The sequence below is a fragment of the Selenomonas sp. genome, from assembly GCF_057272215.1.
On sequence record NZ_DBHIUY010000007.1, the window covers coordinates 57672 to 143591 of the forward strand.

At 53.8% G+C, this 85920-nt stretch carries 84 protein-coding genes, 1 pseudogene and 1 riboswitch (1 of these 86 cut by a window edge); of the genes and pseudogenes, 14 read left to right on the forward strand and 71 right to left on the reverse strand.

Features of this window, described 5'->3' with window-relative positions:
* Positions 1-1413, reverse strand: partial view of an SGNH/GDSL hydrolase family protein gene (locus tag ACO5Z0_RS07670; protein WP_485649804.1) — the 5' portion only. It extends 216 nt beyond the left edge of the window; 1413 of the gene's 1629 nt are visible here — the first part of the coding sequence; it begins with the start codon at positions 1411-1413; the stop codon falls past the left edge of the window.
* A gap of 127 nt (positions 1414-1540) precedes the next feature.
* Here ACO5Z0_RS07670 and cobO point away from each other — a divergent pair, with 127 nt between their 5' ends.
* The 8 genes from cobO (at position 1541) to ACO5Z0_RS07710 (ending at position 8798) form a co-directional block, all read left to right on the forward strand.
* The gene (cobO, locus tag ACO5Z0_RS07675; protein WP_485649875.1) at positions 1541-2080 is read left to right on the forward strand and encodes a cob(I)yrinic acid a,c-diamide adenosyltransferase; all 540 of its coding nucleotides are present in this window, start codon (positions 1541-1543) and stop codon (positions 2078-2080) included.
* A 102-nt stretch (positions 2081-2182) separates the two neighbouring features.
* Positions 2183-3835 carry a dihydroxy-acid dehydratase gene (ilvD, locus tag ACO5Z0_RS07680; protein ID WP_485649805.1) on the forward strand — a complete coding sequence of 551 codons (1653 nt, stop codon included), beginning with the start codon at positions 2183-2185 and terminating at the stop codon, positions 3833-3835.
* Positions 3836-3854: 19 nt separating this feature from the next.
* Positions 3855-4337, forward strand: a complete 483-nt coding sequence (locus ACO5Z0_RS07685; protein WP_485649806.1) for a tRNA (cytidine(34)-2'-O)-methyltransferase — start codon at positions 3855-3857, stop codon at positions 4335-4337.
* 68 nt (positions 4338-4405) lie between these two features.
* Positions 4406-5332 (forward strand): UDP-N-acetylmuramate dehydrogenase, encoded by a 927-nt coding sequence (murB, locus tag ACO5Z0_RS07690; protein ID WP_485649807.1) that lies wholly within the window; start codon positions 4406-4408, stop codon positions 5330-5332.
* A gap of 133 nt (positions 5333-5465) precedes the next feature.
* A complete protein-coding gene (pyrF, locus tag ACO5Z0_RS07695; protein ID WP_485649808.1) occupies positions 5466-6185 on the forward strand; it encodes an orotidine-5'-phosphate decarboxylase in 720 nt (239 codons plus the stop codon).
* The gene (pyrE, locus tag ACO5Z0_RS07700; protein WP_442673582.1) at positions 6182-6757 is read left to right on the forward strand and encodes an orotate phosphoribosyltransferase; all 576 of its coding nucleotides are present in this window, start codon (positions 6182-6184) and stop codon (positions 6755-6757) included. The genes pyrF and pyrE overlap by 4 nt, the downstream gene beginning before the upstream one ends.
* A 77-nt stretch (positions 6758-6834) precedes the next feature.
* Complete coding sequence (locus ACO5Z0_RS07705; RefSeq protein WP_485649809.1) at positions 6835-7524, forward strand: hypothetical protein; 690 nt, start codon at positions 6835-6837, stop codon at positions 7522-7524.
* A gap of 14 nt (positions 7525-7538) precedes the next feature.
* Complete coding sequence (locus ACO5Z0_RS07710; RefSeq protein WP_485649810.1) at positions 7539-8798, forward strand: methionine gamma-lyase family protein; 1260 nt, start codon at positions 7539-7541, stop codon at positions 8796-8798.
* Positions 8799-8855: 57 nt separating this feature from the next.
* Here the strand turns inward: ACO5Z0_RS07710 and lexA are convergent, their stop codons facing one another.
* From lexA to pth, 24 genes are all read right to left on the reverse strand, one after another.
* On the reverse strand, positions 8856-9470 hold the full coding sequence (lexA, locus tag ACO5Z0_RS07715) for a transcriptional repressor LexA (RefSeq protein ID WP_485649876.1): 615 nt from the start codon (positions 9468-9470) through the stop codon (positions 8856-8858).
* Between the two features lie 232 nt (positions 9471-9702).
* The gene (gene recG / locus ACO5Z0_RS07720; protein ID WP_485649811.1) at positions 9703-11760 is read right to left on the reverse strand and encodes an ATP-dependent DNA helicase RecG; all 2058 of its coding nucleotides are present in this window, start codon (positions 11758-11760) and stop codon (positions 9703-9705) included.
* 152 nt (positions 11761-11912) lie between these two features.
* A complete protein-coding gene (gene pckA / locus ACO5Z0_RS07725; protein WP_485649812.1) occupies positions 11913-13517 on the reverse strand; it encodes a phosphoenolpyruvate carboxykinase (ATP) in 1605 nt (534 codons plus the stop codon).
* Positions 13518-13778: 261 nt separating this feature from the next.
* On the reverse strand, positions 13779-17516 hold the full coding sequence (gene addA, locus ACO5Z0_RS07730; RefSeq protein ID WP_485649813.1) for a helicase-exonuclease AddAB subunit AddA: 3738 nt from the start codon (positions 17514-17516) through the stop codon (positions 13779-13781).
* A complete protein-coding gene (gene addB, locus ACO5Z0_RS07735; RefSeq protein ID WP_485649814.1) occupies positions 17480-20947 on the reverse strand; it encodes a helicase-exonuclease AddAB subunit AddB in 3468 nt (1155 codons plus the stop codon). The genes addA and addB overlap by 37 nt, the downstream gene beginning before the upstream one ends.
* Before the next feature lie 98 nt (positions 20948-21045).
* Positions 21046-22014 (reverse strand): phenylacetate--CoA ligase family protein, encoded by a 969-nt coding sequence (locus tag ACO5Z0_RS07740; protein WP_485649815.1) that lies wholly within the window; start codon positions 22012-22014, stop codon positions 21046-21048.
* A gap of 32 nt (positions 22015-22046) precedes the next feature.
* A complete protein-coding gene (locus tag ACO5Z0_RS07745) occupies positions 22047-22835 on the reverse strand; it encodes a CheR family methyltransferase (RefSeq protein ID WP_442676324.1) in 789 nt (262 codons plus the stop codon).
* Positions 22836-23054: 219 nt separating this feature from the next.
* Positions 23055-23501 carry an Hsp20 family protein gene (locus tag ACO5Z0_RS07750; protein ID WP_442676323.1) on the reverse strand — a complete coding sequence of 149 codons (447 nt, stop codon included), beginning with the start codon at positions 23499-23501 and terminating at the stop codon, positions 23055-23057.
* 90 nt (positions 23502-23591) lie between these two features.
* A complete protein-coding gene (locus tag ACO5Z0_RS07755) occupies positions 23592-24629 on the reverse strand; it encodes a FecCD family ABC transporter permease (protein ID WP_442676322.1) in 1038 nt (345 codons plus the stop codon).
* Positions 24626-25459, reverse strand: coding sequence for an ABC transporter ATP-binding protein (locus ACO5Z0_RS07760; RefSeq protein WP_485649877.1), 834 nt, complete (start codon positions 25457-25459; stop codon positions 24626-24628). The genes ACO5Z0_RS07755 and ACO5Z0_RS07760 overlap by 4 nt, the downstream gene beginning before the upstream one ends.
* A 276-nt stretch (positions 25460-25735) precedes the next feature.
* Positions 25736-27013 (reverse strand): nitrogenase component 1, encoded by a 1278-nt coding sequence (locus ACO5Z0_RS07765; RefSeq protein WP_485649816.1) that lies wholly within the window; start codon positions 27011-27013, stop codon positions 25736-25738.
* A complete protein-coding gene (locus tag ACO5Z0_RS07770; RefSeq protein WP_485649817.1) occupies positions 27006-28307 on the reverse strand; it encodes a nitrogenase component 1 in 1302 nt (433 codons plus the stop codon). Before ACO5Z0_RS07770 ends, ACO5Z0_RS07765 begins: the two co-directional genes overlap by 8 nt.
* Positions 28297-29109: a nucleotide-binding protein gene (locus ACO5Z0_RS07775; RefSeq protein ID WP_485649818.1), complete on the reverse strand. Its 813-nt coding sequence runs from the start codon at positions 29107-29109 to the stop codon at positions 28297-28299. Before ACO5Z0_RS07775 ends, ACO5Z0_RS07770 begins: the two co-directional genes overlap by 11 nt.
* A 77-nt stretch (positions 29110-29186) precedes the next feature.
* On the reverse strand, positions 29187-30137 hold the full coding sequence (locus ACO5Z0_RS07780; protein WP_485649878.1) for an ABC transporter substrate-binding protein: 951 nt from the start codon (positions 30135-30137) through the stop codon (positions 29187-29189).
* A 43-nt stretch (positions 30138-30180) separates the two neighbouring features.
* Positions 30181-33873, reverse strand: a complete 3693-nt coding sequence (gene cobN, locus ACO5Z0_RS07785; RefSeq protein ID WP_485649819.1) for a cobaltochelatase subunit CobN — start codon at positions 33871-33873, stop codon at positions 30181-30183.
* 28 nt (positions 33874-33901) lie between these two features.
* Positions 33902-35029 carry an adenosylcobinamide amidohydrolase gene (locus ACO5Z0_RS07790; protein ID WP_485649820.1) on the reverse strand — a complete coding sequence of 376 codons (1128 nt, stop codon included), beginning with the start codon at positions 35027-35029 and terminating at the stop codon, positions 33902-33904.
* Between the two features lie 26 nt (positions 35030-35055).
* Positions 35056-36987 (reverse strand): VWA domain-containing protein, encoded by a 1932-nt coding sequence (locus ACO5Z0_RS07795; RefSeq protein WP_485649879.1) that lies wholly within the window; start codon positions 36985-36987, stop codon positions 35056-35058.
* A 10-nt stretch (positions 36988-36997) separates the two neighbouring features.
* Positions 36998-38017: a magnesium chelatase ATPase subunit I gene (locus ACO5Z0_RS07800; protein WP_485649821.1), complete on the reverse strand. Its 1020-nt coding sequence runs from the start codon at positions 38015-38017 to the stop codon at positions 36998-37000.
* Between the two features lie 47 nt (positions 38018-38064).
* Complete coding sequence (locus tag ACO5Z0_RS07805) at positions 38065-39075, reverse strand: ABC transporter substrate-binding protein (protein ID WP_485649822.1); 1011 nt, start codon at positions 39073-39075, stop codon at positions 38065-38067.
* Complete coding sequence (locus ACO5Z0_RS07810; RefSeq protein ID WP_485649823.1) at positions 39065-40111, reverse strand: radical SAM protein; 1047 nt, start codon at positions 40109-40111, stop codon at positions 39065-39067. Before ACO5Z0_RS07810 ends, ACO5Z0_RS07805 begins: the two co-directional genes overlap by 11 nt.
* A 36-nt stretch (positions 40112-40147) precedes the next feature.
* The gene (locus ACO5Z0_RS07815; protein ID WP_485649824.1) at positions 40148-41146 is read right to left on the reverse strand and encodes an ABC transporter substrate-binding protein; all 999 of its coding nucleotides are present in this window, start codon (positions 41144-41146) and stop codon (positions 40148-40150) included.
* A complete protein-coding gene (locus ACO5Z0_RS07820) occupies positions 41130-43124 on the reverse strand; it encodes a TonB-dependent receptor plug domain-containing protein (RefSeq protein WP_485649825.1) in 1995 nt (664 codons plus the stop codon). Before ACO5Z0_RS07820 ends, ACO5Z0_RS07815 begins: the two co-directional genes overlap by 17 nt.
* Before the next feature lie 167 nt (positions 43125-43291).
* A riboswitch (cobalamin riboswitch) is annotated at positions 43292-43537 on the reverse strand.
* 65 nt (positions 43538-43602) lie between these two features.
* Positions 43603-44844, reverse strand: coding sequence for a radical SAM family protein (locus ACO5Z0_RS07825; protein ID WP_485649826.1), 1242 nt, complete (start codon positions 44842-44844; stop codon positions 43603-43605).
* Positions 44841-45497, reverse strand: coding sequence for an aminoacyl-tRNA hydrolase (pth, locus tag ACO5Z0_RS07830; RefSeq protein WP_485649827.1), 657 nt, complete (start codon positions 45495-45497; stop codon positions 44841-44843). The genes ACO5Z0_RS07825 and pth overlap by 4 nt, the downstream gene beginning before the upstream one ends.
* Before the next feature lie 166 nt (positions 45498-45663).
* Here pth and ACO5Z0_RS07835 point away from each other — a divergent pair, with 166 nt between their 5' ends.
* From ACO5Z0_RS07835 to ACO5Z0_RS07860, 6 genes and pseudogenes are all read left to right on the forward strand, one after another.
* On the forward strand, positions 45664-46059 hold the full coding sequence (locus ACO5Z0_RS07835) for a C-GCAxxG-C-C family protein (protein ID WP_485649828.1): 396 nt from the start codon (positions 45664-45666) through the stop codon (positions 46057-46059).
* Between the two features lie 753 nt (positions 46060-46812).
* Positions 46813-48483, forward strand: coding sequence for a hypothetical protein (locus tag ACO5Z0_RS07840; protein ID WP_485649829.1), 1671 nt, complete (start codon positions 46813-46815; stop codon positions 48481-48483).
* A gap of 57 nt (positions 48484-48540) precedes the next feature.
* On the forward strand, positions 48541-48984 hold the full coding sequence (locus tag ACO5Z0_RS07845; RefSeq protein WP_485649830.1) for a hypothetical protein: 444 nt from the start codon (positions 48541-48543) through the stop codon (positions 48982-48984).
* A gap of 54 nt (positions 48985-49038) precedes the next feature.
* Positions 49039-51366: a hemagglutinin repeat-containing protein gene (locus ACO5Z0_RS07850; protein ID WP_485649880.1), complete on the forward strand. Its 2328-nt coding sequence runs from the start codon at positions 49039-49041 to the stop codon at positions 51364-51366.
* A gap of 719 nt (positions 51367-52085) precedes the next feature.
* Positions 52086-52669, forward strand: a pseudogene (locus tag ACO5Z0_RS07855) (POTRA domain-containing protein); the annotation flags it as partial.
* Positions 52638-53114, forward strand: a complete 477-nt coding sequence (locus ACO5Z0_RS07860) for a DUF2691 family protein (protein WP_485649831.1) — start codon at positions 52638-52640, stop codon at positions 53112-53114. The pseudogene ACO5Z0_RS07855 and the gene ACO5Z0_RS07860, both read left to right, overlap by 32 nt.
* Before the next feature lie 723 nt (positions 53115-53837).
* Here the strand turns inward: ACO5Z0_RS07860 and ACO5Z0_RS07865 are convergent.
* The 46 genes from ACO5Z0_RS07865 to ACO5Z0_RS08090 all read right to left on the reverse strand — a co-directional run bounded on the left by ACO5Z0_RS07865 (position 53838) and on the right by ACO5Z0_RS08090 (position 85784).
* Positions 53838-54446: a glycoprotease gene (locus ACO5Z0_RS07865; protein WP_485649881.1), complete on the reverse strand. Its 609-nt coding sequence runs from the start codon at positions 54444-54446 to the stop codon at positions 53838-53840.
* A gap of 74 nt (positions 54447-54520) precedes the next feature.
* Positions 54521-54973, reverse strand: a complete 453-nt coding sequence (locus ACO5Z0_RS07870) for a hypothetical protein (protein WP_485649832.1) — start codon at positions 54971-54973, stop codon at positions 54521-54523.
* Entirely contained in the window at positions 54966-55346 is a 381-nt protein-coding gene (locus ACO5Z0_RS07875) for a hypothetical protein (protein ID WP_485649833.1), read from the reverse strand. Before ACO5Z0_RS07875 ends, ACO5Z0_RS07870 begins: the two co-directional genes overlap by 8 nt.
* A gap of 65 nt (positions 55347-55411) precedes the next feature.
* The gene (locus ACO5Z0_RS07880) at positions 55412-55963 is read right to left on the reverse strand and encodes an N-acetylmuramoyl-L-alanine amidase family protein (RefSeq protein ID WP_485649834.1); all 552 of its coding nucleotides are present in this window, start codon (positions 55961-55963) and stop codon (positions 55412-55414) included.
* Positions 55960-56505: a phage holin family protein gene (locus ACO5Z0_RS07885; RefSeq protein WP_485649835.1), complete on the reverse strand. Its 546-nt coding sequence runs from the start codon at positions 56503-56505 to the stop codon at positions 55960-55962. Before ACO5Z0_RS07885 ends, ACO5Z0_RS07880 begins: the two co-directional genes overlap by 4 nt.
* 67 nt (positions 56506-56572) lie before the next feature.
* Positions 56573-56734 carry a CD1375 family protein gene (locus tag ACO5Z0_RS07890; RefSeq protein ID WP_485649836.1) on the reverse strand — a complete coding sequence of 54 codons (162 nt, stop codon included), beginning with the start codon at positions 56732-56734 and terminating at the stop codon, positions 56573-56575.
* Complete coding sequence (locus tag ACO5Z0_RS07895; protein WP_485649837.1) at positions 56731-57123, reverse strand: hypothetical protein; 393 nt, start codon at positions 57121-57123, stop codon at positions 56731-56733. The genes ACO5Z0_RS07890 and ACO5Z0_RS07895 overlap by 4 nt, the downstream gene beginning before the upstream one ends.
* Positions 57124-57134: 11 nt before the next feature.
* Entirely contained in the window at positions 57135-58913 is a 1779-nt protein-coding gene (locus tag ACO5Z0_RS07900; protein WP_485649838.1) for a gp53-like domain-containing protein, read from the reverse strand.
* Position 58914: 1 nt separating this feature from the next.
* On the reverse strand, positions 58915-59550 hold the full coding sequence (locus tag ACO5Z0_RS07905) for a putative phage tail protein (protein WP_485649839.1): 636 nt from the start codon (positions 59548-59550) through the stop codon (positions 58915-58917).
* A complete protein-coding gene (locus ACO5Z0_RS07910; RefSeq protein WP_485649840.1) occupies positions 59528-60562 on the reverse strand; it encodes a baseplate J/gp47 family protein in 1035 nt (344 codons plus the stop codon). Before ACO5Z0_RS07910 ends, ACO5Z0_RS07905 begins: the two co-directional genes overlap by 23 nt.
* Positions 60555-60983 (reverse strand): DUF2634 domain-containing protein, encoded by a 429-nt coding sequence (locus tag ACO5Z0_RS07915; protein WP_485649841.1) that lies wholly within the window; start codon positions 60981-60983, stop codon positions 60555-60557. Before ACO5Z0_RS07915 ends, ACO5Z0_RS07910 begins: the two co-directional genes overlap by 8 nt.
* Positions 60980-61372 (reverse strand): DUF2577 family protein, encoded by a 393-nt coding sequence (locus tag ACO5Z0_RS07920; protein WP_442673782.1) that lies wholly within the window; start codon positions 61370-61372, stop codon positions 60980-60982. The genes ACO5Z0_RS07915 and ACO5Z0_RS07920 overlap by 4 nt, the downstream gene beginning before the upstream one ends.
* Complete coding sequence (locus ACO5Z0_RS07925; protein ID WP_485649842.1) at positions 61311-62351, reverse strand: XkdQ/YqbQ family protein; 1041 nt, start codon at positions 62349-62351, stop codon at positions 61311-61313. Before ACO5Z0_RS07925 ends, ACO5Z0_RS07920 begins: the two co-directional genes overlap by 62 nt.
* A 10-nt stretch (positions 62352-62361) precedes the next feature.
* On the reverse strand, positions 62362-63075 hold the full coding sequence (locus tag ACO5Z0_RS07930) for a hypothetical protein (RefSeq protein ID WP_485649843.1): 714 nt from the start codon (positions 63073-63075) through the stop codon (positions 62362-62364).
* Positions 63072-66188, reverse strand: a complete 3117-nt coding sequence (locus ACO5Z0_RS07935) for a phage tail tape measure protein (protein WP_485649844.1) — start codon at positions 66186-66188, stop codon at positions 63072-63074. The genes ACO5Z0_RS07930 and ACO5Z0_RS07935 overlap by 4 nt, the downstream gene beginning before the upstream one ends.
* Before the next feature lie 181 nt (positions 66189-66369).
* Positions 66370-66729 carry a phage tail assembly chaperone gene (locus ACO5Z0_RS07940; protein WP_485649845.1) on the reverse strand — a complete coding sequence of 120 codons (360 nt, stop codon included), beginning with the start codon at positions 66727-66729 and terminating at the stop codon, positions 66370-66372.
* 80 nt (positions 66730-66809) lie between these two features.
* Positions 66810-67226: a type II toxin-antitoxin system HicB family antitoxin gene (locus ACO5Z0_RS07945; protein WP_485649846.1), complete on the reverse strand. Its 417-nt coding sequence runs from the start codon at positions 67224-67226 to the stop codon at positions 66810-66812.
* A gap of 30 nt (positions 67227-67256) precedes the next feature.
* On the reverse strand, positions 67257-67451 hold the full coding sequence (locus tag ACO5Z0_RS07950) for a type II toxin-antitoxin system HicA family toxin (protein ID WP_485649847.1): 195 nt from the start codon (positions 67449-67451) through the stop codon (positions 67257-67259).
* Positions 67452-67535: 84 nt separating this feature from the next.
* On the reverse strand, positions 67536-67994 hold the full coding sequence (locus tag ACO5Z0_RS07955; protein ID WP_442673756.1) for a phage tail tube protein: 459 nt from the start codon (positions 67992-67994) through the stop codon (positions 67536-67538).
* A gap of 20 nt (positions 67995-68014) precedes the next feature.
* Positions 68015-69202 carry a phage tail sheath C-terminal domain-containing protein gene (locus ACO5Z0_RS07960; protein WP_485649848.1) on the reverse strand — a complete coding sequence of 396 codons (1188 nt, stop codon included), beginning with the start codon at positions 69200-69202 and terminating at the stop codon, positions 68015-68017.
* Positions 69203-69217: 15 nt separating this feature from the next.
* Positions 69218-69652 carry a phage tail terminator family protein gene (locus ACO5Z0_RS07965; protein WP_485649849.1) on the reverse strand — a complete coding sequence of 145 codons (435 nt, stop codon included), beginning with the start codon at positions 69650-69652 and terminating at the stop codon, positions 69218-69220.
* Positions 69649-70038 carry an HK97 gp10 family phage protein gene (locus tag ACO5Z0_RS07970; protein ID WP_485649850.1) on the reverse strand — a complete coding sequence of 130 codons (390 nt, stop codon included), beginning with the start codon at positions 70036-70038 and terminating at the stop codon, positions 69649-69651. Before ACO5Z0_RS07970 ends, ACO5Z0_RS07965 begins: the two co-directional genes overlap by 4 nt.
* The gene (locus ACO5Z0_RS07975; RefSeq protein ID WP_485649851.1) at positions 70022-70399 is read right to left on the reverse strand and encodes a hypothetical protein; all 378 of its coding nucleotides are present in this window, start codon (positions 70397-70399) and stop codon (positions 70022-70024) included. The genes ACO5Z0_RS07970 and ACO5Z0_RS07975 overlap by 17 nt, the downstream gene beginning before the upstream one ends.
* On the reverse strand, positions 70396-70782 hold the full coding sequence (locus ACO5Z0_RS07980) for a head-tail connector protein (protein ID WP_485649852.1): 387 nt from the start codon (positions 70780-70782) through the stop codon (positions 70396-70398). The genes ACO5Z0_RS07975 and ACO5Z0_RS07980 overlap by 4 nt, the downstream gene beginning before the upstream one ends.
* On the reverse strand, positions 70712-70912 hold the full coding sequence (locus tag ACO5Z0_RS07985) for a hypothetical protein (RefSeq protein ID WP_485649853.1): 201 nt from the start codon (positions 70910-70912) through the stop codon (positions 70712-70714). Before ACO5Z0_RS07985 ends, ACO5Z0_RS07980 begins: the two co-directional genes overlap by 71 nt.
* Before the next feature lie 9 nt (positions 70913-70921).
* Complete coding sequence (locus ACO5Z0_RS07990; RefSeq protein WP_485649854.1) at positions 70922-71809, reverse strand: phage major capsid protein; 888 nt, start codon at positions 71807-71809, stop codon at positions 70922-70924.
* A gap of 14 nt (positions 71810-71823) precedes the next feature.
* A complete protein-coding gene (locus tag ACO5Z0_RS07995) occupies positions 71824-72459 on the reverse strand; it encodes a DUF4355 domain-containing protein (protein ID WP_485649855.1) in 636 nt (211 codons plus the stop codon).
* An 81-nt stretch (positions 72460-72540) separates the two neighbouring features.
* Positions 72541-72852: a hypothetical protein gene (locus ACO5Z0_RS08000; protein ID WP_485649856.1), complete on the reverse strand. Its 312-nt coding sequence runs from the start codon at positions 72850-72852 to the stop codon at positions 72541-72543.
* Between the two features lie 70 nt (positions 72853-72922).
* A complete protein-coding gene (locus ACO5Z0_RS08005; RefSeq protein WP_485649857.1) occupies positions 72923-73243 on the reverse strand; it encodes a YjcQ family protein in 321 nt (106 codons plus the stop codon).
* A 176-nt stretch (positions 73244-73419) separates the two neighbouring features.
* Positions 73420-74928: a minor capsid protein gene (locus ACO5Z0_RS08010; protein WP_485649858.1), complete on the reverse strand. Its 1509-nt coding sequence runs from the start codon at positions 74926-74928 to the stop codon at positions 73420-73422.
* Positions 74834-76252: a phage portal protein gene (locus ACO5Z0_RS08015; protein ID WP_485649859.1), complete on the reverse strand. Its 1419-nt coding sequence runs from the start codon at positions 76250-76252 to the stop codon at positions 74834-74836. Before ACO5Z0_RS08015 ends, ACO5Z0_RS08010 begins: the two co-directional genes overlap by 95 nt.
* Positions 76249-77532, reverse strand: a complete 1284-nt coding sequence (locus ACO5Z0_RS08020; RefSeq protein ID WP_485649860.1) for a PBSX family phage terminase large subunit — start codon at positions 77530-77532, stop codon at positions 76249-76251. The genes ACO5Z0_RS08015 and ACO5Z0_RS08020 overlap by 4 nt, the downstream gene beginning before the upstream one ends.
* Positions 77498-77959: a hypothetical protein gene (locus ACO5Z0_RS08025; RefSeq protein ID WP_485649861.1), complete on the reverse strand. Its 462-nt coding sequence runs from the start codon at positions 77957-77959 to the stop codon at positions 77498-77500. Before ACO5Z0_RS08025 ends, ACO5Z0_RS08020 begins: the two co-directional genes overlap by 35 nt.
* A 303-nt stretch (positions 77960-78262) precedes the next feature.
* Positions 78263-78766, reverse strand: a complete 504-nt coding sequence (locus ACO5Z0_RS08030; protein ID WP_485649862.1) for a hypothetical protein — start codon at positions 78764-78766, stop codon at positions 78263-78265.
* Between the two features lie 120 nt (positions 78767-78886).
* A complete protein-coding gene (locus ACO5Z0_RS08035; protein ID WP_485649863.1) occupies positions 78887-79780 on the reverse strand; it encodes a DNA-methyltransferase in 894 nt (297 codons plus the stop codon).
* A gap of 10 nt (positions 79781-79790) precedes the next feature.
* Positions 79791-80000 carry a hypothetical protein gene (locus tag ACO5Z0_RS08040; protein WP_485649864.1) on the reverse strand — a complete coding sequence of 70 codons (210 nt, stop codon included), beginning with the start codon at positions 79998-80000 and terminating at the stop codon, positions 79791-79793.
* A gap of 27 nt (positions 80001-80027) precedes the next feature.
* Positions 80028-81170 carry a DEAD/DEAH box helicase gene (locus ACO5Z0_RS08045; RefSeq protein ID WP_485649865.1) on the reverse strand — a complete coding sequence of 381 codons (1143 nt, stop codon included), beginning with the start codon at positions 81168-81170 and terminating at the stop codon, positions 80028-80030.
* An 18-nt stretch (positions 81171-81188) separates the two neighbouring features.
* Positions 81189-81644, reverse strand: coding sequence for a phosphoadenosine phosphosulfate reductase family protein (locus tag ACO5Z0_RS08050; protein ID WP_485649866.1), 456 nt, complete (start codon positions 81642-81644; stop codon positions 81189-81191).
* Positions 81629-81967, reverse strand: coding sequence for a hypothetical protein (locus ACO5Z0_RS08055; RefSeq protein ID WP_485649867.1), 339 nt, complete (start codon positions 81965-81967; stop codon positions 81629-81631). The genes ACO5Z0_RS08050 and ACO5Z0_RS08055 overlap by 16 nt, the downstream gene beginning before the upstream one ends.
* Positions 81964-82740: a DNA cytosine methyltransferase gene (locus tag ACO5Z0_RS08060; protein ID WP_485649868.1), complete on the reverse strand. Its 777-nt coding sequence runs from the start codon at positions 82738-82740 to the stop codon at positions 81964-81966. The genes ACO5Z0_RS08055 and ACO5Z0_RS08060 overlap by 4 nt, the downstream gene beginning before the upstream one ends.
* 8 nt (positions 82741-82748) lie before the next feature.
* Positions 82749-83144 (reverse strand): hypothetical protein, encoded by a 396-nt coding sequence (locus ACO5Z0_RS08065; protein ID WP_485649869.1) that lies wholly within the window; start codon positions 83142-83144, stop codon positions 82749-82751.
* Between the two features lie 12 nt (positions 83145-83156).
* Complete coding sequence (locus ACO5Z0_RS08070; RefSeq protein ID WP_485649870.1) at positions 83157-83750, reverse strand: hypothetical protein; 594 nt, start codon at positions 83748-83750, stop codon at positions 83157-83159.
* Positions 83743-84087: a hypothetical protein gene (locus ACO5Z0_RS08075; RefSeq protein ID WP_485649871.1), complete on the reverse strand. Its 345-nt coding sequence runs from the start codon at positions 84085-84087 to the stop codon at positions 83743-83745. The genes ACO5Z0_RS08070 and ACO5Z0_RS08075 overlap by 8 nt, the downstream gene beginning before the upstream one ends.
* 50 nt (positions 84088-84137) lie before the next feature.
* Positions 84138-84755, reverse strand: a complete 618-nt coding sequence (locus tag ACO5Z0_RS08080) for a pentapeptide repeat-containing protein (RefSeq protein ID WP_485649872.1) — start codon at positions 84753-84755, stop codon at positions 84138-84140.
* Entirely contained in the window at positions 84748-85446 is a 699-nt protein-coding gene (locus tag ACO5Z0_RS08085) for a dATP/dGTP diphosphohydrolase domain-containing protein (RefSeq protein WP_485649873.1), read from the reverse strand. Before ACO5Z0_RS08085 ends, ACO5Z0_RS08080 begins: the two co-directional genes overlap by 8 nt.
* Positions 85447-85559: 113 nt before the next feature.
* A complete protein-coding gene (locus tag ACO5Z0_RS08090) occupies positions 85560-85784 on the reverse strand; it encodes a hypothetical protein (RefSeq protein ID WP_485649874.1) in 225 nt (74 codons plus the stop codon).
* Positions 85785-85920 lie beyond the last annotated feature (136 nt).

Genomic DNA, 85920 nt, shown 5'->3' on the forward strand with positions numbered 1-85920 from the left:
GTGGAATGCGTTCCGAATGTTCGCGGGATTGATGGGCATAAGCGTCAAAAAGATTGGGCGGATGTCGTTTGCTTCGCACTTCTTTTTTATAGCATCAAGATCAGAGATAATCTGATCGGCGCTTATTTCTTCGGCGCGCAGGCTGTTTGACCCCGTGAGTATCAACAAGTTGTAAGGATGAAAGTAGAGGACGTCCTTTTCAAAGCGAAGCATCGAGGTATGCGCCGTATCGCCGCTGCGCCCAATATTGACCGTGGGGAAATCAAGATATGTCGTGAAACTGTATTCAAGATCAATGGGCGAAAATGACAAAGCGCCGCCGCCGTGTGTTATGCTGTCGCCGAAAGCTGCAGCAAAGATGCGGTTGTTTTTCTCCTTCACAGAGAATTTCTCAACATCGGAATAAGTGCCGATCGTGCTGCCGTTCGCGTCGATTGCACGCACGCGCCAATAGTAATCTCCGGCATAAGGACGTGCATATTCGTCATAGCAGCTGAAAGAACCCGTGACTTTTTGCGACCATTGACGATTTTTTGCAGGCAGCGCATTGTTTTTTTCTTCGGGAAGGGGCGGCGTCACCATGAGTTCGACTTCATAGGTTTCGATGCCGTTCAAGGGTATCCACTGGTAAACGGGATAGACGGGCTGCGTCGCATTTGGCATCTGGTCGAAGTTGTTGATCAAGGGCTTCGTGGGAAGCGGCTCCTTTACATCGATATAGATCGGCTCCGCTTCGGAAAATTCCCCGATCTTTTCATGATGAAAACCGAGGGCGCGCACGCGCCAATACAAAGTTTTCGTTTCGGTATTTACAAAAGGGCTGAGATCCGCTTGATAGCCGTTCGTAAAGATTTGATTCGTGCTGTAGAGATGATTTTTGCCGGAAAGAGTTGTTCCCCCCTCTGCATCCGGCTCATCCGAAAGAATTTCCAGTTCGTAGCAAACGGCGCCGGGAATTGTATGCCATACGAGAAACGGTTTGCGGCTTGCCGGATGACTTTTGGTGTATGAGAAGATGGGGCGAGGGCGCAGCGGCTCCTTGAAATTCGGATTTTCGACGACATTTGACGGCTCGGTGAGCTGGCCGAATATGCCAAATGCCGTGATGCGATAGTACATGGGAATCGGCGTCGCCGGCATTTCATAGGATGACTTGAGGGTGAAATCAGAAGTAAAAGCATGATATTCCGGCTCTCCTTCGATAAGTCCCGTCGTTTTTGAAAGCGCTTCAATGCGGTAGCGACACGGATAGGGCAGACGTTTCCATGAGATGACGATGCGGTCGCCTCTGTTTTCAAAGATCGGATGAAAAGGGATATTGCGCAGACCGAGTACATCGGTCTTTTCCGTCAAAAAAGCACAGAGAACTGTAAAAGATAGTATAATGAACGTAAAGAGAAGAAATTTTTTCATAAAAGCACCACAAAAAGAAAATAGAGGTTATAATGATAACTAACTTAATTAGTATACCATGAACGTCCAAGAGGTCAAGTACAAACGGTACAGATCGATGGACAACGGTCATGGAAGGAGGCACATGATGGAAAAAAAGGGGCTTATTCTCGTTCATACGGGGGATGGCAAAGGGAAAACGACAGCGGCTATCGGTCTCGCCGTGCGTGCATGGGGCGACGGTTTTCGCATCCTGATCCTGCAATTTATCAAGGGCAGCTGGAAATACGGTGAGCTTTCTGCACTCAAGGCTCTTGCTGAAGCAGATGGGCGCATCGAGATAAGACCTATGGGCATAGGCTTTACAAGAAATGCTTCCCTTGAGGAAATGATCGAGCATCGAAAAAAGGCGCAAGCGGCGCTGCAAGAAGCTGTCTCCGAAATCAAGAGCGGGAGATGGGATATGGTCATCCTTGATGAAATCAACTATGCTTTGAAGTTCGGTCTGCTTGAAGAGCAGGAAGTTTTGACGGCTCTATCGCAAAAGCCCGCTGCTCTCCATCTCGTATTGACAGGCAGAGATGCTTTGCCCGCTGTCATCGAATGCGCCGATCTCGTAACAGAAATGAGACTTGTCAAGCATCCGTTTGAGCAGGGGATTCGCGCACAAAAAGGCATCGAGTTTTGAACCGCAGATAAATATCTTGAATGTAGCGGTAAATTGCGATACAATCTAGGGTATATTTTGTACTCCTTTGCGTGATATTTGAATAGACAGGCGGGATAAGTAATGAGAAGTGACGTTGTTAAAAAAGGTGTGACGCGCTGTGCGCACCGTTCTTTGTTCCACGCGATGGGCTATGGTCCCGAGGATTTGCAGAAGCCGTTGATTGGCATTTGCAATGCATTCAACGAAGTGATTCCCGGGCATATCCATCTCCGTGAAATTGCAGCGGCGGCTAAGCTCGGCGTAGCTGCTGCCGGCGGCACGCCGCTCGAATTTCCGGCAATCGGCGTCTGCGACGGCATCGCTATGGGACATACGGGTATGAAGTATTCACTTGCCAGCCGTGAACTTATCGCCGATTCGATTGAATCCGTAGCTATGGCATCGGGCTTTGACGGGCTTGTACTCATTCCGAATTGTGACAAAGTCGTTCCCGGTATGCTGATGGCGGCGGCACGGCTGAACATTCCGGCGATCGTCGTAAGCGGCGGTCCGATGCTTGCAGGCCGCTTCCAAGGGAAGGATGTCAGCGTCAGTCAGTCCTTTGAGGCTGCGGGCAAGTTTGCAGCAGGTCTCATCGACGAAAGCGTCATGGAAGAACTTGAAGAGCAGGCATGTCCGAGCTGCGGTTCCTGTGCAGGTCTTTTTACTGCCAATACGATGAACAGCCTGACAGAGGTTCTCGGCATGGGACTGCCGGGCAACGGCACGATCCCCGCCGCCTATACGGGGGCGCGCAGGCTATTGGCGAAACGTGCAGGCGCCGTCGTCATGGAACTCATCAAAAACGACGTGAAACCGCGCGACATTATGACGCGCAAGGCGTTTGAAAATGCCATCACCGTCGATATGGGGGTGGGCGGTTCATCGAATACGGTTCTTCATCTGACCGCCATCGCCCATGAGGTCGGCATCGAGCTTCCCGCACCGCTTTTTGATGAAATCAGCCGCCGCACGCCGTATCTGACGAAGCTCAGTCCAGCGGGCAAGCATCACATGCAGGATCTCAATGAGGCGGGCGGTCTTTCGGCGGTCATGAAGGAGCTTTCTCGCAAGGGACTCATTCATTTGGATGCTTTGACTGTCACAGGAACGGTCGGCGAGCGTATAAAAAATGCGAAGATCGTGCGCTCAGATGTCATACGCACCGTTGACGATCCTTACCGCAAGCAAGGCGGTTTGGCGATTCTGCACGGCAATTTGGCGCCGGATTACGCCGTCGTCAAGGCCTCTGCCGTGGCAGAAGATATGCTCGTCTACAAAGGCACGGCACGCTGCTTCTCATCTGAAGAGGCGGGGGTCAATGCCATCATGTCAGGCAAGATCAAAGACGGCGATGTCGTTGTCATCCGCTACGAAGGTCCAAAAGGCGGTCCGGGTATGCAGGAGATGCTGAATCCGACCGCTGTCATCACAGGCATGGGACTCAAGGTCGCACTCATTACGGACGGTCGCTTCAGCGGCGCAAGCCAAGGCGCATGTATCGGGCATGTTTCGCCTGAAGCTATGGCAGGCGGTCCCATCGCGCTCATCGAGGATGGCGACATCATCTCGATCGACATCCCCAATCGCTCGCTTCGCCTGGAAGTTAGCGACGAAGAACTTGCCAAGCGCAAGGCGGCATGGAAGCAGCCGGAGCCGAAGATCAAGACAGGCTATCTTGCCCGTTATGCCAAACTCACAACATCGGCGAGCACGGGCGCGGTTCTGCAATAAAACGGCAGGAGGAGAATTCTTGCACATCGTTTTGATTGAGCCGGAGATCCCCGGCAATACAGGAAATATCGCGCGCCTTTGCGCTGTCAGCGGCATAGATCTTCATCTCGTTAAACCCTTGGGATTCTCTGTCGAAGATAAATATTTGAAACGCGCCGGGCTGGACTATTGGCGTTTGGTTAAGGTGCATTATCACGAAAACTTCGCCGAGGTTCTGCAGCTTTTCGAAGGTAAAAAGTTTCATTATTGCTCGAAGAAAGCGCCGCGCTCCTACAATACCGTGTCATACACGGCCGATGATCTTCTCGTATTCGGGAAGGAGACGGCAGGGATTCCCGAAAATCTGCTCAAAGAGCACTGGGACGACTGCATACGCATTCCCATGCGCGAAGGAGCGCGATCCCTAAATCTTTCGAGCGCCGCCGCTATTGTGGCGTATGAAGCCATGCGACAGATTGGTTTTCCGGGACTTGATCCTTCCGGTCATTGGCATGAATCTTGAATCATCGTGCGGATGTATTCTATATTTTTCCAATTGACGAGAATATGAAATTTTTGAGATGGAGCTGAATGGATTTGCAAATCAACCAAAAATTTGTTGACGAGATTCGGAGCCGTATGGAGCCGTCATGTGTTCTCCTAAACGAGCCAATGCGTGAGCATACGACATTTCACATTGGCGGCCCGGCGGATGTGCTCATCTTCCCGACTTCAATGGAAGATGTGTCGTTCGTTTTTCAATGCTTGAAGAAGCACGGCGTTCCCTTCGTGATTCTCGGCAACGGTTCCAACGTACTCGTCTTAGACAAAGGCATACGCGGAGCTGTCATCAAATTCAATTCCCTGTTTTCTGCCATCGAGAAGAAGGACAATATCCTCAAGGCAGGCGCCGGCGCACTCCTCAGCGACATAGCAAAATTCGCCGCTGAGAAAGGGCTTTCCGGCATGGAATTTGCCTGCGGCATACCGGGAAGCATCGGCGGGGCTGTATTCATGAACGCCGGAGCTTATGATGGTGAAATGAAGCAAGTCGTTTCTGCTGTTCGAGCGATTTCCCCCGAAGGGAAAACGGTGCATTTTGCAGCAGATCATTTAGAATTCGGCTACCGTCACAGCATTTTTCAAGAGAACGGCTGCGCTATCTGCGAAGTCGAACTTGCTCTTGTACCGGGCGCGGTACAAGATATCGAGGAAAAAATGGCAGGGTTTACGAAGCGTCGGGAGAGCAAGCAGCCTTTGGAAATGCCAAGCGCCGGCAGTACATTCAAACGACCGGAAGGCTACTATGCCGGAACCTTGATTGAACAGACGGGACTTAAAGGATTCACGGTCGGTGGGGCGCAGATTTCCGAAAAACATGCGGGTTTCGTCGTAAACACAGGCAGCGCCACGGCGGCAGATGTGCTTGAACTCATCCGTCAAGTACAGCAGCGCGTTTTTGACAAACATCAAGTCAAGCTGTTTCCCGAAGTTCGTGTCTTAGGCGAGAAAGATTGATGCCTTATTTGCGCGAAGGCTCATGGTTACTGGGGTTGTGGGTAGCCGCTATGCACCGCCTTGATACAATATAGACAAACTTCGGCTTCCATACTATAATAATGTAAGAGAGAAATGTTTGGGGGGATAGGAAATGGCAGATGAGCGGTTAATTGTAGCGTTGGATGTTCATTCCGTGGATGAGGTGCACAATCTCGTCGAAACATTGGGTGACAGTGTAGGATTTTACAAGGTTGGCATGGAGCTGTTTTACAGTATGGGTGCCGAAGTGATCGAATATCTCAAGAGCAAACAGAAAAAGGTGTTTCTCGATCTAAAACTCCATGATATTCCCAATACGGTCGCCAATGCCTTGCGTGTTTTGACGCGGCTGGGAATCGACATGATCAATGTCCATGCTACAGGCGGCTTTATCATGATGGAAAAAGCACTCGAAGCGGTTAAGGATGAGGCGGAAAAACTTGGCATCGAAAGACCGAAACTCGTGGCTGTAACCATTTTAAGCAGCATCAGTCTGAAAGATTGGAGCAGGATGTGGCCGGATATGGATCTCGATGATCAGGCTGTCCATTTGGCAAAACTGGTGCAAGAGGCGGGGCTTGACGGCGTCATTTCCTCACCGATGGAAGCAGAAACCATTCGGGATGCTTGTGGTCAGGATTTCCTGATCGTGACGCCGGGCGTGCGTCCTGCGGGTACAGCCATTAACGATCAGAGCCGTATTACAACGCCGGCAATCGCCTTAGGAAGCGGCGCTACGCATCTCGTCGTTGGACGCCCCATTCGTTTAGCGCTGAATCCTAAACATGCGGCAGAAAATATCCTGAAAGAGATGGGGAGCGTAAAGTCATGACAGAAGCAGAAGTCAAAGACTTACTGACAGAGACCCATGCCATTATGCATGGTCATTTTCTCCTGACATCAGGGCTGCACAGCCCGCACTATGTAGAGAAGTTCAATGTATTGCAACATCCGCAGTATACAGAACGTCTTTGTCGTGCGATAGCGGAAAAGTTCAAGGACAAGAGCATTGATACCGTCGTAGGTCCTGTAACTGGCGGTATTCTTTTGGCGCACGAAACAGGAAAAGCCCTTGGCACAAGAGCCATATTTACCGAGCGTGAGAACGGAAAAATGACGTTTCGGCGCGGGTTTTCGTTAGAAAAAGGGGAACGGGTCCTGATTGTCGAGGATATCGTCACGACCGGCGGGTCGATTGAGGAAGTCATTGAAGTTGTGCGCGAGTTTGGCGGAATACCTGTAGCTGTGGCAATGCTTGTGGATCGCAGCAACGGAAAGGTGCATTTCGATGGAGTACCGTGCACAGCCCTTCTGCACATGAATGTTGAAGCGTACAAGCCAGAAGTGTGCCCCCTTTGTAAAGAGGGTATGCCTTTGACGAAACGAGGCAGAACCGGCAAATAGATAGGGTACCTATGAAAAAGACAGGAGCGTAGAGTCGGCTCCTGTCTTTTCGCATACCATATATTAAGGAGAATATCTTGAAAGAAGAGCAGATAAAAAAAGTCGAAGAAGATGTTCGTACATGGACGTATTTAGAGAAGTTGCCGGCATTGTTTGAAGGATTTTCGTATCGAAAAGATATGACAATCGAAGAAGATATATATCAACTGTTTTCCTATGAGAATCCTGAAGAGCACTGCATCGCCACGGCGTATTATCATGAAGAAACTAAGGAATACAAGGTTAGCGTGCAAATCGGTCTGACGAAATTTTGCTGCATTGAATTTATTGCATCCAATATTTCTGCCTTTGAAAAACATCTTGATGAGCATCTGAAAAAGCTGCTTGTGGAGCTCATCACATTCGAGCCAACAGCCGTCAGCAGCATCGTTCGCAAGAAGAATATTATGGAGTGGGAATACGGAAAAACCCTTCCTGTATCACTGGAAGGGTTTGAACGATTCATCGGACCGGAAAAGCCGCTGAAAATTACGAACGGCTCTTACATCATCTTGGATTATTCCGATTTTTCCATTGAGAGCAATTTTGCTATCTATTACAATATTTTTCGTGATGAATTCTTCGGTGAAGGCAGAATTCGCGGGATTCCGGAAATCAATTACCTTTTCGATTCAACCGATCTCAGCGAACTTGCTACCAAGCTCGAACATCACCTCGTTCCACGATTGCAGGATGTTCGCCGAAAAGCGATGGAACAGAAAGAATAGGAGGATTTTATCTCATGCCATTTTCAAGCGGAGTTCTTGCATTAAAAGAGCAAGTCTTAAAAGATTTAGAAGATCCTTTTCGGAAGATCGAAAAAATCAGCGAAGAAAATACCTTGAAAGTTCTTACAGAGATGCGAAATTGCAAGGTTTCTGATATACATTTCAACACATCATCCGGTTATGCTTATGATGATATAGGCAGGACGAAACTTGAAGAACTTTATGCACGCGTCTTTGGAGCCGAGGACGCGTTGGTGCGTACGCAATTCGTTTCCGGTACACATGCCTTGGCTACGGTGCTGTTCGGCATATTGCGCCCGGGAGATAGGCTTGTATCTTTGACCGGCGCACCTTATGACACGATGCAGACAGTCATCGGTCACGCAGTATCCAGTCCAGGCTCTTTGAAAGAACACGGCGTTCTTTACGATGAACTTCCGCTGGAAAACGGGCTTGTTGCTATAGATCAAATAGATGCAGCGCTTGATGAAAAGACGAAAATAGTCTTGATTCAGCGTTCTCGCGGGTATAGTATGCGGCCAACGCTGTGCATCAAAGACATTCAAGTCATTTGTGAAAAGGTTCATCATCTGAAACCCGACTGCATTTGCTTCGTTGATAATTGTTACGGTGAGTTTGTAGAATTGCAGGAACCAACGCAGGTAGGAGCCGACATTATGGCAGGCTCTTTAATCAAAAATCCCGGTGGGGGACTTGCGCCAACGGGCGGTTATATTGCAGGACGAAAGGATCTTATCGAACTTGCCTCTTATCGCTTGACAGCACCGGGCATGGGAGCAGAACTCGGTGCATCACTTGTCAACAATCGCTTGTTTTTCCAAGGCTTGTTTTTAGCACCTCATGTAGTATCACAGGCAATGAAAGGGGCATTGTTTGCGGCAGGGGTTTTTGAAAAACTCGGTTACACAACGTATCCCAAAACGAGTGATGCAAGAGGGGATATCATTCAGGCAATCGAGTTGGGTTCAGAAGATAAACTCATTGCATTTTGCGGCGGCATACAGAAATATTCGCCCGTCGATTCCTTTGTGAAGCCGGAACCGTGGGATATGCCGGGGTATACGGATCAAATTATTATGGCGGCAGGAACGTTTGTGCAAGGCGCATCCATCGAGTTCAGTGCGGACGGACCTCTGCGGGCGCCTTACAATGTTTATCTGCAAGGCGGTTTGACATTTGAACAAATTATGTTCGGCATTTTGGGAGCCGCCGAAGAAATCGAAAATCTTACTAAGAAAATACTGGTTCCATGAAGTTGGCTGGATAGCTGAAGAAAGGGCATGCAGAAAAAAGTCTCTGCATGCCCTTTCTTAAAATCGGCGATATGTACCGATTACTTTTCCGAGTACCCGAACGCTTTTTTCATAAAATGGTTCCATCTCGTCATTTTCCGGCTGTAAACGTATACAATCTTTTTCTTTAAAAAAACGTTTGACAGTGGCGCTTCCATCCTCAACCAGAGCGACAACAATATCGCTATTGTCTGCCGTTTCCTGCTGTTTGACAAAGACGAAGTCACCGTCATTGATCCCTGCCTTGATCATGCTGGATCCCTTTACCCGCAAGGCAAACACTTTACTGCGCGTACCAATAAGCCCCTGGGGGATGGAGAACACTTCTTCGATATTCTCTTCCGCCAAGATCGGAATACCTGCTGTTACGGTACCAACAAGCGGAACGGGAACATTACGCTCCCAAGGCTTCTCTTCAAGAATATCAATAGCCCGCGGTTTCGCCGGGTCGCGCTTAATCAGACCGGACTCTTCCATCTTTGCGAGATACCCGTGAACCGTAGAGCTGGACTTCAATCCCACAGCATTACCAATTTCACGTACAGACGGTGGGTAGCCTTTTTCCAATAAAAAGTTTTTGATATAAGAAAAAATCGTTTGTTGCCATTCGGCAGAAGTATGACGTCGTTTCATGTTCATCACCCATAAACACCGATATAGTTGCTCTATTCATCTGCGTCAAATACGCGCTACTGACTTTATTATAGCAGATATGCTATTTTTACGCTATGGATAGCATAAATAAAAACTTATTGACGGATTATTTTTTTCATTAAAAGGTGGATGTCTGTATTTATAACTTCCGATAATTTATACTTATCGGAAGTTATAATTTAAATGCGTTTTCCTCAAACAGCGGCAAATCTCAAACATCCGTGATCTTTGTAAAAAAATCCTTGTATTCAAGCCGCAAGATCTCAGCGACTTTCTTTCGCATTGCGGAGTTTTCCATTGTTTCAAGAGCGGCGCGGCGTGCCTTGAGCAATATATCGACATCGCGCAGAGCATCCGCCATCTTGAGGTCTGGCAGACCATGCTGCATTGCACCGAAGAATTGACCGGGGCCTCTGAGTTTCAGATCCTCCTCGGCAAGCACGAATCCGTCGTTAACGCTCTCTAAGAGAGAAAGACGCTTCTTCGCCGTTTCGATGTGTGTCGATGAAATCAGAATGCAATAGGATCTGTGTGCGCCCCGCCCCACACGACCGCGCAGTTGATGAAGTTGAGCGAGTCCGAAGCGCTCGGCATTCTCGATGGTCATGATGCTTGCGTTTGGCACATCGACGCCGACCTCAATGACAGTCGTTGTGATGAGTACATCGATCTTCCCCGCATGAAAGTCTGCCATGACGGTTTCCTTTTCGTTCTTTGCGAGTTTGCCATGAACAAGGCCGCAGCGCACTTCACGAAACACACCCGCACGCAGCTCATCGTAGACTTCCTGCGCGGACGGCAGATCGAGCATATCGCTCTGCTCGACGAGCGGGCAGACGATGTACGCCTGCCTGCCCTTGGCGATCTCCTGCAACACGAAGCGATAGATGCGATCACGTCGGTCGGGCGTGCGCAGGAAGGTCGCGACGGGTACGCGCCCCGGCGGCAGACGCTCGATGCGCGAGACGTCGAGATCGCCGTAGACCGTCAGCGTCATCGTGCGAGGGATCGGCGTCGCCGTCATGACAAGCAGATCAGGCGTAAGCTGCGCACGCTTTTCGAGGGCGGCACGCTGCTCGACGCCGAAGCGATGCTGCTCATCCGTCACAACGAGACCGAGCGCTGAAAAAGTGACGTTCTCTTGAATCAAAGCGTGCGTACCGATCACGATATCGGCTTCATGCGCTTCGATCGCCTTATACGCCGCTTCACGCTCTTTTTTCGTGAGCCGCCCTGTCAAGAGCAACAGGCGTACGGGCAAGCCGTCAAGCAGGCGCCGGAACGTATCGAAGTGCTGACGCGCCAAAATTTCCGTCGGCGCCATGAATGCGCCCTGAAAGCCGTTTTCCACCGTCTTGACAAGTGCAAGCAAGGCAACAGCCGTTTTCCCCGAGCCGACGTCGCCTTGCAAAAGACGGCGCATCGGTACAGGAAGTTCCATATCCTGCCGTACGTCGTGCCACGCCTTCGTTTGATCTTCTGTCAACTGAAACGGCAGCGCCGCGCACACTTCGCGCGAAAGTCGGCTCTCGCCAAGATGACGTACGCCCTTCTTTTTTTGGCGGCTCTCACGGCGCAGGAGCAAAAGACCGCATTGAATGAGATACAGTTCTTCAAAGATCAGACGCTCACGCGCAAGATGGAGCGCATCGGGCGACTCGGGGAAATGCACTTGCCGGTACGCCTCATCACGCGCGACGAGGCGATAACGCTGGCAGATGCTCTCGGGCAGGATTTCCGCAATCGTCTGAATTTCTTTACATACCGTTGTAAACAATGTGCGGAAAAACTTCTGATTCAGACTGCCTGAAGCTGCATAAACAGGCAGGATGCCCAAATTTGCTGCCCCATCTTTTTCAAGCAAAGAAAAATCCTTGATCTGACGCATCTGTTTCTTTCCATGCCCGCCGAAAGCATATTCAATCTTGCCGACGGCGAAAAGGCGCAGCCCTGCTTTGAGCCTTCCTTTGAGGAACTTTTGCTGGAAGAACGTGACTTGAAGAAATCCCGTGCCGTCATCGATATCGACACTCAGGATATGGATGCCGCGTCCTGTGCGCCGCTCGACGATATGGCGAATGACGCCGGTAACCGCCTGCTGCTCTCCGACGACGACTTCGGCGAGCGGCGTCAAGACGCGCCTGTCCTCGTAGGTACGCGGATAGTACGTCAATAGGTCGTAGACCGTGAAGAGTCCGAGCTTGTTCAGCGCTTCGTATTTCTTCGCACCGATGCCTTTGACCTTCAAAAGGCTTGTCTGTAGTTCCATGACGTACACATCCTCACTCAAATTCCAAGCAAAAAGAACCCGCCTCCGCATCAAATCGCAGGCGGGTTTCTTTCTTTATAAGACACAGACAAACATCCCTCTTTTATCACGATATACGGATGAGCGTGTCTGCCTTTGACGAACGATAAGCCTTAGAGCTTCGGCCCAGCAGAGACGAGCGCCCTGCCCTCATCATCCGTCTCGTATTTCTTGAAGTTCTTGATGAAGCGCCCGGCGAGATCCTGCGCTTTCTTCTCCCACTCTGCCGGATCAGCGTAAGTATCTCGCGGATCAAGGATGTTCGTATCGACGCCTTCAAGTTCCGTCGGTATATCGAACTCAAAGTACTTGAGCTTCTTCGTCGGCGCCTTGTTGATCGAACCATTCAAGATCGCGTCGATGATGCCGCGCGTGTCTTTGATGGAGATTCGCTTGCCTGTACCGTTCCAACCCGTATTCACGAGATACGCCTTGGCGTCGCTTTGGCGCACCCGCTTGACAAGCTCCTGCGCGTACTTTGTCGGCGGCAGCTCAAGAAACGCTTGCCCGAAGCACGCCGAGAATGTCGGCGTCGGCTCCGTGATGCCGCGCTCCGTGCCCGCGAGCTTCGCCGTAAAGCCGGAGAGGAAGTAATATTCCATCTGTTCCGGCGTCAAGATGGCAACAGGCGGCAAGACACCGAAAGCATCCGCAGACAGGAAGATGACTTCTTTCGCCGATGGCGCGGAAGAGATCGGGCGCACGATGTTCTTGATGTGGTCGATCGGATAAGAGACGCGCGTATTCTCCGTCACGGACTTATCGGCGAAGTCGATCTTACCGCTTTCATCGACCGTGACATTTTCCAAGAGTGCATCGCGGCTGATGGCATTATAGATGTCCGGCTCGGAGTCCTTATCGAGGTTGATGACCTTCGCGTAGCAGCCGCCCTCGAAGTTAAAGACACCATTGTCGTCCCAACCGTGCTCATCATCGCCGATCAAAAGTCTCTTCGGATCCGTCGAGAGCGTCGTCTTGCCCGTGCCCGAAAGACCGAAGAAGATCGCCGTATTCTTGCCCTCAAGATCGGTGTTTGCCGAGCAGTGCATCGCAGCGATGCCCTTCAAGGGCAGGTAGTAGTTCATCATCGAGAACATGCCCTTTTTCATCTCTCCGCCGTACCATGTATTGATGATGACCTGCTCGCGGCTCGTGATATTGAAAGCAACCGCCGTCTCCGAATGAAGCCCCAGTTCCTTGTAGTTTTCGACCTTTGCTTTTGACGCATTATAAACGACGAAATCCGGCTCAAAGTTCTCCAATTCGTCCTTCGAAGGCAGGATGAACATATTGCTGACGAAATGCGCTTGCCATGCAACCTCGACGATGAAGCGCACCGCCATGCGCGTGTTCTTGTTTGCGCCACAGAAAGCGTCCACGACGAAAAGACGCTTGTTGGAAAGCTCCTGCCTTGCGATTTTCTTCAGCTCTTCCCACGTTTCCTGGCTGGCGGGATGGTTGTCGTTCGGGTAGGCTTCCGATGTCCACCAGACCGTATCTTTGGAGTTTTCGTCCATGACGATAAACTTGTCCTTAGGTGAACGTCCCGTAAAGATGCCTGTCATGACGTTCACCGCATCAAGCTCCGTGAGTTTCCCCTTTTCAAAGCCCGTGAGATCGGACTTCATTTCTTCTTCAAAAAGCTGCTCATAGGACGGATTGTGAACGATTTCCTTCACACCTGTAATCCCGTATTTTGCCAAATCAAGTTTTGCCATGTTTCTCTACCTCTTTCATAAAATGTTGAATAAGTATGGTTTCAAACATGTTACACTTATTTCTTTCTCGCTTTTCTAGGGAAATCCTGCTTGTTTTCAATTTTTATTTATGAAGATTGGCGAACTCTCATTAAGGCGTGAGGACGTATGTACAGCGTGCCTCTTTGACGACGCCATTGCAGGAAACGGGCGAAAAAGAACCTCATGCCGCTTCGCGTGACGGCTGAACCTATGTCCGAAAGTCTGCAACAACAATCCTCGCTACACCTGCACGACTTTGCCGTCGTGCAGCAAGTATAAGCAGCGTTCCGTCACTCTGCGCTCCAAGATCGCCTCTATCGCTTCTGTGTAGAGGTCAATTTGCAGGCGGTACTTCCTGCAAATGTTCATCGGATTCGTGTCCTTATCCGTCTTGTAGTCCACGAGCACGAGGGCGCCATTTTCGTCCTCGAAGAGTACGTCGATGACACCTTGAACGAAGATACGAGCAGCAGGTTCCGCCGCAGGATAGAAGCGACGCGCTTCAAGTCTGCGGCTGAACGGAAGTTCGCGCCAGAGACGGCGCGCCTTTTTCATTCGAATGCCAAGCGGCGAGTGCAGGAAGGTTTCGATGGCATCGAGGCGGACGATAGCCGCTTGCTCAGGCAGCAGCAGCTCTTTTTCTGTCATCGCCGCCAACTGCGCCTCCAAACCTTGACGGCTGCAGTCGCCTGCGAGGTCGATGTGCTGGAGCGCCGTGTGCATCAGTGTACCGTATTCCGCAGCGGAAAGCCCTGTTGCTTTCTGCATGAAGTTGGGACGCTTGAAGGAAAATGCAGCGAAGCCGCCGTTTTTCTCCATCAGCGGCATATAGGGTTTTTCTTCCGCTGCATTTTCAGCAGAAAAGCGGCGTTTCAGCTCCGTGACGGATAGCTTCGCAGGTACTTCTTCAACGCCATGCGGCGTATACTGCCACGCAAGAGCTGCTTCCACAGCTTCTTTCTCCTCGCTCGCAGGCAGCGGCGCTCCTTGGCGCAGCTTCTCGAAAACCTCATCCTCTTTGGGAACGGCTGCGTTGACGCTCGTGACGGATGATCCCGGCACGATGTTTACCTGCCAGCGTGAGTCATCGTCTCCTTCCGGCGCAACGCGCTTTTCCAAGAGCGATGCCTTTTCTAAAAGCGGCGCACCGTCTCTATGACGCGCGACGGTCATGCCGAGCCAATCGAGGAAGGTGTTTGCCTCAAGCGGCGCATACGCGGGAAGCTGACGCTTCGTTTCTGTGACGAAACTGCACCAGCCTTCTGCACGCGCGGCGAGTTTCTTCGTCGAGCCGACCAAAATGAGCTTTTCGCGTGCACGCGTCATTGCCACATAGAGGACGCGCAGCTCCTCTGCCTTGCTCTCTTGACGGATGCGTGCGGCAACCGCCTCCCGCGCAAAGGTCGAATAGCGCAGCGATTTTTCGCGCTCTACGCGGTAAAGTCCCAGTCCAAGCTCACGGTGCATGAGAAGCTCCTCTGCCGCATCGCGCATGTTGAACTTCGAGCCAAGCCCCGCAACAATGACGACGGGAAATTCCAGTCCCTTGCTCTTATGGATCGTCAGTATGCGCACGACATCCTCATTCTCGCCCAGTGTGCGTGCGGCGGAAAGATCGGTTTCCATCTGCTGCATCTTTTCGATGAAGCGCAGAAAGCGGAACAGTCCGCGAAAGTTCGTATTCTCGTAGTCGCGTGCGCGGTCGGCGAGCATTCGCAGGTTCGCCTGCCGAAGCAGTCCGCCCGCCACGCCACCCACATAATCGTAATAGCCCGTGTCACGGTAGATCTGCCAGATAAGCTCGGGGACGCTGACACGCCGCATGAGCGTACGCCAGCTGCTCAAAAGCCGCAGAAAGTTCGATACCTTCTCCTGTAAGGCGGTGGAAAACTTCGCGCCGGGATCGTTCACTGCCATGAGTGCGCCGAAGATATCGTCTTCGGGAGCAGCAAGGCGAAGTTCGGCAAGTTCGCGGAAAGTCAGACCAACGATCGGCGAATAGAGTACCGCCGCGAGCGGCACATCCTGACGCGCATTGTCAATGACGGCAAGTACGGAGAGCACGACGCGCACCTCCATCGCTTGAAAATAGCCCGCATCAAGCGATGCGTACGACGGGATGTCGGCATCGCGCAGTGTTTCCAACAGGATATCCGCCCGACCGCGAGCAGCGCGCAGGAGGATCACGATGTCGCGCCATTCTAGCGGACGGTATGCACCTTTGTCCGCGACGAGTGTGCCGCTCGCCATCAATGCACGCACGCGCCGCGCGATGAACGTCGCTTCCAAGGCGAAACCTTTGAGCTCGTCGGCATCCTCGTCCGCATCTTCCGACGCACCATTGTCGTTCGATTCGTCAGTATGCTCCGTCGTCTCCGCAGGGATGTCGTCGCTCTTGATGATGTGAAGCTCGGTGGCGCCCGCAAGGTTGTTTTCCTCCGACTCGGGATAATGCGCTGCAAAGTGCAAAGCAGCCGCATCGTCATAGGTAAGCTCCATCGCATCGGGCGTCATGAGCTGCGAGAAGATCCAGTTCACCGCCGCAAGTACGCCTGCGCGGCTGCGATAGTTCTCCGAGAGGTCGATGCGCACATATCTTTCCCCCAGATTAGGATACTCTCCATGCTTCTTGAGAAACAGCTGCGGATCGGCGAGACGGAAGCGATAGATGCTCTGTTTCACGTCGCCGACAGTAAAGAGGTTGTCCGCGCGTGCAACGAGGGAAAGAATCGCTTCCTGCACGCCGTTCGTGTCCTGATACTCGTCCACCATGACTTCCTCATACTTTTCGCGCAGAGCGAGCGCCTGCGCCGAGGGACGAAGCTCTCCCTCCGGTGCATCTTTGTCGCAGAGGACGGCGAGCGCGAAATGCTCCAAGTCATTGAAATCGACGATACCGCGCTCCTTCTTCGCCGCCTGAAAAGCGGCGGTGAAGTCCTTGACAATGCCGACGATGACGTGTGCCGTACACGAAAGAGCGCACAGATCATTGAGAATATCTTCCTCCGGCGAGTGAAAATACGTTTCCTTGAGCCGCTTGAGCTTCTGCTTCATGCGGTCACGCGGCAGCGTAAAAAGACGCTTCGCCTCTTCCTTCTCCATCGCATCCATATCCTTGGAAAAGCGCATCGTCGCGTGCTTATAAGATGAAAACTCCCGCTGCATCGCATCCCAATCGTTCCCATCCAAAGACGCAAGCAGCCTTTTCAAGAGTCTTTCATCCTCTTCTAAAGCATCGTGACATGCTTCATAACCGAGTACAGCCGATTTCTCGACGAGTCGCTGCACGGCGGCAAGACAACCCGTGAGGATGCAGGAGATCTGTGCGAGCACCGTCGACGCCCAAGGGGTTTCGAAGAGGCTCTGTGTATCTTCGAGGTCAAAACGCGCAGCGAGCGAGTCAAGCCACAACGAGGGAAAGGGCTGACTGCACGAGAAAGCATACAGTCGCAGCACCATGACATAGAGGGATTCATCGCCGCGCTCTGTGCCGTAGGCAGCTGCAAAGGAAAGGAAAGATTCCTCGGCTTCTTCATACTTTCTCTCAAAGATTTCTTCAAGAACATCCTGCTGCAGCAGGCGAATCTCCTGTGCCCCCGCGAGTCGAAATTTCGGATCGAGGTCGATGGCGGCGAAATTGCGTCGAATGACGTTCTGGCAAAAGGAATGGAGCGTCGAAATCGAAGCGTTGGATAAAAGTGCAAGCTGACGCTCCAAATGCGGCGATGCCGCTCCTTTTGCAATCTCCTGCGCCAACGCCGCTTCGATACGCTCGCGCATTTCGGCAGCGGCGGCATTTGTAAAGGTGACGACGAGAAGACGATCGACGTCTGTTTCCCCATGCAGAATGCGGCGAATGATGCGCTCGACGAGCACCGAGGTCTTGCCCGAGCCGGCAGCTGCCGCGACGAGCAGATTCTTACCCCTTTCCTCGATCGCTTTCAGCTGCGCTTGAGACCATTTGCGTTCGCTGTCCATGCTGCAGCCTCCTTCCCTTTCAATTCCATGCTGTCCATCAGCTCCGCATCTTCGTGATTTTGCAGACGGCGATAGTTGAAGCCCGGCACGAGCGTATCGAATCCGCAGACGGCGATGTACGGGCAATACTGACATGCCGTCTTATCCTTCAAACGATATGGCAAAGCGCGCACCTCACCTGCCATGATTTGTCTGCCCGTGTCAGTCAAAATATAGGCGATGTAGTCGAGCAGTATGGCGAACTCCTCTGCCGTTTTGACAGAATCCAGCCGCCTCTTGTCGATTTCTCCCTTCTGTGTCAAAGCGACCTTCGTGAAACTGCATGTAGCATCGAGTGCGCGTATGACATCGGCATCCGCAAGCACCCAACCGGGCATCTTGAGTTTACCCTGCAAGAGCTTCTTTGCTTCCCTTTCATCGATGCGGTGCGATGCTGTGATAAGCGGATTCTTCAAGAAGCAATACAGCATGGCGGCAGGCAAAAGCTCCTTTTCCTCGGTATGCGCAAGGAGATTCTTGGCGACAAGCAGATACGTCAGAAGTTGCAGTCGCAAACCGTAGTACACCTCGATGAGATTGATGTATGCCCCGCCTGTCTTATAGTCCATGATGAGGAAATAACGCCCCGTCTCATCCATGTCGATGCGATCGATCTGCCCCGTGATCTCCAATAAGCAGCTATCGGAGAGTGCATACGTCAAAGGCGGCAGACTGCCGGGTGCAAGTCCGAAGGAGCGCTCAAAGGCGACGGGATGAAAGTCGCTTGCCTTGTCAAGGTCGATGAGCCGCACAAGCGCCTTCTTCGCCGTTTCCTCAATACGCGAGAGTAAGTTTTGATACTGCTTCGTACTCAGAAGAATTTCATTTTGCAATCTTGGCGCAAGCATCGTAAGAATCTCATGCAGGATTTCACCGCACTCCTCTTCGCTCACCTCACGCCAACGCCTGCCCTCTCCTTTCAAGCGTTCACCGAAATCACGCAGGGCAGCGTGCAGCAGGATGCCAAGATCGGGCACACGAAAGCCTCGCTCGGGACGCTCCGTCAAGCGCAGACCGTAGTGCGCAAAGTGGCGAAAAGGGCAGGCGCGAAACGCTTCAAAGCGCGTGACGCTGCCGCGCAGACGGCGGTTCTTCGTGTAGAGCGCCGCCGATAGGGTTTCGGGCAGAGCCGCTTCCTCCGCATGTGAAAAGATGCCCTGCAGCACCTTTTGCAGAACGCCCTGCATTTTTTCAGCGTGCAGCGCCCAGTTGTAAACATCGCACCAGAAAGGCGCCAACGTCTTTTTCTCACGATAGCGACGAAGCGCCGACGCAAGTCCCGCCACCGCCTGCCGTCCGCCCGCGAAAAGACGCTCATGAACTCCGTCCAAAGAGATCGTGCGCAAACGAACGTCAGGCAGGACAGTGCGAATCTGTCCGATCAAAGACGACGGCAAGAGCGCACCGCCTTCCGTATCAGCCAGCGAATAAGAAACCCAGAGGTAATCACGCGCTTTTGTAAAGCCCTTGTAAAGAAGAAATCGTTCGCTGAAGCTGCTCTCGACGGAGCCTTGCGGCAGCTCAAGCCCCGCCTCCTTCAAATGCAGGCGGTCAGCATCGGAAAGCAGCCCCTTTTCACGACTGCGGCGTGGCATGACGCCTTCGTTCGCACCAAGAATGTAAACTGCACGCGCATTTTCGACACTGTTTTGATCGAAATCTGCAACGGTCACATAGTCAAGTCCCGGCGGAATTAGAGAAATCTGCAAAGCGTCAAGCCCATCGCCCAAAACCTCTTCAAACTCGCGCACCTTGATCTCTTCATCACCGTTCGTTTCCACCATCTGCTCCAGAAGAGATATGACATCGTTCCAGATCTGGCGATGTTCACGCGCCTCTGCGAGCCTGCCCGCCCGCTCTGCTTCATCTGCCCAGCGTTCGAGCTTCTGCGGCGCTTCGAGTACGAGGAGCAGTTGATAGATTGCTTCGGCAAAGCCGCGCACTGTCGCCGCTCCCTTCGCTGCCAGTGCAAACGCCTGCAAAGGCTTTGCCACGGCGCGGCGATAATAGTCAATCTTTGCGAGATGTTCCTTTTCCTTCTCGTCCGCCCCCGCGTATTCCTCATCCAAACTGCGGCGGCGATGCCAGTGCCAAGCCTCTTCCATCATCCAGCGCGAACCACGAATGCCAAACTCCAAGACATAATTTTCAAGAAGATCGATCTCGCCGCGCGTCTGTGGGAAAAATCCCGTCTTGAGCGCACGAAAAACGGCATCGTAGCGCCAGCCGCGCAGCACTTCAAAGGCAGAGCGTATGAGCTCGGCAAGCGGATGATGCACGCCCGCACGCTTGTTGTCACGAAAGTACGGGATGCCGCAATCCTCAAGGATCAGAGCGAGTATATCGCCATAGGCGGCTTCGTCGCGCAGCAAGATGGCGACGTCACGCCAGCGCAGCCCCTCTTCGCGGCAAAGGCGCACGATATCGGCGGCAGCCGCCTCCATCTCAAGCCGCCGTGTCGCCGTCTCAACGAGTGCGATTCCCGCCGCTCCCCGCTCTGGTGCGAGCGGGAAGGAGAACCCTCCGCGCTCGACGGCGGCAAGCGTCCCTTGAGTGAACCGTTGGTTTTCGGTCAAGACACGCACGCGCACGGGGAGATGCATCGCTTCCGCCATGAGCTTCATTTGCTGCAAGGTCTGTGCCTGTCGATAAAAGAGACTGCCCTCTCGTTGACTTTTTCCCTCTTCCGTCGGCTCGAAGGTCAATGTGATATGCACATCTTTTGCCTTTTGAAAGAGCGCCTTGAGGATGCTTCTTTCCTGTGGATTGAAGAAAGAAAAGCCGTCAACCCAGATCTCTGCTCCATCCAACAGCTTTGAAGCAGGAATCTTTGCTGCGAGCGCGTCGAGCATATCGCCGGTATCGTTGTATCGTCCTGCCATCTTTTCACGGTAGCGGCGATAAATGAGCGCGAGATCGTCGAGCTTTTGACAAAGAGCCTCGTCGGATAGCATGGACTGCACCTCTCTCAAGGATTCTTCCTTAAGACCGTAGCTCTTGAGTTCCTGTAAGGCATTTTCTAATGTTTCCGTGAAGCCGCGTTGTTTTGCCGCGCGTGCAAACGCCTGCAGATGATCCGCTTCTTCAGCGAGGATGCGCTTCAAAAGCAGCCGTCTGCCGACACTCGTGATACGCGCAGCCGCCGCACCGCCGGTCTCTTGCAGCACATGACGCGCGAAACGCTTGAAGCCAAATACGAGACTGCGCACGAAGCCCTCGCCGCCGTCTGTCATCATGGCGGCGAGACGGCGCTCCGCGCGATACGTCGCATGTTCGGGCAGGAGCAGCACGAGGGCGCTGCCCATAGGCTCTTCCTTCATACGCGCTGCCATAGCAGCAAGACAAGCGTGCGTCTTGCCCGTGCCCGCACGCCCTAAGAGGAACTCAATCATAGACGTCTCTCTCCGTTCTTTGCATATCAACAAAAATGCCGCGCAGCATGTCATTTTGACAATACCCGCAGCATTTTCTTATCCCTATTCAAACAGGCTCAGTGCGTCAAACCAAACGGTGTCACCAGACGCACGAAGGCACGACCGCATGCGCACGGCTCGTCGAGACGCATGACCGCCTGCCCCGTGCGGTAGCGTATCAGCGGCATCGCTTCAGCGGCAAGCATCGTGACGACTAGCTCACCCATGCGGCCTGCTTCGTGAATGACCTTCGCACCGCTGAACTCGATCAGCTCCGTATAACAGTAGTCCTCCTGCACATGATGTCCCTGTCCCTTGCCGCACGGGAAAAACAATCCCGCCGTCCCCAGTTCCGTCGAAGCGAAGAGGTCGTGTACCTCAGTCTGCATACGCTCACATATATGGCGCTTCATAGGGTTCGAGATCGCCTCGTTCAGACAAACGACCACCTTGAGCGGCAAAGTCGACGGCTCGATGTTCTTCATCTGCGCGTGCACGATGAGCTGCATGACGAGCGGCTGGCTCGCCAAGAGCGTATCCATGCCCGTCAGGCGAACAAGCTCGACCGCCGTCTGCATATCCTCACCGAGCAGCACGGTCGTCGCTCCGATCACCTCCGCCGCCATCTGCAAATCGAGCAGACGACCATCCGACATATCGCCGAGAATGCCGACGACAGAAGCGCGATGCACGCCCGTCGCCGCGAGGGCGCGTGTCAGCATGTCTACGTTCCTTGCGATATCTCCGTTCGTATACATCTTGACGACAGCGCCCGTATGATTGCGGCAGCTGATGCGCAGAATACCGCTCAAAGGAAGCGTGAGAAAATCAAACGGCGATGTGTTCAAGATATCAGGCAGCGCCGTGAACGGCAGCTTTTCTATATCTTCCAGGCTCTCGATCTGCGACGCAGAACCATTCGCAAATTTCTTCTGATAGAATGCGCTCTTCTCACTCGCCCAAGCGACCGCTTTCTTCAGCCGAGCCAACTGCAAATCCCGCAGATCGGATTGACACATGCGCTCGATTTTTTCATTTGCAAACATCTGCTCCGTCCCCTTTCCTCAAACAGCCCTCCTCAGGTCAGAGGTCTTTGATAAAAGAACGGCTGATAGCTCGTGTAACCGATCTTGCGGAAATTCAAGATCGCCTCTGTCGCACCGACAAACAGGATGCCGCCGGGCTTCAGCGCACGGAAGAAGTTCGTATAAAGCTCAAACTTCGCTTCCTCTGTGAAGTAGATAACGACATTGCGGCAGAGGATCAGATCAAAACCTGTTTCAAACGAATCCTTCAAGAGGTTATGACGCTTAAATTCAATGAGATTCTTGATATCCTCGTGTACAGCAAATGTGCCGTCGCTGCCCTTTGTAAAGTACTTGCTGAGGCGCGGACCTTCGACACACTTGAGTTCGTTGTCCGTATAGACACCTTTCTTCGCCTTGGCGATGATCTCGATGTCAAGATCCGTCGCGAGAATGCGATGCTGCTTGCCCGGCGTCATCTCCTTCAAGATCATCGCCAGAGAATACGGCTCCGCGCCGATAGAGCAGCCGGCGCTCCAGATGTTGAGCTTTGGCGAGCGCGTCAGGAGATCGGGGATGACATCCGTCTCAAGCTTGGAAAACTTCTCCGGCGTGCGGAAGAACTCCGAGACGTTGATCGTCAGATACTCGATAAAAGCGTCAAACTCCGTCTTATCCTGCACCGCCATATCAAAATATTTCGTATAGGAATCATAGCCTTTGCGCGTCACGAGACTGCCGATGCGCCGCTTCATCTGCGGCTCTTTGTAGAGATCGAGGTCGATTTCTGTCTTTGCCTTGAGCTTGCGCTTGAATGAGCCCCAATCCTGTTCGTCCAACATATCCGTTTTACCTCCTGCTCGCGGCGAGCGTCGCGTACACTGCCGCTTTCTTATTGCACTTCATAAAAAGCTCCGTTCCCCTTTTCCGCGTGAGAACGGCACACTTTCCCCTTCTTATTTCTACACAAAGGGATGATACTCCTGTTTTGCTGAAGAAATCCAAAGACGCCCTAGCAAAAAGGCTGCTGCATTGAGCAGCAGCCCATGAATGCACTTCGCCTATTTGATCTCTATGCTGTTCTTTTTCACATCCTCTGCGCCGAGCTTTGGCAGGATGACCTTGAGGACGCCGTTCTCCATCGAAGCCGTACTTTCATCCCACTTGATGCCGTCAACAACGAAGGAACGCTCGAAGCGACCCGTGCGCCGCTCACGCAGAACGTACTTCAAACGCGCCTCCCGCTCAGGCGCTTCTGCAGCAATCGTCAGATACTTATCGTCCTCATAGGTCAACGAGACATCTTCCTTGAAGATGCCGGGCAACTCCGCTTCGATCGCATAGTAATTTTCTTCATCGAGGATGTCGCAGCGAAAAGAAGCGAGCGCCCCCGTCACCTTGCCGATGGGATTCAGCGGCTGTTCCATGATGAAGTCCACCACGCGCTCCACCGTGTCGCGCGTCTTTTCTGCATTGTTTCGAAAATTGAAAGGTATGCTGCGAATCATGACGGTTCCCTCCGATCAACTGTCCCATGCTACTTGCACTGCCTATATTATACGGTGTTTTTCTGAAAAATTCAACCTTGCAGAGACAAATCAAGAATTCATCATGTGACGGCGCAGCAGGTAGAGGAAGTATGGCGTACCGATGAACGCTGTCATGATGCCCACGCGGATCTCCATGCCTTGAAGCAAAACTCGACCCAAGGAGTCGCAGACGACGAGAAATATGCCGCCTGCCAAAAGGCTTGCAGGCAAAAGCCGCCGATGATCGGGGCCGATCAATAGCCGCATCATGTGCGGCACGACAAGACCGACGAAGCCGATGTTGCCGCTGATGCAGACGCCCGCCGCCGTCGTCAGCGACGCAAGCGCCAGAAAGAGCAGGCGGAAGAAGGTCACGGGCATACCTGCGGCGCGCGCTTCCACTTCACCGAACGCGAGGAGATTCAGATGACGCGAGAGAAGCATCATGAGGAAGGCGCCGACGCTGACAGGTGCAATTCCCAGAAGGACGTGATCCCAGCGGCGATAGTCGAGGCCGCCGATTGTCCAGAAAAGGTACTGCTGCATCTTTTGCTCGTTCATGACCGTGAGAATCGCCGCCGTGCACGCGCCGAGGAACATGCCGACGACGACGCCCGAGAGCAGAAGCGTCATGACGGGGATGCGCCCGTGGCGCATGGACAGTGACACCGTAAGCCCCACGGCGAGCATCGCGCCCGTGAAGGCGAAAGCGGGCAGGGAAAAGACGCTGACGGCAGAGACGCCGAGCGCGATAGCGAGCACAGCGCCGACGGAAGCGCCGCTCGATACGCCGATGATGCCGGGATCGGCGAGCGGATTGCTGAAGATGCCCTGCAGCACCGCGCCTGAGATGCCCAGCCCCGCCCCCACCATGAGGCCGACGAGCGTGCGCGGCAGACGGATGTGCCAGAGCACCGCCTGCTGCTCGGGCGTAACTGTGACGTCGGAAAAAAACGGCAGCCCCGCCGCATGAGAAAACGCTGCGAGCACGCACTCCATCGAGATGTCATACTGCCCTGAGCTCATCGACAGGACGACAGCAAAAAGCACAAGGCACGGCAGGAGCAGCCAAAAGAATTGTCTTTTCTTCTCGCAAAAATTTTTCAAGACGCTGTCTCCTCCGTTCCCAAGATGACCTGCAAAAGTTGTGATTTCTGTTCCATACCCTTCCCTGCTTCCGTAAAAACTTCCGCATGTTTCGTCAGAGGATTCTCCACGACCTTGACCGGTGCGCCGTACGCTCTCGTCAAAAGCTCCGCCGTCAGCACCTCACGCGGCAGACCGTCGGCGAGAAGCGCGCCGCGCCCAATGAGCAGGAGGCGCGAGCAGAAGCGTGCAGCGAGGGAAAGCTCATGCGCGACGAGCACGACGGTCTTTCCCGCTGCACAAAGCTCGCGGCAGAAGCGGAAGATTTCTTCCTGATAGATGATGTCCAGTCCCGTCGCCGGCTCATCGAGAAAGAGCACGGGCGTCTGCTGCGCGAGCACCTTGGCGAGCAGCACGCGCTGGCGCTGCCCGCCCGACATGGCAGACAGCGGTTTTTCCGCCAGTTCTGCGACGCCCGTATACGCCATACACGCCTCGGCGATGACGATATCGTGCGCCTGCTCCTGCCGCCACCACGAGAGATACGGATAGCGCCCCGAGAGCACGACCTCGCGCGCCGAGTAATCGAAGGTCATTTCCAGATGCTGCTGCAGATAGGCAGCGCTCTTTGCAAACTCCTTCGCCGGCAAATCGCCGATTCTCCGTCCCATGACAGAGATCTCGCCCGCGAGCGGCGCCAAGATGCCGCGCATCGTCTTCAAAAGCGTACTCTTTCCCGCACCGTTCGGTCCGATGAGTCCGACCATCTCGCCCGCTTTGATATCGAACGAGACGTCCTCCAAGATCACCTGTCGATCATATCCGGCATAAAGCCCCGCGACCCGTATCATCTGCTGCAAACTCCGCCGCCCCCTCACCATTATAAACTTTCAGGACATATATTCAGCTGTCATGCAGAGAGACATGAGCTACTTTTATGCCCGTTTCCCGCGACAACTTCATCAAAGCAGCACGCTGTACATATATCCTCACGCCCTTCGGGCTTGACTTCTTGGACTTTCATAGTAAATTACACGCACAAACGTCCACCTTGTGGACATTGTGCGCCGCCCTTAATGAAAGTTACCCAATCAGTCTGCGCCCTTCGGGCTTGACTTCTTGGACTTTCATAGTAAACTCAGCTGCTTGCGTAAAATATAACTGTTCCAAAGCTGCTCTTCGATGAATCGCGCACCGCGCAGTCCCATCAGCGGCACATCGGTCAAATGGATACGGTCGAGCACGGGATACGCGACAGGCAAAAACTGTACTTGCCGCAGCTCGACCTGCGCCGCTTCGTTGCTGCTTGCAAGAAGCAGCCCGCCGTTCATCGAGGCGAGGAAGGAATCCAATCCCGCCGTATGCGTTTCGGAAAAAACTTCATCGGCAATCGTTCGATTCATCAACGCATCGTCCGTATCCGCCGCGACAGCGAGATGACGCACATCCGCCCACTCCATGCGCAGCGCCTGCGCCAGCCCCCATGCCATAGATGCGGGCGCCCGCACGAGCGCTTTATCGAACCAAAGCTCACCCCACATGCTCTTTATTTCGTTCAGACGCAGAAAATCTTCCTTTTCCACATGGGAAAGTTCTTCCTGCGCATCCTTTTCGCGCGGTGCGGGCAAAGCGCATGTGATCTCTTCGAGCCACCGCCGTGTACCCGCCCTGCCGTAAGGCGGCAGCGGTGCGACAAACGGCGTGCCGTACCTCTCCGAAAGCGTCTGCGCCGGAGCCAATCCAAGCTCTCTATGCACGACGATGTTGAGCGCGGCGGCGGGCAATCGCTCGACTTCCGACACATCCACACCACAGCCAAGGACGGCATTCACCTCATAACCTGCTAATTGCAGGAGGCGCACGAGTTCCTGCGCGTCGTTCACCCCTTTATAGTAGCCTGCTGTCACGCCGAGGAGATTCACGCCATACGGCTTTTCGACTTTCTTCTCAGGCAGCAGCACATCAAGCGCAGCGCACGCGGCTTTTTGCCAACCTTCGGCGAAGCTGCCCGCAAGGCCGCTGCTGTCAACGGCGACAATCGGTGAGCTTATGCCCGCCGCCCGCGCGATGGCGGCTACATCGTCGCCGATCAGCCCCGCGGCGCAGCTGCTGACGATCGCCAAAAGGCGCGGCGGCTCAGCAATATAGGGCTGCAGAGCTTCCAACAGATAGTCCTCCGCGCCGAAGACGATGGCGTCGTTATCGAGCTGCGTGCAGCCGGTACGCTGCACGGCATCGCTCACGCCATGCTCGACGTGACGCAGCGCGAAGTAATGGCACCACATGGGGCCGTTGACGATGACGACTGCATCCCGCCAAGCGGCAAAAAATGCCATCGCGCCCGCGAGCGCACAGCTGTCCGTCCAAGCGCAGACGTCATCGAAACGCCGTTCCTGCTCAGCCATAGATCAGACCTCCCCGGCTCTCGTGACGACAGACGATATGCACCATATCGTGCAGGAGCTTCTTTTCCATCGACCAGCCGACAGACGGCATGAGCGCGAGAAAGATCTGCCGCAGCTTCGCGTCGGTAAGCTCGTGTGTCGTCAGAACGAAATCCGCCGCTTTGAAAAGCTCCTCCGCCTCGCGGCTGCCCTCGCAGGCGATCGGCGCATCCGTCAGGCGCACGAGCTCCTCTTCCATGACCTCGCGCCGCCCGGGCAGGAACGAATCAAGGAGGACGACGCCCGCCAGCTCAACGCCCGCCCTCTTTAGAATACGCATGACGATCTTCGGCTGAAACCAGTTGATATCGCGCCCGATGGCAAATGTCACGCGCCTTTCTGAGAGCGTCGGACGCACCTCTTCCACAGCGCGTTGAAACGCCGCTTCTTCGGTGCAAATCACTTCTTCCGCTTCCCTTTCCCTGCCGCAAAGCCTGCCGACTGCACGCAGCCACTCCTTCGTTTCATCCGAGCCGACCGCATAGACGTCGGCAAGGTACGGCGTGCCGAAACGCTCATGAATGTGCCGCGCCAAGTCGACGAGGAGCGCCTGCTTCTCGTCGCTTCGCCGCCCGAGCACGATGAGAAGCTCCGCTGCCGGCACGACATCCATCTCAGACAGGGCGAGATACGACGGAAACTGTCCCTCGACGCGCAGGGAGAGAAGCCCGAGCAAGCGGCACAATTCCTTCACGTACTCGCCGTGGACGCCGCCGCAGTCGCCGAGCAGCACGACGCTGCCCGCACGGCGCTTGGCCGGCTTCATGAAGCGATCGACGAGCACACGTGCAGCGTCAAGGTAGCCTGCATAATATTCGCCGTCGAGAAAGCCGTGCGCCGAGACGGCGCTGACGGGCAAGCCAAGCTCTTGCTCCATCTCCTCAGCCACGGCGCACGTATCGTCGCCGATGACGCCGCTCACACAGGAATTGGCGATAAATATCGCTTGCGGCTGATATTTTTCTGCGGCGAAACGTATGCACTCGCGCAGACGATCCTCGCCGCCGAAAATTGCCTCTGCATCCGACAAGGAGCTTGTCAGAAGCGGCACGGGCGAGAGACGCACCTTCGTTCCCGCCGCACGCAGGCGATAGAAGCTTCCCACGTCCATGCCGTGGGCGATATGAGCGCACGGACGCGGGCTGTGGAAGATGACGAGAGCGCCGCGCACGAAGGAAAGCGCACGCCAGACGCCCGGCATACTGCAGCTGAAATTCGTGCGGCGCATCACCACGCGTTTCGCTTCAGTTCCCATAGCTTTCCACCAGATCTTCCAACTCTTCAAACGCCATCGGCTTGGGGATGACCAGATCCGCATTTCCCTCAATCGCCGCCGCAAGTTCTTCGTAAATCTTCGCCTGTGCAGAATCCGGCGCGTAGGCAATGAGCGTCTGCCGATGGATCTCCGCCTCGTGCACGGCGGCGGAGCGCGGGATGTAGGCGATGAGCTTTGTGTCGAGGCGTGCGGCAAAGGCTTCCAAAAGCTCCTTTTCCCGCGCAACGTCGCGCCCGTTGCCGATGATGCCGCCGAGCTTCACGACGCCTCGCGCAGCGAAGCGGCGCACGCCCTTGGCAATGTTGTTCGCCGCGTAGAGCGACATGAGCTCCCCCGAGGAAACGATGTAGATTTCCTCGGCATAGCCTTCTCGTATCGGCACGGCGAAGCCGCCGCAGACGACGTCGCCGAGTACATCGTAGATGGCGACGTCCACATCATCAAACGCATGAAGCGCCTTGAGCCTTTCGAGCGCCACGATGATACCGCGCCCCGCGCAGCCGACGCCCGGCTCGGGGCCGCCCGCTTCGATGCAGCGCACACCGCCGTATCCCTCATGCGCGATTTCCGCAAGAGAGAGCGCCGCGCCCTTCTTGCTGCGCTCTGCATCGAGCACGGTGAGCGGCGCAATGCGCCCCAGGAGAAGCCGCGTCGAATCGTTCTTCGGGTCGCAGCCGATCTGACAGACCTTCTTTCCCCCGCGCGAAAACGCTGCCGATACGTTGGCGGCAGTCGTCGACTTGCCGATGCCGCCCTTGCCGTAAAACGCAATCTTCTTCAAGTTTGCAGCCCCTTCCTTTAGGACCACTGATAAATTCAGCCGCCCCTCTTCATTTTATCAGCGTTTCCTTTACATCCTTACTCCACTGCCGTAAGAAATTCCTGCCGCGATTGGCGAAAAGCGTCGCCGTAAAGAATCCATGCCGTTTCCTGCACGCCGAAGACGATGTTCTGTGAAAGATTGTAGACGTAACGCGCCCACGGATGGCCGATCTGCTTTTCCCGCACGGCTGTCATCTGCTGAAGAGACGGATCTTCCATGTACTGCCTGCCGTAATTCTCTTCACGCGTTTCTGCGTCCTCATAACTCGGCAGAAAAAGGTAGTCGGGATTCGCCGCGACGAGCTGCTCCTTCGTCATCTCCTGCCCCATGCGGTTTCCTGCGGCAGCCTTCGCGTTAATGGACGCCGTATGGCTGCAAAGCTCGTCGAAGGTGCAGCCGGCGCCGCCGTAGTTGGGCATGATGGAAATGAGCGCGATGCTTTTGTGCTTCTTTTCCTCGGGAACATCCTTCATCTTCTCTTCGATCTCCGCGAGCTTTTCCTCCATCTTCGCGATCAGTCGTTCGCCGCGCTCCCTTTCATCGACGGCTGCTGCAAAGAGGCGGATATTGGCATGGATGTCCTCCATCGTCGCCGCTGCACGGCAGACGACGACCGGCACGCCGAGCGCACGCATGGCATCAGCATTCTCGCGGGGAAGCCACGGCGTGACGATGATGAGGTCGGGCGAGAGCACGGCGACCTGCTCGACAGACGGACTGCGCGTGATGACCGTGGGGATTTTCCCGCGCACCCACGGCACATTCGTATGCTTCTCGTCCGCGAGCGAGTCGTTGACCGCCGCCATGCGCTCCGGCTCGACAAGACCGAGCATCATTTCGTCCGTGCCCGCGCTGATCGTCAAGATGCGCTGGGGCTTATGCGGAATCTCGACGACAGTTCCTTCCGCATCGGTCACACGGTACGCGCTCGACGCCTCCTCCTTTTCGCCCATGCACCCCGTCAGAAAGAGCGCAAAAAGGAGCATGGAGCATGCGACAACTGCGGCAAATCGCGGATACTTCTTTGTCTTATACAATTTGTTCCGCCCTCTCTTCCAAATCGCCCTCGATGGAGAGGAACAGCTCGCGCAATTCCTCCTTCGTCTCCTCACGCGCTTTCCACAAGCCGCGCTGCTCCGCCTCTAGCAGCGTTTCCGCCATGCGGTGCAGCGCCCAGGGGTTGACCTCCTGCAGCCACTCCTGCATCGACGCATCGAGCACATACTTGCGCGCATATCCTTCGTACATCCAATCATCCATGACGGCGCTCGTCGCATCCCATTGATAGCTGTGCGCGAGATAATTTGCAAGGTCGGACGCTCCCTTGTAGCCATGCTCCTTCATGCCCTCGATGAATTTCGGATTCATCGCCTCGCCGCGGAACAGCCGCTCGGCTTCTGCGGCGACGGTGCGCACGACGATGCGCTGACGGTCGCTCGTATCGCCGCTGTAGGAACGCGGCGCCTTGCCCGTGAGCGCACGCACGGTGGCGATCATGCCGCCGTGGTAGGCGTTGTAATCGTCCGAGCTGAACATGTGCGTCTCGCGCGTGTCCTCGTTCTTGACCGTGACATCAAGCTCCTTCATGCGCCGCTGGAAAAGCTCGGGATCGTAGCCGCGCGCCATGCCGTCCGCACCGTACGCCGTGCCCGAAAAGCGCGTGTAGACAGCCGCAAGATCGTCGAGCGTCTGCCATGCCTTCGACTCCAAAAGGTCGCCGACGCCCGCGCCGTAAGCGCCCGGCGGGTCGCCGAAGATACGGCACGAGGCGCGTTCCCAAGCGAGAGTATGCTCTTCGCCCTGCTCTTCGAGCCATGCCGTGTCCGCGAGGATGTGCTTGCGCACGAAATTTTCATCTGCACTCTCATCCTGCGCTGCTGCAAGCTTCACAGCCTCGTCGACCCAGCGGATGGCGTTCGGCACGGCATCGCGGAAGAGACCGCTGATGCGCGCCGTCACGTCGATGCGCGGCCGCTTGAGCTTGGCGAGAGGGATGACATCAAGCCCGACGACGCGCTGCGACGGTCTCTGCCAGACGGGGCGCACGCCCATGAGATAGAACAGCTCGGCGATGCACTGTCCATGACTGCGCATGTTTGAGCCTGCCCAGAAGACGATGCCGACCGCCTCCGGGTAGCGTCCCTCCTCGCTGATATACTGCTCGACGAGCGCATCACCCAGTTCCTTTCCGTACTCCCACGCTGCAGGCGTCGGCAGACAGCGCGGATCGAGTCCGTAGAAGTTGCGTCCTGTCGGCAGGACGTCTGCGCCGTTCGTCGTCGGCGCTCCCGCCGGCCCCGGCTCGATGTAGCCGCCCGAAAGGGCGCGGAGCGTGCCCGTCAGCTCCTCCTCCGTGCGCAGGAGGCGCGGCACGATCTTCTCCGTAACTTCGCCGAGCGCCGCCAGAAATCCTTCCCTGCCCGCCGCACTGTACGAAGCGAACGGTTCCAAAGCCAACACTTCTCTCGCCGCCTGCGGCATGTAGGCGCGCGCGGCGATACGCACGAGAAGCAGGCGCATGACGTCTTCCATCGCATCGAGCTTTCTGCCGTACGTCATGCCGTCCTCCGTCATGCGTTCGCTGTGCTCCAAAAGTTCTTCGTAATCGTAGCCCTCTTCCTTGGCGATGAGACGCAGGAGTGACGGCTCGCCGCCATGCTCGACGCGCACGAGCGCGAGCACGAGATCCAAGAGTTTTTCAGCTTCCGGAACTTGCCCGAGGATATGAAGCCCCGTGCGGATCTGCATGTTCTTGATGTCCGTCACATAATTGTGCAGAGCAGCGACATAGACGTCGAAGTCTTCGCCTTCCTCGATGGAATCCTCGAAATGGCAGAGCGCCGCCTTCTCGCGCACGATTTCCTGTACCGCTGTCAAATTGTCTGGCTGCGCCGCACGGAAATGAACGTACTCGTCGAGCGCCTGCTCAAGCTCCTGCAGCTCGTCGAAAGCGCCCGCGAGCTGCATTGGCGGCGAAAGATGGCTGATGAGGCACGCTGCGCCGCGGCGCTTCGCCTGTATGCCCTCGCCGACAATCGTGATCCAGTAGGGATATACGTCGGGCAGATCACCGAGCGAGACGTCGGGATAGCATTCGTTCGAGAGCGCCGTGCTCTTGCCCGGCAGCCACTCCAACGAGCCGTGCGTACCGACGTGGACGACGGCGTCCGCCCGCCACAGATCGCGCAGCCAGTGATAAAAGCCAATGTAGTGATGCGTGGGCGCGGCGTCGGGCGAATGCAGCAGCTTGCCCGGATCCTCGCCGAAGCCGCGCGGCGGCTGCACCGTGAGAAAGATATTGCCGTTGAGCGTGCCGGGCACGAGCAGCGTGCCGTCGTAGTTGAACACCTCGCCCGGCGCTTCGCCCCAATCCTTTCTCAGATGTTCCTTGACCTTTTGCGGCAGCGCCTTGAAGAATCTTTCATACTGCGCCGCCGTAAGCTGTCCGTCGGCATTCTTTACCTGCTCTTCACTCACGAAGCGGCGGTCATTCGTCGCGTGATTCGTAAGAATATCCATGAGCTCTTGGCTGCTCTCCGGCACGAAATCGACGCGATAGCCCGCCTCGCGCATCCTCGCGAGCAGGCGGCGCACACTCTCAGGCGAGTCAAGCCCCGCCGCACTGCCGATATTCGCATTCGTCGGCGGATAGTTGTGAAAGACGATGGCGATCCTCTTCTCCTCGTTCGCCTTATGGCGCAGATTTGCCCACTTTTTCGCCTTTCGCGCCAGACGCTCCATGCGCTCCTCAAGCGGCGCATAGCGAGGCGTTCCCGTCTCATCGAGCACCTTCGCCGCAATCGGCACGGCATGAAGGACGCCGTCGAACTCCGGCATACAGACGCTGAAGGACACCTCCATCGGGTCGAGGCCCGCAGGCGACCTTTCCCATTCTTCCTTGGACGCAAGCACCGTATATGCTTCAAGAAGCGGCACGCCGAGCGCATAGAGATCTTCTATGCGCGTACCGCCCGCCTTGATGGAAAACTTCATCGTCGTGATAATGGCGTCGACGACGGTCTTTCCGTCGCGACAGAAGTATCGCTTCATGGCATCGAAGAGCGTCGGCGACTCCACGCGCTCGTCGCGATACGAATTGGAAAAAACCGCGACGGCATTGAGCCCCTGCGCCTCTATCGCACGAATCAATGCCGTGTGATAGGTGAAGTCCCCTGTAATCCACTCCGAACGATAGAAGATGACGCCGATCGTCCTCCGATCGTCACGGCAATGCGCGGCACGATAGCCCTCAATGTCCTGACAATCGCCGTGCCAATCGGGGTGGTATATGCCGTGCCAAGGCAGTATGCGCGGCGGTTCCGGCGCACAGGAAAACCCCATTTTCCGCGCAAGATACAGCAGGAAGTTTTTCATATTCTCCTCGCCGTCGCAGCGGAAATACTGCCAAGCGAGAGCGATTTCCTCTGCCGAGAAGCCATAGCTGACCTTGTCATGCTCGGCATTGTCCACGAGAATCAAATGCGGCGCACGGCTCTTCTGCAAACTGCGCGACGCCTGCTGCAGGAAGGGATTGTCCAACCCTGTGCCCATCCAGAAGAATAGACAAAGATCAGCCTTTTCCTCAAAACTGCGCCATGATTCCATACCGTCTGCCGTACGAACGACAAGTTCAAGCGCAGGCAGCGCCGCCGCACACGTTTCCCATGCGCGGCAGACGAGCGCGGACACGCGCTGAATATTCGTATAGACCGCCATTTTCATTTCGCTGCACCTCCTGCTTTCCCCTCGTTCATGCACCGACATCGGCATGTGTTTCCTTCGACGCCGTTTCCTCTAAAGTTTCGCGGCCGCGCTCGATGACGGCATACACGAGGAGATGCTCCATCGACTTCATATAGTCGTCCTGCATGGACACGCTTTCTTTCGACGAAAGAAAAAGAACCTCTGCCATCTCTTTCAGCAGCGTTTCCGCTGCTTCCCAAGTTTCTTCCTTTTCCAAAAGCCCCCAAAGATACTCGTCGTAAAGATGGATGAACAGTACGCCCAAGGGAAAAAGCGACGGTACAGCAGTCATTTTTTCCAAGGCGGCAATGAATTGCGCCTTGATTAAGGCATTGGCGTCTGCCGCTTCTTTATATTGCCGCCACAGCGCTTCTTCCGTGACGCCGAAGCGGCGCAGGCGGCGCAGCAAGTCGTGCTGACGCGCCGGCGTAAGACCCGACTGCTTCTTGAGCGCTTCCTTGACCGCCGCCATGACGGCAAGTCCGATGAGCTCGCCGAGCTTGGAATGTTTGCCCGCACCCTCGAAAAAGAGCGGCGACTCACTGTTGGCGACGACGATTGTCTGATCCGTGCCCGAACCCGTGGCAAGTCCCGTAGAATAGCGGCTCGACGCCATGAGTTCCTGCAGCGCCGCCGTCTTCGCTTCCGTGCAGGTCACGAGAGCACGCGCAAGAATGCCGGGCGGCAGATCGGCGTCGATGACGAGCATGATGTTGATCGTGCCGCATTTCTTCTCTGCCGTCTTGTAGTAGGATGCAGGATCGCCGACGCGCCCGCCGTTCGTTTCCACGCCGCCCGTTACGATCGCCGTTACGGTCAGTTCCTTGTAGCTTCGCGACACGATAGAGGCGTTTTCCATGTGCGCCGCCGTACCCATGCCCGAGGTCAATTCCGGCGCAAGACCAAGCCGCTCTGCAACGATCTTCATGCTCTCGACGTATGTTGGCGCAAAGGACTCGCAGGGCATTCCCGATCCCTGCGTCATATCGCGGTTGAACACCGCCTCGAAATCCTCATGGTAGCCGCCGTTGTAAAGCGAAGTGCTGAGTACCTTGCGCCGCCCGCTGAAAACCAAAACGATGCTCTTGTCATAGCGATAAACGATGTCGCCCGTCGTCAGTCTTGCCAATTCCATCTGCCCTTGCCCCCCATCACGCACTATCAATCTTGCATATCACGAAAACGCCGCACGACTTCCAATACACCTTCGGCACAAAGACGCTCCAGCGTGGCATATCCCGCATTCATGCGCTGCGCGATCTCAGGCGCCAGTCCCACCTTCGGAAAGCTCTTCTCCGTATCGAGCACGATGCAGTGCGCGTCTCTTCGCGCGATCTCCTCTGCTGCGCGCAGCGCCTCATCCTTCGCCTTCCCCGCCGCAGAAACATTCGTCCTGCCGTCTGTCACGAGCACGAGCACCGTTTCCGCGCCTTCCTTGCGACTGAGCTCATCCATCATCTTGAGCGCGGCGGCAAGTCCTTCTGCGAGCGGCGTTTTGCCGCCCGTCGGCAAAGAGCGCAGAGCCTTTTCCGCCAGCTCCACACTCCGCGTCATCGGCAAGAGCGTCTCAGCGCTCGTGCGCCGAAAGGCGATCAATCCCACGCGGTCACGCTTTTGGTACGCTTCGCGCAGGAGGGCGAGCACCGCGCCCTTCACCATCTTCATGCGCTCCTTCGCGCCCATAGAGCCGCTTGCATCGACGAGGAAGAGGATGTTCGCGGCGGCACGACGCGCTCGGATCCACACACGCAGATCCTCGGCGCGTATGACGACGGCCTGCTCGCCATGCCGCTGCCGCTGATAGGGCGCCGCCGCGCGAAGCGTAGCGGCAAAGGCGAGGTCGATGCGCCGTCCGGTGCGCGGCAGCGATGTGCGCCAAGGGCGTCCCGTCGGCACGTCAAGCTGCACGATTGCGCGTCTGCCGCTCTTGCCCTTCCTCCCGCACACTGCCTCGCGCAGGAGCGAAAGCCGCGCCATAACCGTTTCTATGGAGTGTGTCTCATCTCTATCTTCGCCGCCCGAATCGCCATCCGCAGGCGACGCCTGCTCCTCGTCGGTCTGCGCTTCTCCTGTATCGGCTTCCTGCTCTTTCGATTCGCCGCCCATCGCATCTCTCGTCAAATTATCGTCCGGGCGTTCCTCCTGCGACGCATCATTCGCCTTATCTTCCGACTCTCCCTGCGGCTCAGCTTGCGGTTCCTGCGGCTCTTTCTGCCGTCTGCGGCTCTCTTCGCGCTGCTCCTTTTTTCGGCTCATGCGATGCGCGAGCACGAAGAGAGCAGCTTCCTCGACGTCCTGCGGCATCACATAGCTGCGCCCGGCGAGCGCCGCCAAGGCGCGTGCCGCTTCCACGAGATAGATTTCGGCGCGATTTCCCACGCAAAGGGCGCGTGCGGCGTACTGCGCAGCGAGATGCAGGATGGCATGGGAAACCTCCACAGCAGGAAGCATCTCTCGCGCTCGTGCCGCCTTCTGCTGCAGCTCGGCTTCCTGCTGCGCATACGCGCGGCAGAAAGCTTCTGGCGCACGCTCAAAAGCGAGCACGCACCGCGCGATCTCAGCACGCTGCTCCGTCTCCTCTATTTCCTCCATCGCCGCGACCATGCCGAAGCTGTCGAGCAGCACGGGCGAGAGCACGCCTTCTGCGGGATCCATCGTCCCGACAGGGATGCAGCTTATCTCCTCAACCGTCGATACGCCGTCGCGCTCCAAGGAAAACATCCCCGCCGACGCGCTCTCTAAGACAGACTTCAAGACATCCTCGCGCAGGAGATTCACCTCGTCCATGTAAATGAGCGTATGCGCCGCGCGATGCAGGAGCCCATGACGCAGACGACGCTCGCCGTCCCGCAGCGCCGCATCCACATCGAAGCTGCCGAAGACCATGTCGTCCGTCGCGCCGAGCGGCAGTTCGACGAGACTCCCTGTCAGCGTGAACGGCGCTGCCGCACGCACAAGGACGGATTTCGCCGTGCCGCGGTTGCCTGAAATGAGCAAGCCGCCCGTGCGCGGATTCACGAGCGTGAGAAGAAGCGCCTTCTTTGCCTGCTCCTGACCGACGACAGCGGTAAACGGATAGCGTGGATATTCCATGCCCATCTCCTCAAGCCAGTACATCATCCACGGCAGACCAGTCGACCTCGCCCTCCTCGAAGGGGCGGCGGCGCAGACGGTGCGCGAGCACGAGGCGGCTGACGGCCTTCATATCTTCCTTTTCGATCTCCGTGCGCCCCGAGAAGGAGGCATTCGCCATCGCCGCCTTGATGAGCGTGATGTCGGCACGATGCCCATCGACGCCGAGCGCGAGCGAGATGTGCGCCGCCTTTTCCAGCATTCCATCTGCCACGGCGACGCTTTTGAGGAGAGCACGCGCCCTTTCGATCCTCTCGCGCAATGCTTCCTGCTGCTCCCTGTAGGAAGCGGCAAAGCCCTCCGCATCCTGCTCATAAGCGATGCGCCTCTTCACCACCTCAACGCGGTCCTTCGCCTCGCGCTCGCCCGTCACCGTCACCGAAAGGGCGAATCGGTCAAGCAGCTGCGGGCGTATGTCGCCCTCCTCGGGATTCATCGTGCCCACGAGCACGAAGCGTGCAGGATGCGCATAGGAAATGCCCTCGCGCTCCACCGTATTGACGCCCATCGCCGCCGAATCGAGCAGGATGTCGACGATGTGATCGTCGAGCAAATTGATTTCATCGACATAAAGAATGCTGCGGTTCGCCTCCGCGAGAATGCCCGCCTCGAACTCCTTCCTGCCATGCCGGATCGCCGCCTCGATATCGAGCGTGCCCACGACGCGATCCTCCGTCGCACTGACGGGAAGCTCCACAACGCGCATGGGGACGCTCTCCTCCTTCATGTGTGCGCCCGCGGCAGCCCTCCTGCGGCAATCGTCGCAAAAGAACTCCGGCGTCGCAGGATCGCAGCGGCACGCACAGCCTGCCACCGCCCGCATGGCGGGCAGCAGCCCCGCGGCGGCGCGCACGGCGGTCGACTTCGCCGTCCCCTTCTCGCCCTTGATCAGTACGCCGCCCAAGGACGGCATGACGATATTGAGCAAAAGCGCCTTCTTCATCTCTTCCTGCCCAACGATGGCAGAAAAGGGATATGTCTTTTTCATCATGCAGGTTTTCCCTTTCTCCAGATTTTGGAATCTATCTTTCGGCACATTCACTCATCGACTGCCGAAATATGTGCATCGGCAGGCAGATAAAACTCGTCGCCGTAAACCCTGTAGGCGATTTCCTGCACGCCGTAGACAAAATCCTGCGAGCAGTTGTAGAGGAAGGATGAACGCGGCGATACAAGGCTGTGATTTTTAAGCGCCTTGAGTGTTTGAAGCGCCGGATCCTCGGTATAGCTGCGAATATATGCGTCGAGCCATTCCTGACCTTTCCACGGATAATCGGGCAAGAAAAGCACATCGGGATCAATGGATAGAATGATCTCCTTCGTCACTTCTTGCCCGTTGCGCAGTCCATAAGCGGAAACGCCGTTGATGACACCCGCATAGTGACAGGCGTCATCGAAACTCGATCCCTTGCCGCCGTACGTGGGCATGAGCGAGAGGAACACGACGCTCGTCCTCTTCTCCTGCGGAATGGCGTCGACCTTCGCCTTGATCTCCGCCAGCTTTTCATCCATTTTTCGCAGCAGGATCTCACCTCTGCGCTTCTCTCCAATCGCTTCCGTCATAAGACGCACGAGATCCTTGACCTCTGCGAGATCATGCGGTCCCTTGCCAACGACGACCTTAAGCCCCACGTCGCGCAGAGGATCGGCAAGCTCCATATACTGCCAATCCGCAATAAGCACCACATCAGGCTGCAGAGCGACAATAGATTCCACGCTCGGCTGCTCGATCGTCTGCGGTATTTTGGAAGCAAGCTCTACCATATTGGAATTGATGGGATCCTTCATGCTCGAATCAACGGCGACAAGCCTTTCAGGCGGCACGACGCTGAGAACGATCTGATCCAATGTCGCAGACAAAGTGACGATGCGCTGCGGCGGAGCATCGAAGTGTATCGTGCGCCCCGTGATGTCCGTCACCGCATACGATGTCGAAAAATTCGCAGACGGCTCCTCTACATTCTTTTCGCCGCCGCATGATGTTGTCAGAAAAAGCAGCAAAACAACGACGATGAGGAGCGACGATTGCATGAAGAACTTACTCCGCACAATACCCTTCCTTTCCGAAAACTGCCGATACGGCAGCCCTCTTCAACGCACATTCCGCCGCGCACGGCTCTTCTTTCGCCATTCCCAGCCAACGCGCGAAACAGCCGCCCCCGCAGGCGTGGAAATCGCGACATCGCCGGCAAAAAATCATACTTCGCTGCATCTTGGTAGATACTTCCTGCTGGCGACGCAAATTCACTCCCTGCATAACAGTGCCTAGGAAGAAGCGCTCATCGCCAACGAAAGAGGAGCACGCATAGATACCGCCATCGACGTCAACGTGGACGCCTTCGCCGTTCATCGCATGGCAGTGAGAAAAGTCGCTCCCGCCGCGTCCTGCGATGTCTCTCGCCTGCTCCTCCTGCGATATGGCGAGACGGCGCCCCGTCAAGCGATAAAGTGCATCGCGCCGAGCGAAAACCTCGCGCATCGCCGCCGCCATATCGCTTTCTCGCGGCAAAGCGGCGTTCGTGCCGCGCCCCTGCGCACGCAGGATGTCGAAACCGACGCGATGCACATTGCCGAAGTAATACGCCATATCGACGACATCGGTCAGGCTATGGACATTCTCCGCCGTCACGACGCACGTCAGTCCGATGCCGATGCCGCGACGCGCAAGCCGCTCGATGCCCGCCGCCACGTCAGCGGCAGAACCTCTGCCGTCCGAATATTGCCTTTGGCGATCATGCAGCGCAGGTCTGCCGTCGAGGCTCACGCCAATGCCAATGTCGGAATCGCATAGAATGTTCACCGCCTCTTCCGTCAGCAGCGTGCCGTTCGTCTGAACAGCCATGCGCGCCTCGATGCGATGCTCGCGCACATAGGCGGCGATACGCGCAAGGAGCGGCAATGCGAGCAAAGGCTCGCCGCCCGAAAACTGCAGGAGAAACGGCTCACCGCAGGAGGCAGCCAGATCGACAGCCCGCCGCGCCGTTTCCCATGCCATCGCGCGTCTCGCCTGACCACTTGCATAGCAATAGCGACAAGCGAGGTTGCAGTCTCCCGTCAGGCTCAGCACCAGCATCTTCAGCCCCATCGCTCACCCCTTTCCGGCACGTTTGCACATCAAGCATCAATTTCCTGCACTCGCGCCGCCTTCATCGGCAAAACGCTCGGGATAGACGGTCTTTGCCAGTACATAGACGGCTTCGATAGCATTTTGCGAAGCGCTGTAGCGATACGTATCGGGCACGCAGTAAAGATGATTCTCTCGCACTGCCTTTACATGCTTAAACAACGGGTCATTGCGCAGCTTCTCACGAAACTCTTCCGTCTTTTCGCCTTCGGCGCTCCACGACGGCAGCAGGAACACATCGGGGTCGAGCGCGACGACCTGCTCCATCGATATGCTGTTGTCCTTCGTGAGACCCGCCATCGCCGCGCCGTTTCTGAGCGCGGCATGGCGGCACATGTCGTCAAAGAGATCGTCGCGCCGCCCAAAGACGCCGCTGAAAGCAAAGGCGACGACAATCGGGCGATCCGTCTCTGGAATATCTTCTGTGCGTCGTGCTACATCCGCCAGACGTTCATGCAGCCTTCCGGTCAAGGCCGCCGCTTCCTCTTCCCTGCCGATCACCTTGCCAATGGACTCGATGCGCGGAAAGACTGCCTCGATACTCTTGGGCGTTTTAGAAACGAAGACCGTCAGACCCAGATCGCGCATACTCGCTACGAGTTCCTTCGGCACACTGTCCGTTGTAAGCACAAGGTCGGGATGCTGCGCGAGTACGCGCTCAGGGCTCTTATCGTGCAGCTTCACGGGTACGGCTTTCGCCGCCTCTGCCATGCACGAAAGCCCCGCATCATCCACGTAGGAGGAAAGCGCCGCAATCTGTTCGGGCGGCGCGAGCGCGAGCAGGATTTCATCCGTGCCGAGATTGAGCGACACGATGCGCTGCGGCTTTTTGTGCAGCACTATCTCCGTCCCCATATCATCGACGCCGCGGAAAAACTCTCCCTCTTCCTCTTCTGTCGCCGTTCCCCATCGCGCACAGGCGCAGAAGAGGAAACCCGCGGCAAAAAGAAGCGCCAGCGCACCACTGCGCCGCACGATGTCAGAACGTATGCGCATACGTCAAACGGAAATTCAGCGGCAGATCAAGACTACCGGAACTATTCGAGTAATTCTTCCTGTCCAAAAGATTATAGATTCCCAGAGTCACTGTATCATTCCTGCCTGCAGCATAGGCAATATTCATATTGAGCTGAATCTTGTCAGGTATATCCTGCGCTGTCCCATTCCTCGGGGCAACATATTCGCGATCGCCGAGAAACTTGAAGTTCAAGTTTCCTTGCCATTTGTCCTTCTTATAATCAACACGGACAAGACCTTCGACGCGTCCTGCCGCCTGCTCCCACCCCTTATTCCCAGAGGGATCCTTCAATTCAGGGTTGGAGACTCCCGCACCTAAAACAAGTTGCCACGCTTCATTGAAACGCTTCGTATATTCGACTTCAAATCCTGTATTGCGAAAACTTCCTTTATTCGCCGCATAATACTGCTGCGTTACCTTATTCAGCTCCCAACCGAGCTTATTTTTCATATCCATGTGGTAAATGGCGGCTTTCCATGTATCATTTCCATGACGATGTTTGATGCCCGTTTCATACGTCCAACCACTTTCCGGCTGTAAACCTTGCGGATTCAAATGCCTTCCTCTAACTTTTTCATTGATACCATAATCCGCTGGCGGCATCTGAAATGCTCTGCCGACATTGATGTACCACGCTGTATTCCCATCAAATTTATAATCCGTTTGGAACTGCGGCATAAAGACATTTTGATCCTTCTCAGGATCGTTGATCCATTCACCACGCAAGCCAAGTGTGAAGTTAAAACGTGGTGTAAACTGCTTGCTATAAGAGGTATAAATCGCATTTTCCGTACGCGTCGCATTCTGTTTTTTCTCCGTGAGGTCTACCGCCTCACGCTGATAGGAATAGCCGAAAATCCAAGAGTCATCACCTAGCTTCCATGTTTTCTGTACATCGAAAATTTCACTGTTCCAGACGGCATTGGAAGCATTTTTTCCCATTGCGACATAATCGTAACCATCAACCTTGCGATAATTGTACCCAAGAACTGCATGGATACCATTTTCCCTGCCCTGGTATACAAGATTTGCCGTATGACGATAATCATCGTAACGATAATCATATCTCGTCCTCGAGGGCACGAGGGACTTCTTATCTGATGCCAGTTTATAAACGGTACTGCCGCGTGTGATCGTAGATTCTGTATAATTATAATTCAAGGAAAGTTCATCCGTAAGTGCAACACTCGCGTTCAAACGATTCTTTTGTCCACTGCCAACCCACCAATCCATCCATGAAACCTTATCCAATCCGAAAGCGTTGGAATGTGGAATCTCCTTCGACCATTCCCTGCTCACATCGAGCATGAAGCGATCACCTTGCACAAATACCTCCGTCTTTTTGAAGTAATTGCCTGCCGTCACACTTGCTTTGACTGCTTCTTCTCCCGCCTTGGGTTTTTTCAGAATGATATTGACAACACCGCCCATTGCCTCCGCACCGTAGAGCGTCGATGCCGCGCCCTTGACGATCTCGATGCGCTCGACCATCGCGGCTGGTATGTTCTCGGTACTCGGGTAATTCTTGAGGTTCATCGGCACGCCGTTGACCATGACGAGCGTGCCCCTGTCGTAGCCGCGCAGCGTGATACGTCCGGCGCTGAAGCCGAAATCCTGCCCTGCCTCGCCATAGGATGTACTCGTTGAGCCGATCTGCTGGTCGATCGCCTCGAATACGTTGCGATAGCCCGCTTTTTCAATATCCTTCGCTGTGATGATCGTCGTCGTCGCGGGCGTATCGAGATCACTCTTTCGCCTGCGCTGCGCCGTCACGAGCGTATCAGGCAAATCATGCCCGCTGTTTTCTGCAGTTTCCGCACTTTGTTCCTGCACCTGCGTCGTTTTCGCTGCCTCCTTTCCTGCCGCCGCATTTTCCGCCGCATACGCCTCGCCCGATAGGCTCATGCCCGCGATTGCCGCAAGCACCGCCCATGTCAGATGTCTCTTGCCTTTCATCTACATCACCCTTTCCAAAAATAAAGCGCCCTCCTGCAAAGCAGAAAAGGCGCATAAGGGCGGCGCAAAAAAATTCCCGGCAATTTCGCCGGGATGATTGCGTTCGTGCAGCCGAAGAAACGCCAAACAGCGCTTCCTTAATCCCCTTCCCATCACTCGCAGGTCAAATGGCGATTGTCCATCAGGCAGTTCTCCTGGCTCCAGTTCATCACTCCCCTGCGCCTTCCCAAGGCATTCGCCCCAGTGACTCAAGAAGCATTGATAAATGAAGTCGCCCAGATGTATAAAGATGGGGGCTGAATTTATCAGTGATTCCTTATTACAGGGTTGCTCGCTGCTACAGTGGCGGGACCGCTCCGGCTTTTTCCGGATTCCCTATTAAGTCTTGCGACACCTGATCCAACGATATAAAATTTCTATAAAAGAATAGCATTGATTTATTCTTATGTCAAGAACATGGATTTTAGAGGAATCGTTCTTAATCTTCGACATAGTGGCTGAAACTGCCGATGACGAGCTGCGGAAACTCCCTCTTGAGCCGTTCCAAAAACTCTCTCGCGCCGACCGCCTCGCCCTGCGCTTCGGGCATAATTTCAAGGAAGGCGTCGGGATCGACGTTGAGGTTGCGCACCTGTACCATGTTGACGGGCAATTCGCAAAAGAAGCCGCGCCACGCGTCGAGTTCTTCGGCGCGGTCATTAAAGCCCGGAAAGAAGAGCATGTTGAGCGACACATATACGCCGTGCGAAAGCGCGTAGCGGATCGACTCCTTGACGTCGGCGAGCGTGTAATTGCTGCGGTAGTACGCCGCATAGCTCTCCTCGATGGCGCTGATGATGCTCACACGCATGGAGTCAAGTCCGGCATCGACAATCTTTCGGATGCCCTCGGTATAGCCGGCATTCGTGTTGATATTGATCTGCCCGCGCTTCGTCGCAGCGCGAATCTGACGCTCGGCTGCCGCGATCGCATCCGCCGCAAGCGACGGCTCACCCTCGCAGCCCTGTCCGAAGCTCACGATGGCATCGGGCGCAGTCGAAAGGTGATATATGCCGACCTGCGCGATCTCCTCGGGCGTCGGACGGAACGCGATGCGGCTCTGCGGCGATGGACAGCACTCGGCGGGCTGCAGGGAGATGCAGCCGAAGCAGTTCGCGTTGCAGACGGGCGACGTCGGTATGCCCGCTTCCCAGCGGCGGTAAAAGAGATTCTGCGCCGTGCAGCAGTGCCACTTCAAGGAGCAGCCCGCCACCTGCTCGACGATGCGATTGCCGGGCAGATCCTTCTCGACACGGCGCACGAGTTTCTTGAGCTCGCGCGTATTGTAGTAGGCGGGATCCCATTTCGTATTTTCATCGGTGTAGAGCGCCGCCGCATAGAGATCGTCCTTATAGAACACGACCGCCGTGTAACCGTAGAGAGCGAGCCTTTCAGCCCCTTCCTCTCGCTGAAAGGCGGGCAGGAAGAGCCGCGTATAGCCTGCAGGCAGGATGGCGGCGACGGCGCGTCCCGCCAGAGGCAGCGTCTCACCCGCCGCCGTCCGCCCCATCGCCGCGCGATCAGGCAGAAACATCAAGTCCGCCGACTCGGGCAGGGGGATGAGGTCGGCGGGCGTGAGCGACATGATCCGCTTGCCCGAGCGCCCCAGTCCCGCGATGCCCGGCGCATCAAAGATTGCCCCATCTTCATCGGCGTAGAGCGCACGTATTTCATCCTTCATGCTTCGCCCTCCTGCCTCTCGATCTGTAGTACAGCGCTGCTTTTCCCCGCGTCTTCCCCCTCATGCGCTTCCTGCTTCGCTACCTTCTTCTTGCGCGGGTTGTAACGGTTCATCGCCATGTCGATGCCATCCGTCACGATGCACTCGACGGCGGGCAGTAAATAGGAAATCGCCGCTTGAATCTTCGTCGCATCGTCTGCGGGAAACGGCGCAAGCACATGCCTGACGACCGTCCAGCCGGGTAAAGGACGTCCGATGCCAATGCGCACGCGAGAGAAATCCTCTGAACCGATGTGCGCGAGAAGCGACTTGATGCCGTTGTGTCCGCCCGCGCTTCCCTTGCGCCGCAGACGGATCGTGCCCGCCGCGATGTCCATGTCGTCGTGCGCGACAATCAAGTCCTCCGGCGCGAGCTTGTACCAATCGAGCAGAGGACCTACCGCACGTCCGCTTTCATTCATATAGGTCAACGGCTTGACGAGTAATACCTTCTGCGCGTCAATACGCCCTACTGCGATCAGAGAATTGAACTTCTCTTGCCAAGTGTCGATACCGATGCGCTCCGCCAGAGCATCGACGAGCATAAAACCAACATTATGTTTCGTATGTGCATACTCCGCCCCGGGATTCCCAAGACCGACCATGATCTTCATTATATTCCTCCGAACCTTTCTGAGATGCACCGCCGCAAACCGCGCGGCAAGGCTGCTACCACGATTCTACTGCACGAAATGCGCTTTGTCAAAACAAAGCCTTTGCACCCAAGGCAAAAAGCGGGTAGAATAAAGGAAACGCCATCCGAAAAGGAGGAAAAAACACATGACCCACTTCGAAGAAGCAAAATTTCTGCGTCAAGAGCCAGGCGGCCGTCACTACAACTGTGCGCAGTCGCTTCTCGTACCCTTCGCTGCCGAAATCGGCATGGAAAAAGAAGACGCCTATGCACTCGGCGCTTTCTTCGGCGCAGGCATGATGCACGGATCCGCCTGCGGCACGCTGACCGCCGCGCTAATGATCCTCGGCAAAGCAGACAAGGATAAGGAAACGGCGAAGAAGCTCATTGACGACTTCCTCGCCGCCCACGGCACGACGGACTGCCGATGTCTTCTAGCCGCCGCAGAAAAAAAAGGCATCGCACGCAAGGAGAACTGCGACGGACTTGTTTTAGAACTATGTCAAAAGCTTGATGAGATTATTACGCGAGAAACGCAATAAAGAAAAATGCCGATAAATTCAGCCATCTATTTTTACATCTGCACTGGGGAAGATTGCAAGTTTAATTGTCGCATCGTTCTGCCAAAGACGAAGTGGAATTATAAATGGTATAATTGGGGGTATCAAGCTAAAATGAAACTCTTATGGTCACCAATATATACGCAGAACACCCCTGGGTATTGGATGTTTACGCTCTCTATCATTATTCTTGCAGTAGGTGGAATCTATCCATTTCTAAGATGGAAATCGCAATATACTCCTGCAGTCAAGCGCGAACATTTGCGATTTATTTTAAAGGGTTTCTTACCTTTTCTTATAACCGGATGGATTGGAGGCTCAGAGCTAGGATATACTAAAGAATTTCTAGGAGCAGCCTGCTATTTCGCTGGCTTTTCAAGCATCTTTTTTCGTCGATATATACGAGTACTGCTACGTGATCTTTCTAAGATGCCCAATTATTCTTGTTCAGAATATCAATTGCAACTCTTTCACAACATAAATCAGGGATATGTAAAGTTTATTCTGTTCACAAGTTACTTTTTTCTAACGGGAACACTTATACTACTATATCTTCCTTAACTTCAACTACAAAAAAGTGATAAAGATATATCAAAGGCCTTACGTCCAATTTCTGGAGAAAGTAGCAAGGAATTCTACGTCGAAAAGAACACCGACCTCAAGGGTGCGGTCATTGCAAGCGAAGCGGAGGCGGGAAAGAACCGCCTCTCGACAGGGACGTTCTCTTTCAGCGATTTGAAGAACGGTGCGGACTACAGCGCAAAGAGCATAGGCGCCGAGTATCACCACTACGGCAGCTATGACAAGATGAGCCGACAAGAGAAGAACAAGGTCTATAACACCATAGGCCTCTCCCCCAACCTTTCCATGCCTGCCAAGGGCGATGCGAACAGCACGACAACTTCTGCCGTTGCACCGGGAACAATCGACATTCGCGAGAATCCCACGCAGGACATCTCTGCCTTGAGCCGCGATACGGCGAACTCGCTGAATGAGCTTGGACGTATCTTTGACAAGCAAAAAATTGAAGAGCAACAGGAACTTGCCAAAGCCTTCGGTGAAGAAGCCTTCCGACTCGCCCATAACCTCCCCGACGACGGCAGCGGCCGAAAGATCGCCGTCCACGCCATCATCGGCGGCATCATGAGCCAAATTACGGGAGCAGGCTTTGCTTCGGGTGCCATCGGTGCTGGTGCCAACGAAGCTGTGATCGGCGAGATCAAGAAGATCAAGGATCCCGGCACAGCACAAATCGTCAGCGCGATTGTAGGAGCCGCCGCAGCGAAAGCCGTCGGCGGCAATGCAGGCGCTGGTGCAACTGCGGCGGCTAGCGGGACGAAGTGGAATCTCTATGAGAAAATCCCTGAGATAAGGCAACAGCTGGAAGAGCAGCTGATGACAGAGGAATATGAGTCCCTGCGAGAAAACGAATACATGCCTTTGTACGGGAAAAAAGATGGCAGGAAAGTCGCCGTCACTATAGACCGAGACGGCAATATCTACGATTTGGATATCGAAGCGGACAGCGGAAACGATGCAAAGAAAATTCATTTGCTCGATCCCTTATCAGAAAACAGCACTCCTTTCTATGTCGATATCTATGCCGATTATGATTTGCGAGAGCATCCCGTAGAAAAAACCGGTCAGGTAAACGCATACAAAACTGGCGCATACGACGGCACTCTCCTCGATGCCTTATATCCTAAAGAGAGCCTTTCCAGTAAATTCCGACGAAACTTTTTCGATTGGGCAGCGGGAACTGTCAGCGCGGTCGATGACAACATGTCCTTCGGGCTCACGCAAAGCGGTTATTACTATGTAACAGGCCACCGCATTGACAATCGGGATAGTCTGGCCTTTCATAGCGGCAGACTGACAGGCACGGCCTTGACGTTTGTTGGGGCGATACGGGAACTCACTGGTGGAGCCACCATGTCTTTCGGTGGTCTTATACTAGCACCAGAGACAGGCGGAACCTCTGCCGTAGCCACCACAGCCGGAATCGCCCTAATAGCCCACGGCACCATAGCTACGAAGAACTCTTTTCAGAACGGGATTGATGATAGCAGACACTTCATCAAAGCTGCGGAAGGAAGCAGCTCCCTCGAGAAAAAATTCACAAGAAAGGACGCTATCGAATATTTAAACGAGGGGGCTATAGATATCACTACGAGCAAATCTGGAGCAAAAAACATGCAGAAATCCGGAGGCTATGAACAAACAGAAAAAGACTTCTATAATTTGAATCCAGATAATGTAAAAGAACTTATTACAAAATATGGCTCAGGGCTGTACGGAACATTGAGCGATGGAACTATCGTTGTTGCGCGCCGAGGAAGCAAAAGTGCTGGACCAACTCTTGAAATAAGTCCAGGTAGTAGGAAGGTGTATAAATATAGGTACTAATTTTTCGTAAATTGCAAGTACAAATTGATCAAACTATTTTACGAGGTGTAAATAACGATGGAAAAATGGATAGAAGTAAATCCGGGAATGATTCCACCAGGAAATTATTCTATGCGCTTACAAACAGGTGACTTTGAGGATTTAATGGTTTTCCTTGAAAATATTTCGTATGAAGTAACTTTAGATTTCCTCGGTGATATTTCATTTCATTGTGTTGATGAAGGCAATTGGCTTTTTTATCCTTATGAAGATGCAGAATTTGAACATTATCGTAAGAAAGAATTCGATAACGTGCTTTATAGGATAAACAATGGACAGTATAGTTTATTTACAAAAAAATATATGGGAGATTTATTTGAATATGAAAAGCCTATACACTATATAATAGTTACATTAAATTACTTTATCGAGGTTATTACCATATCAGATATAAACATCACAGTAAAAGACCTCAAAACTGGAGAGTTAAAAAAATATACCGTAGAAAGGAGTAAACTTTAACACATAAAAATAATCCTCGTAAATCAATAATAGGTTACAAAATAGAATACACCTATCCCTCACCTCACCGCAACGGAACGTGACCTTGCGATCCAAGGCTCTAAAGTCGAAGGAAAGAACGTCGCCCTTGCAGCAAAGCAGAACATAGAGCTGCTCGCAGGAGAAAACAGCAACCGCGCGACGACACAGAACGAAGCAAGCTCCGCCGGCATCGGTGTCTCCTTCAGCCCGCAAGGACTCTCGGGACTCAGTCTGCACGCAAGCAAAGCACAGGGAAACAGCAAGGAAAATGCCTTGACTTATACCCCAACCGAGATCGCTGCAAAAGATACCTTGCACATCGAAAGCGGCAAGGATACGAACATCCTCGGCAGCACAGTACAGGGCGATAAGGTCACTGCAAAGGTCGGCAGCAATCTCAACATCGAGACCTTGCAGGAAAAAGAAACCTACGAGGAGAAGAACACATCGGCGGGCTTCGATCTCTCGTGGGATATTCGCGCGGGAAAATTCTCCAAGCCCACATTCGGCCTTTCAGCGGGCAGAGGAACGATCGACTCCCACTATAGAAGCGCCAGAGGCCAGTTCGGTATCTTCGTTGGAAAAGGCGGCTTCGACATCTACGTCGAAAAGAACACCGACCTCAAGGGCGCGGTCATTGCAAGCGAAGCGAATAAGGAGAAGAATCGCCTCAGCACGGGAACGTTCTCTTTCAGCGGTTTGGAGAACGGTGCGGACTACAGCGCAAAGAGCATAGGCGCCGAGTATCACCACTACGGCAGCTATGACAAGATGAGCCGACAAGAGAAGAACAAGGTCTATAACACCATAGGCCTCTCCCCCAACCTTTCCATGCCTGCCAAGGGCGATGCGAACAGCACGACAACTTCTGCCGTTGCACCGGGAACAATCGACATTCGCGAGAATCCCACGCAGGACATCTCTGCCTTGAGCCGCGATACGGCGAACTCGCTGAATGAGCTTGGACGTATCTTCGACAAGCAGAAGATCGAAGAACAGCAGGAACTTGCCGCCGCCTTCGGCGAAGAAGCCTTCCGTCTCGCGCATAACCTCCCCGACGACGGTAGCGGCAGGAAAATCGCCGTCCATGCCATCATCGGCGGCATCATGAGCCAGATCACGGGTGCTGGCTTTGCTTCTGGTGCTGTCGGTGCAGGTCTCAACGAGGCACTGATCAAGAACCTAAAGGGGATAGATCCTGGTACGGCGCAGATTATCAGCACCATCGTCGGAGCTGCTGCGGCGAAAGCCATTGGCGGGAACACCCTAGCGGGAGGATCTGCATCAGCAAACGGGACAAAATGGAACTGGTTAGGAAAAGAACAGTATACATTTGTTGATGAACTGCTTTCATTGGGTGAAGAGGATGAGGACAGGCGTATTGATATTATTGCGAGATATGCAGCATTAAGCAATTTCAATGCTCAACACGGTTTAACAGGAGATGGCGACGATGAGCGAATTACAGCCTCACTATACCCAATATTGAGAGATTTGATTCCCGAAAGGTATCGGGATGAATGGTTAAGCAAAGGATTAAACTATACGCTAAATGCAATTGTTTGTATGGACGAACGAACGTATAAAAAAGCGAATGAATATCGTACGCTTATAGAGACTGGCAAACTTGATTTTAAAGACTACCTGTCTTCTTCAGAAGCTCAATCTGTATTAGATGGTATAATGGCCAAACAAAAAGCAGACACCGTATTCAATACCAATTCTTCTAATGGTATAAGTGAAATACCCGGCAGACTGTCTGACATTTTTTCTGATGATATAGGTGAAATACCAGGTGAGCTGTCTGACCTTGCCTCCGAGATGCCAGGCAGGTTTTCTAACCTTGCTTCCAATACTGCAGCCAAGATATTAGGCGGGTTTTATGACCTTGCTTCTAATTCATCCGTAGCACAAGAAGTCACCCCTCTTTCGCGGGAACTATACAGGCACGCATACGAAGGAGAGGGAGAACCTCTACACTTTGACGCTGATTCTGAAATGAGTTCATTGATAATAAACGGAAAATCCTTTCAGGAACAAGTAACAGGAATAGGAAGTAAAATTCCGATAGGGGAAACACAGTTTCGTGCGATAAGCATAGGTCCAGAGGCGGGCGATCCATATGATTTTCATATGGGACCTGGAAAAGGTTCACTAAATCTAAGAATAACTAGAACTAGTGAGAATTCAGTCCATGTAGAAGGACTGTTCCAAGACTACTACAATTTTGACCATTGGGGGAAGCTGAATCCTATAGCCTTAATCAATGACGGTGCTCATGAATTGCAAAAGGCGGGGATATTGCCCCCATATGAATGGTATTCTGACATTAACACGGATATAGATTTAAACGGTGAATAAGATGAAAAAATATAATTTTTTTATTTCCTTATGCCTCTCTCTATTGTTCGTATGTGGCGCTCTATTTTCCATGTTTTTACGGATTACTCTTATACTCCTTTTCTTCATTATTTATGATCCATTTATCATATATCAACTTCCTCGGGATTTCGAAATATCGTATTGGAAAGAAGGTCACTTAACGGATTACAGAGTAACAACCGCCTATTCAGACTACAACGTGATAGACTACTGTGTTCATACCTACGAAAAGAACAACAAGAAATTGTATGTGTATGGTACACATTGCTTTTGGATCATTGATTATGTGCATGGCAACATTACTTTATTTGACGAAGATTTAACAAAAGAGGATGTGGATGTTATCAATAGCTATGTTGACACACACAGCGATACAGAACCCATAGATGATAAACGACCATTTCTAGGACTCTGTAACATAGCAGCTAACAAAAAAGTATATAAGGACCAGATGAAAATACTTACCCAACATTCCGATTTAACTTATGAAGAACAGGAAATATGTCAACGATTAAAATCTCGAGATTTTAAAAACACGTCTCCTAGGGTCTATGGATCTTTATTCCAGCCATTTGAGTATCTATTTAGATAATCCATTCGTTATGCACATTTTCGCATTTTTAATACAGGCTTTGTGCATAATGATGATGACAACTTCGATGTGTAAAGTTGCGGCCTAAGAAATGTGGTGAAACTATTTGATTCCAGACAAACTCCCATCTGCCCTCCTACTCGCAGTAGCCATCCTCCCCCTATCCGTCTCTCCCGCCAATGCTGCTCCACTTTCACAGCAAGAGCAGCTTGACCAGTCGCGAGCGCAGGAGGCGGCACGGCAGGAGCGGCTGCATCAAGAACGCACGGAGGTCGATACGCCCCCTCTCCCTTCCTCAACGCTCCCTGCCGATGAAACGGTTCGTTTCCCCATCGCCAAGGTCGTGCTTGAAAATGACTCTGGGAAGTTCTATTTCCTGCGCCACATCTCCCGTGACTATGAAGGACGCGAGCTTGCTCTCAAGGATATCAATGAAGTCATCGGCAAGATGAACCACGAGCTTATGCAGCGCGGTTTTTCAACAAGCCGCGTCGTCATCCCTGAGCAGAATCTCTCTGAAGGAACGCTCCGCCTTGTTTTGCAGATCGGCGCATTCATGCCGTGCGCTTTGCCGAGGACAGTGATACGCTCTATACATACAACCTCTTCCCGTTTCGCGAAGGCGACGTCTTGAGCGTGCGCGATATCGAGCAGGGGCTTGAGCAGGCGAAGCGCCTGCCTTCGCAGGAAGGTGAAAAATTTGAATCATATACAAAAAATAAGTTTCATCATTCCAAATGAGTGGGGACAATATTTATATCATATACTTTCCCCCATAAAGGATATGGTCGATGGTACATGGGAGGTTTATGGTACAGCGATAATTGGTGATCTTCAGGCATGGCACAATATAAACGGTGAAATGGTTGATTTATTTGATTTCAGGTATTTTTCAAACCAAGATTTCTTTTCATTACTCATGTCGCGTAGGTATTATATCGTATCAGGTATATTCAGCTTAAAATCTTCCCTCGAAAAAAAAACGGACAAGCTAAATGGAGCTTATTTAGAAGTTATTGTAACAGATAGTGTATATGTAGATATTTCTTCTGTTGATGATAAGATAGTATCTGCTTTGTATACGAATGCAGTAAACCAAGGATTTGAAGATATTGAAACGGAGGAGATAAGCTAAATCGCGGGACCGGACTTTTCTTTCGGCGCCATTGGCGCTGGCGTAAACAAGACCATGATAGGCGCAATCCAGAAGATCAAGTTTCCCTGCACCGCAATAGCGCAAAAGCAGATCTGGAAGGTGGCGTCAAGATGCCATCCGTGCTGAGTTTTCATATCATGCAGCCGATCAAGCTAACGAAAGAAGGTTAACACTCAAAAATATTGATGATGTTATCTTGAACAACAAGAAAAACCGTAACATAACGATTTTTAACAAGATCTTTTCCAAAGACATAACGAATCCCTCCTGTTGTAGTTCTTATTCTACAACAGGAGGGATTTTTATTCACTGTCCGTATTTTGGGGTGCAGTCCACAGCATAAAGGATGAGGCTTCTTCTACTTAAATTCGACAAATTCTTGACCAGTATTTTATCAGTAATCAGTAGTTGTTCACAAGCCCAGCAATCATAAGGGATTTATTGATATTTTATGCTTTATGCTGTTTGTTGTTTTTGCATATATCTTTGAGCGTATGCAGACAAAATGCAGACAAAAAGAACGCCCAAGAAGCAAAGATGGGACTGCTTCTTGGGCGTTTATCTGTTCAGGACTTCAACGATTTCCCTTATTACAAAGTCGATGCCGGGTTGTGTCATGCCGTTTCCAAGTCTTGTGTTTTGCCGTGTCGCAACACGTAATTATCCAGCATTTTGTCTATCTGTTCTATGCGCTGGTCGTATTCACCACTCGACCACATTGTACATCACACTCGCGCCGCGCGGCTTTGTACCGTCAAAGTGCATGAGCGCTTCAAAGCGTCCCTGCTCATAACCGACAGTGGCGTATGCTTTGCCGTCCATCATCGTCGCACCCGCTTTCACGCGATGGTCTTTTCTCAGGTTCACTTTGTAGACATCGACCTTCTGCTTATCCGGCGGCAGGTCCTTGCCGTCTTTGTCCTTCGTGATTGGCGTCACTACTGTCCGATCGGACTTCTCACGCGCTGCCATCGGCAACGTCGGATCGTCTGCCTTGATCTGCTTTTCAACTGTCTGCGCCGCCCGCTCGACTGTCGGTGCATTGACATAGTATGTCGCCGCAGGCGCACGCTGTCCCGCCTGTGCGGCGGCAAGTTCGCGGCGCAGCGCATCGGCATTCTTGCGCGAGATGTCAAGCTGCTGCTGCAGAGCTTTCGCATCCTGCGTCTGCTCCTGTGTAACGGCGGCAGGATTTTCCTGCGCTTGCCACTTTGTCGCTGCGCGGTTGCCAATGTTGTAGGCGCAGATGAGGAGCACGGCAACAGCTGCGATCAGCAGCAGCGTCTTGTGTTTTATGATCCAGTCAATCATTTTTTGCATTTTATCCATCCCCCACAACAAAAAAGACAGCCCTAAAACTGTCCTTTTATTGGTAATTTATGCTTTTATGGCTTAATACTCTTAGATTTACACAATTGTACAAGCTCTTCCGGTGTATTCATCTTAGTCGTCTTTTTCACGAATTGGGAATATAGGCGCATACCTACCTTCTTAAGAAAAATCCAAGACGATATTGAAAACATTGCCATAAATCCCCATTGAATCCATATAGCATCCACTCGCCCAAGGTCATGAAAATTTGATGTACAAAGGGCAATCAATACAGATGTGCTTAATCCTATACTGCTGCCCCAACCTGCCTTTTCCTCCACATTTTTCTTAAATTCTATTGCATATAATTGAAGTCGCTCCTCCGGAATAATAATAATATTTTGCTTCGTATTATCAATGTATGTTATTTCTGGAGATTGCATCGAAAAGGTTCCCATGCTCTTGGGCACAACCACTTCGGATTCCGAATGTACAAGTTGCCCTTGCGCTAACCGTTTATCACTCATAATTTTTTTCTGCCTTTAAATCATTCATCAGCCCAAGTACACCTACGGCATGCAAACTAATATACCCACATTGAGTACAAATAACTACAACAGAAGGTATCGACCGTCCTCCAAGAACAATGTCATTTATACTTGTTTGCAAGGAAGGCGCTAATAGTCCGTCAGCCAACATGAACTGTTGATTTCCGCATCTAGGACAAGGCAACATCGCGCCTTTTTCCTCTAATCGCCTCTGGATCCTGTTTTTGGTTTCTTTAGGTAATTTTTCTGGCGGCATATTAGACATAGAATCGTTCATAGTATCTCTCCTCACTATTATTCTATAAACAAATTCTATCTTCTTTTTAATAAATAGTAAAGCATTATTAAACATTTTATTCCCCCTGCACAGCCAAAGACACCAACCTATGATGCCCTTAGCTGCGCTTTCCATGTTGCTTATACCTGCGCGTAGTCCGTCACAGCCCTTGCAAATGCACGCGCGGCTTCATGTTGATTGTCGGCGTCGCGCAGCCATTCCTCTTCGTCGGGGTTGCTGATGAACGGCAATTCAAAGAGTGCCGCCGGGCAATCCGAGTTGCGAAGGACGTACAGCCCTGCTTCTTTGTCCACGTCGCCGTCTGACCAGTCGGCGCGAACGGTGAGATCGGGGAACGTGTCGCTCATCTGCTCCATGAGCAGCGTGGCGAAGGCGTCACTTTGCGTCCAGCCGCGCGATGTCCAGACTTCGATGCCGTGCGCGCTCTCGTCAAACGAGTTGCAATGGATCGAGAGCAGCAAGTCATAGTCGCCGTCGTTTGCCGTGTCGCAGATCGCTTCAAGGCTGTCGTCTTGGATAAAGTCCGCCTGCACGCCCGCCTTGATGAGATAGTCGACGGTCATGTGCGCGATATTGCAAACGACGTCGCATTCGCGCAATCCCGTCGGTCCCACCGCACCCGGATCGGGGTTGCCATTCGGTGCGTGTCCTGCGTTAATGAGTACTTTCATTTTTCATTTCTCCTTTCGCTTTCCTGCTTCTTGTCGGCGCCTATACCGCTGCGCTTACGCGCAAGCTCAAACAGAGCGCCTGCCTCTTCTACTCCCGATGCCTGCATATTCTCCAAGATCGAGATGAACTCCGTCAGCGACAAATACCCGATTACGAGCGTCGCTGCGAATGCCGGTGCATGCGTCTTGAGCAGGATGAAATCTAATAGCACGGCAGCTGTGACAACGGCGAAATATGTCAAGATTTTTGGTACGAACCGCGTGCGCATCATGTCACTTTTGATGTATCCTGCACGCCGAGCCGCCCGAAAATGCCACAAGACTTGCCAGAGCGTCGGAGCAGTCCAACCGCGGTCTGTAAGATACTGTCGCGACAGAGAGATCCACTTTGTAGCAAGATCGAGGCATACGAGCGTAAAAAACGCCACGAATATCTGCACATGTTCCTGCGCCGCTATCGCAAGGGCGAACGACACGCCGAGTTTAGCGCCCCACCCTTCCTGCAGCCGCTGAAGGACGGCGATGAAGTCTGTCCCATTCAATATTTATCCTCTCCTTTAGATGTAAATGTAAGAGCCGCCGTATCGCTACAGCGGCTCTTCTTGTTCCTCACGCACTCTGCGCGTGCTCAGCGAGGTATGCGGCTACGTCGTCGCGGTAGACCTCGGGCACGACTTTCTGCTCCTCGGTCTTGTCCTCTTCACTGATCGCCCATTTCCCTGCACGCACGAGATACGCGTAGATGGGAATCATATAAGCCCACTTCTTCATTTGCTTTCACCCCCCTTCGCTTTGAGCGCGGCTTCCAGAGCCGTGATGCGCTCTGCATGCGCCGTAAGCCGTTCCTCTTGCGCCGTCATGGCTTCGTAGACGGCGAGGCGCTCAGTGTCGACAGGCGGCTCTTGCAGCTCTTCCTTCACGGTGGGCGCAGGCGGCGCAGAGACGGGCTTACCTGTCTTTGGGTCGCGGATATAGCCCGTGCCGTTGTCGCCCGCGCCGCGATTGCCGATGTAGTGCTGATAGCCCTCATCGGAGATGGAAATGTAGCCGTCGTCAATATATTTCTGCCGCTCCTCGTCGGTGGCGTAGTGGACGCTCGACACAACGGTGTTTTCGCGACGTCCGTCTGCGTCAAATTTTGCAAGATATTCGATTTCCATTTTTCCACCTCTTATATACCAATAGCAAAAAAGACGGGTGTAACAGGATCTGTGTTTCCAGTGGTGCTCTGTTGTTTTATAACGACCAATTTAGTGGCTGCTTGTGATATAATCTGATACCAAGCATCCGCATTAATTCCTGAGCTTAGCTTGCTTGACACATGCACACAAAGGCATGCCCTAGGAAATGCAATAGGCAATGTAATTATTTGCGCCTCCTCAGATATTGATGGTGTACCAACCCCCCACTGCACAATCAACCCATTCGCAAACTTGACCCAGCCATTTTGCTCAAGATTGCCCGCGACAATACCCGTTTTTGCAGCGTTGATCTGTTCGAGAATCCACTGCAACGATTTATCGCCGACGGTGTTTGCGTTGTCGGCCGTACCACGCAGGTTTCCTTCAAAGCCCTTGCCTGCTTGCATGAAACCTGTTGTAGCGAACCCACTACTGCTTAATGTGTGTGCCGTCCATTTTCCTTGCTCTCCATTTGCTGTACGAAATTCAAATTTTGTTGGCTTGTCCACCGCTGGTTGCGATGGAAAAGCGTGTATGTAAACAGTATCACCATTCTCAAACAGATTATGAAAATAATGAGACGGGAAAATGCAAGTGCGCATACTTTGATTCTCGGCGAAATTAAGAGGACCCGTCATCGTATCGCCCGACTTGCTGACCTTCGTGTTCGCTTTTTGCTCCGCGATGGTTTCGACTTCGTTATGCGTCGGGATATATCTCCACTCCACCCAGTTTCCGGCGCGATAATCGGCAGGACCGTTATACATACGCGACCAATAACCGCGAGTGCCGTGTGGGAAATAGATTTGCACGGTACGCCATTCGCCATCCGCACCATTTTCTAAGCGATTCACGACCAACAGCCCAAAGTTATATTCATTCGGCGGCGCATGATGAGCAGCATCCATTACAACACCTTGGATCTTATACGTCGTTGCCTCGGTCAAGGTGTTCCAGTCTACATCACCATCTACAATTCTATTGCCTATCTTGCGATAAGACTGATTGATTTCGTTTTTGCTATAGACTTCGCCTTTGTCGTACACCTCAAATCCGAGATGCTTTTTCAGCACGCTGCCGTCAGGATGATCGAGCGGCGTTTTCTTGCGATGGGCGTCGAGCAATTTATTGACGTCCTCTTTTGAGTATGCGCCTATATCACCTGCAACGATTCCCCCTTTTCTGAGATGCTTTTTTTCAATCGCCCGCTCGGCAATTTTTACGCTTGTCACAGCCCCATCTCTAATCTTTGGCGTTGTAACACTGGCATCAGGATGGTCAATCTCGACAGCAGCCTTATGACTATCCATATCCAGCTTTGTGACGTAAGCGCTATTCTCCGCAACAATTGTCAAATTCATCGCATTGCCGACGACAATATGCAAGTTGATGATCTTGCTCGAAATCGGGCTCTCCTTACCCGGGATATAGTCTGCAAGATTCCCCGCGTTAGTGTAAGCGTAAAGCTGTTCTTCACCGTCATCGATTTTGGCAAAAACGCCAATCTCACGATTAAAAAAACCCTTAGCAAGATTATTGTTATCGAGAACAAAACGCAGGCGCGCCGAGCCGTCGCCGTTGTTCAAAAAGTTTTGTAGAGGCAAGCTCATCACACTGTGCACGAGTGCCGTCATATCATCGACGGACTGCCCGTCCAAGAGTCCATCACCAAGTTCAACCTTTGTGAAAGTGACCTTCTGCTTATTTTGTCCCGCAAGGATGATATTTTTCCCCAGTTGTGTCAACTGGATTTTTGGAAATTGCGCCATGTCACACACTTCCTATCTCTATAATTTCCAATCCATCTACAAATCCGGTAGCGTACAAAGGCGTGTCATCGATTTTATACGATACATCTCCGCCGCTTTGTATATCCGCGACCTCATACTCTGTGATATATCCGGCAACATGGATCTGCGCTTCTCTTTCTATGAGATAATCCAACGCCAAAGCAAGATGTGCAGGTTTATACTCTTCAAGAGCTTCGAGCAATCCCGAATAATCGCTGCTGATTGCAGTACTGATGACCCGGAAAGCATACCGCTCGTTTTGTTCCTCAATCTGCACCGTCGCCCCTTGCGGGAAGTATGCCGAAGCAAGCCGCTCCATAAAAGAGACAGTAGAGATTTGCCTAGCCTGCAGCTTCAGCAGGATGCGCTTACGTCGAGCCTCATACCCGTCTTTTGCGCGAGCATCCAAAGCAAGCACCTGCTCCCAAGAAGTAAGCCCCCACGTAGCGGTTTCTACAAAAAACTGTTTTACTACATCCTGCAAAAGCATCCGCAAGCGTTCGTGCTCCGCGCTGCAGCTGCTAAGCAGCGCCTTGAAATGCGCATCATGCCGCAGAAACACAGGCAAATACCGTGAAAGCTCTGCTGGATGTTCACGGAGAAACTGAAAGTTCATGCAATCTCACCTCCTGCACATAAAGCAATTGATCTTCACTGACCGACACTCTGTTTTTACCGTTAAGCAAGAGCTCGTCATAGTCTGACACGCTTGGCTGGTTCATCAGCAAATCCCCGACCTGTGCAGACGAGAGATATTTTAAACTCAAGCTCTTTTTCTTCAGGTAGTCGTTAATCGCAGAGATGAGCGCAGCCTCATCACAACGTCCAGCCACAGCCGCCGTGATCGTCAATGGCTTAGGCGCAGGGCTCATGACGGTCACTGTCGCGCCGATCGGACGGACATCTTCAATATAGCCCCTAACTTTCTCGATCAGCTCTGTCGGAGCCGTTTTCAAATCTGCGTCCAGTATCAAGATCTTCACAGTTCCCGCGCCTTTCCAAAGCGGTACGACACGACACGCACCGACCCCCGCGATGCTCATCGCCCAGTTGTGATAGTGGTACTTGTTGCCGCTGGTCGCCGGAGTCCGCACCACACGTAAATAGCGCTCCAAGAGTGCTGCGTCGGTTTCTGCGTCGTAACCGCCATGAATTTCCTCTTCGTTGGTTACAGAATTGATGCCGGGGATGCTCATCGGGATTTTTGTGACCGTATTTTCCCCCGTATTGCCGATGTTGCCCGGCAATAGAGCTTCTATATCAAGTACAGCGACCTGCACAACGTCTACCGTGCGCATCGTCTGATAGCGCACCCCCTTCTCTGTTTGAAACAGGCTTCCGGCTACGATGCGCCCCGAGCCTTTTACGCGGACTTTTCCGATCGCTTTTGTCGCTTCTTTTCGCACGACGCCAAATTCAGCGGCACGCTTCGTCAAGTATTCGCCCCAGCTCGTATCAGCGAACGCCGCTTTGTACGCCTCTTCCAACTCGACTTCTACTTTGGCAAACTCCACTGAGTTGGCTGCGAGCATGTCGTACTCAAACGTGCCCTCGATCTTACTCGCAGACGTGTTGCTCCATTCCTGCATTTCGCGCAGGATGTCCTTCTGTTCGCGAGCTCTATACATCAAGCGTCACCTCCCCGTAGATTGTCGTGAGCGTTATACAGACGTGCACCAGCTCCCCGCGATTTTCCGGCACGAAGGAATACGAATCAATGCTCTTGATGTAGGGATTGACCATCAGGCACTCCGTGATGACGCGTTTGAGTTCGGAATACCGCTCCTCGACGCCCATGACCTTGCCAATAAAAGGCTTCAGCTCGATGCCGTACTGCCACGAATAAACAAGATAAGAAAAGCGCTCCGTCTTGAGCGCTTTGTAAATCCAGACTACAAGGGCGTCGTTGCCCGTCAAAAGGATATGTCGCCCGTTCGCGTCATACAAAAAGCGGTCACGCTCGAAATCCCACGCGTACTCCTTGAAAAGAGGCAGTTCACTTCCAACGACATCGCGCGTCGAGCTGATAAATGGAAACTCCCTGCTCATAGTTTCACCAGCTTGCTTTCGATGATAAAGATCTGCCCACCCTCTTGCGGATAGACACTCACGAGGTCGCCGGGCTTTAAGGTGTCCGTCCACGTCTCGTCATTGTCGATCGGGTGGTTATGCGATTCGTATGCAGGATCGCCGCTGCCACCGCCTCGAAAATCCGTCTCGCCGACGATGTGGCGCGTATGCCCGGGCAGCCAATACTCATTGAGATAGAGCTTATCAGGCGTAAGCACAATATCGTTCCATGCGACGGACAGCGCGGGCGGCGGCGTCAGCACCTTCCCGACACTCGGCAAAAGCGGCGTATGCTCTTCGGCGATGTCATGCTGGATCGCCAGCATCTTGCTCATCGAGTTCTCCGCGCTCGGTATCACTTCCGCCACGACGCTCCCCCCTCTCCTTCTTCTCCTCTTCTTTCTCCGTCTTTTCCTCATTCATGAGGTTCTCAAACTCAAGTTCGAGCTTCATCTCATGCTTTCCATCCGCAAATGTGTGCGTATCCGCCTTCACCCAGAACTGCCCCTTAAAGAGACTGTCCTTCACCGTGATGGAGTGGGACGACTTCACGCGGTAGTCGCCGAGCGCCGTGATATGCCCCGACCGCTCGGGCTTCTTGAGCATCGCCTTGGCTTCCGTCTGCGTGTCCTTGTTCGGGTCTTGCTTGTAGACGTCCTGAAACATGGAGTATTTTTTGATGTGCTCATCGTTTCGCACATGATCGATGCGGTTTCCTTCCTCATCGACGACAAGAATTTGGTCGATGAGGTTCTCAATGCTCTCCTTGTAGACGCTGTCTTCCATGTTGACGGCAGAATCCGCCGCGTAATCTTCGATGAGCGTCCCCTTCTCGATCACGTCGAGCTTTGCGCCGTTCATGACGGGATGGTATTTCTTCTCCGTCACCTTCGCGGCTTCGGTGTACGCGCCCTGGACGATCTGATAGCCCGTCTTGGCGTTGGCGATAAAGGAGACCGCTGTGCCTGTCTCGGCGATGTCGCCGACCAATACGCCAAGTTCGGCGCAAACCTGCCGTGTGATGTCCTCAGGCGTGATGTTGTCAAACTTGCGCGTCGTCTTGCTCTTTGCCAGTACATAGAGATGGTCAAAGGCTGTGACGCTCACCGATGACTTCGCCCTGTTGCGCTCGATGCTGTAGATATTGCCCTCGAAAACGAGGTTGTCCGCATCGTCGTAACCGTAGCAAGTGTAGCCGTTGTCCACGTCGATGACGGGGATATTCGCATCACGATCGTCCTGCACGAAGCTGTATTCGAGCTTCCGTGCGACATTCAGACGCGACCCCGACCATGTGCACGAGGTCAGAAGGTGTGTGATATCTTTCTGCCCAATCTTGATTTTCATGCCATCCCTCCTATTCCGTGCGGTCCTTGGCAATAGCGCCGCGCATATCCTTCAAAGCAAACGTTGTGAGAGGACTGCCGCCCCGTGCCAATGTGCGCCACTGCTTGAAATCGCCGTAGGCTTTCTTACTCGCTTCGAGGATGTCCCGCGCACGCTCAATGGAGTCCGGGCGCGGCGGCGTGCTTTCGACGGGGCGATTCTTTAGCCCCGTGTCCCCGTCGATCTGCTTGTCGTTGTTCGCCATCGGTGTATTGAGGTCTTTCCACTCGATGAGGTCGAGGTCGAAGTAGATGTCACGCGAACCGTCCTGTTCGCGATAGTCAAAGGACTTGATCGCCATCATGAGGTTAAACGGGCTTTCGGTGATAATCACGCGCACAGGCTTCTTCGATTCTTTCCATTTCTCGATTTTCGCAACGCATTCCGACGGCTCGATCTTGTCGCCGACGACAAAAGGATAAGCGTGCCTCGGATGCGGGAAAAAGGCGGAAACCGACAATCGCTTAAGCTTCGGATTGCCGAAAAGCTGCGCTTCGCCAAAGTCGATGATGTCGACGACAACGTTGTTCTGCTCCGTCTGCACCTTGTATGTGCGCGGCGTAACGGGCAGCGTGAACTTTTCCTCTCCAGCTGATAATATGACCTGCCGCTTCGTGTCGCCTCCGCTCCCGAGGAGGTAGCCGCCGAGTGTATTGACGCGATTCCATAGGCTCAGAAAGCTCATGTCAGCGTACCCCCATTCATATTGACGTGGCTCTTAAACATCAACTGATACAGACGATAAGCGATGCGGTCGATGTCTTCTTCCTCGCGCACCGTGAAAGTGTTGCCTGTGACGGTGACTTGCGGCGCCGTTGTCGGTACTGTCGCGCCGCTGCTCATGCTATCCTTGAGCATCTTCATCGTCGTTGCGTGCGGATAGACGCGCGAACCCTGCGGCAGGTCGATGATCTCGCCGCCGTGCTCGTTGACTTCCGTCCATCCACCACCCCAGTACGACGTGCCGATAGCATTGTGCCCAGTGCCATTGCTCGTTGTAAGCCCCGTAACAGCAGAACCCGCATCGGCAATCTTGTTCTTGAGATCGATAAGACCTTGAAACTTCTCCTTGATGGGATTGGTGACATTCGCCTCAAACCACGAGGCAACGCCGTTCCAAATGCCCTTGACAAAGGAAAGTGCCTCGTCAAACGCGCTGGTGATGGCCACCCTTACTGTTTCAACGGAACTGCAAATCGGCTGCCAGACCACGGAATTAAACCGCTCGGAAGCAGACTCCCACTTGCCATAAATCCGATCACAAGCGTCGATGATGAGATCACGAATGCTGCTCCATGCCCATTCTGCTGTGTTGGCGATCGGCTGCCAAACTGTGGAATCAAACCGTGCCGAGGCTTCTTCCCAATGAGGTTTTATCAAATCCCAGCCAAGGGAAGCAGCACCGACAATCACGTTGATACCTGTAATAGCAGCATCCGAAATGGGTGTCCATACAGCATCGGTAAACCATCCCGCCAAACCGTCCCAACCGCTTTTTATGCTCTCAACCGCACCGTCAAAATTCTCCGCGATGCCACTGCCGAGCATTTCACCCAGCTCCGAGCCACCCAGTCCACCCGCAATCATGCCAAGAACGCCGCCGATTGCTGCGCCTGGTGCGGCACCCACGCCGCCGAAGAGTGCGCCGATGGCCGCGCCGCCTGCCGCGCCAGCTTCCGCGCCAGCCCACGCACCTGCAAGAGAGCCGGCGCCCGAGCCTACCGCGCCGCCCATGCGGCTCTTGTTGTAGTCCTCAGTCTTCTGTTGGTAGTCTATCGCGGACATGAGGTCAGCACGGTCTTGTTCCGTCATCGAGCCATCCTTCGTTTTTTCACGGTAGTTCTCCATTGCGGCATCCACGCCGTATTGCGCTTCTGCTGCCGCCTCGTCGTTTGTGCTGTACGCATCGTAAATGCCGATGCCTGCACCCAAGGCCGCGAGCCAGCCGCCGCCTTTAAGGAATTTGCCGCCGCTCTTGAGGAACTTGCCCGCACGCCCGGCATTTCCCGCCGCGCCAGCCACTCCCGACACACCTGCGCCAGCCGTTCCCTTGCCGCCCTTGCTGAGGTTGACGCCGCCTCCCGCACCCGCATTGGCAACGCTCGCAGCATGGATAGTGACCGTACCCGCATGGACTGTCATGGTCGAGACCGCCGACGCGCCACCGGGGAGTCCAGTCTTGCCGCCGCCCGAAGACGTAAAGAATCCCTTGACGCCGCTATAGGCTTTCTTGCTGAGATTCGTGATCTTATACAAAGCCGCTGCAAGTGCGCCACCCGCGAGAATCGAGCCTACGCCGTCAAGCTCAAGAAACTTGTTCTTGAGCTGCACAACAACATCCATAGCAATCTTGCCCACGTCGCTGATGTCGAAGCCGTCGGAAACGTAGGCCTTAAACTTTGCAACATCGTCACGAACGCCTTGCACAAAAGAGCGCAGTCCTTCACTGCCCTTGCCTTCCATAAATTCCAGCTGAAATGCTTCCCATGTGGACGAAAGCGCTTTCAAATCTCCCTTGAGATTATCATTTACTGTCTTCGCCATATGGTCGGCTGCACCATCTGCATTACCAATGGCCGCTGTCAACTTTTCAAAATCTGCATCAGATGCATTCACCATAGCCAAAAATCCTGACATAGCTTCTTGGCCTGCAATACTGGCGGCCATTTGTGTTTTCTCTGCATCCGTCAGGCCCGCAAACTTCGCTCGCAGTTCCAGCATGGTTTCATTCCAAGGTTTCATAGATCCATCTGCATTTTTTACAGATAACTCAAGTGCCGCCATCGCCTTTGCTGCTTTTTTGGGCGGTGCAACAAGACGTGTCATGATGGCGCGTAATGATGTACCCGCCTGTTCCGCTTTAATGCCGGCATTTGCCATGAGACCGATGGAAACCCCAACATCTTCAACGGAATACTTCAATGCACCAGCGATCGGTGCAACGTACTTAAATGTATACCCCATCATGCCCACATTGGTATTAGCGTTTGACGCTGCTTGTGCGAGCACATCCGCAAAATGTGCAGAATCTGAAGCCTTTAGTCCAAAAGCAGTCAAAGCGTCCGTAACAATATCTGAAACGCTCCCCAAATCTTCACCAGATGCAGCCGCAAGTGACATAATGCCCGATATGCCGCTGAGCATTTCATCCGTTTTCCATCCCGCCATTGCCATATACTCAAGTGCTTGTGCCGATTCCGTTGCAGAAAATTGTGTCGTCGCCCCCATTTCTTTTGCTTTGGTTGTCAAAGATTCAAAATCGCCTTGCGATGCACCAGATATGGCCTGCACTCGCTTCATTTCGGCTTCAAAATCCATGTACGTCTTGACCGTATCATAGACTCCAAAACCGATGCCAGCCGCACCCGCCATCTGCATCCCCGCGCCCATCATCATGCCGCCCGCGACGCCGGATACTGCGCTGCCCGCTTTGCTCGCCAGCCCCGAAAGGCCGCCGTTCTGTCGGACGTTGACCGTGACCGTGTGAATCTTCCCCGATATGCTGTCCAACATGCTGCGAATGCCGCCGATTTTGCCGGAGGCGTTGTCGCGCACGCGGATCGTCGGCGAGTAGTCTCCGCGGATGCCGCTTAGACTGTTTTTCAGCCTGTCCGACCTGCCCGCCAGCTCATTGACCGCCGAACCTGCGCGATGCATGTCGCGCTCCAAATTGTTCAGACTGCCGCCTGCACCTTGCGCCGCACCCTTGACGCCGTTGAGGCTTTCCTGCGCCCTTTTCGTCCTGCTCGTCAGCTCGTCCTTGAGCCGCAAAACAGCGGACAATACATAATCGCTCATTGGAGAGCCAGCCCCCTTCCCGCCGCCAGCACCTTCAGCTCATCTATGCGGCGCTTCTCTTCAAGCGCCATCGCCTCATAGCAAAATATCTTTTCCACCTCGGAGAGCGAAAAGAAATAGTCCAACCTATGACCTTTGAGGACAAGGAAGGCGGCAGTACGCGCCTCCCAGTCCTCCTCGATCAGTTTTTTGCGTCTTCATGCAATGCCGCACGAATGTCGCGTCCGTAGCCTGCCAGCTCCATGACCTTGCGCCCAAGCCCCGGAATCTCTCCCGCGTCGAAGAGCTTGCCGATGATGTCCGTCGGCTCAAGGCACCCATAAGCTTCCTGCAGCCCTGCTTCCTTGAGGTCCGGGTCGACGATGCAATCCAGAAGCAGCAGTTCATCCGAGCCTTCGAGCTTCATGACTTCCGCCACATAGGAGCGCGTCGGAAGCTTCACCGTCATCATTCCCGCGCTCGTTTCAATGTCGTACTTGCGCTTCTTCCTGTTTGCCAATTCTTCTTTCTTCTCGATGAGTTCTTTGATAGATACTGCCATTTTCGTATTCCTCCTTAGAATTTTGCGTATAAGAAAAGCACCTCACGTCTGCAAGGTGCTTTTCTTTGTTCAGTTTACATTCACTTCGCCAGAGACAATTTTTGTGCGATTGCATTCTGCAAGGTCTGTGAAAAGTTCAAGCCGACCCGCTCCGCCTCAGCGTTCATCCAATACGGAATGGACAAGGTTTTCTTAACGAACCGCTTGCTCTCTCGCTCGCGAAACGTCGGCATGAAAGCTTCCACAAGCATAAAGACCTCATTTTCCTGCAAGTCCTCCTGCTCTGCCAACATCCGCAAAGATGAAGGCTGCGGAATTTCGTCGCCGTCCTGCTCCATGCCGTAGATGTGCAGGGCGAGCGCCTCTCGCGCCATGCGTACGGCCTCGTCTTCATCTGCGCCAAACGTGATGCAGCCGGGCAAATCAGGGAAAACGACGTGCACGCCGTCCTTCTCGTAGCTGAAAATTGCGGCATAGCGATAAAAATCCGGAAACATCGTACCTCCTTCCCCAAAAAAGGGGATGGCTTAAAACTTAAGCCCCGACTGTCTCTCAATGCTCTTCAAATCGCGAACACCCAGGTCTTTGACCGGATGGCGCAGCGTCACCTTTCCCGGCTTCGTCGAATGCTTGAACTGATGGTGATCGCCTTCGCAGTTGACCTCGAACCACCCGTCCGCTTTGAGCATCTTAAGAACATCCTTTGAAGAATAACTTTTCATATCCTTCCTCCTATGTCATTATTATACTACGTATTATATTACGTGTCAATTCATAGGAGTTTTCGGGAAGATGTTTCAAGACCGTCAAGCATCCACCACTTCAACGAAGTTCGCATCCTCCGGCGTAAAGCCGAACGTAAACTCCTTCTCGACGACCTGCCCTTTCTCAAAGGAAAGGAGCAGCAATTCATTGAACCACACGTTATCAATTAGGCAACGTTCTTTTTGCCCGTCCACAGCATCGGGATCGTCGATGAGCCCCACGAGACTGGCTCGCGGATCATGCCCGTTCTTCCACTCCTCAAGGTAGCGGTTGATATTGCGATTGATGACACTCTTGATCGTAAACGAGCCTTCGCCCGTGAGCGAGGTGATCTTGCTGTCCTTCGAGTTGCCGATCAGCACGTCCTCGCGGTCAGCCGTCACTTTCGCCTCGAACTTCGCGATTTCAAACAGCATTTCGCCGTCCCACCATACGCGCCCGTGCGAGCCGTTCCAGCGTCTACGACCGCGATACTTCACGTCCTCTACATCTCTTGCCATATCCTTTCACCTCCCTCCTCTTACATCGTGAACGTAATACGCAAGTCTTCCATCGCGTTGACAGGTGTGATGCGCCCCGTGAGAAGCACCTGTGTACCCGTGTTGTACTCGCGAATCTGCTGCGCCGTCATCTTCGTCACGTCGTCGCCGTGCAGAATGGCGTAGTCCTTCTGCGCAGGCTCGTCGATGTCGACCGTGTTGATCGCCGTCGGCGAGTTATCCAGCACATTCCCCTTGAGATTGCGGAAATAGACGAGGATCGCCGAGATGAAGAGCATTTTGTGGTTGTAGTCGTTGATGACCTTGCCCACATACGAATTCTTGAACGTGTCACGGATGTCGTCCGTGATCATGTCCACCGCCTCGATGATCTTGATGTAGCGGAAATCCTGCCCGACGTCCGTTGTGAACGTATGAAGCGAATTGCACGCACGCGCAATCTTGACGCCGTTGCCGTCCATCTCATCGATGAGACAAAGCTGCCCCTTGCTGATGCAGTCGTCGATGTCCTCGTACACCTCGCAATCGTGCACCTCTCCCAATGCGTAGTACGTCGCCGAACGGTCGAGCGCAAGCCCCGCGAGAACGCCCATGATACGCGACGTGTACTCCGTCGAGGTATAGACGAGATATTCGGGGATGGAACTCTTGACCTTCGTCTTGTCGCCGTTCGCCGCCTGCAATGCATCCGTATAAGCGGGATTCACGCAGCGGATGTTATCTGTCGTGAAATTGATGACGCCCTTATCGTCTGCGTCAAAGTTCGCCACGACCGCCTTGAACGTCTTGCGTTTGATATTGCGCTCCTTCTTGACCCAAGTCGCAAGGTCTTCTTGATCCTGGGCCGTGCCTGTCGGATGGCAGATATAGTTCCACTTGATATTGTGGAGCTTCTTCAATACGTCTGCCTGATTGAGCAGCGTCCCTTCCCCCGACACAACATCCGTCATCGGAAGCGTGTAGACCAAGATGCGCAACGGCACACCCAACAGCGCTTTCTTGATGAGGGCCACATTCTTTTCGGTCAGCCCCTCGTCGGGAATATCCGTGCTGTCCGAAATCTTGTAAAACTTCGATACGTTCGTCGTCTCATTGTTCAAGATCATCACGCCGATGCCACGCGCACTGCGGGCAATGGCGGTCGTCGACTTCGTGCGAAAGTCGATGATGACCTGTGGCAGACCGAACTTTTCAGCCTCGTTTGGCATATGTCATTCCTCCTTTTAGATTTCTCTTTCTCCGTTGATGGAAAGCTCCCCCATCAGCTCTACAGGCTCCTCGGGCATCGCGTCCGCAAAGTCCAACGTGAAGCTGTAGTGCAGCACCTCGTCGACGATGCGGCTTGATGTCTCCTGCACCGTGATATGGCGGTCGCCAATCGTCAGCACGGGCAGGAGCGCCGCGTCGAGTGTATCGACCGCCTCGTAGAGCTTCGCGCGATCGATACGCCCGCGAGCGTCGGGCGGCAGAACCAATTCCATCATGACATCAATCTCGCGCTCGTAAATCACGCGGTCGATCATGCGCTTTTTGGGAGAAAGCTCAACGTGAAAGTATCCCTTGTCGGCGCTCGCGTTGTTCGTAAAATAGACGGCATAAGGGAAATGCTGTTTCAGCAAAGCCGAAATCGCACTACGAATCTCAACGGCAGCCATCATTTGAACATCGCCTCCAAGATTGCTTTTGCATTCTCACGAAACATCGCTTTTTGCTGCAGCACCGATTTTCGGAGCATCTTCACGCCGAGGACGGTCTTGCCCGTATATACCTTCTTGCCCTTGACCATGTGGACGATACGGTGCCCGTACTCGACATGCGCCGCGTACTTCGTGTTATTGTGGACGCCGATCGCGCCGTTCTCCGGCTGCGTCCTTGCCCAACCGCTGCGCAAGGTGCTCGTGTCGACAGGCGTATTGCCGCGCACCGTCCCCAGCAGAAGTTCCGCCTGTTGCTTCAAGAAACGATCTGCCGCCCCGCGATACCGCCGCTCTGCCTCAGCGAGCTTTCTTTCCATCTCATCCAAGCCCTCAATCACTATACCCATTGCCAACCTCCCCTCTCTTCCTCAGCGCGATTTCCTGATGCGTCGGATACGGAAAGCTCACGCCTGCAAAAAACTCCATGCGCCGCCCGTGCCGCAAGATGACGATGCGGTCATTTTCGCGGATGTCAACGGCAGGGTCGCAGCAGAGCCTGATGTCGATAAAGACGCTCGTCGCCCGCTCCGTCTTGGTCGTCGTCAGATCCTTTCCGTTTTGCGAGAGCTTGCAGGGGAGCGCGGCATAGACAGGCGTTTCATCCTCGACATAATCGTCCGAACCATCCGGCGCCTGCACCTTCTTGAGGCGATACACGTCCGCTCTGTCATGGTACATCAGACGATGCAGCACGCCTTTAAGGCTCATGCCCAGCTCACCACCTTGCGGTAGAGATTCAGCTTCGTCTTGAGCGTCGCAAAATCAAGGTCGGCAAGGCATCCCGTCGGATCGACGTTTGAAACGGCGAACTTAAACTCCGTATCGTCCATCTTGACGCCCGCAAGTGGCGCGTTGGATGATACACCAAGCTCACTGCCTGCGGACGCATCCTCATCCGCGAACCGTTTGCGGATGAGGTCAACTGCCGAATAAATGAGCGCATCGGGAAAATCAGCGCGATGACAATAGCCCAAGATGTCCGCGACAAGCTTCTCGACGTAGAATGTGAGCAGCCCTTCGTCAAGCGTCCTCTTGCTTTCCAGCAGGCGCACCTTCGTCGTGATCTCCCGAATCGCTTCCTGCTTTTCCACCGCGCTTGCCCCCCTTCAAAGCGGTCGGCGACCTCGGCTTGAACCCCTGCGCCTCGTAAATGGCGCGATAAGCGGTTTCCGTCGCCGAAATCATCCGCCCGTCTTTCTCATACTCCTGAAACACCATCATGCTGCCTCCTTACGCCTTCGGCTTGAGCGCCGCAAACGCCGTCTCCTTGACGGGCAGGAAGCCGAGGCGCATCGTCGCCTTGATTGCCACCATGTCGTTCTCTGCGAGAGACAGCGGCTTGCCGTCGCCCATCTGCACCGACTGAAGCGTAGCTTCCTTGAGCGTCTCATACTGAATCTGGTCGCGGATGCCGATGATCGAATACTTCCAGTCGCCCGCAATCGCACGCGCCTTCGTCTTGTCCCATGCACCGTTACGCGCAAACTCGATCGGCTGCGAATAGAGCGTACTCGAATCGACGCCCGTAACGAAGAGCTGGTTGCCGTTCGCATCGCGCAGCTTGCGGAGGCTGTTCTTGAGATCGTAGCCCGCGACGAAGCCGTTGACGTCAAGACCGCCATCCTCGACGAGCGCCATCACGTCCGAAATGTCGAGGTCGAGCTTCGGATTCGTCTCCTCGGCAATGACGCGCCCGCCCGTCGAAGCTACGCCGAAGATATTCTTTGCAAACGGGCTGTTCGTGCCGAAGAGGCACGCTGCGTCAATCGCCTTGTAAAACGCCTCGGCGATGTACGGGCGAATCTCCGCAAACACGTTGGTCGTCGTGTCTTCGAGCTTCTCCTTGCTGCACGGAACGATGACGCCAATCTTCTTGGCAACAAGCTCAGGGAAAATCCACGTCGCAATCGAAGTCTTGATGCGCTCCGTCTCACCGACCCAGTACGCGCCGGGTCCTTCCGTCATGACGGGAAACTTCTGCGTCTCCGACTTCATAGGCTGCACCTTCGAGAGCCGCATGACCGAAGAGCCGCGCACCACGTCCGCGATGATCTCCGCTGCCGTCGGCGTTGGGACGAATCCCTGCAAATTCTCCTTCAAATACGTCGTATCTCCCATTTCGTATGTCCTCCTTATCTCTTGACCTGATTCTTGTAGATGGCGTCAAAGAAGCCGTTCGTCACGCCTGCGCCGCCCGAAGCCCCCGACGCGCTTCCGGCACTTGCTCCAGCCGGCGGCGTCTTGCCTTTGAGCTTCTCGTTCACGCCCGCCTCGACCGCCTTCTTGAACTCCTTCTCGAAAGCCGTGATGCGTGAAAGCGTACTTTCGTTATCCTCGGCGATGAGGTAGTCCATGAACTGCACGGGAATCTTGCGGTCGGCGAGCACCTTAACCATTTCAAGCTTGAGTTCCTTCTTCTTCAGCTCGGCTTCCTTCGCCTCAAGCTCCTTGCGACTGTTTTCCAGCTCTGCAGCCTTGCGCTCGTCCTCGGAGAGCTTCGAGAGGCGCTCTTTCTCCTTCTGCTCTGCCGCAGCCTTCTTCTGATAATCCTTCTCCCACTTCGCCTTGGCAGCGGCAACAGCGGCGTCAATCTTCGCCTGCGTATCTTCCGGCTTGTCCTGCGCAGGTTCGCCCGTCGCCTTGTTCTCACCGCCTCCCGCGTCAGTCGCACCCGCAGGATTGCCCTCCGTGCCACCCGTACTCCCCTCGCTGCCGCCATCGCCGCCCGCGAAGAGCTGCAAATCGAAATCAAACATATCCTCTGCCATATTCATCCTCCTTCGTTATCATTTTCCCTCGGTCGATGCTCATTTGCGCCGGAGACCGTATGCTGCACATACTCGCGCCTCCTATCCTTGCAAAAACTCCATCAGTTGCGGATTCATTCGTACAAGGTTCACAAATCCCGCCGCAAGCTCCGAAACAAGCTCTTCATCCCCCGCGTGCTCAGTCAAGCCACGTTCAAAGAGAATCGCATGAACAATCTCGTGCATGAGCAGTTTCGCCTTGTTGCCTTCGCCGATATTCCCGCCATCCAACATCTTGATCTGCGCTGTGTTGTATTCCACCACGGCGTTGCACTCGCGCCCCTCAAGAAGCAGCGGCTCTTTGACATGTCGAACAGCGTAGCGTACTGCGTCAATCATTACACTTTCAGGCATGGCGCATCCTCCTAAAAACAGACATAAGAAAAGCACCTTGCAGCATACGCAAAGTGCTTTTCCTATGCAGTTAAATCCTCGGCGTAATATCCTTGATGCCTTTCAGCAGCCGATATGCCTTCTTCATCGTCGTGTTCTCTTCAAGATACTCCATGCCGCGAAGCGTGATGGACGGGTTTATCATCTTGAAGTCATACGCATTGCCGCCCAAGGTTATCGGCTCGATGCCGTCGATGTAGCCCGCCTCGTAGAGCATGAGCATGATATGCGTGAACCGCTTCTCTGTGACCTTGAAATGCTCTGCCGAGAGCTTCGACCAATCCGGCTCCTCATGGTCGAGGTATTTGTCCAAGAGCGTCAATATCTGATAGATCAGCTTGAAGTTTGCCATGGTGTCACTTCCTTTCCAGCACGCAAAAAGCCGCCCATCACTGAGCGGCTCTCCGATAATAGTAATTTGGCAGGCGTCCAATTCTCCTGCATCTACTCGGGCTTCCCCTGTCTCACCATCGGCGCGTGGGCTGGACGAAATCTCCCACCTCAAATCACTATTAAGATACTTTCATTTTACACGTCCTCTCCCTTTTTGTAAAGGATTTTTTTATTCCGTAGAAGTCGTCTCCACTCACTATCACGAATGTGCAAGAACGTAATAATGGCGTTCTTAAAACCTTCTGGGTCGGTGCTAGTCTGTAGCCGCAAAATCAATTTACATTTTTTCCCATTGCGCGAAACTTCTTTCAGCACTTCTGCTGTATGCGGTTGATTCTCTAAAATATAATCTGGCGCTTGCAATATCTCGGCAAAATAGTCTCTGTACTCCTCAAAATCGCCTGTATGACGAGAACGAATATGCTCTATCCGCTCGCTCGTGATAATAACCTCATTTGTCATGATGTCAGGTGTCACAAGACGGTATAACGCAAGATCTATCGTACAAACTGGATGAATCACAGGTCCGCCTCCGAATATCGTTTTACTAAGTATATCACCGTGGCGACTTGACTTCCACTCCCCCATAGTCTGTTTCTTGTCCACATAAACACTTTTCCAGTCCTCATATCGCATACCCGCAGGCACAAAAATATTCTTCCCGTTCTCATCACGCGCAATGCGCGCTCCCTTGCGTGGCTTGTATTCGGAGTAGAGACTGCCCGAAATGATGCTCCTGCACCTCGGATGCAGCGGAGGCATGTTCGTTCCCGGCTCGGCATCATCCACTGCGAACACTTCGCCGTCCTTGCTCCTGCACATGGGCGATGTGCGATTGTCGAGCGTCGCAATGAAACGATAGTACGTCATGCCCGCGTCCTTGATGGAGTCGAGCGCCGCCTGATTCTGCACATAGTTCAGTTCCGTGCGCACAAGCCGCGTCGCATCGCTCGTGCCGACACCCATGCGCTCCCTTACATCACGCACCATGTCGCTCACGGGTACGCCCCGATGAGCAGCAGCGACGATATTACGTTGAATCGTCTCGCCGAGCTTCGCGTTGTTGTGCCAGATGCGCTCCGAGTAGTTCTTGCCGCTCCACGGCATGCGCAACACAGCCTCAATGCGCTTGCCATCCACAACGCCTGCCGCACTCCGAAGCCCTCGCGTCTTGCCGATCTCGTAAAGCCCGCGATAATAAAAGTCCTTGTATGCCGAAGGCAGGAAGCGACTCATCGCGCGTTCCGTCTTTTCCGATAGTCGGATCATTTCCTTGATGGTTTCCGAGCGCAGCGCGTCGAGTCGTGTGATACGGCTGCGCATAGCGAGCGTGTTCAGCTCGCGCAGAAGCTCCTTGTCGCCCGTCGCGTTGATTTTCGCAACGTACTCCTGCAAATCCATGCGCCACACGCGGTACTCGCTGCCCATGAGAAGCCGTTGCGCAGCCGCCATGTCCATTCCGTTGTCCGTTGCGAACCGCTGATAGAGCGTCCGGATGTCCTTCTCGATGTGCGCGAGAGACTGCTCATAGTATGCTTTCAACTCGCGCTCAATCTCTTGGCGGCTCTTTCTGTTCCACTCCTCTTCCAGTTCTCGTTGACGCTTCTGCCAATACGTTTCCGTCGGCGTCGCCTTCTTCGTCATGGCCTGCGCCTCCCGTCATTTCGTCGTAGTCGTCCGCGCCATCCTGCTCTTGCTCTCTTTTCAGCTCCTCAAGCTCTTCGGCGGGATCGGTCACAAAAGGCAAGAGAGACAAAAGACGCTTCTGCGACACGAGGCCGTAAAGCGTCTTTACAATATCCGCCTGCTCCTGGTTATTGGCGGGAATGTTCGCCGTGAACGTGATCTCAATATCGCGGAAGTCGATGTCCGCCTTGCTCTTCATCTTGAGCATCCCTGCGATCAGCTCGATGCGCCTCTGCAAACCCTTTTTGAAGCATCGCTCCTTGCGGCTTCGTATCTGTTCCAAGCCGATGAGCTTGTACTTGATGGCGACGCCCGACGCATTGCCCGCAAAAGCATCGTCACTCATGTCTGGAATGGAGCTGAACTTGTGGATGTCATTCTGCAGCCGCGTCTTGATGTTCTCGATGTAGGTGTCGTTGAGGTTCTTGATGAGCCATTCGGCACCGCCTTCCCCATCGATAGCGATGACCTTGTTGCGGCGAAGCTCTGCCACGTCCTCAGCATTTGTGCCACCCATGCCCTTGAGGATAAGATAGGCGTCCGTGAAGTCTTCCATATCGTCGAGCGTCAGGCTCTGCGCCTTATTATAGGCGTCAACGAGCGTCATGACGCCCTCAAAGTCACCGCGCCTTGCCTCGTTATTCGGGTACTCAATAACGGGCACACCGTCGAAGTAGTGCGGACGTGGTTCGCCTCGCCGTGTGATCTTGCCTGCGTCGTAGTCGTAGCTCGTGACCGTCTGCGCGTCGTACACGTCAACGTAATCGCGGTAGCTTGAGCCGTCCAGTCCCAAGACGCGATAACGACGGATGGCGGCGGCGAGGTTCTCTTCCAGCGTCGAATCCGTGACAAGGATCATCTGCTCGGCAGGAATCGAGCAGAAACGAATTTCGGCATCTGCATCGAGATAAAGCACCTCGTATGCCGCCCCCGTGACGCTCGACTCTCCCGCAAGCTGCAGATTGCCCTCCGCCTCGTCGTTGTAGCGGAACACATCCTGCAAAGTCTTTACCGCCTCCGTATCGCCCGAAACGGACGAGTAGGCGACAGGCTGCCCCATGAAAAATCCCGTGCTCATGTTGGCGATATACTCGCAGTAGTTCGCAACGATGCGATTGTTCGGCGCATTGTTGGAGCGTTGAACCTTGCCCAAGATGTCATGATTGCCCGCGTAGTAGTCCTTCAGCCGCAGAACACGCGGCAGGAAGCTTTGCACGTGCCAGATGAGCACGTCCATAATGTCCTGTTCTTCCAGCGCATTTTTCGTCGTCTGCACCCTCATAACCCGAAAGCCTCCTTCGTGAACTTATGTTTAATGTCAACCACGTCATAATCATCCAGCCCGTACCACAAGCTTGAGAATGTGTGCGCATCCCGATTGAACTCATCCGGAATGATCTCGCCGTCGCGGTCAGCCGCATACGTCAGGTCTTGCAGCTCCTCAATACAATGCACGCACGCATCTGAACAAATGATGCGGCGAAACCGCTTGAGCTTGCGCGTATTGTCAAGGCGCGAGTGACGGCTGCCGCCGTTGCTCTTCTTTGTCGCGACCATGTTGAAGCCGCGTTTTTGGTAGTAGCGGATAGCCTTCGGTTCTGCTGAATCCGCCTTGATGCATTCGCGCGTCTTGACGAACTCATCCAAGGCATCCGCTGTTTCGTCATCCGTCATGTGGTTGCGATAATATTCCCAATAGAGATAGAGCCACTTACGCTCATGGTCGATCGCCATGCGCACGACGGCATTGTACGATGTTTCAAAGCCGAAATCCATGCCGACGCGCCGATATTTCCTTGGGATTTCTTCAACCGCCGCCATGACCTCATCATGCGGCATGACCTCAAACTGTGGCAGGACGAGCTTGCCGTTGACACCAAACTGCCCGAGACGGGCGATGCGGTAAAGGTCAGTGTCGTAGCCCTGCATCTCGTCAAGCTGTGCGATGTAATCCTGCGGCAAAAAGAGATTGTCGTCGGCAACGGAATGGTGATAGTAGATGTTGCCATCACGCATGACGCGCCGACGGTAAAAATCCTTGTCGTCCAGCCCCCGGCTCTCAAAGAAGTGCCGATACGTCCAGTTCGACCGCGCCACGGGATTGGTCGTCAAAATGATATGTAGCGGCAGAGTCGGATGACGCAAACGCCCAAGCAGCTCCTTAAATCCCGCATACTTGAGCTCGCTGCACTCCTCGACCCAGATAAGGCTTATATTGTTGATGGACTTGAGCTTTGCCGGCTTGTCCATACCCTTAAACACAATTTTGCTGCCGTTTCGGAAGCGCATCTGCATCGGCGAGGCATTGAATGTGATCATAGCGTCCAGCCCCATATCCTCGACCATCTCCCGAAACAGCGAGAAGCAGCTGTCGCGTATGGTATCGTACACCTCGCGCACCACAAGTGCCGTCCTGCGCTCGCTGAGGAGCTTTAAGACGATTTTGAGCGCGACATGATACGACTTCGACGAGCCATAACCACCGACGAGAAAATACAGCTTGCTGTCCCAGTCAAAAAGAAAATCCTCAAAGTGAGGATTGACCTCCTTCGCTATGTTCATCGCCCTGCACCTCCTTCGCTTTTATGGTGACGTTGAGCGTCGTATCAAACTGCCCGCTGTCAAGCGCCCGCTCTTTCATCTTCAGCTCACGCTCCTTGAGCCGCACGTCTGGCGTTTCGCCGAGCACGTCGAGAAGTAGCTTCGCCATCTGGCTGTTGCCTTTGCAGGCATTACGGATAATGCTGCCAAGTACGGCGTCGCTGACCGTCAGCTCTGCATCGCCGAGTTTTGCAGCTTTCATAATGGCAGCCTGCATATCCGGGTGTAATTCTTTGAGTGGCATCGCCATCGCCTCTTTGAGCGCGGTTCTGAGCGCCTTCTTTCGACGACGAGATGCCCCACTCGCAATGCCGCCTTTTTTGCCGATTTCTCTTGCTTCGCTCTTGGTTCGTTTGGTTGTCGGCTTCAGGTTCTCCTCGTTCGCCATGCTACATGCTCACCACACTCCCTAAGTTTATAAAAACCGCCAATTTTGTAAAAGCAATAAAAGCACGTTTATAAAATGTTACAAAAATGAAAACATCATGCCGTTACAACGACAACAACATCTGCGCTGCGCCACCTGCCGTCTTGCAGGCTTCCCGCGCATACAAAAAGGACGCCGCCTGCGCGACGCCCCTGTGCCCGTGTGCAATTTTCGATGGTATCAGTATACCACACCAAAACGCCCATTTGTCCTGCTGTTCTCCTGATAAAATCCTGTCAAAATCCTGAAAATCTGCCGTTTAAGTTATCTACAGACATCGCACACAAACAACCGCATTTGCAGGGGACGTACCGCCATCCCAAATACCATGTCTGCCACATCCCTCAGCACCCTGTTTCCGCGCTCGCTTGCATACTTTTCCGTATATCCAGCCTCTTGCGCCACCTGCCACCAAGCATACCCATCGATGTATCGACCGCGCACAAGTCGCTCATCTTCCGCAGAGAGGCACGACAGCGCACGATCCACCGCCCTAAGCGTTCGCTCCATGTCCCGCTTGCGCTGCTCCATCTCCGCGACGTCTGCCGCCGCCCTCATGCGTCTCGCCGCTGCTGCTTCCGTCGCATTTAGTTCCGCCGTACCGCCCGTCGGCGTATCTCCATAGCGGGCGATGGCGATGGATTCTCCTTGGAGTGCGGCAGTCCGCGCCTCGATTTCTTCCGTGAGGTTCTGCACGGCGACTTTCATCTTGTTGTACTGTCCCAGTATGCGCTTCGTTTCTTTGATGCAGTCGCCGTGGTCTGTCACGCTGATTCCTCCTGTTCTAGCGTCCTCTTCAAATGCAGATGTCACATGTACGATTCAACGATAATCGGATCGTCCGTCGGCTGGCAGCATATCCTGAGCATATCCGGCGGGATCGCCTTCCTATGCAAATAACGTCTGATCTGAAAACTGCTGTGACTCTGCCCGCTGCAGATTCTTCACACTCTGCGCGTAGTAGGAGTCCTTCAGTTCAATCCCAATGGTACGGCGTCCCATCTTGACTGCTTGATACGCCTCCGAGCCAATGCCCATGAACGGCGTGAATACCACGTCCCCCGGGTTCGTCCACATCGTGACGGCACGCTCGATGACTTGCAGTTGGAGCGGTGCAATGTGGCGTTCGTCCGCTTCATCTCTTGCACTATTCTTTTGGAGCGTATTCGATGGGTTGATGTCGTGCCATACGCACTCCGCCCACTGCTGCCACTGCTTCACAGGGAATTCTTCGTCGGTGTGGCGTACGGGTTTTGGGTTATCTCCGTGTTTTCGGAAGGTCAGTAGGTAGTCAGGAATCCCCATGCGCGAGAGGCAGGAGTCCTTTTTGACCTGCTTCCACAAAAGCCCGATCGCCTTCGTCCGCTGCATGGCGGTCACAGGGTCTTTGCGGATGGTAACGCGCGGCGTGTGCATGACGAATCCCGCCCGCTCGAAGATACGCACCAGCGCCCCCGAAAAATCACGCATTCCGATCACGCCGTCCCGTTGTTTGCTGAGTGGCAAATCCATACAGTGAACGCTCATACAACGCCCCGGCGTGAGGATGCGATAGAGTTCCTTTGCTAAAAAACGGAAATGGCGTGCAAACTCCAAGCTGCTGCGGCAGTTTCCCATGTCTCTGTCACTGTTGCTGTAGGTATACAGACTTTCAAACGGCGGCGAGAAGATGATGAAATCCACGCTGTTCTCTGGCAATCCTCGCGCGACCTCCACGCAGTCCCCGTGATAGATGTGCCACATATCCCCCGCATCTTGCCCCAATACTTTGACGTTCTCCATGTTACCCTCCTTACATTGCCCACGGTTTCAACCATGCGGGCAGCGTCATGATTTCCTGTGGATTGTATTCCGTGGTTTGCCGTGCGGTCGATCGGATATTGTCCTTCGTGATGTTCTGCGTCACAGCGATCATTCCGCTCAGCATCTCCTTGAACTGTTTTTCCTTACGCTGAATGTTCTCGACGACCGCGCCTTCTGTGTCCGCCGTGATGATTCGCACATCGACGGGATGCTCCTGCCCAAACCGTCAACAACGGCGCACGGACTGATAATACTGCTCGAAGCTATCCGATAGTCCAACAAATGCCATCTTATGGCAACGCTGAAAGTTGAGTCCCATGCCGAAAATAAGCGGCTTACTGATGAGGACGCGAATCCTCCCTGCGGCAAAATCCACCGCCGCCCGCTCTTTTACATCTGGCTGATCGCTCCCGCTGATCTCAACTGCGTCTGGGATGAGTGCTTTCAGCGCATCGGCTTCACTGTTGAGGTTGCACCATACGAGCCATTGATCAGTGTCCGCGTTCACAAGTGCGGCGCATTCCCGCGCCCGATCCTGTACACTGTCACGCCGTGCCTGTTGGCGTTCTTGCAAGGTCAGCGCCTCAATCGCAAAAAGGGCTTCGGGTTGCCTCTCTGTGTGAACGGTATGTTGTGATATGCGTAGCGGCGGGAGGTTGTAACGCCCGCCATCATATCCGAGGTCGGCAGGATTCGTGAGCATGACGCTCCAACTTGCCACCCACTTCCAAAAGTCCTGTACTGCATGGCGTTTCAGTCGCCATTTGCTCGTATTTCCGCCATCGTGAACAAAGAATGTGGCAAGCATCTCGTTCGAGGACATAACCCCCAAGAACTCGCTGTGATTACACAGTTCCATGAGGTCGTTTGGCGCGGGCGTCGCCGTGCACGCGAGGCGGTATGGAATCTGTTGACAGCACTCGATGAGCTGTGTACGGATTTTCCCCGCCTGTGCCTTGAGGATGGACGATTCATCCAGTACCACGCCATGAAATTTCGAGAAGTCGACGCGATCCATGCGTTCATAGTTCGTGATATTGACCCCGCCATCTATGACATCTTCATGTGATCGGCAATGATGGACGGCGATCCCGAACTTCCCCCCCTCGGATATGGTCTGCTTGCTCACGGCGAGCGGCGCAAGGATGAGGACTGTGCCGCCGATGTGGCGTGCCCATTCGAGCTGCATAAGTGTTTTCCCGAGTCCCGTTCCTGCAAATATCGCCGCTTTCCCCTTTTTCAGTGCCCAGAGCACGATGTCGCGCTGAAAATCAAACAGTTTATCGCTGATGGTGATATTCTCAACGTCTATGCCCGCGCTCGGCACGATAATTTCTTTCCGGCGCAAAAACTCCTCGTATTTATCCATGTTCTTTCTCCTTAAACGTCAAACATCAACCTCATTCAGCCGTAGGCCGAACAACGTAATTTGCCTGTCATCCTCTTGCGGGCGATGGTCGGCGCCAATCCACCACCGCATGACATCCGCGCCTGTCTCCCACTCCGTCGGCATCCCGTCAGCACGCCGCCTGTCGAGCATCCTCTGAAACGCTCGCTCATACGCCTTGGCGATTTTTGGCCAGCGTGTGGCGTCGCGTATCATGCCTTTTGAGCCCTGATACGGACAGAGGACGCACCCCAGTCGCCTAAACCCCTCGTCATAGAGCGCACAATACGGCACATCATAGGTGCGGACGTACTCCCACACATCCGCATCCGACCAGTCAATGATCGGGTGCAGGTATCGTTTTGCCTTGTGCCGATTGCACGTCTCGACGAGCTTGCGCTTGGCACGCTTGGCAGATTCCGCGTGCCGGATGCCTGTCACTACGAACCGCCCCATGCCGCCGCCCTCTTTGAGCGCTTGGCAGCAGTAACGCACAGTTCGTGTCGGTGGCATCCGCTTTTCGGGGATGAGCTGCCACATCGTCTTTGACGGCTTGCTGCGCCCTCCCAAGCCTCTGGATAAAACTCGCGGATAAAGTTGACCAACTCAGGCGGGTCAACCGTCGTCACGTTGTAATGCGCGTCGTACTTGACGCCTGCACGACGGCAGAGATCGAGCACGACACAGCTGTCCTTGCCGCCGCTAAACGCCACATAGTAGCCCTCTTGTGGCTCATGCAGGCGCAGACGCGCCATAATGCGCCACCTTATCAATCTCACCGTATAGCCCGATCTCCTTGAGCATGTCCTGTCACCTCTACGATTCGCCGTATCACATAGTCCGCGCACGGCTGCGCCATGCCGTTGCCGAGTGCCTTGTAACGCGCCGTATCACTGCCGCCCGCTGTATAGTCGTCGGGTAAGCCCTGCAAGCGTTCGCACTCCGTCGGTGTGAGGCGGCGAACGATGGAATGCGACAGCGCCAGATTCTCACTGCCGCCGCCAAGGTTTCCGCCCGCTGCCCTGAGTGTAGCGACTTGCCCCTTTTCGTACTCACTGAACGACTTCGCCCCGTAGATCTCAGCGACCGCATGACGGTCAACCGTATTCAGCGTATAGGCGGCTTCTTCCAACACGCCTTTCCCGTTGCCGCCGTTCTCGATCTTGCGGTCTATCGTGTTGCCCGCGATGCAGTAGCTATGCACCACAGGCACTTGATTCCCGCCCGTCCCCATGCGTGCATTGAGCGTCGGGGCGATGCCGCCTTTGACGGAGCGCATGACCTCATCGGCGTGCGTCATGTCGTAGATTGCGACGTGCTGCTCCTTGCCTGCTATCAATGTCGGTGCAGTTTCTTCGCCATATCCGATGCTTCCGGCAGACGCTGGAGCCTTACCGATAAAGCCTGCCGCCATTACGCCAAGGCGATTGCTCGCTGTCATCGGCGGCACAGCTTCCACAAGTGCAGGCGCATTGTTCGCTATGCTTGCTTGTGTATCAAATCCTACAGTTACAATCTGAGGATCACGATCCGCACATGGAATTTCGTCCATTCGTGCGGTCAATGTTCTTGCACATTTAGGTATATACGTGCCTGTCGTTCGAGCGCAATCCTCAATTCCTCGGGCAGTTCCTTGCCGCGCGCTTTCGCTCTCCGCAAGATGCCCAGACACGCCCTCGCACTCAAATAATATTTCTCCGGCACATCTTCCATCGGCTGCAAAATCTGCGACAAGAAAGATTCGACGGCGACGTTGGGGCACTCCCCAATATTTAGCGTCGAGGATGCGCCATGCGATTTCACACTGAGGCAGTTCTGCCAAACCCGCGTTCTTTCCCGATGTTTTAGAACGGCTTTCGAGTTCATGATCTGTACTGTGCGAAATCCTTTATCTGTGCTTCCAATCGCCGCCCGTGCTGTCGGGTCGGCTTTCGTGCATGGAATATATTCAGCCATCTTGACTCCTCCTCATCCCCAGTACCCCCGCTTGCGATTCTTTTCGTTGACTTTCTCCTGCAATTTGCCACGCGCCACTTCATCGTAGCCAAATGCGTCAAGCCACGACGTACAAACTGTAATGACGTCAGTCAATTCCTCGCCTAGTTTATCAGCCAACATATTCTCAGCATCAAGCCAGTCGTTATCATCATCCAATTCTACTCGTTTAACAGCAAAATGTATCGCTTCTGACACTTCTTCCATGAGTTTGGTAATCCAATCCGCCGTGGAAATCATCTTAAATTTTCTACACGGCTGCGGACGCATCATGTTGACGATGGTTCCGTCCTGTTCCCCAGCACGCTTTTTCTCGCAATCTGCCAATACTTGTTTCAGTCGCTCGTTTTCTTCTTTCAGTGCCGCGTTCTCTTTTTTCAAGGCTCCATTCGTTAGCGGTTTTTCAGCCTCTAACATCAATGCATCTATTTTCGTAGCCTGCTGCCATATCTCCAACACTGTATTTTTGCACGCCTGTTCGAGCGTCGCACACATTTTTTTATGACGTTCAATCTCTGATTTCACTCTGCAGATATATTCTCTATCTTCATCACGTAACTCAGCCATCGCTCTTTCTCCTCTCCATCTCCCGCACCAGCATCGCGCGAAAATCTTCCTGCTCTTTTCGTGCAAGACTGTACCTCTCTGCAATATGCGCGACGGATGCACAATACACGTCGATGTCCGTCACCAGATGTTCGAGCACCTCTGTCCGAAATTCTTTGAGATGTGGCTTCATCGCCTTTTGCACATTATCCAATCCGCTGCCTCGCTGCTTGAGCGCGTAGCGGAAGGCGTAGACCAGCGAGAGCCGCCCTTCTTGCGTCAGCTCGATGCCGTGCTTCTGGCGCTGTAACTTCCGTGCCGCCTCACGTCCTCGGGCAACTAACTGCTTCTCTGCCATGCGTTCTCTCTGCCGCCGCTCGAATCGGCGGCTTCTTTGTCCCCCGTGTCTCATGCTTCCGCTCCTTTCGTCATGCACTCCCTCTGTGAATCCTTAAGATAATTCTCTCGCAACGCTTGAAACATCGCAATCGCGGCAAGATACTCACGGCGGTATCTCATGCCATCTTCATTGTCCTCGGGATAAGTCTCGTTAATTCGTGCGATAAAATCTGCAAGTGACCCACCCGCATATTCTTCCCAACATCCGCACTGGACAATATCTTCATCCACGCGATAAATCGTATAGTCATTACGACTACCGATAGGTCCAACTTGTACGATTTTTTGGCTCATTTTTGCTCCATACATGTTTGCCTCACGCAAGCCTGTCTTACGCAAATCTGCCTCGCGCAGGTCTGCATTGCGTAGGTCTGCTCCATATATGTTTGCCCCTCGCAGGTCTGCATTGCGTAGGTCTGCCCGTCGCAGGTCTGCCTCACGTAGGTCCGCCTCACGTAGGTCCGCCTCACGCAGATCGGCATCACTCAAATCCGCCTTACGCAGGTCTGCCCCGCGCAGGCATACTCCGCGCAAGTCTGCATCACGCAAGTCTGCCTGCTCACCACCCATGTCCTCAAGCCATGCTTTATGATCTTCTAAAATTTTATTCAGCGTTGTCTCATCCATGCTCTGTCACTCCTTTCGCCATGCGCTTCTTTGCCATGTACTGCCCGTAGCTCATGCCTGCCTCATGTGCCGTCTTTGTCAGTTCGCCAAGATGCGCCGCCGATTCTTTGCGCCGCGCTTCTTCTGCTTCCTTCGCTGACAACTCCTCTTTCGTCTTTGACATTTCTTTCTCGGGTTTCGTCTTATGCTCCTTGCATTGCCGCTTGTTATACGCCGCCTTTGCCGCTTCACGGCACTCTTCCGAGCAATATTTGCGCGCTACAGACGCCGTCATAAATACCTTGCCACATACGGCGCACACCTCCTCGATGGGCTTTGATTTTCGCTCATCATGTGCTTCCGTCTCATCCGTCAGCATCGCCATCTCTTCTGCTGTGAGGGCGACCTGCGGCGCCTTTTCGGCTGCGCATTCCATCGGCATCCGCACGCCTGTTGCTGTCGCGAACGCCATCATGCAGCGCATACTCGCATTGACCAGATGTGGCTCAGAGCAGTCGCCCGTCAAGTGCATCGACAGGTGCCGAATCGCACGCGACACATGTTCTTCGCTCGGTATTTCGCGCCACGTTTCACCCGGATGTTTCTTTGCGCCTGCCGTCAGCCCCATAGCGATTTCATCGAGCCAAGCGAAATGGATATACCGATATTCGTTTGGCTCTTCGTCTTGCGGATATTTCACATTCTCTGCCATGCACATCCCCCTCTCATTCGCCCCAGTTTTGCTTCTGTGGACTTTTCATACCCTTTCCCATATCAAGTGTGCCCTGTGAAAAGTCGTCGCTCTATGCGCTCCTCAGGGCGTTTTCAAAATAAACGCTCCTGCATGGTGCTTTCCTTCGCCGATGCTATCGCTTTCCTCTCCGTTTGCCGCGCGGCACAGGTCGCCCAATGGGGCGTGTAGCCCAGTCCCGTAACATCCTTCGTCGCGCCCTGCAACGCGCAGGACAGCACTTTGCCTTCAGGCGTCACGATGCAGGCTGCGCCTCCCGGAATTACCCAATACAGCACGGGCTTCGGTTCTACGGGCATCGCTTTCCCTGCCGTGGTCTTAATCCAACGAATTTCTTTGCCACATTCCCTGCATTTCGCCATGCTGCACCTCTTCGATCGCCTGCATCGTGACCTCAATCCTCGGGCGTTCCGCGTACCACTTGCCCAATTCGCC

Coding starts and splice junctions, on each gene's coding strand:
- ACO5Z0_RS08060 (WP_485649868.1), bottom strand. CDS start 82,740: ATGGACGAAATTCCATGTGCGGATCGTGATCCTCAGATTGTAACTGTA.
- ACO5Z0_RS07935 (WP_485649844.1), bottom strand. CDS start 66,188: ATGAGCGATTATGTATTGTCCGCTGTTTTGCGGCTCAAGGACGAGCTG.
- ACO5Z0_RS07865 (WP_485649881.1), bottom strand. CDS start 54,446: ATGATTGACTGGATCATAAAACACAAGACGCTGCTGCTGATCGCAGCT.
- ACO5Z0_RS07990 (WP_485649854.1), bottom strand. CDS start 71,809: ATGGGAGATACGACGTATTTGAAGGAGAATTTGCAGGGATTCGTCCCA.
- ACO5Z0_RS07905 (WP_485649839.1), bottom strand. CDS start 59,550: ATGAACTTTCAGTTTCTCCGTGAACATCCAGCAGAGCTTTCACGGTAT.
- ACO5Z0_RS07895 (WP_485649837.1), bottom strand. CDS start 57,123: ATGGAAATCGAATATCTTGCAAAATTTGACGCAGACGGACGTCGCGAA.
- ACO5Z0_RS07915 (WP_485649841.1), bottom strand. CDS start 60,983: ATGAGCAGGGAGTTTCCATTTATCAGCTCGACGCGCGATGTCGTTGGA.
- ACO5Z0_RS08015 (WP_485649859.1), bottom strand. CDS start 76,252: ATGAGGGTGCAGACGACGAAAAATGCGCTGGAAGAACAGGACATTATG.
- ACO5Z0_RS08035 (WP_485649863.1), bottom strand. CDS start 79,780: ATGGAGAACGTCAAAGTATTGGGGCAAGATGCGGGGGATATGTGGCAC.
- ACO5Z0_RS07970 (WP_485649850.1), bottom strand. CDS start 70,038: ATGGGTATAGTGATTGAGGGCTTGGATGAGATGGAAAGAAAGCTCGCT.
- ACO5Z0_RS07975 (WP_485649851.1), bottom strand. CDS start 70,399: ATGAGCCTTAAAGGCGTGCTGCATCGTCTGATGTACCATGACAGAGCG.
- ACO5Z0_RS07890 (WP_485649836.1), bottom strand. CDS start 56,734: ATGAAGAAGTGGGCTTATATGATTCCCATCTACGCGTATCTCGTGCGT.
- addB (WP_485649814.1), bottom strand. CDS start 20,947: ATGATTGAGTTCCTCTTAGGGCGTGCGGGCACGGGCAAGACGCACGCT.
- ACO5Z0_RS07815 (WP_485649824.1), bottom strand. CDS start 41,146: ATGCGCATACGTTCTGACATCGTGCGGCGCAGTGGTGCGCTGGCGCTT.
- ACO5Z0_RS08020 (WP_485649860.1), bottom strand. CDS start 77,532: ATGAACATAGCGAAGGAGGTCAATCCTCACTTTGAGGATTTTCTTTTT.
- ACO5Z0_RS08045 (WP_485649865.1), bottom strand. CDS start 81,170: ATGGATAAATACGAGGAGTTTTTGCGCCGGAAAGAAATTATCGTGCCG.
- ACO5Z0_RS07750 (WP_442676323.1), bottom strand. CDS start 23,501: ATGATTCGCAGCATACCTTTCAATTTTCGAAACAATGCAGAAAAGACG.
- ACO5Z0_RS07880 (WP_485649834.1), bottom strand. CDS start 55,963: ATGAAAGTACTCATTAACGCAGGACACGCACCGAATGGCAACCCCGAT.
- ACO5Z0_RS08070 (WP_485649870.1), bottom strand. CDS start 83,750: ATGGCTGAGTTACGTGATGAAGATAGAGAATATATCTGCAGAGTGAAA.
- pckA (WP_485649812.1), bottom strand. CDS start 13,517: ATGGCAAAACTTGATTTGGCAAAATACGGGATTACAGGTGTGAAGGAA.
- ACO5Z0_RS07950 (WP_485649847.1), bottom strand. CDS start 67,451: ATGAAAAGTTATTCTTCAAAGGATGTTCTTAAGATGCTCAAAGCGGAC.
- ACO5Z0_RS08025 (WP_485649861.1), bottom strand. CDS start 77,959: ATGGCGAACGAGGAGAACCTGAAGCCGACAACCAAACGAACCAAGAGC.
- ACO5Z0_RS07770 (WP_485649817.1), bottom strand. CDS start 28,307: ATGGGAACTGAAGCGAAACGCGTGGTGATGCGCCGCACGAATTTCAGC.
- ACO5Z0_RS07710 (WP_485649810.1), top strand. CDS start 7,539: ATGCCATTTTCAAGCGGAGTTCTTGCATTAAAAGAGCAAGTCTTAAAA.
- ACO5Z0_RS07740 (WP_485649815.1), bottom strand. CDS start 22,014: ATGTTTGCAAATGAAAAAATCGAGCGCATGTGTCAATCCGATCTGCGG.
- ACO5Z0_RS07965 (WP_485649849.1), bottom strand. CDS start 69,652: ATGATGGCTGCCGTTGAGATTCGTAGTGCGATTTCGGCTTTGCTGAAA.
- ilvD (WP_485649805.1), top strand. CDS start 2,183: ATGAGAAGTGACGTTGTTAAAAAAGGTGTGACGCGCTGTGCGCACCGT.
- ACO5Z0_RS07945 (WP_485649846.1), bottom strand. CDS start 67,226: ATGTTTCCGGATTTTTATCGCTATGCCGCAATTTTCAGCTACGAGAAG.
- cobO (WP_485649875.1), top strand. CDS start 1,541: ATGGAAAAAAAGGGGCTTATTCTCGTTCATACGGGGGATGGCAAAGGG.
- ACO5Z0_RS07820 (WP_485649825.1), bottom strand. CDS start 43,124: ATGAAAGGCAAGAGACATCTGACATGGGCGGTGCTTGCGGCAATCGCG.
- ACO5Z0_RS08080 (WP_485649872.1), bottom strand. CDS start 84,755: ATGGATGAGACAACGCTGAATAAAATTTTAGAAGATCATAAAGCATGG.
- ACO5Z0_RS07765 (WP_485649816.1), bottom strand. CDS start 27,013: ATGGCTGAGCAGGAACGGCGTTTCGATGACGTCTGCGCTTGGACGGAC.
- ACO5Z0_RS08000 (WP_485649856.1), bottom strand. CDS start 72,852: ATGCCTGAAAGTGTAATGATTGACGCAGTACGCTACGCTGTTCGACAT.
- addA (WP_485649813.1), bottom strand. CDS start 17,516: ATGGACAGCGAACGCAAATGGTCTCAAGCGCAGCTGAAAGCGATCGAG.
- murB (WP_485649807.1), top strand. CDS start 4,406: ATGGATTTGCAAATCAACCAAAAATTTGTTGACGAGATTCGGAGCCGT.
- recG (WP_485649811.1), bottom strand. CDS start 11,760: ATGGAACTACAGACAAGCCTTTTGAAGGTCAAAGGCATCGGTGCGAAG.
- ACO5Z0_RS07985 (WP_485649853.1), bottom strand. CDS start 70,912: ATGATGGTGTTTCAGGAGTATGAGAAAGACGGGCGGATGATTTCGGCG.
- ACO5Z0_RS07845 (WP_485649830.1), top strand. CDS start 48,541: ATGGAAAAATGGATAGAAGTAAATCCGGGAATGATTCCACCAGGAAAT.
- ACO5Z0_RS07800 (WP_485649821.1), bottom strand. CDS start 38,017: ATGATGAAAAAGACATATCCCTTTTCTGCCATCGTTGGGCAGGAAGAG.
- ACO5Z0_RS07930 (WP_485649843.1), bottom strand. CDS start 63,075: ATGAGCTTTCTGAGCCTATGGAATCGCGTCAATACACTCGGCGGCTAC.
- ACO5Z0_RS08050 (WP_485649866.1), bottom strand. CDS start 81,644: ATGGGGCGGTTCGTAGTGACAGGCATCCGGCACGCGGAATCTGCCAAG.
- ACO5Z0_RS08065 (WP_485649869.1), bottom strand. CDS start 83,144: ATGGCTGAATATATTCCATGCACGAAAGCCGACCCGACAGCACGGGCG.
- ACO5Z0_RS07995 (WP_485649855.1), bottom strand. CDS start 72,459: ATGGCAGAGGATATGTTTGATTTCGATTTGCAGCTCTTCGCGGGCGGC.
- ACO5Z0_RS07810 (WP_485649823.1), bottom strand. CDS start 40,111: ATGGGGCTGAAGATGCTGGTGCTGAGCCTGACGGGAGACTGCAACCTC.
- ACO5Z0_RS08085 (WP_485649873.1), bottom strand. CDS start 85,446: ATGGCAGAGAATGTGAAATATCCGCAAGACGAAGAGCCAAACGAATAT.
- ACO5Z0_RS07940 (WP_485649845.1), bottom strand. CDS start 66,729: ATGGCAGTATCTATCAAAGAACTCATCGAGAAGAAAGAAGAATTGGCA.
- ACO5Z0_RS07825 (WP_485649826.1), bottom strand. CDS start 44,844: ATGAAGGATGAAATACGTGCGCTCTACGCCGATGAAGATGGGGCAATC.
- cobN (WP_485649819.1), bottom strand. CDS start 33,873: ATGAAAATGGCGGTCTATACGAATATTCAGCGCGTGTCCGCGCTCGTC.
- ACO5Z0_RS08005 (WP_485649857.1), bottom strand. CDS start 73,243: ATGGCAAACTTCAAGCTGATCTATCAGATATTGACGCTCTTGGACAAA.
- ACO5Z0_RS07955 (WP_442673756.1), bottom strand. CDS start 67,994: ATGGCAAGAGATGTAGAGGACGTGAAGTATCGCGGTCGTAGACGCTGG.
- ACO5Z0_RS08090 (WP_485649874.1), bottom strand. CDS start 85,784: ATGCCCGTAGAACCGAAGCCCGTGCTGTATTGGGTAATTCCGGGAGGC.
- ACO5Z0_RS07790 (WP_485649820.1), bottom strand. CDS start 35,029: ATGGAATTGGCAAGACTGACGACGGGCGACATCGTTTATCGCTATGAC.
- lexA (WP_485649876.1), bottom strand. CDS start 9,470: ATGAAACGACGTCATACTTCTGCCGAATGGCAACAAACGATTTTTTCT.
- ACO5Z0_RS07760 (WP_485649877.1), bottom strand. CDS start 25,459: ATGATACGGGTCGCGGGGCTTTATGCCGGATATGATCGACAGGTGATC.
- ACO5Z0_RS07910 (WP_485649840.1), bottom strand. CDS start 60,562: ATGTATAGAGCTCGCGAACAGAAGGACATCCTGCGCGAAATGCAGGAA.
- ACO5Z0_RS08010 (WP_485649858.1), bottom strand. CDS start 74,928: ATGACGAAGAAGGCGACGCCGACGGAAACGTATTGGCAGAAGCGTCAA.
- ACO5Z0_RS07960 (WP_485649848.1), bottom strand. CDS start 69,202: ATGCCAAACGAGGCTGAAAAGTTCGGTCTGCCACAGGTCATCATCGAC.
- pyrF (WP_485649808.1), top strand. CDS start 5,466: ATGGCAGATGAGCGGTTAATTGTAGCGTTGGATGTTCATTCCGTGGAT.
- pyrE (WP_442673582.1), top strand. CDS start 6,182: ATGACAGAAGCAGAAGTCAAAGACTTACTGACAGAGACCCATGCCATT.
- ACO5Z0_RS08075 (WP_485649871.1), bottom strand. CDS start 84,087: ATGGCAGAGAAGCAGTTAGTTGCCCGAGGACGTGAGGCGGCACGGAAG.
- ACO5Z0_RS07745 (WP_442676324.1), bottom strand. CDS start 22,835: ATGTTGGACGAACAGGATTGGGGCTCATTCAAGCGCAAGCTCAAGGCA.
- ACO5Z0_RS07900 (WP_485649838.1), bottom strand. CDS start 58,913: ATGGCGCAATTTCCAAAAATCCAGTTGACACAACTGGGGAAAAATATC.
- ACO5Z0_RS07835 (WP_485649828.1), top strand. CDS start 45,664: ATGACCCACTTCGAAGAAGCAAAATTTCTGCGTCAAGAGCCAGGCGGC.
- ACO5Z0_RS07780 (WP_485649878.1), bottom strand. CDS start 30,137: ATGCTCCTTTTTGCGCTCTTTCTGACGGGGTGCATGGGCGAAAAGGAG.
- ACO5Z0_RS07925 (WP_485649842.1), bottom strand. CDS start 62,351: ATGAAAATCAAGATTGGGCAGAAAGATATCACACACCTTCTGACCTCG.
- ACO5Z0_RS07870 (WP_485649832.1), bottom strand. CDS start 54,973: ATGAGTGATAAACGGTTAGCGCAAGGGCAACTTGTACATTCGGAATCC.
- pth (WP_485649827.1), bottom strand. CDS start 45,497: ATGAAGATCATGGTCGGTCTTGGGAATCCCGGGGCGGAGTATGCACAT.
- ACO5Z0_RS07795 (WP_485649879.1), bottom strand. CDS start 36,987: ATGGAATATCCACGCTATCCGTTTACCGCTGTCGTCGGTCAGGAGCAG.
- ACO5Z0_RS07875 (WP_485649833.1), bottom strand. CDS start 55,346: ATGTTTAATAATGCTTTACTATTTATTAAAAAGAAGATAGAATTTGTT.